This window comes from Rhizobium leguminosarum, assembly GCF_002953715.1.
In the GTDB taxonomy this organism is placed as follows: Bacteria; Pseudomonadota; Alphaproteobacteria; order Rhizobiales; family Rhizobiaceae; genus Rhizobium; species Rhizobium leguminosarum_V.
On sequence record NZ_CP025016.1, the window covers coordinates 230,174 to 342,678 of the forward strand.

The 112,505-nt window shown below is 61.0% G+C and carries 109 protein-coding genes and 3 pseudogenes (2 of these 112 running past the window's edge); 47 read left to right on the top strand and 65 right to left on the bottom strand.

Annotation, left to right across the window (positions count from 1 at the left end; genetic code table 11):
* The 8 genes from CUJ84_RS35880 to CUJ84_RS35915 form a co-directional block, all read left to right on the top strand.
* Nucleotides 1-35 carry the end of an ATP-binding cassette domain-containing protein gene (locus CUJ84_RS35880; protein ID WP_105010180.1) on the top strand. 787 nt of this gene lie to the left of the window's left edge, so only the last 35 of its 822 coding nucleotides appear in the window; its start codon lies off the left edge, out of view; its stop codon occupies nt 33-35.
* Complete coding sequence (locus CUJ84_RS35885) at nt 32-1,036, top strand: ABC transporter permease (RefSeq protein ID WP_105010181.1); 1,005 nt, start codon at nt 32-34, stop codon at nt 1,034-1,036. The genes CUJ84_RS35880 and CUJ84_RS35885 overlap by 4 nt, the downstream gene beginning before the upstream one ends.
* Nucleotides 1,037-1,040: 4 nt before the next feature.
* Complete coding sequence (locus CUJ84_RS35890) at nt 1,041-2,120, top strand: phosphotriesterase family protein (RefSeq protein ID WP_105010182.1); 1,080 nt, start codon at nt 1,041-1,043, stop codon at nt 2,118-2,120.
* A 37-nt stretch (nt 2,121-2,157) separates the two neighbouring features.
* A complete protein-coding gene (locus tag CUJ84_RS35895; protein WP_105010183.1) occupies nt 2,158-2,931 on the top strand; it encodes a glutamine amidotransferase in 774 nt (257 codons plus the stop codon).
* 36 nt (nt 2,932-2,967) lie between these two features.
* Complete coding sequence (locus CUJ84_RS35900) at nt 2,968-3,810, top strand: BtpA/SgcQ family protein (RefSeq protein WP_105010184.1); 843 nt, start codon at nt 2,968-2,970, stop codon at nt 3,808-3,810.
* Nucleotides 3,811-3,812: 2 nt separating this feature from the next.
* Nucleotides 3,813-4,460 carry a TenA family protein gene (locus CUJ84_RS35905; RefSeq protein ID WP_105010185.1) on the top strand — a complete coding sequence of 216 codons (648 nt, stop codon included), beginning with the start codon at nt 3,813-3,815 and terminating at the stop codon, nt 4,458-4,460.
* A 23-nt stretch (nt 4,461-4,483) separates the two neighbouring features.
* The gene (locus CUJ84_RS35910; protein ID WP_105010186.1) at nt 4,484-5,377 is read left to right on the top strand and encodes a ribokinase; all 894 of its coding nucleotides are present in this window, start codon (nt 4,484-4,486) and stop codon (nt 5,375-5,377) included.
* A gap of 106 nt (nt 5,378-5,483) precedes the next feature.
* The gene (locus tag CUJ84_RS35915) at nt 5,484-6,317 is read left to right on the top strand and encodes an inositol monophosphatase family protein (protein WP_105010187.1); all 834 of its coding nucleotides are present in this window, start codon (nt 5,484-5,486) and stop codon (nt 6,315-6,317) included.
* A gap of 19 nt (nt 6,318-6,336) precedes the next feature.
* Here CUJ84_RS35915 and CUJ84_RS35920 read toward each other — a convergent pair whose 3' ends face one another.
* Genes CUJ84_RS35920 through CUJ84_RS35935 form a run of 4 tightly spaced genes read right to left on the bottom strand, consistent with a single transcriptional unit; the run spans nt 6,337 to nt 10,310 of the window.
* Complete coding sequence (locus CUJ84_RS35920; protein WP_105010188.1) at nt 6,337-7,416, bottom strand: ABC transporter ATP-binding protein; 1,080 nt, start codon at nt 7,414-7,416, stop codon at nt 6,337-6,339.
* 34 nt (nt 7,417-7,450) lie between these two features.
* Nucleotides 7,451-8,278 (bottom strand): ABC transporter permease, encoded by an 828-nt coding sequence (locus CUJ84_RS35925; protein WP_105010189.1) that lies wholly within the window; start codon nt 8,276-8,278, stop codon nt 7,451-7,453.
* Nucleotides 8,275-9,165 carry an ABC transporter permease gene (locus CUJ84_RS35930; protein WP_105010190.1) on the bottom strand — a complete coding sequence of 297 codons (891 nt, stop codon included), beginning with the start codon at nt 9,163-9,165 and terminating at the stop codon, nt 8,275-8,277. Before CUJ84_RS35930 ends, CUJ84_RS35925 begins: the two co-directional genes overlap by 4 nt.
* The gene (locus CUJ84_RS35935; protein WP_105010191.1) at nt 9,165-10,310 is read right to left on the bottom strand and encodes an extracellular solute-binding protein; all 1,146 of its coding nucleotides are present in this window, start codon (nt 10,308-10,310) and stop codon (nt 9,165-9,167) included. The genes CUJ84_RS35930 and CUJ84_RS35935 overlap by 1 nt, the downstream gene beginning before the upstream one ends.
* 185 nt (nt 10,311-10,495) lie before the next feature.
* Here CUJ84_RS35935 and msrA point away from each other — a divergent pair, with 185 nt between their 5' ends.
* Nucleotides 10,496-11,005 carry a peptide-methionine (S)-S-oxide reductase MsrA gene (gene msrA / locus CUJ84_RS35940; RefSeq protein ID WP_105010192.1) on the top strand — a complete coding sequence of 170 codons (510 nt, stop codon included), beginning with the start codon at nt 10,496-10,498 and terminating at the stop codon, nt 11,003-11,005.
* 6 nt (nt 11,006-11,011) lie between these two features.
* On the opposite strand, the gene CUJ84_RS35945 is transcribed toward msrA, so the two are convergent.
* Nucleotides 11,012-11,884 (bottom strand): LysR family transcriptional regulator, encoded by an 873-nt coding sequence (locus tag CUJ84_RS35945; protein ID WP_105010193.1) that lies wholly within the window; start codon nt 11,882-11,884, stop codon nt 11,012-11,014.
* 97 nt (nt 11,885-11,981) lie between these two features.
* On the opposite strand from CUJ84_RS35945, the gene CUJ84_RS35950 reads away from it, so the two are divergent.
* Together CUJ84_RS35950 and CUJ84_RS35955 are read left to right on the top strand one after the other, a co-directional pair.
* Nucleotides 11,982-12,767: an SDR family oxidoreductase gene (locus CUJ84_RS35950; protein WP_105010194.1), complete on the top strand. Its 786-nt coding sequence runs from the start codon at nt 11,982-11,984 to the stop codon at nt 12,765-12,767.
* Nucleotides 12,768-12,794: 27 nt separating this feature from the next.
* A complete protein-coding gene (locus CUJ84_RS35955; protein WP_105010195.1) occupies nt 12,795-13,493 on the top strand; it encodes a ribonuclease activity regulator RraA in 699 nt (232 codons plus the stop codon).
* 62 nt (nt 13,494-13,555) lie between these two features.
* Here the strand turns inward: CUJ84_RS35955 and CUJ84_RS35960 are convergent, their stop codons facing one another.
* Genes CUJ84_RS35960 through CUJ84_RS35985 form a run of 6 tightly spaced genes read right to left on the bottom strand, consistent with a single transcriptional unit; the run spans nt 13,556 to nt 20,786 of the window.
* On the bottom strand, nt 13,556-14,845 hold the full coding sequence (locus tag CUJ84_RS35960; RefSeq protein ID WP_105010196.1) for an amidohydrolase family protein: 1,290 nt from the start codon (nt 14,843-14,845) through the stop codon (nt 13,556-13,558).
* 24 nt (nt 14,846-14,869) lie between these two features.
* Complete coding sequence (locus CUJ84_RS35965; protein WP_105010197.1) at nt 14,870-15,814, bottom strand: ABC transporter permease; 945 nt, start codon at nt 15,812-15,814, stop codon at nt 14,870-14,872.
* The gene (locus tag CUJ84_RS35970; RefSeq protein ID WP_105010198.1) at nt 15,811-16,860 is read right to left on the bottom strand and encodes an ABC transporter permease; all 1,050 of its coding nucleotides are present in this window, start codon (nt 16,858-16,860) and stop codon (nt 15,811-15,813) included. Before CUJ84_RS35970 ends, CUJ84_RS35965 begins: the two co-directional genes overlap by 4 nt.
* Entirely contained in the window at nt 16,850-18,382 is a 1,533-nt protein-coding gene (locus tag CUJ84_RS35975) for an ABC transporter ATP-binding protein (protein WP_105010199.1), read from the bottom strand. Before CUJ84_RS35975 ends, CUJ84_RS35970 begins: the two co-directional genes overlap by 11 nt.
* Nucleotides 18,379-19,791, bottom strand: coding sequence for an amidase (locus tag CUJ84_RS35980; RefSeq protein ID WP_105010200.1), 1,413 nt, complete (start codon nt 19,789-19,791; stop codon nt 18,379-18,381). The genes CUJ84_RS35975 and CUJ84_RS35980 overlap by 4 nt, the downstream gene beginning before the upstream one ends.
* Before the next feature lie 8 nt (nt 19,792-19,799).
* Nucleotides 19,800-20,786, bottom strand: coding sequence for a BMP family protein (locus CUJ84_RS35985; protein WP_011649722.1), 987 nt, complete (start codon nt 20,784-20,786; stop codon nt 19,800-19,802).
* A gap of 206 nt (nt 20,787-20,992) precedes the next feature.
* On the opposite strand from CUJ84_RS35985, the gene CUJ84_RS35990 reads away from it, so the two are divergent.
* Genes CUJ84_RS35990 through CUJ84_RS36000 form a run of 3 tightly spaced genes read left to right on the top strand, consistent with a single transcriptional unit; the run spans nt 20,993 to nt 23,165 of the window.
* The gene (locus CUJ84_RS35990) at nt 20,993-21,622 is read left to right on the top strand and encodes a CDP-alcohol phosphatidyltransferase family protein (RefSeq protein WP_105010201.1); all 630 of its coding nucleotides are present in this window, start codon (nt 20,993-20,995) and stop codon (nt 21,620-21,622) included.
* Complete coding sequence (locus CUJ84_RS35995; protein WP_105010202.1) at nt 21,619-22,239, top strand: lysophospholipid acyltransferase family protein; 621 nt, start codon at nt 21,619-21,621, stop codon at nt 22,237-22,239. The genes CUJ84_RS35990 and CUJ84_RS35995 overlap by 4 nt, the downstream gene beginning before the upstream one ends.
* Nucleotides 22,236-23,165 carry a phosphatidate cytidylyltransferase gene (locus tag CUJ84_RS36000; RefSeq protein ID WP_062943156.1) on the top strand — a complete coding sequence of 310 codons (930 nt, stop codon included), beginning with the start codon at nt 22,236-22,238 and terminating at the stop codon, nt 23,163-23,165. Before CUJ84_RS35995 ends, CUJ84_RS36000 begins: the two co-directional genes overlap by 4 nt.
* 13 nt (nt 23,166-23,178) lie before the next feature.
* Here the strand turns inward: CUJ84_RS36000 and CUJ84_RS36005 are convergent, their stop codons facing one another.
* The 3 genes from CUJ84_RS36005 to CUJ84_RS36015 form a co-directional block, all read right to left on the bottom strand.
* Nucleotides 23,179-23,502, bottom strand: coding sequence for a chaperone modulator CbpM (locus CUJ84_RS36005; protein ID WP_105010203.1), 324 nt, complete (start codon nt 23,500-23,502; stop codon nt 23,179-23,181).
* A gap of 2 nt (nt 23,503-23,504) precedes the next feature.
* Nucleotides 23,505-24,419: a DnaJ C-terminal domain-containing protein gene (locus CUJ84_RS36010; protein WP_105010204.1), complete on the bottom strand. Its 915-nt coding sequence runs from the start codon at nt 24,417-24,419 to the stop codon at nt 23,505-23,507.
* A gap of 120 nt (nt 24,420-24,539) precedes the next feature.
* Nucleotides 24,540-25,007 (bottom strand): universal stress protein, encoded by a 468-nt coding sequence (locus CUJ84_RS36015; protein WP_105010205.1) that lies wholly within the window; start codon nt 25,005-25,007, stop codon nt 24,540-24,542.
* Nucleotides 25,008-25,218: 211 nt separating this feature from the next.
* Between CUJ84_RS36015 and CUJ84_RS36020 the strand changes: the two genes are divergently transcribed.
* A complete protein-coding gene (locus CUJ84_RS36020; RefSeq protein ID WP_105010206.1) occupies nt 25,219-26,070 on the top strand; it encodes an NAD(P)-dependent oxidoreductase in 852 nt (283 codons plus the stop codon).
* Between the two features lie 11 nt (nt 26,071-26,081).
* Here the strand turns inward: CUJ84_RS36020 and CUJ84_RS36025 are convergent.
* Nucleotides 26,082-26,370: pseudogene (locus CUJ84_RS36025) on the bottom strand (type II toxin-antitoxin system RelE/ParE family toxin).
* Nucleotides 26,367-26,615, bottom strand: coding sequence for a type II toxin-antitoxin system ParD family antitoxin (locus CUJ84_RS36030; RefSeq protein WP_072642369.1), 249 nt, complete (start codon nt 26,613-26,615; stop codon nt 26,367-26,369). The pseudogene CUJ84_RS36025 and the gene CUJ84_RS36030 overlap by 4 nt, the downstream one beginning before the upstream one ends.
* A gap of 210 nt (nt 26,616-26,825) precedes the next feature.
* Between CUJ84_RS36030 and yghU the strand changes: the two genes are divergently transcribed.
* A complete protein-coding gene (gene yghU / locus CUJ84_RS36035; protein ID WP_105010207.1) occupies nt 26,826-27,701 on the top strand; it encodes a glutathione-dependent disulfide-bond oxidoreductase in 876 nt (291 codons plus the stop codon).
* Between the two features lie 84 nt (nt 27,702-27,785).
* Here the strand turns inward: yghU and CUJ84_RS36040 are convergent, their stop codons facing one another.
* From CUJ84_RS36040 to CUJ84_RS36060, 5 genes are read right to left on the bottom strand one after another with little or no spacing between them, the layout of a single operon-like run.
* Nucleotides 27,786-29,300, bottom strand: coding sequence for an ABC transporter substrate-binding protein (locus CUJ84_RS36040; RefSeq protein WP_027687242.1), 1,515 nt, complete (start codon nt 29,298-29,300; stop codon nt 27,786-27,788).
* Nucleotides 29,301-29,319: 19 nt separating this feature from the next.
* Nucleotides 29,320-31,029, bottom strand: coding sequence for a dipeptide ABC transporter ATP-binding protein (locus CUJ84_RS36045; RefSeq protein ID WP_105010208.1), 1,710 nt, complete (start codon nt 31,027-31,029; stop codon nt 29,320-29,322).
* Nucleotides 31,026-31,877, bottom strand: coding sequence for an ABC transporter permease (locus CUJ84_RS36050; RefSeq protein ID WP_105010209.1), 852 nt, complete (start codon nt 31,875-31,877; stop codon nt 31,026-31,028). The genes CUJ84_RS36045 and CUJ84_RS36050 overlap by 4 nt, the downstream gene beginning before the upstream one ends.
* Nucleotides 31,874-32,812 (bottom strand): ABC transporter permease, encoded by a 939-nt coding sequence (locus CUJ84_RS36055; RefSeq protein ID WP_105010210.1) that lies wholly within the window; start codon nt 32,810-32,812, stop codon nt 31,874-31,876. Before CUJ84_RS36055 ends, CUJ84_RS36050 begins: the two co-directional genes overlap by 4 nt.
* A gap of 51 nt (nt 32,813-32,863) precedes the next feature.
* Nucleotides 32,864-33,754 carry a proline iminopeptidase-family hydrolase gene (locus tag CUJ84_RS36060; RefSeq protein WP_027687238.1) on the bottom strand — a complete coding sequence of 297 codons (891 nt, stop codon included), beginning with the start codon at nt 33,752-33,754 and terminating at the stop codon, nt 32,864-32,866.
* Nucleotides 33,755-33,883: 129 nt separating this feature from the next.
* Between CUJ84_RS36060 and CUJ84_RS36065 the strand changes: the two genes are divergently transcribed.
* From CUJ84_RS36065 to CUJ84_RS36080, 4 genes are all read left to right on the top strand, one after another.
* Nucleotides 33,884-34,696, top strand: coding sequence for a helix-turn-helix transcriptional regulator (locus tag CUJ84_RS36065; protein ID WP_196237587.1), 813 nt, complete (start codon nt 33,884-33,886; stop codon nt 34,694-34,696).
* A gap of 64 nt (nt 34,697-34,760) precedes the next feature.
* Nucleotides 34,761-35,663: a proline iminopeptidase-family hydrolase gene (locus CUJ84_RS36070; RefSeq protein WP_105010211.1), complete on the top strand. Its 903-nt coding sequence runs from the start codon at nt 34,761-34,763 to the stop codon at nt 35,661-35,663.
* Between the two features lie 91 nt (nt 35,664-35,754).
* Nucleotides 35,755-36,612 (top strand): helix-turn-helix transcriptional regulator, encoded by an 858-nt coding sequence (locus tag CUJ84_RS36075; protein ID WP_105010212.1) that lies wholly within the window; start codon nt 35,755-35,757, stop codon nt 36,610-36,612.
* 94 nt (nt 36,613-36,706) lie between these two features.
* A complete protein-coding gene (locus CUJ84_RS36080) occupies nt 36,707-37,588 on the top strand; it encodes an NAD(P)H-binding protein (protein ID WP_105010213.1) in 882 nt (293 codons plus the stop codon).
* 57 nt (nt 37,589-37,645) lie between these two features.
* Here the strand turns inward: CUJ84_RS36080 and CUJ84_RS36085 are convergent, their stop codons facing one another.
* Both CUJ84_RS36085 and CUJ84_RS36090 read right to left on the bottom strand, forming a co-directional pair.
* A complete protein-coding gene (locus tag CUJ84_RS36085) occupies nt 37,646-38,557 on the bottom strand; it encodes an acetamidase/formamidase family protein (RefSeq protein ID WP_105010214.1) in 912 nt (303 codons plus the stop codon).
* 249 nt (nt 38,558-38,806) lie between these two features.
* Nucleotides 38,807-39,424, bottom strand: a complete 618-nt coding sequence (locus CUJ84_RS36090; protein ID WP_105010215.1) for an outer membrane protein — start codon at nt 39,422-39,424, stop codon at nt 38,807-38,809.
* A 310-nt stretch (nt 39,425-39,734) separates the two neighbouring features.
* Here CUJ84_RS36090 and CUJ84_RS36095 point away from each other — a divergent pair, with 310 nt between their 5' ends.
* From CUJ84_RS36095 to fhuB, 3 genes are read left to right on the top strand one after another with little or no spacing between them, the layout of a single operon-like run.
* Nucleotides 39,735-40,541 carry an ATP-binding cassette domain-containing protein gene (locus CUJ84_RS36095; protein WP_105010216.1) on the top strand — a complete coding sequence of 269 codons (807 nt, stop codon included), beginning with the start codon at nt 39,735-39,737 and terminating at the stop codon, nt 40,539-40,541.
* A gap of 13 nt (nt 40,542-40,554) precedes the next feature.
* Complete coding sequence (locus CUJ84_RS36100; RefSeq protein ID WP_105010217.1) at nt 40,555-41,433, top strand: iron-siderophore ABC transporter substrate-binding protein; 879 nt, start codon at nt 40,555-40,557, stop codon at nt 41,431-41,433.
* Nucleotides 41,433-43,403, top strand: a complete 1,971-nt coding sequence (fhuB, locus tag CUJ84_RS36105; RefSeq protein ID WP_199788899.1) for a Fe(3+)-hydroxamate ABC transporter permease FhuB — start codon at nt 41,433-41,435, stop codon at nt 43,401-43,403. The genes CUJ84_RS36100 and fhuB overlap by 1 nt, the downstream gene beginning before the upstream one ends.
* Nucleotides 43,404-43,432: 29 nt before the next feature.
* Here the strand turns inward: fhuB and CUJ84_RS36110 are convergent, their stop codons facing one another.
* The 3 genes from CUJ84_RS36110 to CUJ84_RS36120 all read right to left on the bottom strand — a co-directional run bounded on the left by CUJ84_RS36110 (nt 43,433) and on the right by CUJ84_RS36120 (nt 47,604).
* Complete coding sequence (locus CUJ84_RS36110) at nt 43,433-44,086, bottom strand: hypothetical protein (RefSeq protein WP_105010219.1); 654 nt, start codon at nt 44,084-44,086, stop codon at nt 43,433-43,435.
* Between the two features lie 202 nt (nt 44,087-44,288).
* Nucleotides 44,289-46,433 carry a TonB-dependent siderophore receptor gene (locus CUJ84_RS36115; protein WP_105010220.1) on the bottom strand — a complete coding sequence of 715 codons (2,145 nt, stop codon included), beginning with the start codon at nt 46,431-46,433 and terminating at the stop codon, nt 44,289-44,291.
* A 289-nt stretch (nt 46,434-46,722) separates the two neighbouring features.
* Nucleotides 46,723-47,604, bottom strand: a complete 882-nt coding sequence (locus CUJ84_RS36120) for an alpha/beta hydrolase (protein WP_105010294.1) — start codon at nt 47,602-47,604, stop codon at nt 46,723-46,725.
* 458 nt (nt 47,605-48,062) lie between these two features.
* Between CUJ84_RS36120 and CUJ84_RS36125 the strand changes: the two are divergent.
* Nucleotides 48,063-48,632: pseudogene (locus CUJ84_RS36125) on the top strand (IS30 family transposase); the annotation flags it as partial.
* Between the two features lie 24 nt (nt 48,633-48,656).
* On the opposite strand, the gene CUJ84_RS36130 reads toward CUJ84_RS36125, so the two are convergent.
* A complete protein-coding gene (locus CUJ84_RS36130; RefSeq protein WP_105010221.1) occupies nt 48,657-50,420 on the bottom strand; it encodes an adenylate/guanylate cyclase domain-containing protein in 1,764 nt (587 codons plus the stop codon).
* 225 nt (nt 50,421-50,645) lie between these two features.
* On the opposite strand from CUJ84_RS36130, the gene CUJ84_RS36135 reads away from it, so the two are divergent.
* Together CUJ84_RS36135 and CUJ84_RS36140 are read left to right on the top strand one after the other, a co-directional pair.
* The gene (locus CUJ84_RS36135) at nt 50,646-51,878 is read left to right on the top strand and encodes a protein-L-isoaspartate(D-aspartate) O-methyltransferase (RefSeq protein ID WP_105010222.1); all 1,233 of its coding nucleotides are present in this window, start codon (nt 50,646-50,648) and stop codon (nt 51,876-51,878) included.
* 10 nt (nt 51,879-51,888) lie between these two features.
* Nucleotides 51,889-52,341 carry a DUF421 domain-containing protein gene (locus tag CUJ84_RS36140; RefSeq protein ID WP_017957565.1) on the top strand — a complete coding sequence of 151 codons (453 nt, stop codon included), beginning with the start codon at nt 51,889-51,891 and terminating at the stop codon, nt 52,339-52,341.
* A 42-nt stretch (nt 52,342-52,383) separates the two neighbouring features.
* On the opposite strand, the gene CUJ84_RS36145 is transcribed toward CUJ84_RS36140, so the two are convergent.
* The 7 genes from CUJ84_RS36145 to CUJ84_RS36175 all read right to left on the bottom strand — a co-directional run bounded on the left by CUJ84_RS36145 (nt 52,384) and on the right by CUJ84_RS36175 (nt 59,910).
* Entirely contained in the window at nt 52,384-53,148 is a 765-nt protein-coding gene (locus tag CUJ84_RS36145) for a FadR/GntR family transcriptional regulator (RefSeq protein ID WP_105010223.1), read from the bottom strand.
* A 24-nt stretch (nt 53,149-53,172) separates the two neighbouring features.
* Nucleotides 53,173-54,237 (bottom strand): four-carbon acid sugar kinase family protein, encoded by a 1,065-nt coding sequence (locus CUJ84_RS36150; RefSeq protein ID WP_105010224.1) that lies wholly within the window; start codon nt 54,235-54,237, stop codon nt 53,173-53,175.
* Nucleotides 54,234-55,226, bottom strand: coding sequence for an ABC transporter ATP-binding protein (locus CUJ84_RS36155; RefSeq protein ID WP_105010225.1), 993 nt, complete (start codon nt 55,224-55,226; stop codon nt 54,234-54,236). Before CUJ84_RS36155 ends, CUJ84_RS36150 begins: the two co-directional genes overlap by 4 nt.
* Complete coding sequence (locus CUJ84_RS36160) at nt 55,226-56,233, bottom strand: ABC transporter ATP-binding protein (protein WP_105010226.1); 1,008 nt, start codon at nt 56,231-56,233, stop codon at nt 55,226-55,228. Before CUJ84_RS36160 ends, CUJ84_RS36155 begins: the two co-directional genes overlap by 1 nt.
* On the bottom strand, nt 56,230-57,186 hold the full coding sequence (locus CUJ84_RS36165) for an ABC transporter permease (RefSeq protein ID WP_105010227.1): 957 nt from the start codon (nt 57,184-57,186) through the stop codon (nt 56,230-56,232). The genes CUJ84_RS36160 and CUJ84_RS36165 overlap by 4 nt, the downstream gene beginning before the upstream one ends.
* A 2-nt stretch (nt 57,187-57,188) precedes the next feature.
* A complete protein-coding gene (locus tag CUJ84_RS36170; RefSeq protein ID WP_026238783.1) occupies nt 57,189-58,145 on the bottom strand; it encodes an ABC transporter permease in 957 nt (318 codons plus the stop codon).
* Between the two features lie 130 nt (nt 58,146-58,275).
* Nucleotides 58,276-59,910: an ABC transporter substrate-binding protein gene (locus tag CUJ84_RS36175; RefSeq protein ID WP_105010228.1), complete on the bottom strand. Its 1,635-nt coding sequence runs from the start codon at nt 59,908-59,910 to the stop codon at nt 58,276-58,278.
* Between the two features lie 326 nt (nt 59,911-60,236).
* Between CUJ84_RS36175 and CUJ84_RS36180 the strand changes: the two genes are divergently transcribed.
* The 4 genes from CUJ84_RS36180 to pdxA all read left to right on the top strand — a co-directional run bounded on the left by CUJ84_RS36180 (nt 60,237) and on the right by pdxA (nt 64,850).
* The gene (locus CUJ84_RS36180) at nt 60,237-61,142 is read left to right on the top strand and encodes a dihydrodipicolinate synthase family protein (protein ID WP_105010229.1); all 906 of its coding nucleotides are present in this window, start codon (nt 60,237-60,239) and stop codon (nt 61,140-61,142) included.
* An 11-nt stretch (nt 61,143-61,153) separates the two neighbouring features.
* On the top strand, nt 61,154-62,341 hold the full coding sequence (locus tag CUJ84_RS36185) for a sialidase family protein (protein WP_105010230.1): 1,188 nt from the start codon (nt 61,154-61,156) through the stop codon (nt 62,339-62,341).
* 357 nt (nt 62,342-62,698) lie between these two features.
* Entirely contained in the window at nt 62,699-63,832 is a 1,134-nt protein-coding gene (locus tag CUJ84_RS36190) for an iron-containing alcohol dehydrogenase (RefSeq protein WP_105010231.1), read from the top strand.
* 31 nt (nt 63,833-63,863) lie between these two features.
* Nucleotides 63,864-64,850 carry a 4-hydroxythreonine-4-phosphate dehydrogenase PdxA gene (gene pdxA, locus CUJ84_RS36195; RefSeq protein ID WP_105010232.1) on the top strand — a complete coding sequence of 329 codons (987 nt, stop codon included), beginning with the start codon at nt 63,864-63,866 and terminating at the stop codon, nt 64,848-64,850.
* A 13-nt stretch (nt 64,851-64,863) separates the two neighbouring features.
* Here pdxA and CUJ84_RS36200 read toward each other — a convergent pair whose 3' ends face one another.
* Nucleotides 64,864-65,346, bottom strand: a complete 483-nt coding sequence (locus CUJ84_RS36200) for an RES family NAD+ phosphorylase (protein WP_105010233.1) — start codon at nt 65,344-65,346, stop codon at nt 64,864-64,866.
* The gene (locus tag CUJ84_RS36205; protein ID WP_018070805.1) at nt 65,343-65,774 is read right to left on the bottom strand and encodes an antitoxin Xre-like helix-turn-helix domain-containing protein; all 432 of its coding nucleotides are present in this window, start codon (nt 65,772-65,774) and stop codon (nt 65,343-65,345) included. Before CUJ84_RS36205 ends, CUJ84_RS36200 begins: the two co-directional genes overlap by 4 nt.
* 170 nt (nt 65,775-65,944) lie before the next feature.
* Here CUJ84_RS36205 and CUJ84_RS36210 point away from each other — a divergent pair, with 170 nt between their 5' ends.
* Nucleotides 65,945-66,790, top strand: coding sequence for an alanine--tRNA ligase-related protein (locus tag CUJ84_RS36210; RefSeq protein WP_245457670.1), 846 nt, complete (start codon nt 65,945-65,947; stop codon nt 66,788-66,790).
* 131 nt (nt 66,791-66,921) lie between these two features.
* Here CUJ84_RS36210 and CUJ84_RS36215 read toward each other — a convergent pair whose 3' ends face one another.
* From CUJ84_RS36215 to CUJ84_RS36235, 5 genes are all read right to left on the bottom strand, one after another.
* Nucleotides 66,922-67,692: an ABC transporter permease gene (locus CUJ84_RS36215; protein WP_105010235.1), complete on the bottom strand. Its 771-nt coding sequence runs from the start codon at nt 67,690-67,692 to the stop codon at nt 66,922-66,924.
* Nucleotides 67,689-68,477, bottom strand: coding sequence for an ABC transporter ATP-binding protein (locus CUJ84_RS36220; RefSeq protein ID WP_105010236.1), 789 nt, complete (start codon nt 68,475-68,477; stop codon nt 67,689-67,691). The genes CUJ84_RS36215 and CUJ84_RS36220 overlap by 4 nt, the downstream gene beginning before the upstream one ends.
* Nucleotides 68,478-68,485: 8 nt before the next feature.
* A complete protein-coding gene (locus CUJ84_RS36225) occupies nt 68,486-69,532 on the bottom strand; it encodes an ABC transporter substrate-binding protein (RefSeq protein WP_105010237.1) in 1,047 nt (348 codons plus the stop codon).
* Nucleotides 69,533-69,589: 57 nt separating this feature from the next.
* Nucleotides 69,590-70,027, bottom strand: a complete 438-nt coding sequence (locus CUJ84_RS36230; RefSeq protein ID WP_027687209.1) for a VOC family protein — start codon at nt 70,025-70,027, stop codon at nt 69,590-69,592.
* A gap of 106 nt (nt 70,028-70,133) precedes the next feature.
* Nucleotides 70,134-70,997: an AraC family transcriptional regulator gene (locus tag CUJ84_RS36235; protein WP_105010238.1), complete on the bottom strand. Its 864-nt coding sequence runs from the start codon at nt 70,995-70,997 to the stop codon at nt 70,134-70,136.
* Nucleotides 70,998-71,362: 365 nt separating this feature from the next.
* Between CUJ84_RS36235 and CUJ84_RS36240 the strand changes: the two genes are divergently transcribed.
* The 4 genes from CUJ84_RS36240 to CUJ84_RS36255 all read left to right on the top strand — a co-directional run bounded on the left by CUJ84_RS36240 (nt 71,363) and on the right by CUJ84_RS36255 (nt 76,004).
* Complete coding sequence (locus CUJ84_RS36240; protein WP_105010239.1) at nt 71,363-72,376, top strand: sugar ABC transporter substrate-binding protein; 1,014 nt, start codon at nt 71,363-71,365, stop codon at nt 72,374-72,376.
* A 64-nt stretch (nt 72,377-72,440) separates the two neighbouring features.
* The gene (locus CUJ84_RS36245) at nt 72,441-73,991 is read left to right on the top strand and encodes a sugar ABC transporter ATP-binding protein (RefSeq protein ID WP_105010240.1); all 1,551 of its coding nucleotides are present in this window, start codon (nt 72,441-72,443) and stop codon (nt 73,989-73,991) included.
* The gene (locus CUJ84_RS36250) at nt 73,981-75,000 is read left to right on the top strand and encodes an ABC transporter permease (protein ID WP_105010241.1); all 1,020 of its coding nucleotides are present in this window, start codon (nt 73,981-73,983) and stop codon (nt 74,998-75,000) included. Before CUJ84_RS36245 ends, CUJ84_RS36250 begins: the two co-directional genes overlap by 11 nt.
* 2 nt (nt 75,001-75,002) lie before the next feature.
* Complete coding sequence (locus CUJ84_RS36255) at nt 75,003-76,004, top strand: ABC transporter permease (protein ID WP_105010242.1); 1,002 nt, start codon at nt 75,003-75,005, stop codon at nt 76,002-76,004.
* A 38-nt stretch (nt 76,005-76,042) separates the two neighbouring features.
* Here the strand turns inward: CUJ84_RS36255 and glpK are convergent, their stop codons facing one another.
* The 10 genes from glpK to CUJ84_RS36305 all read right to left on the bottom strand — a co-directional run bounded on the left by glpK (nt 76,043) and on the right by CUJ84_RS36305 (nt 87,116).
* The gene (gene glpK / locus CUJ84_RS36260) at nt 76,043-77,545 is read right to left on the bottom strand and encodes a glycerol kinase GlpK (protein WP_105010243.1); all 1,503 of its coding nucleotides are present in this window, start codon (nt 77,543-77,545) and stop codon (nt 76,043-76,045) included.
* A 151-nt stretch (nt 77,546-77,696) separates the two neighbouring features.
* Nucleotides 77,697-79,421 (bottom strand): ABC transporter substrate-binding protein, encoded by a 1,725-nt coding sequence (locus CUJ84_RS36265; protein ID WP_105010244.1) that lies wholly within the window; start codon nt 79,419-79,421, stop codon nt 77,697-77,699.
* Nucleotides 79,422-79,498: 77 nt separating this feature from the next.
* Nucleotides 79,499-79,780: a DUF2160 domain-containing protein gene (locus tag CUJ84_RS36270; RefSeq protein WP_105010245.1), complete on the bottom strand. Its 282-nt coding sequence runs from the start codon at nt 79,778-79,780 to the stop codon at nt 79,499-79,501.
* Nucleotides 79,781-79,793: 13 nt separating this feature from the next.
* Nucleotides 79,794-80,615 carry a carbohydrate ABC transporter permease gene (locus CUJ84_RS36275; RefSeq protein WP_105010246.1) on the bottom strand — a complete coding sequence of 274 codons (822 nt, stop codon included), beginning with the start codon at nt 80,613-80,615 and terminating at the stop codon, nt 79,794-79,796.
* A gap of 13 nt (nt 80,616-80,628) precedes the next feature.
* The gene (locus tag CUJ84_RS36280; RefSeq protein WP_105010247.1) at nt 80,629-81,495 is read right to left on the bottom strand and encodes a carbohydrate ABC transporter permease; all 867 of its coding nucleotides are present in this window, start codon (nt 81,493-81,495) and stop codon (nt 80,629-80,631) included.
* Between the two features lie 3 nt (nt 81,496-81,498).
* Entirely contained in the window at nt 81,499-82,569 is a 1,071-nt protein-coding gene (locus CUJ84_RS36285; RefSeq protein ID WP_105010248.1) for an ABC transporter ATP-binding protein, read from the bottom strand.
* A 9-nt stretch (nt 82,570-82,578) separates the two neighbouring features.
* A complete protein-coding gene (locus CUJ84_RS36290) occupies nt 82,579-83,655 on the bottom strand; it encodes an ABC transporter ATP-binding protein (RefSeq protein WP_105010249.1) in 1,077 nt (358 codons plus the stop codon).
* Between the two features lie 41 nt (nt 83,656-83,696).
* Nucleotides 83,697-85,211 carry a glycerol-3-phosphate dehydrogenase gene (gene glpD / locus CUJ84_RS36295; RefSeq protein ID WP_105010250.1) on the bottom strand — a complete coding sequence of 505 codons (1,515 nt, stop codon included), beginning with the start codon at nt 85,209-85,211 and terminating at the stop codon, nt 83,697-83,699.
* Nucleotides 85,212-85,330: 119 nt separating this feature from the next.
* Nucleotides 85,331-86,104, bottom strand: a complete 774-nt coding sequence (locus CUJ84_RS36300) for a DeoR/GlpR family DNA-binding transcription regulator (protein WP_105010251.1) — start codon at nt 86,102-86,104, stop codon at nt 85,331-85,333.
* A 94-nt stretch (nt 86,105-86,198) separates the two neighbouring features.
* On the bottom strand, nt 86,199-87,116 hold the full coding sequence (locus tag CUJ84_RS36305; protein ID WP_105010252.1) for a DMT family transporter: 918 nt from the start codon (nt 87,114-87,116) through the stop codon (nt 86,199-86,201).
* A gap of 72 nt (nt 87,117-87,188) precedes the next feature.
* On the opposite strand from CUJ84_RS36305, the gene CUJ84_RS36310 reads away from it, so the two are divergent.
* Both CUJ84_RS36310 and CUJ84_RS36315 read left to right on the top strand, forming a co-directional pair.
* Nucleotides 87,189-88,118, top strand: coding sequence for a LysR family transcriptional regulator (locus tag CUJ84_RS36310; protein WP_105010253.1), 930 nt, complete (start codon nt 87,189-87,191; stop codon nt 88,116-88,118).
* Between the two features lie 255 nt (nt 88,119-88,373).
* Nucleotides 88,374-89,144, top strand: coding sequence for a hypothetical protein (locus CUJ84_RS36315; protein ID WP_105010295.1), 771 nt, complete (start codon nt 88,374-88,376; stop codon nt 89,142-89,144).
* A gap of 61 nt (nt 89,145-89,205) precedes the next feature.
* Here the strand turns inward: CUJ84_RS36315 and CUJ84_RS36320 are convergent.
* Nucleotides 89,206-89,325 (bottom strand): annotated as a pseudogene (locus CUJ84_RS36320) (GNAT family N-acetyltransferase); the annotation flags it as partial.
* A gap of 76 nt (nt 89,326-89,401) precedes the next feature.
* Nucleotides 89,402-89,923, bottom strand: coding sequence for a DUF992 domain-containing protein (locus CUJ84_RS36325; RefSeq protein WP_105010254.1), 522 nt, complete (start codon nt 89,921-89,923; stop codon nt 89,402-89,404).
* Between the two features lie 590 nt (nt 89,924-90,513).
* Here CUJ84_RS36325 and CUJ84_RS36330 point away from each other — a divergent pair.
* Nucleotides 90,514-90,762, top strand: a complete 249-nt coding sequence (locus tag CUJ84_RS36330; RefSeq protein ID WP_003552191.1) for a membrane protein — start codon at nt 90,514-90,516, stop codon at nt 90,760-90,762.
* 20 nt (nt 90,763-90,782) lie between these two features.
* Nucleotides 90,783-91,142 carry an EF-hand domain-containing protein gene (locus tag CUJ84_RS36335; RefSeq protein ID WP_105010255.1) on the top strand — a complete coding sequence of 120 codons (360 nt, stop codon included), beginning with the start codon at nt 90,783-90,785 and terminating at the stop codon, nt 91,140-91,142.
* An 81-nt stretch (nt 91,143-91,223) separates the two neighbouring features.
* Here CUJ84_RS36335 and CUJ84_RS36340 read toward each other — a convergent pair whose 3' ends face one another.
* The 4 genes from CUJ84_RS36340 to CUJ84_RS36355 form a co-directional block, all read right to left on the bottom strand.
* A complete protein-coding gene (locus CUJ84_RS36340; protein ID WP_003549551.1) occupies nt 91,224-91,388 on the bottom strand; it encodes a DUF1328 domain-containing protein in 165 nt (54 codons plus the stop codon).
* An 86-nt stretch (nt 91,389-91,474) separates the two neighbouring features.
* On the bottom strand, nt 91,475-92,065 hold the full coding sequence (locus tag CUJ84_RS36345) for a hypothetical protein (protein WP_105010256.1): 591 nt from the start codon (nt 92,063-92,065) through the stop codon (nt 91,475-91,477).
* 138 nt (nt 92,066-92,203) lie between these two features.
* Nucleotides 92,204-92,596 (bottom strand): VOC family protein, encoded by a 393-nt coding sequence (locus CUJ84_RS36350; RefSeq protein ID WP_105010257.1) that lies wholly within the window; start codon nt 92,594-92,596, stop codon nt 92,204-92,206.
* A gap of 98 nt (nt 92,597-92,694) precedes the next feature.
* Nucleotides 92,695-94,317 carry an ABC-F family ATP-binding cassette domain-containing protein gene (locus tag CUJ84_RS36355; RefSeq protein WP_105010258.1) on the bottom strand — a complete coding sequence of 541 codons (1,623 nt, stop codon included), beginning with the start codon at nt 94,315-94,317 and terminating at the stop codon, nt 92,695-92,697.
* A 205-nt stretch (nt 94,318-94,522) separates the two neighbouring features.
* On the opposite strand from CUJ84_RS36355, the gene CUJ84_RS36360 reads away from it, so the two are divergent.
* Both CUJ84_RS36360 and CUJ84_RS36365 read left to right on the top strand, forming a co-directional pair.
* The gene (locus tag CUJ84_RS36360) at nt 94,523-94,852 is read left to right on the top strand and encodes a DUF6665 family protein (protein ID WP_105010259.1); all 330 of its coding nucleotides are present in this window, start codon (nt 94,523-94,525) and stop codon (nt 94,850-94,852) included.
* A 120-nt stretch (nt 94,853-94,972) separates the two neighbouring features.
* Nucleotides 94,973-95,842: an aldose 1-epimerase family protein gene (locus tag CUJ84_RS36365; RefSeq protein ID WP_105010260.1), complete on the top strand. Its 870-nt coding sequence runs from the start codon at nt 94,973-94,975 to the stop codon at nt 95,840-95,842.
* A 48-nt stretch (nt 95,843-95,890) separates the two neighbouring features.
* On the opposite strand, the gene CUJ84_RS36370 is transcribed toward CUJ84_RS36365, so the two are convergent.
* Together CUJ84_RS36370 and CUJ84_RS36375 are read right to left on the bottom strand one after the other, a co-directional pair.
* Entirely contained in the window at nt 95,891-97,480 is a 1,590-nt protein-coding gene (locus tag CUJ84_RS36370; RefSeq protein WP_105010261.1) for a DHA2 family efflux MFS transporter permease subunit, read from the bottom strand.
* Between the two features lie 24 nt (nt 97,481-97,504).
* Entirely contained in the window at nt 97,505-98,689 is a 1,185-nt protein-coding gene (locus CUJ84_RS36375) for an HlyD family secretion protein (protein WP_105010262.1), read from the bottom strand.
* A 135-nt stretch (nt 98,690-98,824) separates the two neighbouring features.
* Here CUJ84_RS36375 and CUJ84_RS36380 point away from each other — a divergent pair, with 135 nt between their 5' ends.
* Nucleotides 98,825-99,472 (top strand): TetR/AcrR family transcriptional regulator, encoded by a 648-nt coding sequence (locus CUJ84_RS36380; protein ID WP_105010263.1) that lies wholly within the window; start codon nt 98,825-98,827, stop codon nt 99,470-99,472.
* A gap of 68 nt (nt 99,473-99,540) precedes the next feature.
* Here the strand turns inward: CUJ84_RS36380 and uxuA are convergent, their stop codons facing one another.
* Nucleotides 99,541-100,728 carry a mannonate dehydratase gene (gene uxuA / locus CUJ84_RS36385; protein WP_105010264.1) on the bottom strand — a complete coding sequence of 396 codons (1,188 nt, stop codon included), beginning with the start codon at nt 100,726-100,728 and terminating at the stop codon, nt 99,541-99,543.
* 44 nt (nt 100,729-100,772) lie between these two features.
* The gene (locus tag CUJ84_RS36390) at nt 100,773-101,495 is read right to left on the bottom strand and encodes a GntR family transcriptional regulator (protein ID WP_105010265.1); all 723 of its coding nucleotides are present in this window, start codon (nt 101,493-101,495) and stop codon (nt 100,773-100,775) included.
* Nucleotides 101,496-101,771: 276 nt separating this feature from the next.
* Here CUJ84_RS36390 and CUJ84_RS36395 point away from each other — a divergent pair, with 276 nt between their 5' ends.
* The 3 genes from CUJ84_RS36395 to CUJ84_RS36405 all read left to right on the top strand — a co-directional run bounded on the left by CUJ84_RS36395 (nt 101,772) and on the right by CUJ84_RS36405 (nt 104,081).
* Entirely contained in the window at nt 101,772-102,176 is a 405-nt protein-coding gene (locus CUJ84_RS36395) for a DUF2934 domain-containing protein (protein WP_105010266.1), read from the top strand.
* A gap of 56 nt (nt 102,177-102,232) precedes the next feature.
* Nucleotides 102,233-102,484 (top strand): hypothetical protein, encoded by a 252-nt coding sequence (locus tag CUJ84_RS36400; RefSeq protein WP_105010267.1) that lies wholly within the window; start codon nt 102,233-102,235, stop codon nt 102,482-102,484.
* A gap of 322 nt (nt 102,485-102,806) precedes the next feature.
* The gene (locus tag CUJ84_RS36405; RefSeq protein WP_105010268.1) at nt 102,807-104,081 is read left to right on the top strand and encodes an O-antigen ligase family protein; all 1,275 of its coding nucleotides are present in this window, start codon (nt 102,807-102,809) and stop codon (nt 104,079-104,081) included.
* Between the two features lie 27 nt (nt 104,082-104,108).
* On the opposite strand, the gene CUJ84_RS36410 is transcribed toward CUJ84_RS36405, so the two are convergent.
* Nucleotides 104,109-106,124: a polysaccharide biosynthesis protein gene (locus CUJ84_RS36410; RefSeq protein WP_105010269.1), complete on the bottom strand. Its 2,016-nt coding sequence runs from the start codon at nt 106,122-106,124 to the stop codon at nt 104,109-104,111.
* A gap of 121 nt (nt 106,125-106,245) precedes the next feature.
* Nucleotides 106,246-106,812: a sugar transferase gene (locus CUJ84_RS36415; protein ID WP_105010270.1), complete on the bottom strand. Its 567-nt coding sequence runs from the start codon at nt 106,810-106,812 to the stop codon at nt 106,246-106,248.
* Between the two features lie 561 nt (nt 106,813-107,373).
* On the opposite strand from CUJ84_RS36415, the gene CUJ84_RS36420 reads away from it, so the two are divergent.
* Nucleotides 107,374-108,903 carry an aldehyde dehydrogenase (NADP(+)) gene (locus tag CUJ84_RS36420; protein WP_105010271.1) on the top strand — a complete coding sequence of 510 codons (1,530 nt, stop codon included), beginning with the start codon at nt 107,374-107,376 and terminating at the stop codon, nt 108,901-108,903.
* A gap of 461 nt (nt 108,904-109,364) precedes the next feature.
* Nucleotides 109,365-110,318 carry a sulfonate ABC transporter substrate-binding protein gene (locus tag CUJ84_RS36425; protein WP_027687167.1) on the top strand — a complete coding sequence of 318 codons (954 nt, stop codon included), beginning with the start codon at nt 109,365-109,367 and terminating at the stop codon, nt 110,316-110,318.
* Between the two features lie 193 nt (nt 110,319-110,511).
* On the opposite strand, the gene otsA is transcribed toward CUJ84_RS36425, so the two are convergent.
* Together otsA and CUJ84_RS36435 are read right to left on the bottom strand one after the other, a co-directional pair.
* A complete protein-coding gene (gene otsA / locus CUJ84_RS36430; RefSeq protein WP_105010272.1) occupies nt 110,512-111,903 on the bottom strand; it encodes an alpha,alpha-trehalose-phosphate synthase (UDP-forming) in 1,392 nt (463 codons plus the stop codon).
* 496 nt (nt 111,904-112,399) lie between these two features.
* Nucleotides 112,400-112,505: the 3' end of a substrate-binding domain-containing protein gene (locus CUJ84_RS36435; protein ID WP_105010273.1), read on the bottom strand. Its footprint extends 884 nt past the window's final position; only the last 106 of its 990 coding nucleotides appear in the window; the start codon falls outside the window, past its right edge; the stop codon is at nt 112,400-112,402.

Here is a 112,505-nt window from a genome sequence, read left to right on the forward strand (position 1 = left end):
TCAGGCTGATCGTCGGTGAAGGAGCCAGACAATGACGGCTTATACGGAACGCGGCCACGGCTCGCGCGTCGCCGATTTCTTCGGCGAACACGCACAGGTCCTGTCGATCGCCATCTTCTTCCTGGCCTGCATGATCTTCTTCTCGATCGGCAGCGAAACCTTCTTCACGCTCGGCAACATCCTGAACATCGTGCGGCAGGCTGCGCCCATCCTGATCGTCGCCATCGCCATGACATTCGTCATCATCACCGGCGGCATCGATCTTTCGGTCGGCTCGCAGGTCGCCCTCATCAACGCGGTCGCGGCGATCGTTATGGCGATGGGTGTTCCCTGGCCGTCGGTGGTCATCGGCATGATCGTGCTCGGCGGCTTCATGGGGCTGGTCCAGGGCTGGTTCGTCGCCTATCAGGGCATCCCGGCCTTCATCGTCACGCTTGCCGGCCTCTCGATTCTGCGCGGCCTGGCGCTCTATCTGACCCAGGGCTATTCCATCCCGATCAAGGACGCGCCGGGCTTCTTCGCGCTCGGGCGGGGCGAAATCCTGAGCTTCCCGATCCCGGCGATCATCGCCGTCATCATCGCCATTCTGGGCTATGTCGTCATCACCGCGACGAAATATGGCCGGCAGGTCGTGGCTGTTGGATCCAACATGGAGGCGGCTCGGCGTGTCGGCATGCCCGCCAAATGGATCATCGCCTCGGTCTATATCATCTCCGGCGTCGCCTGCGCGGTCGCCGGCCTGCTGATCGCCGCTCGCCTCGGCTCCGGTTCGTCCAATGCCGCCGTCGGTTTCGAGCTGCAGGTGATTGCGGCCGTCGTGCTCGGCGGAACGTCGCTGATGGGCGGACGCGGCACGATTCTCGGCACCGTGCTCGGCACGCTGACCATCGCCGTCATCGGCAATGGCCTGATCCTGATGCACATATCGCCGTTCTTCACCCAGATCGTCACCGGCGCCATCATTCTCGTGGCCATCTGGCTGAACACGCGCATCTTCACGGCCAATTTCCATTTCCGGCTAGGCAGGAAAGGATGAAGCGATGAGCGAGCCGACAGCAGAAAGCCTGTCCGAAGCGCATGTCCGGTCGGGCAAGGTGATGGCCGTCACCGGTCCGATTTCGGTGGATGCGCTCGGCGTGACGCTGATGCACGAGCATATCCTCAACGACTGCCGCTGCTGGTGGCACGCGCCGAAGACACCGGAGCGGCAATATCTGGCCGAAAGCTTCGTCTGCATGGAGATCCTCGGCGAACTCAGGCAGGATCCTTTCGTCAACAAGCACAATATCACGCTCGACGACGAACAGCTGGCGGTGGCCGAACTCAGGGATTTCGCCACGGCGGGCGGGCGCACCGTGGTGGAACCGACCTGCAAGGGCATCGGCCGTGATCCGCTGGCGCTCCGGCGTATCTCCGAAGCATCAGGCCTCAACATCGTGATGGGGGCGGGTTATTACCTCGGCTCCTCGCATCCGGAAGGCGTCGCCGCGATGAGCGTCGATGACATTGCGCTAGAGATCGTTCGCGAGGCGAGGGAAGGCGTCGACGGCACGGGCGTCAGGATCGGCCTGATCGGCGAGATCGGCGTCTCCTCGGATTTCACCGCCGAGGAGGAGAAATCGCTGCGCGGTGCTGCCCGGGCGCAGGTGCTGACCGGACTTCCGCTGATGGTGCATCTGCCGGGCTGGTTCCGTCTCGGCCACCGCGTGCTCGACGTGGTTGCCGAAGAAGGAGCAGATCTCAGCCACACCGTCCTTTGCCACATGAACCCCTCGCATGACGACATCGCCTATCAGAGCGAGCTGGCAGAGCGCGGCGCCTTCATCGAATACGACATGATCGGCATGGATTTCTTCTATGCCGACCAGCAGGTGCAATGCCCGAGCGACGAGGAGGCGGCGCGTGCGATCGTGCGTCTCGTCGAGGCCGGGTATCTCGACCGGATTCTTCTGTCGCACGACGTCTTTCTGAAGATGATGCTGACGCATTATGGCGGCAATGGCTACGCCTATATCCTTCGCCACTTCCTTCCCCGTCTTCAGCGGCACGGCCTCGACAGGACGGTTCTCGACGAGATGATGCGCAGCAATCCACGTCGCGTCTTTCACGCCGGAGCCTAGCTCCATCCATTTAATCGATCACGGGTAAACGCAGACCATGACCAAGAAAATCCTCCTTGTCGGCGAGAGCTGGGTCAGCTCCGCCACGCATTACAAAGGCTTCGACCAGTTCGGCAGCGTCACCTTCCATCTCGGCGCCGAACCGCTGGTGAAGGCGCTCGCCGGCAGCGCCTTCGAACTCACCTATATGCCGGCGCACGAGGCGGTGGAGAAATTCCCCTTCGACATGGCGGGGCTCGACGCCTACGACGCCATCATTCTCTCCGATATCGGCGCCAACTCGCTGCTGCTGCCGCCGGATGTGTGGCTGCATTCGCGCACGGTGCCGAACCGCCTGAAGCTTCTGAAGGCATGGGTGGAGAAGGGCGGCGGCCTGCTGATGGTCGGTGGGTACTTCTCCTTCCAGGGCATCGACGGCAAGGCCCGCTGGCGGCGCACCCCCGTCGAAGACACGCTGCCCGTCTTGTGCCTGACTTATGACGACCGCGTCGAGATCCCCGAGGGCACGGTTGCCGAAGTGGTGAAGCCTGATCATCCGACGATGCAGGGTCTCGAAGGCGCCTGGCCGGTGCTTCTCGGCGTCAACGAGGTCGAAGTGCGAGATCGTGCCGACGTTGAAATCGTCGCGCGCCTGCCTGAGGATCAGGGCGGTCACCCGCTGCTCGTCGTCGGCACGCATGGCACGGGGCGGACAGCCGCCTGGACGTCGGATATCGGCCCGCACTGGCTCTCGCCTGCTTTCTGTGAATGGGAAGGCTACGGCCGGCTCTGGAAGAACATCCTTGGCTGGCTCACTGAAAAGCAGGCGTGATTTTACCGCGCGCGGAATTGGAAAGGGAGGAATGAGATGCAGGAAATTTCGGACAGGCCGTCCCACGCCATCAGGGATATCTTCGGCAGGGACAAGGTTCTGATCGGCATGATCCATTGCCCGGCCTTTCCGGGCGCGCCGCGCTATCGGGGGGCTGCGATGGATGCGATCTACGACGCCTGCATGCGCGACGCCGAAGCTTGCGTGGAAGGCGGGCTGCATGGGCTGATCATCGAAAATCACGGCGACGTGCCGTTCTCCAAGCCCGAGGATATCGGCCCCGAGACGACAGGCTTCATGTCCGTCGTCACCGACCGGATCGCGCGCGCGGCCGGCATTCCGCTTGGCGTCAACGTGCTGGCCAATGCGCCGATCCCGGCTTTTGCCATCGCCATGGCCGGTGGCGCCAAATTCATCCGCGTCAATCAATGGGCCAATGCCTATGTCGCCAATGAAGGCTTCATGGAGGGCAGGGCCGCCGAAGCCATGCGCTACCGCTCGCTGCTCAGGGCCGAGCACATCAAGGTCTTTGCCGACAGCCACGTCAAGCATGGCAGCCACGCTATCGTCGCCGACCGCTCGATCCAGGAGCTGACGCGCGATCTCGCCTTCTTCGATGCCGACGGCGTCATCGCCACCGGCCAGCGGACCGGCAATTCGGCAACGATGGAGGAGATCGAGGAGATCGGCGCGGCGACACACCTGCCGCTGCTCGTCGGCTCCGGCGTCAACAAGGACAATATCGTCGATATTCTGGGCCGCACCAATGGCGTCATCGTTGCGTCTTCGTTGAAGCATGGCGGCGTCTGGTGGAACCCGGTCGACGTCGAGCGCGTGCGCGCCTTCCGGGCGGCGGCCGAACCGGGACTGGAGGGCTGAGCATGGCGGCAGAGAGCCTTTCGGCCCGTATCCTGCGCGAGAACGATGCTGTCCTTGGCGCGATGCTGAACCACCGCTTCGTCGCGGACGTGAAAAACGACAGGCTGAGCAAGGAGGATTTCGAGCGTTATCTCGTCTATGAAGGCGCCTTCGTCGACAGCGCCATTTCGATCTTTGCCTATGCGGCGGCGACCGCCACGACGATGACGCAGAAGCGCTGGCTGATCGCGGTTCTCGATGCGCTCGCCAACGAGCAGATCAGCTATTTCGAGCGTACCTTCGCCAGCCGCGGCATCGATCCCTCGTCCTTCGACACCGACATCGCCGAGGTCGAGGCCTTTCGCGCCGGCATGTTGGAGATCGCCCGCCAAGGCGGCTTCCTCGACACGGTCGCGGCGATGTTTGCGGCCGAGTGGATGTATTGGACCTGGTCGAAGGAAGCAGCCAGCCGCCCGATCAGCGATCCCCTCTTGAAGGAATGGGTCGACCTGCATGTCGATCCGAATTTCGCCGCCCAGGCGCAATGGCTGAAGAATGAACTCGACATGGCGGGAGAAACCTTGGAAGAGGATGAAAAGGCGCGGCTCAGCGCGATCTTCGGCCGGGCGATGCAACTCGAGATCGATTTTCACGATGCGCCTTACCTTTAGCTTCACCTTGCGAAAGCGGATGCATGCGCGCCTACATAGTCGGTAACGTCGCCATCGACGAAACCATCGCCGTCTCCGAACTTCCCGTCATCGGTGCCTCCATCCTCGGCAACGCTGGTGGCAGCGATCTCGGCGGCAAGGGCACAAACCAGGCGGTCGTCATGGCCCGCTGCGGCGTTCCGACAACGCTGGTGGCGCCTATCGGCAGGGATGCGAGGGCCGATACCATACGCCATTACCTCGCGGACGAACCGCTTCGGAGCGAACTGATCGAAATGGAAAATGCATCGAGCGATGTCTCGATCATCTTCCGGTTGCCGGGCGGCGAAAATGCCATCATCACGACGACGGAATCGGCGCAGAGCCTGTCCCTGTCCGATGTCAGGCGGATCCTGTCGACGGCCGGCCCTGGCGATCTCATAATGCTGCAGGGCAATCTGTCCGACCAGACGACCCGCGATATCCTGGAGCATGCAAGAGCGATGGGCATGGTCACCGCCTTCAATCCCTCGCCGGTGCGCTCTTATTTCTCTGATCTTTGGGGGTTGATCGACATCGCCTTCCTCAACAAGGGCGAGGCGCAGACCCTGACGGGAACGACGGGCAGGCAGGCTGCCGAATATCTGCTAAGCCGGGGCCCGCGAGACGTCGTCCTGACGCTCGGCGGCGATGGCGCGACGCTCGTGAACCGGCGCGACAGCATCGAAGTACCGGCCCAGGTCTGCGATGTTGTGGATACAACGGGCGCAGGCGATACCTTCATGGCCGCAGCGCTGGCATCCTGCGCGCTGCGCGGGCAGAGGCTGGACCGGCTAGCCATCGAACACGCAGCGGCGGCCGCGGCCATCACCGTCTCAAGACATGGAACGAGAAAGGCGTTTCCGACCATTTCCGAGCTTGAAGCGATCCTGAGATAGCCGGCTCCGTGTGGCGTGCAGCTTCATAAAACCATCATCAGCCTCTGCGAAGGGATGGGCTCTTCGCGATTCATTCCGTCATATCAGCAGCATCCGGACTTTTCTCATGACATCCTCCCCGATTTCCGCGCGTCTTTCCCCGACCGCATCGTCCCGCCTTGTCGTACTTGCCGAAACGGTATTGAAGGCGGGCGAAACCGCCCGTGGCTCGCTACGGCGACGAACGTCGGCAGAAATGCTCGCCAAGGCGCCGCGCGACTATCAGACCGAAATCGATGTCGCCGTCGAGCGGATTATCGTTGACGAGATGACGAAAGCCTTCCCGGACTATGCCATCCAGGGTGAGGAAGCCGTCGGCAACCGCACGGCGGGTCCGGAAACGCCGATCATCTACATCGACCCGATCGATGGCACGACCAATTACGCCTGGGGCATTCCGCATTTCGGCATGACGATCTCGATCGTCGAAAGCGGCAGGCTCGTCATGGGCGTCGTCTATGACGCCATGCAGGACGAGCTCTTCAGCGCCGAAATCGGCGGCGGCGCCTATCTCAACGGCGAACGCATCCACTGCGCCAATGTCGGCGATATCGAGAATGTGCTTGTCGGCGCCGGCCTGCCGATCCCCGGCCAGGTCAAGGCGGTTGCGGAAGAAACCTATTTCGAAGCCATCAAACGGCTGATGGCCAACACGGCGGGTGTGCGCCGCCTCGGCTCGGCTGCACTGTCGATCGCCTATGTCGCCTGCGGCCGGCTGGACGGGTTCTTCGAGGACGGGCTCGCGATCCATGATTTCGGCGCCTCGGCGCTGCTGGTCGAAGAGGCGGGCGGTATCGTCACCCGGTTTTCCGGGGCCGAAGTCAACGGGCGGGGCGATATCCTTGCCGCCAGCAAGGCACTGCATCCCTGGCTGCTGGAAGGCTTCCAGAGCAAGGCGTGAACCGGCGCAATCCGAGCGTCTAAACCCGCAGGAGTTCTTCGATCTCCACATCGCCCCTTGTCGGCATCGACTGATGGACGAGCTCGTTGTCGCGAAAGACGAAAAAGCCAGCCAAGCTCGGCTCGACCCTCATCCCGGTCCGGATGCGATCGTCCGGCGCCACCATCGCCTTCAGACGGCTGCCGTCGGCAAGATCGACATCGACCATCTTGTGGGTGCCGAAATCGACGGCGCGATGGACTGTCGCGGCATCCGCCCGATCCGAGGGACGGATCGTCAGCGCTTCCGGGCGGGCGGCCAGCGTCACCGGTCCGTCCTCGACGGGGATTGCAAGCGAGAAAAGCGGATGTTCGCAGACACCGTTTCTAACGCGGCTCTGGACGAAATTCATCGAGCCGATGAAACCGGCGACGAAGGCCGTCTGCGGCTGCCGGTAGATGGTGCTCGGCGGCGCGATCTGTTCGGTGCGTCCGTCGTGCATGACGACGATGCGGTCGGCGAGCGCTAAGGCCTCGTCCTGACCGTGCGTGACGAAGAGCGTGGTGATGCCGAGGCGCTGCTGGATATCGCGCACCTCCTCCCGCAGCCTTTCACGCAGATGCTGGTCGAGGCTGGCGAAGGGCTCGTCGAGCAAAAGAATCTTCGGCTCGAGCACGAGCGAGCGGGCAAGGGCGACACGCTGCTGCTGGCCGCCCGACAGTTGCGTCGTCATCCGGCGGCCGTAATCGGCAAGACCGACAAGCGCCAGTGCAGCCTCGACACGCTCACGGATTTCCGCTTTCGGCAGCCGGCGGAGCTTCAGGCCAAAGGCGATATTGTTGAAGACGTCCATGTGCGTCCAGAGCGCATGGCTCTGGAACACCATTCCGGTTGGGCGCCGCTCGGGCGGCAGCGTCGTCACATCCTTCGCGTCGATGCGGATGGTTCCGCCGCTCGGGCGCTCGAAGCCGCCGATCATCCTGAGAAGCGTCGATTTGCCGGAGCCGGATGGACCGAGCAGGCAAACGAGCTCGCCGTCGCCTACTTCGAGCGAGAAGTCGCGAACGGCAAAGGTGGTCCCGAACAGCTTCGAAACGCCCTCGATCGCCAGATGTGCCATTCTCAAACCCTTCCCTGAACTGACGCGCAAAGCTTCACGCGCCGAAGCCTCTCGCAAAGGCGCCGGTGCCGATCACGCGGCGTGCAAACATCAGCGCGATGAAGGACGGCACCCACAGCATGACGGAGAGCACGGCGCCGTATTGCACGACGATCTGGTTGTTGATGAAGCTGATCATCAGCACCGGCATGGTGCGAATCTCGGGCGCACCGATCAGCCAGGCGCCTTCGGTCTCGTAGAAGGTGCCGACGAAGGTCAAAAGCAGCGCGGCTGATATCGTCGGTGCGGCCTGCGGCAGCGTGATCGACCAGAAGACGCGCAGCGGCGTTGCACCGGCATCGCGTGCTGCCTCTTCCATGCGCCGGTCGACATTCTGGAAGGCTGCGACCGGAATCCAGATCATCAGCATCAGCGTGCCGACGAGCTGGATCAGCACGACGCCCCAGAAGGTGCTGATCAGGCCGAGCTGCAGGAAGATGCCGGCAATGGCGACGAGCAGGCCGAATTTCGGAAAGGCATGCGATGCCAGAAACGACAGGAACAGGATGTTCCTGCCGGGAAAGCGCATGCGCGCGAAAGCATAAGCGGCGGGAAGACAGATGACGGCGGAAAGAATGGTGACCGTCGTCGTCAGCCGCAGGCTGAGGAAGAGTGCATCCCAGACATCCCCGCGCGCCAACGTCTGGCCCCAGAAGCGCAGGCCGAACTGCTGCGGGATCACCGAGGGGTAACGCCAGACCTCGGTGAAGGCCCATGTGCCGACAACGATCAGCGGCAGCGCGATGAACAGCGTCAGCAGGCACGCGAAGAGCAGGCCGATCCAGTCGAAGCGCAGGCCGAAGCTCGATCTGCCGGCACTCATGGCTGGGCCTCGCGGTTGCGGGCGATCGACCTGATGTAGAGGATGCCGAAGATCAGGCAGAAGCCGAATGTGATAACGGCCTGGGTCATGGCGTTCAGCGGGTCGTTCATATCGGCGAAGGTGCGCTGCATGAACGGCCCCATCATCTCCGGCGATGCCGAGCCGAGCACATAGGGTAGGGTGAAGGCGGAGAAGATGCCGAGCACCGCAAAGGAAGCGGTGACCAGCAGGGAATTGCCCATGCGCGGCAGGATGATCGAGACGAAGACCCGAAGCGGCCTTGCGCCGACATCGCGAGCGGCCTCAATCGCACTGTTCGAAATGGAGGAAAGGCCGGCCGTCAGCATCAGCACCGTTAGCGGAAGATTGTCCCAGACGAGACCGATGACCGGTCCCCACGGCGTCAGATAGGGCGTGCGCAGCTTGGGTAGGCCGACTGAATTCAGCAATAGGTCGACAGTTCCGTTCGGCCCGATCGTCCGGATCAGCGCATAAGCGAGGATGATCGATGGCACGAACATTGGAAAGATCGCAAGAGCCTGCACATAGGCGGCAAGGCGTCCTTGTGAGAACCGAAGGTAAAGCGCGATCGGAAGGCCGATCGCCAGAAGCAGGATACCGCAGACGGCGGTGGTCCAGAGCGTCAGCCACAGATTGCCGAGGCTGTAGCCGTCGGTGAAGAAGAAGCGGTACGAAGCAAGCGAGAATTCCGTCGCTCCGTCAGGGCCTCGAACAAAGATCGTGCCGACGACCGCCGAAAAGATCGGAAAGACGACCAGCCATGCAACCAGGAAGACCGGCAGGGCAACGAGGAGGAGCCCGATAGAGCTCCCCCTTCTGATGGACCGGTGACGGCGCAGAACCGCCGGCGCAGTGTCAGTGGACATCAGGTGCGGCTGATGCCCGGAGCAACGTTGCGGTACCAGCCGTCGGCGATCGCCTTTTCCCAATCGCCACTCGGGAAGGTCGGAATGGTTGAGGGAATGACGTCGGCATATTTCTTGCGAAGATCGTCGGAGATGTGATCCCACGAGATGGCGGGGAAGCCGCCGATCTCGGTGATGATCGCTTCCTGCATTTCCTTCGTCAGCATGAATGCGGCAAGCTTCAGCGCCGCATCCTTGTTGGCGCCGTTGGAGAAGACGGTGATGCTGGAGAAACCGCCGCAAAGGGCGAGATCGGTAAGCTGCACGAGGCCGGTCGTATCAGGCAGCACACCCTGGGAGATCGCCTGTAGCACCTGGTCCGACCAGACCGGCACCATGGTGACGACGCCCTGGGCGAGCAACTGGATCGACTGGGTGTTGCCGGCCGTATAGGCGCCCTTGTCATAGAGCGCCGGGGCGAGGTCGTTGAGGATCTTCCAGGCCGGCGTCAACGTCTCAGTGGCGAAGTCGGCGGTGAAATTGTCGATCTTGAACTTCTTCGGATCGCGGCCATTGGCCTCATGGATCGCACGGCGGACGAAGTTTCCGCCCGAACCGCCCTTGTCAGGACGGTTGTAGATGAACTGGCCCGGATTGGCCTTGATCCAGGCGGTGAGCTGATCCCAGCTTTTCGGCGCATCCTTCGGATCGAGCTTGGTCGTGTCGTAGGCGAGAAGGACCTGCGAACCGCGATAGGGAAGGGAGAAGGGAGTATCGAAGGCAAGCGGGTTGATATGGTCGTAGCCCTCGATGTTCTCGGCGGAGAACTTCACCCAGAGGCCGGCATCGATGCCGCCGGATGGCAGACGCGGATCGAATTGCTCGAAAAGGTCGGCCTGCGGATCGGTCTTCGTCTTCAGCGCGGCGAGCGCACGGTCGGCGATGGCGCGCAAGCCATTATTGTCGCCGGCATCGGTCACCTTCAGGGCAACGCCGGGATGCGCCTTTTCGAAGGCCGGGCGGATGACGTTGTTCCAGAGGTCGACGATATTGGCATCCGAACCGCTGTAGAGGTCGATCGTGCCGGCCGCAGCCGATGCGAAACGCGGAAGAGCCAGCAGACCGGCTGCAGCTGATGATGTGATCAGAAATTCGCGTCTATTCATAACCCGTCTCCATCAGGTGTCGAGGCTCAGCCTCCGCAGGATTGTCTGAGGCCTTGCTAGCGCCGGCGCGTAACATCGACATGACAGATCGGGCATATCTGAGGGAAATTGCACAGCTGTGCTCTTTGCACCGTGTAGAAATCGGCGCCAGGAGTTACTATCTCTTGCGGAAAAGGAGATATCCAATGACCGAAGAACGTGCAGTCCTCGCCGGCGGTTGCTTCTGGGGCATGCAGGACCTCATCCGCCGATACAAGGGCGTGATCTCGACCCGCGTCGGCTATACCGGCGGCGATGTGCCGAATGCCACCTATCGCAACCACGGAACCCATGCGGAGGCGATCGAGATCATCTTCGACCCCTCAAGGATCAGCTATCGGGAAATCCTCGAATTCTTCTTCCAGATCCACGACCCGAGCACGCGCAACCGCCAGGGCAACGATGTTGGCTTGAGCTACCGCTCGGCAATCTTCTACGTCACCCCTGAGCAGGAGCGCGTCGCCAAAGACACGATCGCCGATGTCGACGCATCAGCCCTGTGGCCCGGCAAGGTCGTCACCGAAGTCGTGCCGGTTAGCGATTTCTGGGAGGCAGAACCCGAGCACCAGGATTATCTGGAGCGGATTCCGAACGGCTATACCTGCCATTTCGTCCGGCCCGGCTGGAAACTGCCGGTCCGCCAGAAGATCGCCTGATATTGATCAGGCTCCCATCGCCGCGCGGCTGGTTTCCAGAAGCGCGGCGATGAGATTTGCCCTCGGCGAAGATCGCGTCACCACGATGCCGACGGTGCGCATAGCGGACGAGCGGGGCAGGGGCAGCTTGACGATATCTAATCCCGCCGGCCAGGGCGGCGCCCAATCCGGCACGATCGAGATTCCGAGGCCGCGGTCTACCATCACCGCGATCGCCTCCAGCGCGTCGAGCTCATAACGCTCGACTGGATGGATGCTGCTCTCGCGCAGATATTCATCGGCGATGTGACCACCCCACTGGTTGCGGTCGTAGCGGATGAAGGGCAGGGTCTTCAACAGTTCGAGCGGATCCGCCCCTTCGCAGTCCCGTGGAGCGATCAGCACCAGGGGTTCCTGGCGCAGTTTGTTGAAAGTCAGCGTCTTCTGCATCGGAAATCGCGGTTCAATGATGAAGGCCGCATCCAGTGCGCCGTTCAAAACCTCGGCATAGAGGTCCATCGATGCCCCCGGCTTGAGGAAGATCTCGATCAGCGGATAATCCTGGGCGAGACGGTGGAGAACGCCGGGAACGAGACCGGTCAGCGCCGTATTGATCGCCCCGATCCGCATCTCGCCCGAAATCGTCGCGGTGCCGGCCATCGCCTTCAGGTCGCGTGTATCGCGCACCAGATCCCTGCAACGTTCGAGAATGGCAAAACCGGCCTCCGTCGGCCGCATGACGCGGCCGGAGCGCACCAGCAGCCGCACCCCGAGCTCGGCCTCCAATGCGCGGATGCGCTGGGCGACGGCGGCAGGCGTGAGGTTCAGCCGCTGGGCGGCCTCCGCCAGCGAGTGCCGCTCGGCAACGACGATGAAGGTTTCGAGAAAACGTGTGTCCATCGATAGTTTTTCTATCTCTTGAACGAAGCAGAAGCCATATTTTATTTACGATCCATTGCTCCGAAAGATGGCCCGACCATATGAGGAGACGGATGGAATGGATTTCGGCCTGAAGGACAAGACGGCCCTGGTGCTTGGCGCCGGCGGCGGATTGGGCAGCGCGATTGCAGTCAAGCTTGCGCGCGAAGGCGCCAGAATTGCCGCGGCGGATATCGATCTCGCCGCCGCTGAGAAGACCGCGGCCGCGATCGAATCCGAAGGGGGCAAGGCGCTGGCACTACAATGGGATCTTTCCGATCTCGGTTCGATCGATGCGCATGTCGCTGCAATCGAACGTCAGTTCGGACCGGTCGAGATCCTCGTCAACAATACCGGCGGCCCGCCGCCGACCACCGTCTCCGGCCAGGATCCGACACTCTGGAACCAATATTTCCAGAGCATGGTCCTCTCCGTCATCGCCATTACCGATCGTGTGCTGCCTGAGATGCGGGCGCGCAAATGGGGGCGCATCGTCACCTCGACCTCGTCGGGCGTGGTCGCGCCGATCCCCAATCTCGGCATCTCCAACGCGTTGCGCCTGTCATTGGTCGGCTGGTCGAAAACGCTGGCGCGCGAGGTCGGACGCGACGGCATCACCGTCAACATCGTCCTGCCGGGCCGCATCGCCACCGGCCGCATCACCTTCCTCGACGAGCAGAAGGCCAAACGCGAAAGCCGCTCCATCGATGACGTCGTCGCAGAAAGCACCGGCAGCATTCCGCTCGGCCGCTATGGCCGTCCGGAAGAATATGGCAATGTCGTCACCTTCCTGGCGAGCGAGCCTGCCTCCTATCTCACCGGATCGGTGATCCGCGTCGATGGCGGCATGATCCAGAGCATCTGACAGAAACCGAATTGGAACCGATACCCGATGGCCCTCAGCGCTGAAGCGATAGCAATTCTCAAGACCGTCTCGACGGCCACCCTGACGACCGTTCTTTTGAAGAAGGGCCTGCGGAACGTCTGGATCCGCGGCGCCGTTCCCCTGAAGCCCGGCCAGCCGCGCATCGTCGGCCCGGCCTTCACCCTGCGCTTCGTTCCGGCCCGCGAAGATCTGGCGACGCCGGCATCCTGGGCCTCGCCGATCTCGACGCGCGCCGCGATCGAGGCGATGCCGGGGGGCTGTGTCGCCGTCGTCGATGCGATGGGTGTCACCGATGCTGGCATCTTCGGCGATATCCTCTGTGCCCGCATGCAGAAGAGAGGCGTTGCCGCACTCGTCACCGACGGCGTCGTGCGCGACCTTGCCGGCGTGCTCGATGCCAACCTGCCGGTCTGGTGCCGCGGCGTCGCAGCACCCCCTTCGGTCGCTGGCCTCACCTTCGTCGCCTGGCAGCAGCCGATCGGCTGCGGTGGCGTGGCGGTTTTCCCCGATGACATTATCGTCGTCGACCAGGACGGCGCGGTGCTGATCCCAGCGGATCTGCTCGAGGCGGTGCTTGATGAAGCGCCGGAACAGGAGCGCATGGAAGCCTGGATCATGACCAGGATCGATGAAGGCGTGTCGCTGCCCGGCCTCTATCCGATGAACGCCGAAACCAAGGCGCTCTACGAGGCCTCGAAGAAATAAGCTCCAGCCTAGGCGGATCGAGGAGGGTCGCGGCTTCGCGGCCCTTTTGCTTTCGCCCTATCTCAATAACGAGGTGCGTAATCCAGGCCGCCGTCGATCCGGGCCGGGCGTCCGTCGAGGAAAAGCTCGCCGATGCGCGGCGCCGAGCGGGCGATGACCTTGCCGCGGCGGATCACCGCCAGGCGGTTGGGCTTCAGCCGCAGCGCTTCCAGCGTGTCGCTGGCCTGGAGAATGACGAGGTCGGCACTGCATCCCTTTTCCAGGCCGTAATCTGCAAGCCCCATCGTCTTCGCCGAATTGACGGTTAGCGCGTCAAAGATCTTCTTCTTGTCGTCGATGCCGGCCATCTGCGCGACATGGATCGCCATATGGCCGACCTCCAGCATGTCGCCCGATCCCATCGAATACCAGGGGTCCATGACGCAGTCGTGCCCGAAGGAAACATTGAGTCCCGCATCCATCAGCTCCCGCACGCGGGTCATGCCGCGGCGTTTCGGATAGGTGTCGTGCCGGCCCTGCAGCATGATGTTGATCAGCGGATTGGGGATGACGTTGATCTCGGCCTCTGCCATCAGCGGAATGAGCTTGGAAACATAATAATTGTCCATCGAATGCATCGAGGTCAGATGCGAGCCGGCGACGCGCCCCTGCAAGCCGAAGCGGATGGTTTCCGCAGCCAGCGTCTCGATATGGCGCGAGAGCGGGTCGTCGGTTTCGTCGCAATGTATATCGACCGGCAGGCCGCGATCGGCGGCGATGCGGCAGAGCGCCTCGACCGACGCCGTACCTTCGCCCATCGTCCGTTCGAAATGCGGAATGCCGCCGACGATATCGACGCCCATGTCGAGAGCGCGGTTGAGCGCGTCGATTGCGCCCGGCGAGCGGTAATAACCATCCTGGGGAAAGGCGACCAGCTGCAGATCGATGTAGGGGGCGACCTTCTCGCGAACCTCGATCATCGCCTCGACAGTCACAAGCCTCGGATCACTGGTATCGACATGGCTGCGGATGAAGAGCAGGCCCTGCGTGACCGCCAGATCGCAATAGCGCAGCGCACGATCGACCAGTTCCTCCTTCGTCACGATCGGGCGCAGCTCCCCCCAGAGCGTTATGCCTTCGAGCAGCGTGCCGGAGACGTTCATGCGCGGCAGGCCGAGCGACAGGGTGGCGTCCATATGGAAATGCGGATCGACGAAGGGCGGGCTGACCAGCCGGCCGGTCGCGTCGATCTCCTCTTGCGCCTGCGCCTGGAGATTAGGCTCGACAGCGATGATCTTGCCGCCCTGGATGCCGATATCAATCCCCTTTCGGCCATCGGGGAGATTTGCTTTTCTGACGATCAGATCGAACATCGGAGCCTCATTGGGTGGATTGTTTCAGCGTTCGCCACGCCGATAGGGCTGCATCAGCGCCTGCGGAACACGGGCGCGGCGGGCCATGACGGCAAGGGCGGCAATGGAAAGGATATAGGGCGTCATCAGAAAGAGCTGATAGGGCACGAGCCCGCTCAGTGCGGTTTGCAGCCGAAGCTGAAAGGCGTCGAAGAAGGCAAAGAGCAGGGCGCCGAAAAGCGCGCGGCCCGGCCGCCAGGAGGCGAAGACGACGAGCGCGATGCAGATCCAGCCGCGCCCCTGCACCATGGTCGGGAAGAAGCTGTTGAACGCCGACAATGTCAGGAAGGCGCCGCCCATTCCCATCAGCGCGCTTCCGGCAATCACCGCGCCATAGCGCACCTTCATCGGATTGACCCCCTGGGCTTCCGCCGCATGCGGATTTTCGCCCGTCATGCGGATCGCAAGGCCGACAGGCGTGCGGAAAATGATGTAGGCCATTAGCAGGGCGATAAGGATTGCGAGATAGGTCGGCGCCGTCTGCGTGAAGAAGGCCGGCCCGATGAAGGGCAGCGTCGAGAGACCGGGAATGGCGATCGGCTGGAACGGCACGATGGTGGGCGGAGTATTGGCAAGCGGCACGATCAGCCGGAAGACATAATAGCTGAAGCTCGAGGCAAACAGCGTCACGCCGAGACCGGAGACATGCTGGGAGAGGCCGAGCGTCACCGTCAGGCCCGCATGCAGCAGGCCGAAGACGCCGCCGGCGACCGCAGCGATCAGCAGGCCGGTCCAGAGATCGGCGCCGTGATAGACGGAAAGCCAGCCGATCATCGCGCCGAAGGTCATGATGCCTTCGATGCCGAGATTGAGCACGCCGGCCCGCTCGCAGAGCAAGGCGCCGAGCGTGCCGAAAATCAGCGGTGTGGCGATCCGCAGGATAGCCGCCCACAGCCCGGCGGAAGCGATGATGTCGAACAGCTGCATCATCGCCGGATCCTGTATTGGGTGAAGAACAAGGCGATCAGCATCGTCAGCAGCGACAGCGCCACCGTGACATCGGCGATATAGGTCGGGATGCCGAGGCCGCGGCTCATGCCGTCAGCACCCACGAACATGGTGGCCGTGAAAATGGCGGCGAAGACGACGCCGAGTGGATTGAGGTTGGCGAGCATGGCGACGACGATACCGGCATAGCCGAAACCGGGCGACAGGTCGGTCGTCACATAACCCTTGACGCCCATGACCTCGATCGCTCCTGCCAACCCCGCAAGCCCGCCCGAGAGACAGGCGACCTTCACCAACGTTTTGCCGAGCGGGACGCCGGCAAAGACGGCCCCGCCGGGATTGAGACCCGCGGCGCGCGACTGCATGCCGAACACGGTGCGGGACTGGACGAAATGGACGATGATGGCCAGCCCGATCGCGATCGCAAAGCCGATATGCAGGCGCGAGCGGGCGATCAGCTTCGGCAGCATGGCGTGATCACTGACGGATTGCGACTGCGGCCAGCCGAAGGCGAGCGGATCCTTGAGAACACCATCGATCAGCATCGAAACGAAGAGTACGGCGATGAAGTTCAAGAGCAGGCTGGTGACGACCTCATCGACGGAGAAGCGCAGCCTGAGCCAGAGCGGGATCAGGATCAGCACCATGCCGGCAATGGCGCCGACCAGCAGCAGCAGGGGAATGAGGATGGGTGCGGGAAGATTGCCGAACAGTTTCGAGCTCGTCGCGGCAACGGCGATGGCACCGAGATAGAACTGGCCTTCAGCGCCGATATTCCACAGCCGCGCCCGGAAAGCGACGGCGGCGGCAAGCCCCGTCAGCATCAGCGGCGTTGCCCGCGTCAGCGTTTCGGTCGCTGACAGCCGCGAGCCGAAGGCGCCGGTCAGGATGCGCCAATAGGCATCGATAACAGGCGCGCCGGCGATTGATATCAGGATACCCGCCAGCGCCAGCGCTGCGATGACCGCGATGACGGGCGTGATGATCAGCAGGTAAAGCGGGCGGTGTTCGCGGCGCTCAAATCGCATGGCCGGCCTCTGGGCTTTCCTGCCATTCGCCGGCCATCATCAGCCCCAGCCTGCGGGCGTCAGCGCCGTCGGCCTCGACGGGCGGTGACAGGCGGCCACCGACAATCGCCTGTATGCGATCGGCAAGCGCGATCACCTCGTCGAGGTCTTCGGAGATCAGCAGCACGGCAGTACCCTGCCGGCGGGCTTCGAGCAGGCGCGCATGCACGGCCGCTACTGCCCCTTCATCGAGGCCCCGCGCGGGCTGCGCGGCGATCAGGATGCGCGGCCGCCGAAGCAGGTTGCGGCCGAGAATGAGCTTCTGCATATTGCCGCCGGAGAGCAGCCGGGTGCGGATGACCGGGCCGCCGCCGCGGACATCGAACCCGTCGATGATTTCGCTCGCGAAGGCCATGCCCGCCTTGCGATTGACGAGGCCATTGCGCGAAAAACCCGGTGAGGCGATGCGCTCCAGCACGACGTTTTCCCAGATCGCCATTTCACCGATCACGCCCTCCTCGTTACGATCCTCGGGAATGCGGCCGATGCCGGCTTCGACGACATCGGCGACGCCGAGATTGCCGATGGCTTCCCCGAACAACATGAGGTCGCCGCCGCTGCGCGCCAGCATACCGGAGAGCAGATGAGCCAATGTCGCCTGGCCATTGCCTGAAACGCCGATGATGCCGAGGATCTCGCCTTGGTGCAGACGGAAGCTGATCGATTTCAATCGATCGACGCCGTCGATACGCACCGTCACATTGGCAGCTTCAAGGGCAACGGCACCCGGTGTCGACGCCTCGCGCACGGGCCGCGTCACGCGGCGACCGACCATCAGTTCGGCCAGTTCCGCCTTGCTGGTTTCCGATGCCTTGCGTTCGGCAACCATCTTGCCGCCGCGCAGCACGACGATGCGGTCCGCCGCCACCATGACTTCGTCGAGTTTGTGGGAGATGAAGATCAGCGACAGGCCCTGGCGGGCCATTTCCTTCAGCGTCGTGAACAGCCGCTCGGCCTCGATATTGGTCAGCACCGCCGTCGGCTCGTCGAGGATCAGGATACGAGCATCGTTATAGAGCGCCTTGAGGATCTCGACGCGCTGCTGTTCGCCGACCGACAGGTCGCCGAGACGGGCATCCGGATCGACCTTGAGGCCGAAGCGCTCGGAAATTGCCAGGAGCTTCTTTCGCGCCGCGGACGTTCCCGAGCGCCAGGACCACAGTTTTTCGGTGCCGGTCATGACATTTTCGAGGACGGTCAGATTGGGTGCCAGCGAGAAATGCTGATGCACCATGCCGACGCCGGCGCGGATCGCCGCACGCGGCTTGCCCTGCGGCACCTCCGTGCCCTCGATCAGAATTCGGCCGGCATCCGGCATGTAATGGCCGAAAAGGATGCTCATCAGCGTGGTCTTGCCCGCACCGTTCTCGCCGAGCAGGGCGACGACCTCACCCTTGGCGAGCATCATGGAGATATCGTCATTGGCGAGATTGTCGCCGAAGCGCTTGCTGACGCCTGCTATCTCCAGCACGGGCCTGGTCATGACCGCAGTCCTGCAACGGGAAAACGGTGCTGCCACCGCCCCTCGGCCTCCAGGCGTGCGGCAAGCGACAGGAGGCGCGGCTCGTGGCCCATCGGCGCCATGATCTGCACCGGCAGCGGCATGGCGTGCTCATCCTGTCCGAAAGGCAGTGTCAAAGCAGGAAAACCCGAAATATTAGCGAGGCAGGCAAGCGGCGCAAATGCCGTCATCCGCTCGAGATGCAGATCCGTGTCGGCATGATCGGACGGAAAGGAGCCGATCGCAAGAGGTGCGGAGGACAGCATCGGCATGAGGATGCAATCGACCCTGTCGAATAGCGCCCAGAGCTTATGGCTCACCAGGACGGCATCGTTCAACGTGTTCCAGAGCGATGTCGCCGACAGCGCCCGTCCGCGCGCAGCGAAGGCCTGCGTCAGCGGCTCGGCCCTGCCTTCATCGAGAGCCGCCGTCTTCATGAGTGCTGCGAGATTGACGGAGACGATATCGGCGAAGGCGCGGCCGCTTGAAGTGATGCTCCATTCGAACTCGGCCCAGTTCAGCGGAACGATCTCGTGTCCGTCGCTCTCGAGTACACGCGCCGCACCCTCCACGGCTGCGAGCCGAGTGCCCTCCGTCGGGTAGGCCGAGCCGGTATCGGCAAGCAGGCCGATCCGCAAACGGCCGTTGTCGATATCGACAGGGGAGGGGTCCGGAAAAGGTCCTCGGGAATTGCCGCTCAGCCTGTCGAAAATCAGCGCCGTATCCCGCACGGAACGGCAGACCGCGAGTTCACTCGCAATGCCGGCAAGGTGGTTGCCGAAAGATGGCCCGCCCGGGATGGCGCCGCGCGTCGGCTTCATTCCGACAAGGCCACAACAGGCGGCGGGCACACGGATCGAGCCGCCGGCGTCGGTCGCATGGGCAATCGCGACGATCCCGGCGGCAACCGCTGCTGCCGTCCCGCCGGAGGAGCCGCCCGCGGTGCGTGCGGGATCGAGTGGGTTGCGACAGACAGGACCGATCGCCGGTTCGCTGGCGAGCGACAGGCCGAATTCCGGGCTGGTCGTCAGGCCGAACAGACAGAAGCCGGCGTCGCGGAAACGGGCAGCCAGATCGGAGTCCGCTTCGCCGCCTTTTCTTTCGAAGAGACGGGAACCGGCCGTGATCGGCAGGCCGGCAAAGGGGCCGCCAAGATCCTTCGCCAAGGTAGGCACACCGGCAAAGGGCCTGGCGGCAAAGCGATCGGGCGCGCTCCGCCGCTCCAGGTCGCGGTCGTCGGCCGAGGCAAGGCCCATGGCGGCATCGAGATAGGCGATTGCGCCGAGCGGCTCCTGCAGCACGGCTGCGGCAAGAGAAGCCTGCATCGCCTCCGCAGCGCTCAGCTTGCCATGCCTGATCGCTGCCGCCAGATCCGTCGCATCGCGACGCATCAGCCGAATTACTTCGGCTCGTCCATCATCTTCGGAACTTCGAAGGTGCCGGCCTTGATCTCCGCCCGCTTGGCCTCCATCGCAGCCTCTGCCTCGGCGGGTGCGACGCCCTTCACGAAGACGATATCGCTGCCGCCTTCCTTCATCAGGCCGTAGGACGTGTAGTTCCTGCCGACCGGCTTTCCGGCAGCGACATCGGCGATCGCAGCGTCCAGGATCGGGCGGAAGTACCACATGGCGTTGGCAAACACCGTATCCGGATAACGTGGCGTATAGTCGATCAGCGAGCCGACCGACTTGATGCCGCGCTCCTTGGCGGCATCGGCAGTACCGATGCGCTCGCCGAACAGGATGTCGGCGCCGGCGTCGATCTGGGCAAGACCGGCTTCACGGGCCTTCGGCGGATCGAAGAAGGTGCCGATGAAGGAGACGAGGTGTTTTGCATCCGGGTTGACCGCCTTGACACCCGCCGCGAACGCATTGATCAGCATGTTGACCTCGGGGATCGGAATGGCGCCGACCGAACCGACGACATTCGACTTGGTCATCTTGCCCGCCAGCATGCCTGCGAGATAGGCGCCGTCATGGTTCCAGGTGCCGAAGACGCCGAAATTGTCGCCGGCCTGCTCGCCGCTCGAACCCAGCACGAAAGCGGTGTCGGGATAGTCGGTCGCGACCTGCCGGGCCTCTTTCTCCACCGCGTAGGCCTCGCCGATGATCAGCTTGTTGCCCTGTTCGGCATATTCGCGCATGGCGCGCGGATAATCGGTGCCGGAGACGCCTTCGGAGAAGACATATTCGATCACGCCTTCCTTGGCCGCGTCCTGCAGCGCCTTGTGCAGACAGGAGTTCCAGGCATTTTCGACCGGCGACGCATGAATGCCGGCAACCTTCAGCGGCGCCGCCGCCCTTGCCAGCGGGGCAAAGCCGCTGACCCCAAGCGCAATGCCCGACGCGATCACTGCCCGGCGTGAAATCAGGATATCTTTGGTCATTGATTGTTCCCCTTTTTTACCATTTGGTTCAAAAATCATAGTAGCGCCCAAAAATGTGTCAAGCAGCGAATGGGCTTAAAAATCAGGCTGTTCAATCTGTTGCGCCTTGCGTTCTGCAGCCATTTTTTCCGAACTGTATGGCGTCGCGGCTTGGCGCGACGCAATTGGCAGGATAAGCAAGGAGGATAGGGGTTGGGGGGCATGAAATGGGGGAAGAAGAGGGCGCCTCGCGGCGACCGATCGCGAGCCGGTCGTCGTCCTGGGCCATCGGCCTCAGCGCGTGGCTGGCGCGGAGCGGCGCGACACCCAACGGCATTTCGCTTTTATCGGTCGTATTCGCGGGTATAGGCGCAGCGCTCATCGTTTTCACAACACATCCGATTGCCATGGTTTGTGCCGCGATCTCGGTGCAACTGCGGCTCGTCTGCAATCTGCTGGACGGAATGGTCGCGATCGAAGGCGGCAAGAAAACCAAGAGCGGGCCGCTCTACAACGAATTTCCCGACCGGGTCGCCGACAGCCTGTTTCTCGTAGCGGCTGGCTATGCCTGCGGCTTTGGCTGGCTCGGCTGGCTGGCTGCGCTGCTCGCCGCACTCACTGCCTATATCAGGGTCTTCGGAGGATCGGTCGGTCTTCCCGAGGACTTCAGCGGCGTCATGGCCAAGCAGCGCCGCATGGCGGTGCTGACGGCGGGCCTCCTCGCCCAGAGCGTCGAGACGCTGATATCAGGCAGCCACTGGTCGCTGATCCTGGCATGCGCGGTCATCGCGGCCGGCAGCCTTGTCACCTGCCTCACTCGCACGATAACGCTTGCCCGATCCCTGGAGAGACTATGATCGCGCTCATCCGTCGCCTTCTCGTGCTGTTCGTCCGTATCCTGGTCGGCGCTCGAAGCGAATGGCGGGGCTGCGCGCCCGATCCCCGCCGCCGCATCTATTTCGCCAATCACAGCAGCCATGTCGATACCGTCGCCGTCATGGCTGCCCTGCCATATCAGGTGCGCCGGCTGACCCATCCGGTCGCCGCACGAGACTATTGGGGAACCAGCGCACTTCGCCGTTTCATCGCGGAGAAATGCCTGCGCGCCGTCCTGATAGACCGCAAGCCTGCGCCGGACAGCAACCCGCTGGAGCCTCTCGAGCGCCTGCTCGAGGAAGGCCATTCGATCCTGATTTTTCCTGAGGGAACGAGAAGCGCCACCGATGAGATCGCCCCGTTCCGCAGCGGCATCTATCGCCTCGCCTGCCGTTTTCCGGATGTCGATCTCGTGCCGATCCATCTCGACAACCTTCAGCGCATCCTGCCGAAGGGAAGCATGCTGATCGTCCCGATCACCTGCACGGCGCGCTTCGGCAAGCCGCTCCGCGTCGAACCAGGCGAGGAAAAGACCGAATTCCTGGCCCGCGCCCGTGCCGCGGTGATTGAGCTCGCAGATGGGGGGCATACCGCATGACCAGCCTGTTCTCCATCGTTCTGGCCGCCATCCTCGGCCTGCTTGCCGTCGCCTCGGCCATCGGTTTTATCCTTCAGCGGCGCGCGACCGAACCCGGCTCCGTCGCCACCGTCCAAAATCTCAACGCCCGTATCCGCTCCTGGTGGATCATGGTCGCAGTGTTCGGAGGCGCAATCCTGCTCGGCGACACGGCGACCGTCATCCTGTTCGCATTCCTGTCCTTTATGGCGCTTCGCGAATTCTGGACCCTGACACCATCGCGGCGCGGCGATCACCTGGCGCTTTTCCTGTCCTTCTTCGTCGTCTTGCCGCTGCACTACGTGCTGCTCGGAACGGAATGGTACGGCCTGTTTGCGATCTTCATCCCGGTCTATGCCTTCCTGATCCTGCCGGCTGTGGCGACCTTGACGGGTGACGTCAATGAATTCCTCGCCCGCAGCGCCAGGGTGCAATGGGGATTGATGCTGACGGTCTATTCGATCAGCCACGCGCCAGCACTTCTCATGCTGGAGACCGGCACACCGTCCGCACTTCTTCTCGTCTATCTGGTCGTGGTCGTGCAACTCAGTGACGTCTTCCAATATGTCTGGGGCAAGCTCCTCGGAAAGCACCGTTTCTCGCCGAATATCAGCCCCTCGAAGACGATCGAGGGGCTGGTCGGAGGCGGCGCCTCGGCCATTCTTGTGGGAACACTGCTATATCGCCTGACGCCGTTCTCCCCGCTACAGGCCGCGGCCATCAGCACGGTCATCGTCGTCGCCGGCTTCTTCGGCGGCTTCGTGCTCTCGGCCATCAAGCGCGATCTCAATGCCAAGGACTGGGGCTATGTGATCGAGGGCCATGGCGGCGTGCTCGACCGCCTGGACTCCATCACCTTCGCCGCACCGCTGTTCTTCCACATCGTCCGCTATTGGTTCACCACATAGAAGCTGGTTCAGGCTAAAACCGGTCGATCTCCTCGAGGCTCTCGAACAGCCGGCGCTGAAGATCCCCCTCCTGCTTGCCGATGGCGGTCATCAGCTTGCCCATCGTTCCCCGCAGGCCGTGCAATTCGTCGACCAGCTCCATGACGATATCGACGCCGGCTTCGTTGACACCCATGTTTCCCATGAGGTCCAGGATCAGCCGGGCGCGTGCGACGTCGGCGTCGCGAAATTGCCGTTGGCCGCCTGAGGTCTCCGGAATCAGCCAACCCTGTTCGATCCAGAGGTCGAGCTGGACGATGTCGATTTTCAAGTAAAGACGGAATTCGAGATCATCCATGATCAAGCCTCCATGTTCTTTCTCGGATCGTAGGAGTTTGCCGTCGCCCATTCCTTCATGAAGGCCGTCAGCCGTTCATCCGGGGCGTCGGGCAGCACAATCTTCAGCGAAATGTAGACGTCGCCATGTTCGCCGCCGCGTTTTGCAACACCCTTGCCCTTGAGACGCAGCACCTTGCCGCTGTTCGAATGAGGCGGCAGCGTCAAATTAACTGGTCCGGACGGCGTCGGCACACGAACCTTGCCGCCGAGCACAGCCTCGCTGAGGGAGATCGGCAGTTCCAGGCGGATATCGTCACCGTCTCGCGTAAAGAAACTGTGCGGGCGCACACGGATTTCGATCAGGGCATCGCCCGCCGGCCCGCCTCCGATGCCAGGCTCGCCCTTGCCGCGCAGCCGCAAGGTCTGGCCGTCGCGCGTCCCCGGCGGGATCTGCACGTCGAGTGCCGGACCACTCGTCAGCTTGACCTCAGTCCTGGTGCCGTTGACGGCCTCAAGAAAGTCAACCTCCATGGAAAATTGCCGGTCACGACCACGACCACGGGTCTGGCCGCCGCCGGCACGGCGCGAAAAGAAGTTGGCAAAGATATCGTCGGCGTCGCCGAAATCGGCAAAGCCGGCACTGTTGTGATAGGGATCGCCAGGGCCGTTCTTCGAGGCATAGTCGCGGTAATAATTGCGCTGCGCCCGCTCGGCGCCTGTTATATCGATCTCGCCGCGATCGAAGCGTCCGCGTTTTTCCTCGTCGCTCAAGATCTCGTTGGCTGCCGAAATTTCCTTGAACCGTTCCTCGGCCTTTTTGTCGCCGGGGTTGAGGTCGGGGTGAAGTTTCTTGGCGAGCTTGCGGAACGCGCTTTGAATATCCTTTTGCGTCGCATCCCGCTTTACGCCCAGAAGCTCATATGGATCCTGGCTCATGCATATCTCCGGTCAGGCAGCGAATACTGCTGGTTGGCTTGGGGATGATATAGGTTGTCGGGCCGCCGCCGGGGAGGGGAGGCCAGTCGCTCTGATCGACTTCATCAATCCGCAGCGGAACTAGAACAACGCCGCGTCTTCCACTTGAGGCGCCGAGCCTTCATGCGCGGGATCGGCTCGCCGATCGATGAGAACCGAGCACCCGGCATGGCGCACGACCTTGTCGACGATCGAGGAGAAGACGTAGTCGGTGATATCGGTCACATGGGATGAAAGCAGGATGAGATCGGCCGATTTTTCCCTCGCGACGGAGACGAGCAAGGAGGCGGCAACGCCGATGTGCACCTCGATCGTCGCCGGAATTCCCATCTCCTTGCAGAGCGATGCAAGTTTCTTTTCGGCGTCCAGGATGGCGGTCGTTTCGAATTCCTCAGGAAGCTCCGTCAGGTGACGGCGGGGAATATTCTCGATGACATGCATGACGACGATGCTTCCACCGTCGTCCACCAGCGCAGCAGCCCGGCACAGAAGGCGGCTTGCCGTTTCCCTGGAACCCATGCCGATGCCGCAGATGATCGTCCGATACATTGAAATCAATATCCTTGAATGCGAATGATAGCACCGATCATACCGGTATCGACCGTCCCGACATTGACGAATATCAAGAAAAAGTGCCGCAACGGCAGCGCGCATGAAACGGCCAGCTGCTTCGGAACGAACCTCCGGCTGAATCGTCGCAGTTGACGGCAGGGCCATCAGCAACATTTCTAACCCGGTGTCGTCACTGATTGAGGTTCACATGCCGAATTTTGCGATTATCGGATCGGGTGCGATGGGAAGTGCCGTCGCCAAACGGCTGATCGACCACGGCGCCACGGTGCTGACCTATCTCGAGGGCAGGAGCGAGCAGACGATTGCGCGGGCAAAGGCAGCCGGCATGGTGCCGGTCGGCCGCCAGGAGCTGAGGAAGGCCGAGCTGATCCTGTCGATCGTTCCGCCGGCTGAGGCGATCAAGGTCGCCGGACTCGTTGCGGACATATCGTCAGGGATGCCGGCCCCTCCGCCCTTCGTCGACCTCAACGCCGTCGCGCCGAAAACGATGCAGGCGGTAGCCGCGCGCTTCGAAGGCATCGGCGTCGAAGTGCTTGACGGTGCGATTATCGGCGGGCCGCCGGTCCCCGGCAAATCAGGTCCGACCATCTATATCAGCGGCGATACGGCGGGGCGAAGCCGGCTGCTCGAGGATTACGGCCTCAGGATCCGCAGGCTCGACGGGCCGCTCGGCGCCGCCTCGGCACTGAAGATGTGTTATGCCGGCATCAACAAGGGATTTGTCGGCCTTAGCACCGCCATGCTGCTTGCCGCATCGCGTTCGGGTGCTGCCGAAAGCCTGAAAGCCGAACTCTCCGAAAGCCTTCCCGACGTCGACCGCAAGCTGTCGAGATCCATTCCCGACATGTATCCCAAAGCCTATCGGTGGGTTGCCGAAATGCAGGAGATTGCCGATTTCCTCGGCGAAGATGATCCGGCCGCGACCATCTTCCGCGGTATGGCGGACGTCTTTGCCAGGATGGCTGATGACGTGGAGGGCAGCCGCGTGCTCGTCGGGCAGCTAGACGAAATCCTCGCGCGCCCCGACATCGATCGCTGACCGCAACAGCCTTACAGGTGTTTGGCTACGTCCATTCTTTGATGAAGGATGCGCACGATGATGATCTGGCCCGCATCATTGCTTTTGAAATACGGAAAATGAGAGCCAAGAGACTTTTCTGTACCCTTTCCGAATATCCGAGGGGCGGCTCATCCGTCTTCCCTCCGCCAATTCGTGGCAGGCGTCTCTTATGTCCTGGATGTAACGCTCTGCCTGATCGACATTCCAACTCGTCGCTGTGTAATCCCAAATCTTCTCAATATCGGTTTGCGCAGCAGGAGAAAATATGATGCCTGTCATTTCGCCTCGAACGCCGCACGTTTGCGAGCGTTGAACGCATCGAAATCAAAGGGCGTGGCAGGGCCGGATTCCTCGCCTTCAATCAAGGCATCCTGTAATGCCTTCACTTTGGCTTCGTGTTCTTCAAGTAGGCGAAGGCCGGCCCGAACAACGTCAGTGGCTGAACCATAGCGGCCAGCCTGAACTTGCGTATCGATGAAGCTGGTGAAATGCTCGCCGAGCGATATGGACGTATTTCTGGCCATGCAGAATCTCCTTTAAGCCAATATACCAATTTTTGGTACATAACAAAACCTAGTCTTCACAGCGTGAATCTGATCCCTGGCCAACTCTGACGATTGTGTGAAGCCGCTTCGACACCGCTGACAAAACCTGATTGCCTCTGCTATGTCAGGAAAAATGCGGCGGCCCAACCGGCGTCGCGCTCTGTCCGACCAATGCCAGGAGTTTGAAAGATGAGCGGTTCTTCCGAATATACACCCCCGAAAGTCTGGACCTGGAACAAGGCGAATGGCGGTCAATTCGCCAGCATCAATCGCCCGATCGCGGGACCGACGCATGACAAGGAGCTTCCGGTCGGCCGTCATCCGCTGCAGCTCTATTCGCTCGGCACCCCGAACGGCCAGAAGGTGACGATCATGCTCGAGGAGCTGCTGGCTCTCGGTCATAGCGGTGCCGAATATGACGCCTGGCTGATCAAGATCGGCGATGGCGACCAGTTCGGAAGCGGCTTCGTCGCGGTCAATCCCAATTCCAAGATACCGGCGCTGATGGACCGCAGCGGACCAAAGCCGATCCGTGTCTTCGAATCCGGTGCTATCCTCACCTATCTCGCCGAGAAGTTCGGCGCCTTCCTGCCGACGGAACCGAGTGCGCGCGCCGAATGCCTGTCATGGCTGTTCTGGCAGATGGGAAGCGCGCCCTATCTCGGCGGCGGCTTCGGCCATTTCTACGCCTATGCGCCGACGAAGATCGAATATGCGATCGACCGCTTCGCCATGGAAGTGAAGCGTCAGCTCGACGTGCTCGATCGTCGCCTCGCCGAAAGCGAGTATCTGGCAGGCAGCCAATATACGATCGCCGATATTGCCGTCTGGCCCTGGTATGGCGGCCTGGTGAAGGGCTGGACCTATGGTGCAGCCGAGTTTCTGCAGGTCGAGGACTATAAGAACGTGCTGCGCTGGGCCGACACCATCCACAGCAGGCCGGCCGTGCAACGCGGCCGGATGGTCAACCGCCTCTCCGGCGATCCCTCGACCCAGTTGCACGAGCGCCACGACGCCAGCGACTTCGACACCAGGACGCAGGACAAGCTCGCGGCCGCCGAGTAAGCGAGTGGCCTCAGCCACTTGTCGCAGCAACAAATGATGCTCCGCCGCCTTTACGGCGGCGGAGCGTTTGCAGGCTGCCCGAACTCAGTTCTTGACCGTGTCTTCCAGGAAGAATCGGCCGAGCGGGTTCTGGTAGAAGTTCTCGATATTCTTGCGTGAGACGTTGATATAGGGGCTGTAATAGAGGTCGATCCAGTTGACGTCGTCCTTGGCCATCTTCTGCAGATCGACATACATCTGTTCGCGCTTCTTCGGGTCGAGCTCAAGACGCGCCTTGGCAACCAGTTCCTTCACCGCCTCGCTCTTGTAATTGGTCGAGTAGTTGTTGTTGGAATCGTGGCCGAGGACGAAGGTGGTCTTCTGGTCCGGATCGAGAATGTCGTTGGTCCAGTAGTTAACCGAGACGTCGTAGTCGCCGGCAACGATCATGTCCCATTCCTGGCTCGGGTCGACCTTCTGCAGATTGGCGGTGATGCCGGCCTTCTGCAGTTGCTGCTGGACGAGCACAGCCGTCTGTTCGTCGACTTCGTCGCCGGCGCGGACCAGGTAATTCAGCGTCAGGTCCGAGGCGCCTGCAGCCGCCAGCAGCTCCTTTGCCTTTTCGGGATCGTAAGGCCGCTGCAGATTGTCGGCATAATAATAGAGCGCGCCCTTCGGAATGTAGGAGTTGGCGACCGTGCCCTGGCCGAAGGTAACGGTATCGACGATCGCCTTCTTGTCGATCGCAAGATCCAGCGCCTGGCGGACTTCCTTCTTGCCGAGCGCGCCATGCGCATGGTTGATCAGAAGATGATCCTCGCGCGTCGAAGCGTCGATATCGACGTTGAGGTTCGGGTCCTTCTTCAGCTCCTCGACGCGAGAAAAGGGAACGAAGATCGCCGTATCCAGTTCGCCGGCCTGAACGTTCAGCATGCGGGTGTTGTCGTCAGGCACCGAGATCCACTCTACGCCGTCGAGCTTGACGCGGTCGGCCTGCCAGAAGTTCGGGTTCTTCTTGAGAATGACGCGGTCGCCGCGCCGCCATTCCTCGACCACGAAGGCGCCAGATGCGATCGGCTTTTCGCCATAGGCATCGGGGCCAAGCGATTCCATGCCCTTCTTGGAGATGACGGAGGCATTGGGCAGCGCCAGCGTCGAAAGGAACGGCGCGGACGGGTTCTTGAGCTTGATCGTCAGCGTGTGCGCGTCGGTCGCCACCGCCGTGTCGATCACCTTGTAGGAATCGCTCCAGAGCGAGGCGGCGTCATCGCGGATGCGCAGCAGGCTGTAGGCCGCGTCTTCCGCCGTTAGCGGCGAACCGTCGGAAAATTTCGCGTCGCGGATCTTGAACGTGTAGGTCAGCCCGTCATCCGAGGTGGTCCAGCTTTCGGCAAGGCCCGGCTCCAGTTTTGTGCCTGTCTTGTCGACGCGGATCAGCACGTCGTAGACGTTGGAGAACACCCAGTTGTCGATGTTCTGCGCGGTCTTGATGGGATCGAACGTCGTCGAATCCTCGCGGCGGCCGATGGTGAGTACACCGGCGGCCTCCGCATAGCTTGCACTGAGCGTCAGACCAGCGAGCAAGGCTGCAAGCCCGATTGATTTCCACCTGTTTGTCATGAGTTCGTTCCCTTCGTTGTTATGGCATGCGTTTGATGGGCTGGATCGGCATCGAATGCGGATCGTCCTTGCCGTCGGCGTCTTGAAGCAGCCGATTGTCAGGATCGATGTCGGGAATGGCGGCGATCAGCGCCGCCGTATAGGGGTGCTTCGGCCGCGCGAAGACTTCTTCGGAGCGGCCTTCCTCGACGATCTCGCCGCGATACATCACGACGACCCGTTCACAGAGATTGCGGACGATTGCGAGATCATGGGCGATGAAGATCAGCGTGAGGTTCATCTTCGCCGTGAGCTCGCGGAAGAGTTCGATGATCTGCGCCTGGATGGTGACGTCGAGGGCCGCCACGCATTCGTCGGCGATGATCATCTTTGGATCGACGGCGAGGGCTCGGGCGATGCCGGCGCGCTGGCATTGGCCGCCGCTCATGCTGCGCGGCTTGCGGCCGGCGAATTCGCGTTCGAGGCCGACGAGATCAAGCAGTTCGCCGATCCGCGCCGGAATATCGGCCTTGGCGACCTTGCCCTGCACCTTCAGCACCTCGGCCAGCATCTGCCCGATCGTCAGCCGCGGATTGAGCGCATTATAGGGGTCCTGGAAAACCATCGCCGTCTCGCGCCTGAGCTTTGCCAGGCCCGCGCTTTTCTGCAGCGCCAGATCGACGCCGTCGAAGGTAACATGACCCGACGAAAGCGGTGTGAGGCCGAGCACGGCGCGGGCAAGCGTGCTCTTGCCGCTGCCGGATTCACCGACGATGCCGACCGTCTCGCCCGGCATGATCTGCAGGCTGACGCCGGCAACGGCGCTCACCGTCTTGGCACCGCCCCTGAGCAGGGCGCCGCCAGCTCTGAAGCGCACGTGGAGATCGTCGATTTCGAGTAATGGTCTCGCCGGTTTGCTGGCCTCGGCAATCTCGAGCAGCGGCGCAGGCGTCTCGCTTGAGATGGAAGGGTGGCTGTTGATCAGGTTGATCGTATAGGGATGCTGCGGCCGCGCCAGGATCGTCCGCTTCGGCCCCTCTTCGAGCAGCTTGCCGCCGCGCAGCACGGCGATGCGGTCGCAGGTCTGGGCGACGATACCGAGATCGTGGGTGATCAGAATGATCGACAGGCCGCGCCGATCGCGAATGTCAATCAACAGCCGCAGGATCTGCGCCTGGATGGTCACGTCGAGTGCCGTCGTCGGCTCGTCGGCGATCAGGATTTTCGGATTGCAGGACAGCGCCACGCCGATCATCGCCCGCTGCCGCATGCCGCCGGAAAATTCGTGCGGATAGCTATCGTACTGGCGCACGGGATCGGGGAAGCCGACCTGCGCCAGGATTTCCGTCGCCGCGGCGCGGGCCTCGCGGGTGCCGAGGCCCTGATGGTAGCGGATGCCCTCGGCGATCTGATCGCCGATCCGCATTACCGGGTCGAGATGGCTGGTCGGGTTCTGGAAGATCATGCCGATCTCGCCGCCACGCACTTTCAGCATCTCGCCATCGTCGACCCGCATGAGGTCGCGCCCTTCGAGCAGCACGCTACCGCTTTCGATCTTCAGCAGCGAGGAGGGCAGCAGGCGCACCAGGGAACGGCAGAACAGGCTCTTGCCCGAGCCGCTCTCACCGACGAGACCGAGGATCTCGCCCTTGCCGAGGTCGAGCGAGACCGCATCGAGCAGCGTTCGCGGGCCGGAATCGACATGCGCCCTGACTGTGAGATCACGGACGGACAGCACGGATCCGCTCATTCGTGCACCCCCAGCAGTTCGCCGAGCGCGTCGCCCAGCATGCTGAAGCCGAAGGCGAGGCAGACGATGGAGAGGCCGGGAAACAGCGTGATCCACCATGCGGTGGTGATAAAGCTCTGTCCTTCCGCGACCATGACACCCCATTCGGCGATCGGCGGCTGGACGCCGAGGCCGAGATAGCTGACGGCAGCGCCGCTAAGCAACACCAGTGTCGCATCGGACATCGAAAAGACGATCGAGCCGGCGATCGCGTTCGGCAACAGGTGGCGGAACATGATGCGCGGGCGGCTGAAGCCGAGGCTGACGGCGGCAACGGCATAGTCGCTGCCTTTCAGCACCAGCATCTGCGCCCGGATCAGCCGCGCATAGGAGACCCAGCCGACAAGCGCCATGGCGATATAGAAACTGCCAAGACCCGGGCCGAGGATCGCGATGATCGACAGCATCAGCACGAGGAAGGGGAAGGCGAGGATGATATCGACGAGGCGCATGAACAGCGCATCGACGATGCCGCCGAAAAAGCCGGCGATCGTGCCGACTGTCGTGCCGATCACGAAGGGGAAGATGACGCCGATCAGCGCCATCTGCAGGTCGAGGCGCGCGCCCCAGATAACGCGGGAGAGGATATCGCGGCCGAAATTGTCGGTGCCGAAGGGGTGCAACAGCGAAGGCGCCTGCAGGCGCACCTCGGCGTTCTGCATGATCGGGTCGTAGGGCGCGATGATGGGCGCACCGATCGCCAGCAGGACGAAGAACAGCAGCAGACCGGCACCGACGGCAAGCATCAGCCGCCGGCCGAAGAACCGGCGCCAGCCGAGAGATGCGGGGGCAATCGCCTCGATGCTCATAGCTTCACCCTCGGATCGACGGCGACGGTGACGATGTCGGCGATGAAGTTGATGAGCACGGTGGCGCAGGCAAAGACCATGGCCACGCCCTGGACCACCATGTAGTCGCGCGAGAAGATCGCCCTGACGAGCAGCTGCCCCATGCCGGGCAGTGCAAAGACGCTCTCGACCACCACCGTACCGCCGATCAGCCAGCCGATATTGACGGCGAGCAGGTTGATCGTCGGCACCAGCGAATTCGGCAGCACATGCCGCCAGAAGACGATGCCCTCGGGCATGCCGCGGGCGCGCGCCGCCGTCGCGACATCCGATTTCAGTTGCTCGATCATCGCCGCCCGTAGGCTGCGCGTCAGCACGGTCGAAAGCGACAGTGCGACCGTCAGGCTCGGCAGCACGAGATGCGACAGCTTTTCGCCGATCGTCGCACCATAGCCCGAGACCGGCAGCACACCGAGTTCGACGCTGAAGAGGATGATCAGCATCAACCCCAGCCAGAAGGGCGGAAAGCCGATACCGAAGGTCGAGACAATGCGCACCACATGGTCCGGCGCCCGGCCGGCATTGCGGGCGGCAATCGCCGCCATCGGCACTGCGATCAGGACCGAAAGCACGACACTGGAGACGACGAGCGCGAGTGTCGGCTCGATACGGGTGACGATCAGCTTCAGCACGTCAATCTTGTAAAGGATCGACTTGCCCATCTCGCCATTGGCGAGGTTCTTGAGGAAATAGACATATTGCAGCCACATCGGCTGGTCGAGGCCGTACTGTGCGCGAATGCTGGCAAGGGCCGCCGGCGTCGCGCGTGTGCCGAGGATGTTGCGCGCCGGATCGCCGGGGATCAGCCGGACCAGAATGAAAGTGATGACGCTGATGCCGAAAATGACGGGCAGGAACTGCAGCGGTCGCGTCAGAACGAATTTATAGCGATGCATGACGGCGATCGCCCCTTTGTCTTCGTCGGGTTCGGTCCGCTCCCTCTTGCATCAGCCTGCCTCGTGCCGGTCGAGAAAATCGAGAAGCGCCGGATAATAGTCCTGCGGGTTCTCATAGAACGGCATATGGCTGGCATTGGCAAATACCTTGAGCTCGGCATTCGGCAGCGCAAGCTTCATCCTGAGCGCACAGGCCGGCGTCAACTCGTCATGCTCTCCCGTCGTGATGAGCACCGGCAGCGTCAGCCGCGGCAGATCGGCGATGCGGTTCCAGTCCTTGAGGTTGCCGATATAGAGAAACTCGTTCGGCCCTTGCATCGTCTCGTAGGGCGCCATGTTCCAATCGTCGAGCGAGCGGCGCACCGGCGCCGGCCATTCCGGCAGACGGCAAACATGGCGGTAGTTGAGGATGGTGACGGCAGCGAGATATTCCGGATGATTGTAGGTGCCCTGCGCCTCGTGCTTCTGCATCATCGACACGGTTTCGGGACCGAGCGCAGCGCGCAGCCGTTCCAGTTCCGAGATCAGATGCGGCATGTCGGCGACGGTATCCTCGAGGATCAGCGTCTTGAGGTTTTCGGGATAGGTCAGTGCGTAATCGATCGCCAGCCACCCACCCCAGGAATGGCCGAGCATGTGGACCTTGCCGAGCCCCAGCGCCTTGCGCACCGTCTCCGTCTCCTCGACATAACGGCCGATCGTCCAGAGCGTGAGATCGTCCGGCCGGTCGGAGGCGCCGGTGCCGAGTTGGTCGAAGGCGACGACGCGATAGCCCTTGTCGATGAGACAGGAATGCGCCTCGCGCAGGTAATCGCAGGGCAGACCCGGCCCGCCGTTCAGGCAGAAAACCGTCTCGCTGCCGGTCCCGAAACTATAGGCAACGACGCGATAGCCATCGACATCGATCTCGAATCGCTCGTCCGGCCGTATTTCACGCCACATTGATCGCTCCGGCAGAAGATTTCGCTTGCTCAATATTTGGGCACGGCTAAATTTTTATCTTAAACCGCATTCAGTGCCAGCTATAAGAAGTGATAGGGTGGGCCGCAATGCCGAACCCGGGAGCAGCCCATGCTTGACGACCCCATTCTTGACGACATTGGAACGATCAGACGGCAGTTCACAGCGCACGAAACGCTGGACGGCCGGATCGACCAGGCCTTCGAGGCGATGAAGCAGATCGGTTTCGAGGCGCTGATCTACGATTATACGCCGGTGCCTTACGATCTCGACGGCGCGATCATGATACCATCGCTGCTGAAGCTGCGGAATATCTCAGACGACATGCACGACTACTGGTTCAATCGCGGCTATTTCCGTATCGATCCGGTGCAGCAGGTGGCGCTACGCACCTCCGCACCCTTCTTCTGGAACTATGATCCGAACGCCGACACGCTGATCAACCGTTTCATGAACGACGACACGGCGCCGGTGACGCGCTATTTGAGCGAGCGTGATATGTCGACTGGCGTCACCGTTCCGGTTCATATGCCACGCGGCGACTATGCGACCGTCACCGGCATCCGCTTCGGCCGGAACAAAGATTTCGAACGGCACGCGCTACGCTATATCGCCGATTTCAACCTGCTTGCCCATGTTTTCCATGAGACCGCCTATTCGCTTTTCGACACGCGTGCGAAAAGCGTCGGCACGATCCGCCTGACCGAGCGGGAACGTGAATGCCTGCGCCATTCGGCGGAAGGTTACTCCGCCAAGGAAATTTCCCGCATCATCGACCGTTCCGTGCCGACTGTCGTGATGCACTTGAACGCCGCGGCAAAGAAACTCGGCGCCCGCAACCGCACCCAGGCCGTGGTTCGCGCCACCCATTACCGCCTGCTCGAAGACCGGCCGACCCATAATTGGCCACCCTATAACTTGTGATAGCTGCCTTCACCGTTGCCGCCGCGTTATGCTTTTTCATCACTGCTAAGAGATGGAGACACCGGTGGGCGAAGTCACGACCAAAGAAGCCTATCTACCCTTTCGCGACTATCACACCTGGTATCGCATCACCGGTTCGCTGGAGAGCGGCAAGCTGCCTCTCGTCGTCGCCCATGGCGGGCCTGGCTGCACCCATGATTATGTCGATTCCTTTAAGGATATCGCCGCCCTCGACGGCCGTCCGGTCATCCATTACGACCAGCTCGGCAATGGCAACTCCACCCGCCTTCCGGAAAAGGGCCCGGATTTCTGGACGGTCAGCCTGTTTCTCGAGGAGCTGGACGCGCTGCTTTCCCATCTCGGCATTCAGCATCGTTACGCCTTCCTCGGCCAGTCCTGGGGCGGCATGCTTGGTGCCGAACATGCGGTGCGTCGGCCGCAAGGCCTGAAGGCACTTGTTATCGCCAACTCGCCGGCCAACATGCGCACCTGGGTTTCGGAGGCGAACCGGCTAAGGCAGGAACTGCCGAAAGAGGTGCAGGACACGCTGCTGAAGCATGAACTGGCGGGAAGCCTCACCGATCCGGAATATATCGCCGCCTCGCGCGTCTTCTATGACCGCCATGTCTGCCGGGTGGTGCCGTGGCCGCCTGAAGTGGCGCGGACCTTCGCGATCATGGACGAAGACAACACGGTCTACCGCAACATGAACGGCCCGACGGAATTTCACGTCATCGGTACGATGAAGGACTGGACGATCGAGAACAGGCTCGACCGCATCGAAGCCCCGACGCTGCTGATCTCGGGAAAATACGACGAGGCGACACCCTTGGTGGTAAGGCCTTATCTCGAACGCGTTCCGGGCTGCGAATGGGTGCTCTTCGAAAATTCCAGCCACATGCCGCATGTCGAGGAAAAGCAGCTTTGCCTGGCGACCGTTTCCGGTTTCCTGGCACGGCACGATTGAGGAAGCGCGTGCGCCGGCTACACCGTTTCTTGCCGCGGCAGTGGCGCTTGCGATAGTCTCCGTCCCATTCAAGAGCGAATGGAACGGACCGATGAACGATCATCCGCAAACAGAAAGCGCGACAATCCTCGCAACGAGCAGGGGCCGTGCCTGGCGCGGTCTGGAGGCCGAGCTTTTGCGCATTCCGCCCGGCCGCACGCATATTTCAGGCACGCCCTATCATCGCCTCGGAATCCATGTCGGCCGGCCGGTGCGGGCGAAATGCCGCTGTGACGGGCGGGAGCATCGCCGACTGCAGAAGCATGGCGATATCGACGTGGTGCCAGCCGGCCTTGATGGCGTCTGGGAGGACGACCGCGAATGCATGATCCTGCGGCTGAAGATCAGCAAGGATCTTTTCCATCGGGCTGCGATCGATCTCGGCCGCGATCCCGCGGAGGCGATCGTGCCGCAATTTCAACTCCGCGATCCGCGGCTCGAGGCAATCGTCTGGGCCTTGAAAGCGGAACTCGAGGCGGATGTGCCGTCCGACAATCTCTATGCCGATACGCTGGCGACAGCCTTGGCGCTCCGTCTGGTCGAGGCGGGCAGCGGCAGCTCTCGCCCAGTGGGTAGCGGCAGAGCGCTCTCGCCCCGTCAGAAGCGGATGCTTGCCGACTACATCGAGGATAATCTCGACACGTCGCTTTCGCTTGCAGAACTGGCAGGTCTTGCCGGACTGAGCCTCTCGCACCTGAAGACGCAGTTTCGAAACAGTTTCGGCATGCCGCCGCATCAGTATGTGATGCACCGCCGGATCTCGCGTGCCGAGGCACTGATCCGGAGCTCCAGCCTGCCGCTGAGCCAGATCGCGCTGGAAGCAGGCTTCGCGCATCAAAGCCATATGGCAAACAGCATGAAGCGGCTGGTCGGCGTCAGCCCCGGCACCATCGCCCGCCTGCGTAATTGACGAAAAATGGCCGATCCTGCAACGGATCGGCTGAATGCGCAGGCAATGCCCCTGGCGGCAGTACATCTTCCTTCGACTGCGAACAGAGGAAGGAATGATCATGTTTGTGATCTTCGGCGCCACCGGCAAGGTCGGCAAGGCAACGATAACAAGGCTTCGAGCCGAGGGCTCTCCCGTCAGGGCGGTGCTCCGTAGTCCCGCCAAGGCTGCACCCCTTGCGGCGCTCGGATGCGAGATCGCCATGGCCGAGGTCGGCGATGCCGATGCCATGGCCGTCGCGATGAGAGATGCGACGGCTGTACAGCTCATCTGCCCGATCGACCCTCGCACCGCCGATGCTAGCCGCCACATGCTGCAGTCGATCGCGCGGATGGCGGAGGCGATCGATGCCGCCCGGCCGCCGCGGGTCCTGGCGATCTCGGATTACGGCGCACATCTCACGATTGATACCGGCGTTACCAGCCTGTTCCGTGCGATGGAGGAGCGGTTCCGGCAGTGCAGCCCCAGGATGGTCTTTCTGCGTTCGGCCGAACATATGGAAAACTGGGCACGCTACCTGAAGATCGCCGGTGAGACCGGCGTGATGCCGAGCACGCACCTACCGCTGTCGCGACCTTTCCCGACCGTCTCAGCCGCCGATATCGGCGATATGGCCGCAGACCTTCTGCTGACCGACGAGGATCATGGCCCTTCGCCGCGGATCATCCATGGCGAGGGGCCACGCGAATACACATCGCTCGACGTTGCGGCAGCTCTAAGTCAGCTGCTCGCGCGGAGCGTTGTCGCACGCGAACTGCCGCGCGCCGATTGGCTGGCAACGCTGATGCGCGCAGGACTTTCGGAAAGTTACGCCGATCTGATCGTCAGGCTCGGCGATGCGCACAACAAAGGCTTGATCGAAGCCGAAGCTGGCGTCGGCGAAATCCGCCGTGGCCGCACCGATATTTCCGCTGCCCTTGAGCGATTTCGTCCTTAAGTCCGGCAGGGCGCCTCGTGACGCTCCGCCCAAGCGCATTGCGCGACGACAGAGTCTCTATCGGCGAACCAGCCATTTCTTGGCGACACGGCAAGACATCGTATAGGCCGGATCGAAGACGTTACCGACGTCATAGCGCACCACCTGGCCGAGCAGATGGCTGGCCGCCGTCCTGTCCAGGCCGTAATCCGATGCCAGCCAATTCAGCATTTCGCTGGTCGCATGCTGGAGCGCCTGATCGAGTGGCCGGGCGTTGCCGATGGTGAAGATGTCTTCGGCGGTTTCCCCGCGCGGCCAGATCAGTCCGCCCTTCTTTTCCACCCTCAGCCGCACCGTGACTTCGAACGTCGTCTCGACGCCGGTTCCGACGATCTCGCCATCCCCTTGCACGGCATGACAGTCGCCGAGAAAGAACAGGGCGCCGGGAGCCGATACCGGGAAGCGGACGGTGGTGCCGGGGCCAAACAGCCGATAGTCCATGTTGCCGCCATATTCGCCGCTGGTCGCGGTCGATATCGCCTGGCCGAGGCTGGGCGCCACGCCGAAACAGCCGATCATCGGGGCGAGGGGCAGAATGAAATTTTCGAGGCCGCCGACCGGCTCGGAAAGCCGCACGGTCAATGCCTCACGGTCGATGACCCAGACGGCCATATCGCGCGCCGGCAGGTCACGAACCGTCTCGGGATCGACGACATTGGCGGCGACGACGCTGCGGGTAAAGCCCGTGTCCCTCGTCGGGACCATGCTGATGATCTCGACCTTCAACGCATCTCCGGGTTCAGCACCTTCCACGAAGATCGGGCCGTTCATCGGATTGGGGCCGGATGTCTGCTTGACGCCGTCCTTGTCATACCCGACGGCGTCGAGCGTCTCAGTGACCACGATGTCGCCGTCGGCGATGTGCAGGGCCGGCGGAAGAGAGCCGATGACATTGTGAAAGCTCGTCGGAATGAAGCGGTGAGTGGTCATGAGAACATGGCTCTCGCTCGTTCGAATATCATGAGCCTGCGGCTGAACTGCCCGGCGGAGAGAGTTCGAGACTAGATCAGAGATTGCCTGCAATGCCAATATCCACAGTATCACCCGTAACATAGGGTTCGGCCGCAATTCCGGCGGCCGATGGGCAGGCTGTCAAAATCAACTCATCTTTGTGCACGCCGGGCAAGATTCGCGGATGATCACGCCTCGACCGACGTCGAGGCGTGATCAGATCGACGTTCAGAATTTGAAGCTGGTGCCGATTGTTACCTTTTGCTGATTAACCTCGAAATCGCCGAGCGCCGAGCCGAAATCCTTGCGTCCGAAGTCGTCATAACGATATTCAGCGCGCATCATAATATTGTCGGTCAGGGCGCGCTCCACACCTCCACCGGCGGTCCAGCCAATCAGAATGTCGTCCTTCTTGCCAATTCCAGACACGTCGACTTCTCCACCCGCGGCCGCCAACCCCCCGGTTCCGTAGATCAGCGTACGGTCCAAGGCATATCCCACGCGGCCACGCGCCGAGCCATTCCATTTGAGGGAAACGTTGCTCCCATCCTTCCAGTTGTAGTTGAAGTCATTCTCGATACCGAAGATGAATGGGCCGTGCTGAAAATTATATCCGCCGTAGATACCCGTCGAACCTCCATCCAGATCCTGCTCGGAACCGTTGAGGTAGCTCGCATGTGTCGAGGTGTATCCGCCTTGAAGCCCGAGATAAAATCCCGACCAGTCGAAGGCCGACTGGGTCTGTCCCTGTTGAACGTAAGCAGGATCCTGAACCACGGCATCGGCGGCAAAGGCCGGCACCGCCGAGAAAGCCACGGCGGCCAGCGCGATTATCTTTGTGTACATTAAAGTGCCTCGTCATTTCGATGATTGGAGAAGGCTTCAGCAAACCGGCAAGTCGGCTGGGACCGATGCATTATGCTGCGGTTCGGTATTGCGGTTTGCACTTTATTGTTGAGATATGTTGCGACCTTGGGCGTCCTGGAGACGGCGCGTTGCACTTGGAAAAGTCAACCTGACCAGGTGGCCGAAAGGCCTGCCTCCCGCATGAGGATGCCGAGTCGCCAGGCAGCGATATTGAAGCGACGAAAATAGTTGATTGCTAGTCTCATCTTTAGTACCGAGCTATCACCCGGTTAAAGGATGTCACGTGGCTATGCTCCCCCCGACGCAAGATCCGCCTCGAACGGCTGAAACTTTTGTCGCCGAAAATATAGGTCTTTCGATAGAGGGGAACGAGATTCTCCGCGACGTAAGTCTTAAATTTCCGGCAGGAGAAGTTGTGGCACTGGTCGGCCACAACGGCTCCGGCAAATCCAGTCTTCTCAAGATGTTGGCTCGCCAGCTCGTGCCGAGCGCCGGATCGATTTTTTACGGCAACCGGGATCTTAGGATGTATAGCGAACGCGTCTTTGCTCGTTCGGTCGCATATCTGCCCCAGGATGTCACGACCGGATCGGACATGACGGTCCGCGAGCTTGTGGGATGCGGTCGCTATCCGTGGCACGGGGCGCTTGGCCGCTTCACCAAGAACGATGAAGGGAAAGTCGAGGAAGCCCTCCGAGCAACGCATATCGAGAAGTTCGCCGACCGTATCGTCGGAACACTGTCAGGCGGTGAGCGGCAACGTGCCTGGATCGCGATGCTGATCGCTCAGGATGCCCGGTGCCTGTTGCTCGACGAACCGACTGCGGCACTCGATGTTGCTCATCAGATTGAGGTGCTCTCCCTTGTGCGACGCCTGGCGCACGAGGTTGGAAGCAGTGTCGTCATCGTTCTCCACGACATCAACATGGCCGCTCGCTTCTGCGATCGGATCCATGCATTGAAACGCGGTCGCGTTGTTGCGAGCGGAACGCCGAGCGCGATCCTTGCGCCAAACACGCTGCAAGAGATCTATGGGATCGATATGGACGTGATCTCGGCGCCCAACCTGCCTTATCCGCTCGCTTATGTTTGCTGAGGCTAATCGTGCAATGGGTGTTACGCGGCGCTCCTTTTTGCAGTTTGCGGCGGTCTCGGTCGTTCCCGCTCCGCTGTTTGCGCAGTCGATTGGCCCAAGGATCGTCAGCCTCGACTATGGCCTTGCGTCCACTCTTTTATCCCTGGGATTGCCTCCCGTCGGGATCTCGGACCTCGCCGATTGGGACAGATGGGTTGTCGAGCCGCCGATGCCAAAATCCGTCGTCGATATTGGCAGTTCGTTCGAGGTCAATTTTGAAATTCTCGTCACGCTGAAGCCCGACATTATCTTGACCACACCTTACCTGGATGAGCTGCTGCCCAAGCTACAGTCGGTGGCGAAAGTCGTTCGGCTGGAAGTCTTTACGCCGGGCATTGGATCTATCCTTCCCGCTGCCATCGCGGCGACGCGCAGATTGGCTGGTGAGCTTGGTCGCGAGAATGAAGCAGAGCAGTTCCTTGCGCGAGCCGATGCCTTCTTCGAGCGATGCCGCAGCCGGCTGGCAGGCAAGAACCTGCCGCCAGTCGCTCTCGTGAATTTCATGGATGCCCGCCATGTCCGCATCTATTCGAGTCCTGGGCTGTTCCACAATGTGCTCGAGCGCATCGGTGTCCGGAACGCCTGGTCCAGAGAGTCGAATTACTGGGGTTTTGAAACGATCGGGATTGAAGATCTCTCCAAGATCACCGATCCGGACGCACGTCTGATCGCCTTTGACCCTGTTCCTCCGGACGTTCTTCCGAAGCTCGCTCAGAGCCCTCTGTGGAACAGGCTTGCGTTTGCACGTCCAGGCCATCTGTCGATTCTGCCGCCAGCCCTGATGTTTGGCATGGTGAACGAGGCCATGCGCTTCGCGAGCCTTTTGACAGATCTTCTGGAAAAAGAGGCATGATAATATCCCGTCGCGACAATATCGGGCCAGCCGTTGTCTTCCTCCTCCTGATTTGCGGTGGAGGCGTGGCATCGTGGTTTCTTGCCGCTCCTGCGCTGTCTGAAATGGCTCAAGGGGACTACGATGTCACGCGAATGGTGTTGTACTATTCGACGCTTCCCCGTCTTGCGACGGCGCTCATTGCCGGAGCCGCGCTTGCATTGTCTGGTGCGCTGTTTCAGCAAGTTTTGCGAAATCCGCTCGCCGATCCCACCACCCTCGGCGTGTCGGCCGGCGCAAACCTGGCGCTGGTGGTGACATCTCTGTTTCTCCCGGACCTGCTGGGCGCCGGCCGTGATCTTGTCGCTCTGATCGGCAGCGCGACCGCGGCTGTGATCGTCGTCAGCCTTGGGGCGCGCCGCGGTTTTTCGCCTTATTCACTTGTTCTGTCGGGGCTGGTTCTCAGTCTATGGTGTGGCGGCCTCTCTGCCATCCTGACCTATTTGAACCAGCGCTACCTCTCGAGCCTGTTCATCTGGGGCGCCGGCTCGCTGGCACAGCAAAGCTGGGTCATTCCCTTATCGCTTCTTTGGAAGTTGGGCATAGTCGCCATCGTCTGCACTTTCGTGATCCGACCGCTTTCGCTGCTCGATCTTGGCGAGAGCAGTTCCACGGCACTCGGCGTCCGATTGCTCCGCCTGCGTTTCGTTGTCGTGGCGCTGGCTGTCGCACTTGCTGCATTTGTCACGAGTGCCGTTGGGGTCATTGGTTTCATTGGATTGGTCGCGCCGACGATTGCGCGATTGTCCGGAGCACGGCGTCCAGCACAGCTCATCTTCTGGTCACCCCTGATCGGCGCCGGGCTGCTTCTTTTCGCCGACTCCGTTCTGCAACTCGTCGCAGGCGGGCTTGGCGATTTTTTGCCGACGGGGGCGGTAACAGCCATCTTCGGTTCGCCGCTGCTTCTCGCGCTCCTGCCTCGGCTGAAGATCCGTCATAGATTACAGCAATCGCCGGCATTCAGACGGTCACGCCGGTGGGATGGAACCGCACCTGTTATCATCGCGGCTGCCGGCCTGCTCGCGCTGTTGATGGTTAGCGTTTTTTTCGGACGTGACGTCAATGGCAGCTGGGCTTTTACATCAGGCGAATTCTCGTACGATGTCCTTGCGATCAGGATACCGAAAATCCTCGCCGCCCTGACATCGGGCGCGATGCTTGCGGTCGCGGGCTCGATCCTTCAGCGGCTGACCGGAAACGAAATGGCAAGTCCCGAAGTTCTAGGAATCAGTGCCGGTGCGACCTTCGGCGTTGCGATTGCCCTCTTTGCCGTCGCTCCAGGGTTTTCCGGTCAATTTGCATTTGCCGTGGCAGGTGCGATCAGTGTGCTTGTCGTCATCTTCGCCAGCTCCCGGCGATCCGCGTTCGCTCCGGAGCGAGTCCTGCTTGCGGGCATTGCCCTAAGCGCGATGGTCGATGCCGTCGTCGGCGTGTTGAGCTCGACGGGAGATCCGAGAGCAGTTCTGCTGATGCGGTGGATGAGCGGGTCCACCTATCTTATCGAGGGGTCGACCGCCGCAACGGAGGTGGCGCTCGGCGCCGTGCTGATTGCCGTCTCGCTCGCCGTACGCCGCTGGCTTGACATACTTCCCCTTGGGCCGTCTCCCTCGGCGGCGGTCGGTATACCATTGGCGAAATCGCGATTTGCGCTTTTTGGCCTCGCAGGATTGCTGACGGCTGCCGCGACGCTGACGGTTGGCCCATTGTCATTCATTGGCCTCATGGGACCTCACCTTGCGCGGGAGGCGGGATTGGCACGCGCGCTGCCGCAAATGGTTGGTGCCGCTCTGATCGGAGGGGGGCTTATGGTTGCTGCCGATTTCGTCGGCCGCACGATCGTATCGCCCTACCAGATTCCGGCCGGTCTTGTTTCCGCACTCATCGGCGCACCGTTCTTGATGCTGTTGATGCGGAAGCGCGCTGTCGGCTGAGGGTTGCCTACGCAACACCATCAACGATCTCACCTTGGCGTCGTCGCATTCGCCGGCAGGTTGGCCCTGCCTTTTGCTCCGAGGCGGGCCAATACGGGCGGGGAGAACGGCCGGCCGGACCATTTCAATACGCTTTCGCGAAAGACCTGTCGCTCCTCCTCGGAGGCGAACGATCTGGCCGGCCACGGATGAGAAACCATTCTGGACATCCAAAAGTGGAAAGTTCCGGCATCCTCTTCGAGCGCATAGAGCGAATCCCACGTACATGTGACCGTCTGACCCAGGACCGTGTAGTTGATGCCGCTCTGGTCCACGGTAGACTCGACGGGTCTGCCGATAGCTTCCGCCTTCACCAGTCGCCGGCGATACGTGGAACGCAGGAATCGCCGGATTGGCCCGAGCAGCAGAAAAGCCCCGAGCGTGCCAGCAACGATTGTTGCGAGGACATAGATAGCGAATATCCAGATGTCACCCGCCTGCCATTTGTCGAAATTGGTGATCAGCGCAACGAACAGCGCAACGATTCCCGCTGCCCCGACGGTTGGACCGGGTGGCAGAAGCTGGCGCGATGCATGCTGGATATCAAGATGGTCGTCGAGTTCTAAAGCGAAAGTTTTGCGGAAACCGGGCCGATCCGGAAACGGCCAAATTTTCGGGACTGAGCCCGGGGAACTCTCGGACATGTTCAACCTGCCAAATTGGAGCACGTTCGAATTGAAAACTCGCTCCTAGGTAGAGGCGGCTCCCTCTTGCGTCAATCAAAGCCTTGTCGTGGGGTTATCATTTCCGGAATGGACCAAATGCAGTCCACATTGCTGAGAGGGCGATCCCTTGGCGCAGATTGCGGACGCCGCCTTGATTGAACAAGGCGGCGTCCGCCAACCTTTACCAGGAATACTTCAGCGTGCCGACGACCTTGCGCCGATCGCCGTAATATTCGGTGCCGAAGTAGCTGCTGGCGACATATTTGCGATCGAACAGATTCGTCGCGTTGACGGCAAGCGCCACGTCAGGCGTCACCTTGTAGCTGACGGCTGCGTCGACGAGCGTATAGGCTGCGACCGATACGGTGTTCGCCTCGTCCCCATAGGTCTGGCCGATATAACGCACACCGCCGCCGAGTGTCAGGTCGCCGCGCTTTCCGTCTCCTGGGACCGTGTAGTCGAGCCAGGCCGATGCCAGATGCCGCGGCACGCGCGAGGGCCGGTTGCCGATATTGCCGCCGGTTCCGTCCTCGCGGATTTCCGCATCCCAATAAGAATAGCCAAGTGTGAGATTGACCCGGTCGTTGATGGCGGCTTTGCCTTCCAGCTCGATGCCGCGCACGCCGACCTTGCCGATCTGCTCCTGAACGAGGGGGCTGACCGAGCTCGGCACGTTCGTTTGCGTGTGATCGAAGAGCGCTACCGTGAAGAGGCCATCGAATCCGTCGGGCTTGTATTTGAGGCCGATTTCGTATTGTTGGCCTTCCTGGGGCTTCAACGTGCCCGTCACCGTATATCCGTTTGCGGTCTGTGCTACGAGCGGCTGAAAGCTTTCCGAATAATTGGCATAGGCCGCGAGGTTCGGATTGAACTTGTAGGTCAGGCCGAAGCGCTTGGTGAAGGCCGATGCCGTATCGTCGTCCCTCGTGCCGCTGTCGAGATAATCGGCCGTCGTATGAACATGGTCCCATCGTCCTCCGATCGTCGCGATCCATCGGTCGTCGAAGGTCAGTTGCTCCTGCGCATAGATCCCGACCGCCTGCTGCTTGACGCGCCAGTTCACGTACGGGCCGAGATTGATGCAGGAGAGGCCGCAATAGACCGGATCGTTGATATCGATCGGCCCGGCCGTTCCGAACAGGATGTTCTCGCGCGTATTGTCATTGGTGTAATCGACGCCGACGAGCGTCTTGCTGTCGATCCCGTTCCATGTCGCGTCATATTGCAACTGATTGTCGATGGCATAGCGGTTGGACATGCCGTCGACCGAGAACGCCGTTCGATCGGCGGTCGGATCCAGCGATGCGCCATAGACTTCGGCATAGTCGAGCTCGAGATGCGTATAGCGGGCATTCGAGCGGAAGGTCAGGTTTTCATTGATCTCGTGTTCGAACTGATAGCCGATGTCGGCCTGCTCCGTATTGAAGCGATTGAAGTCCGGCTCGCCGAGGAAGGTGTCGATATCGATATTGGCGCCGGTCGGAAGGCCCCGCGCGCCCGTTCCATCGCGTTTGTAATAATCGGTCAGAATGGTGAGCGAAGTCCCTTCTTCCGGCTTGATCGTCAGTGCCGGCGCAATGTAGGTGCGGTCGTCGTTCGAATAATCCCAGCCTTGGTCGCCGTCCTTGGCAAGTGCCGTAAGCCGGTAGCTCCATACGCCATCGGGATCAATCGGCCCGCCGAAATCTGCGCCCACTTCCTTGGTGCCATCACCATAAGAGGTGTAAACTTCGCCATGCTTCTCATCCAAGGGCCGCTTGGTGATCGCATTGACCAGGCCTCCCGGACCGTTGAGGCCAAAAAGGGTCGAAGTCGATCCCTTCAGAACCTCGACGCGCTGAAGACCATAGGGTTCAAGGCGGCTGGCAGTGAACCAAGCGGGAATACGTGCCGCCAGTCCATCCCGATAGGTGCCGAGTGCCGTCTGATCAAAGCCGCGAATTCTTATATAGTCGTACCGGTCGTCGTTGCCGAACTCATCCGAAAAGACGCCGGCGGTATAAGCGAGTGCCTGCTGAAGATTGTCCACATGACGCTCTTCCAACTCCTTTTGCGTCACCACCGACACGGACGCCGGGACATCGATGACCGGAGTGTCTGTTTTGGTGCCGGTGGCGGTATCCTTGGCAACGATGGTGCGATCAGGGCCAACCACACGATCCGACTTGCCCGATATGACGATCGGGGCCAATTGCGTCGCCTCTTCGGCCGAATTGTCTTGTGTCCAGCCGATGCCTGCCGATCCGAACGACACCGTTATCAAAGCGCTGCTCGCAACCAATCGGCTTGTGAACACGCGCAACGTTCCCTGTAGTCCCACTGTCATACTATCCCCTGTCAGACCAATATCGGGCAGTGTGACGGCCGCCCCTCCGGCCACTGCTAAGAGTCCGTTTACTCAAACAGGAGAATTGGAGTCAACTTAATAATCACGCTATTGTGGCCATCTTTGCACCTGGTCGGGACCATGAGGTTTAGGCGCAACACGGGGAGACGATGTCATCCGAATACTCCATTTGGCATTGACCTTGGCGAGTGCAAGGCACGAGGACGTTCGTCTCAACTGCGATCGTCTAACCGGCGGATCGTATTCGATGAAACCCCCGCGGAGGGCGTCACCTGTCGGTCAAATCCTGGACGGCGAACGCAATGCTCACCGCGCGATTCACGGCCGCCGCAAGAACGGACATGTGGGTCTCGCCGGCATAAAGCTCGAATTCGGTACGCAATCCGTCGGCAGCGCCGTCTAATCGCTCCGCCATCTCCCGCGCCAGGAGGACAGTCCGCTCGATCTTCCTCTTCTCCAGACGCGCAGGGGCATCCTCGTTCCGGTACTGGAAGGGTGCCAGCTCATCGCCTTCGTGTTCTCCGGCGGACAAATGCAGGAAGAGTGCATTTCCCGGTATGACTTGACGTTGCGCCTCATTCTTGAGGATTTCACTGTTCTCCCAATAGATGGTTGGGCTGGCCGCAATCCAATTGGCAAACAGACCTGGACGCTCGAACAGGCCATAGAGAGTAAAGAGGCCGCCGAAGGAATGTCCGAAGAGCGATCGGCGCGTCGGATCCAGGATCACCATCTCTGCAATCCGCGGTATAAGCTCGTTCTCGATGAAATCGAGCAGCTTACCGGTCCCTCCGATGACAACCGGCGGACCGCCCTCAACGAAGGGCGGATAGGATTTGACCGGCGGAGGCCCCAGGTCCCAAGACCGGCGGAGCGGATCATAAGGCTCGTCGCACGGGTAGCCGATCGCCGCGATCACCCCCCAGCCGACATTCGTTCCCGTGGGATAAGGTGCCTGCGTGACCAAGCTGGCGACCGCGAAGGGGAAAGTGGCGTTACCGTCGGTCATAACGAGAAGCGGCCATCCTTTCGCCGGCGGGCTCTCTGCCGGAATGGAAAGGAATATGCGATAGGGCTCGCCGCCCGCGGCAGAAGCCAGATCGAAAAAACACGTTCCGGGCATTGAATAGACGCTGGTAGGATTAGTCATGAGCATGTTTTCTGATATTTGGATAAAAGGATAGGGGAGGGAAACTGATGTCGGTGTGGTTCATGGGCAGGTTTCAGAACTTCCAGGTCGGTGCAACTCTTGCTGATATCCTGACTTTCACGAAAGCGCATCATGGCGATCACGGTTCGGACGTTTACAGAGGCTGATCTAACCTAGTTCCAGCCATGATTTGAAGACCCAGGGCTATCGAGCCGTCGGTTTCGCTGTTCGATCGCCGGCCGCGCCGTTCAGCGCGGGGTGCGACATTCCAACTTCGCAGAAATAGGACACTTTAACTTTGCGGCCGCAAAGTTGCGGCTGCATTAAGTCGTTGTAATAGCAGAAATACATCTAGTTCCATAACATGCATTACGCCACTTTTCTGCGTCGAGGGGTACATTCTATTTCCAAGTGCGACATGCTTATAAAAACAATGGCTTCGCCTTGGAGATATATGCATGTCCCTTTGCTATTCGCAGCTCACCTTGCCTGACCGCAGACGCCTATTTCACCTCAGAGAACGCAAGGTTCCCGTCTCGGAGATTGCCCACCAGCTCGGCCGTCATCGCTCGACGATCTATCGCGAGCTTAAGCGCAATACGTTCCAGGATCACGACTTTCCGGAATATAGCGGCTATTACAGCGGTATCGCCAACGACATGAGCAAGGAGCGCCGACGACGGTTGCGCAAACTCAGACGCCATCCGCATCTGCGCGACCTCGTCATCGACCGGCTGAAGGCGCGTTGGTCACCCGAGCAGATCGCTGGCCGGCTTCTCGCAGATGGCGTCAGCCCCGTCCGTATTTGCCCGGAAACGATCTATCGCTTCATCTATTGCAAGGAAGACTATCCGCTCGGGCTGTATCAGCACCTGCCGGAACGACGTCGCAGGCGCCGGCGCCGCGGCGCACGCAAGTCACGCGACGGCTTGATCCCGCTTGACTGCAGAATCTCCCAACGCCCTGATTTTATTGATGATCGATCACAGTTCGGGCATTGGGAGGGCGATCTCCTGATCTTCCGGCGTGTTCAGCTTTTCGGAGAGCAGGCTTCAATCGCCAGACTTGCGCATCCCGGCCATGCGCATGCCCTCGATTAGCACCTCGATTCTGTGCGGGTCGAGGGTATGTTGGCCGCGACGGATGCGTGCGAGGTTGACGCCGGGCGAAATGCTCTCGAGCGCAGCAAGATGCTTGCGCGCTTCATCCATGTGTCCGAGGTAAGCATTGGCGGCGATCAGCATCCAATGATTGGCGTCATACCCTGAATTGACCGCTTGCGAGCGCATCGCCCAATCCAGTGCCTCCTCGTAGCGCCCCTCGGCCATACGGATATGCGCCATGCCGGTCAATTGCCAATGCGTCCCGAGTTCATTCGGGTTGAGCCGCAGCGCTCGTTGCAGATAGTCGGCGGCCTCGCCGAGATCGCCACCCAACAGCGCTCCGACGCCCGCTTGTTGCAGGACCGTGGCGTTGTTGGGATTTTCCGAGATCGCACGCCGCAGCAAGGCAATACCAGTGTGATAGTCGCCCCCCATGTGGATCAGCACGAAGCCGCCATAGCTCAGCACCATCGCGTCGTCGCGGGCAATCGCCAGTGCCGCCCGCGCCACCGCTAGCGCGCGCTCCGCATCGGCGTTCGACGCTCCGGGAAACTGCATGGCTACCCGCAACAGATAAGCCTGACCGGTCATCGCCAAGGCGGGTGCGAATCCCGGATCGAGGGCAATCGACCGCTCCAGCAGCACGATCGCACGCGCATTGGCCTCGGGCCGCGAGACAAACACGTCCGGCAATGCCTGTAGATAGAGATCGTATGCATCAAGGCTCTCGGGCCGCTCACGGCGTGAGCGATCGATTTCGGCTCGCTGGATTTTTGGTTCGACCACCGCGACTACGCTTTCGGTGATCCGATCCTGTACGTCGAACACGTCCTCGAAGGCCCCCTCGAACTTGTCCGCCCATATGTGCGCTCCTGAAATTCCATCAACCAATTGAGCGGTGATACGCAGCCGGTTACCGACTCGCCGGCCGCTTCCTTCAAGCACGTAGCGAACGCCCAGTTCCTTGGCTATCTGTCGCACGTCGACGGCATGACCTTTGTATACGAAGCTCGAATTGCGGGCGATCACCGCGAACGACTTGAAACGGCTGAGGGCCGTGATGATGTCCTCGACGATACCGTCGACGAAGTATTCCTGTTCGGGGTCACCGCTCATGTTTTCAAACGGCAGGACGGCGAGCGACGGAAACATCCCGTGGGCGACGTGTGGGATCGCTGGCGCGGGCGCAGTGTTCAGAGCATAGGCGCGCACCGGCCGAGCGATGTTCTTGAGTGTTTTTTCTCCCAAGTCGCGAAACCGCACGGTCACCCGGTCCCGCACGTCGTCGAACACCTTGCCCGAGATGCAAACTCCGCCTGGCTCGGCCAGTGCTTCCAGCCGCGTGGCGATGTTGACGCCGTCGCCATAGATATCGCTGCCGTCCCCGATGACGTCGCCCAGATTGATGCCGATACGCAGCACGATGCGGCGGTTCTCGGGCATCGGCTCGTTGGCCTGCGCCATCTTGTTCTGCAGTTCGATCGCCGCGGTGACGGCGTTCACCGCACTGGCGAACTCCACGAGCACCCCGTCGCCCATCACCTTGACGATGCGCCCGCCATGTTCGCGCACCGTGGGGTTGAGAATCTCAGTCCGAAGCTGCCTCAGCGCCGCCAGCGTTCCATTCTCGTCGGCACCCATCAGCCGCGAGTATCCGACCACATCGGCGACAGCGATGGCGGCAAGTCGGCGTTGGACGGGCAATTCAGCCATCTACGGTGACATCGCTTCAATATTTGTTTCCGCTAATGTTATTCTTGATGCCGGGAGAAGTCCAATAATGCGCCGCTTATTCCGCATTGAAGGTCATGAACTCGTGGGGCACGCCTTTGCCGAAAACCTGCTCCTCTCAGGAACTCCCCGGTCGCCCATTTGTTTTACATTCTGCACCACCCGGAAATCTGCCCAAGGTGCAGTCGGCGACAGTGGAACTGATCCATGGATATGACGCGCATCCGAGATCGCATGGTGGAGCACCACGTTACGCGTCGTGGCATTCGCGATCCAGGCGTGACCGAAGCGATGCGCACGGTGCCGCGCGAAAAATTCGTTCCTCCAGGCTCCGAGGAATTCGCCTATGAGGATGCGCCGCTGTCGATCGGCGAAGGCCAGACAATTTCGCAGCCGTTCATCGTGGCTTTGATGCTCGAAAAGGCCGATCTGGATGCCGGCGACACAGTGCTCGAGGTCGGAACGGGCTCCGGCTATGCCTCGGCCCTCATGAGCCGGATAGCAAGACGTGTCTACTCTATCGAGCGCCACGAAAGGCTGGCGCTTGAGGCCAAGGAACGGTTCGAGAAACTGGGATACCGCAACATTGACGTTCGCGTCGGCGATGGCAGCAAGGGCTGGGCGGAAGCCGCCCCGTTCGATGCCATTATCGTTTCTGCGAGCGCACCAGAGGTGCCAACTGCCTTGAAAGAACAGCTGGGGCTTGGAGGGCGGCTGATCATTCCGGTCGGCCGCGGTGAAGGGCAGCGCCTGAAACGCCTCACGCGCACCGGCGCCACCGCATTCGAGGAAGAAGATCTCGGCGGGGTGCGCTTCGTTCCCTTGATCGGCGAAGACGCCTGGACTGCTACCCATCCGATGTATACGGCCACGGCCCCCTCATTGCCGAAAACGGTTGCCTCCGAGCCAAGCTCTCCGCAAGACACACAGGGAGGGGGCATGGGAAAGATAGACAAATTGCCCACGCTGCCGGAAGGTGTGCTCGATCATAGCGAATTTCAGCAACGGTTCTGGGCTGTTCAACGTATTTCCTGGATCGTGTTCACGCTTCTTCTGGTGACCTGCTTGCTGGGTCTGCTTGGAAGAGGCGGTCCGTTTTCACGGCAAACACTTCAATTGCCCGATGGATCCGTGGATTTTCCCATCATCTCCCGATGGAATGCTCCCGAGGATATGACGGTGACTTTCACGCCGTCATCCGAAGACAGGGTCTTCACGATCGATCCCGCCTTTCTTCAAACCTTTTCGATCCAGGGCGTCGACCCGCCCCAAAAAGCGACCTTCACGCGCGCGGGCCGGATAGGCTACGTGTTCCCCGCCGACCCGGCAGGGCCGACGCAGATCGTCTTCCGTCTGCAAACGCAACTCCCCGGCCGTCTTCGCGCCACCATTGGCATGGGCGGGGAGACCCGCACCCAATCCACTTTCATCTTTCCATGAGGGCGGTACGGTGGATGCGGTATTACGCGGATTGGCAATTTATTTCACGCTGCTCGTGATCATCCGTCTGTCGGGAAGACGGACATTGGCCCAGATGACGCCGTTCGATCTGGTCATCGTGCTGGTGATCTCCGAAACCACCCAGCAGGCGATGCTGGGCGATGACTTCTCGATCACCAACGCCGTTATCTTGATCCTCACCCTGTTTACGACCGACATCGGCCTGTCTTACGTGAAGAGATGGTGGCCTCGCGCAGCTCATATCATCGATGGCGTTCCAACCATTCTGGTGACGGATGGCGTCTATGATGAAGGCGCGCTCAAAGGCGCCCGGCTGCAGAAGGAAGATGTCATGCAAGCGGCTCGAAGCCAGGAAGGCATCGAGAGCGTGACGGAGATAAAATTTGCCATCCTCGAAGTAAGCGGCAACATCAGCATCATCAAGAAGCAGAAATCCGGCTGACAATTGACGACAAAGGAGACATCCCGAGTTAAGAGCATGAACTCAAAAGGATAGGTCGAGCACCCTGCCCTCGAACAGACGGTCCCGGGAGCCTTCGAGATGCGCCTTCATCAGTCTTTGCGCATCATCGGGCCGGCCATCGGCGATCGCCTTGTAGATGGCGTTATGCTCTTCGTAGACCTGTTCCAACCCTTGGCGGGGGCCGAGCAAAGAGAGGCCGTGGAGATGCATGCCGACGGCGATATGGGCCTTCAGCGCATCGATCGAGGCCGTGTAATAATGATTGTTGGCAGCCTCCGTCACCGCGCGGTGGAAGAGAAAATCGGCGTCTGTGCGGTGGAGCTGATGGCTGGTCGCCTCACGCAGATCCGCAAGCGCGCTGGCGATCTTCTGAATGGCCTGCTCATTGCGGCGCTTGGCGGCGAAATAGGCCGCCTCCGGCTCGATCGTCAGGCGGAACTCGTAGCAGCGCTGGATGTCGGCGATCGTCTTGACCGGCGAATAGGCAAGCTGCGTCGTCGGCGATCCATGCGCACTGACGAAGGTGCCGGCGCCCTGCCGTGCATAGACCATGCCCTGATCGCGCAGGCGCGCCAGCGCATCGCGGACGATCGGCCGCGACACACCCAGCATCGAGGCAAGCTCATGCTCGCCGGGAAGGCGTGAATCCGGCGGATAGTTTCCGCCGCGAATACGCTCGAGCAACTGGTCGAAGACGCGATCAACCAGCTTGACGGCCTTGCCGCGTTCGGGCTTGCCCGGCGGGCCGGCTTCCGCGTTCAAAGACTCGCCATTCACTTCAGCCACGTCATTCTCCCCGGCGGTATCTTACTATGCCGCCCGATTCCAAAGAACCAGTCTTAGCAAACTATCGGGATTGCCGAAGCCCCCCGACTTCACGGCGCACCGAAAATGCCGCCCATCGGCTGACGTGACATCGAACCACGGCACGCCAGCTTCGATTTCGCCCTTCGGCGCCAGCACTCTGACATCAAGCGCCTGGAAAACGGCAAGCGCCGTATCGCCACCGCCGACCATCAGCATGTCAGGCTTCGTATCGTCGATGACCGATCTGACGCCTGCAGCAAAACGGCGGGCGACCAGCGCCGCATCGGCCGCCATATCGCCGGTGCAACGCAGCAGCGCCGGCAACGCCATGCCCTCCCCGCCTTCGATTTCTCCGATCGGCGCGTCCATCACCATGCGCAGAACGCCCGAGGCTTCGAGCCGGTCCATCTGGGTAGCGGTAATCGGGTCGCGCGAGCCAAAGGCAAACAGGGTACGCCGGGTCGCCGCAAACTCCGGCACCGATTGCCGCCCCGTCTCGCCGAGCTGGCGGGCAAGTGCGGAACCCAGACCCCGTGCGCCGACCGCAAGCGTCAGCCGCCAGTCATGATCGGCAACGATTTGGTCGAGATCACTATCGTCCTTTGCATCGGCAACAGCAACATTGCCCGCGCGGCCCTCGAACAGATCGGCGATCGGCAGTGGCTTGTCGACGCCGCGGCCGACAACACAGCCTCTGTAGGTCACACGCTCCTGATCGGGAATGGCGGGCGCCACCAGGATAGTCTCCAGGCCGAGCGCATCGGCCAGCGCCAGGCTTTCCGCCGCGACATTGCCCTTCAGCCGGGAGTCGATCTTCTTCATCACGACTGCGGGCTTCACGCCACGAAGCGCCGCGGTCGCGAAGCGGACCCTTTCGGCAGCTTCCGGTTCGCCAAGCGCACGCGAAGCGGTGTTGACGACGACGACGTCACAGCCGGTGGCGATCGCATCCTCCGCGGCCCCGACGTCGACAGCGACCGCAACCGAAAGGCCCGCTTCGACGAAGGGCGTGCCGGTATCGAGCGCACCCGTCAGATCATCAGCGACGATAACGGCCTTCAGCGTCATGTGGTCTGTCCGGTGTTGACGGCGTGACAGGCGACGAGATGGCCGGGCTTCGCCTCCTTCCACGCGGGAATGACCTTGCTGCAGACATCCATGGCGATTGGGCAGCGCGTGTGGAAACGGCAGCCCGACGGCGGGTTCAGCGGGCTCGGCACATCGCCTTGGAGGATCTGGCGCTGACGTGTGCGCTCATGCTCGGGATCAGTCTCCGGAACGGCCGACAGCAGCGCCCTGGTATAGGGATGCAGCGGATTGTCGAAGAGTTCCTCGCGGGTGGCAAGTTCGGCGAGCCGCCCGAGATACATGACGCCGACGCGAGTGCTGATGTGGCGCACGACGGCGAGATCATGGGCGATGAACAGATAGGTCAGCCCGTATTTTTCCTGCAGATCGAGCAGCAAGTTGATGATCTGTGCCTGGATCGACACGTCGAGCGCCGAAATCGCCTCGTCGCAGACGATGAATTTCGGCTGGCAGGCGAGCGCGCGGGCAATGACGACGCGCTGGCGCTGGCCGCCGGAAAGCTCGTGCGGGTAACGCTGGGCAAAGCGCGTGGACAGGCCGACATCGGTGAGCAGCGTCGCCACCCTCTCCTTCAGTTCCGCCTTGGTGCAGAGCTTGTGGAAGAGGATCGGCTCGCCGATCGCCTCGCCCACCGTCATGCGCGGATTGAGTGTCGAATACGGATCCTGGAAGACGATCTGCAGGTCGCGGCGAAAGGGCCGCATCTGTTTTTCATCGAGCGTCGCGAGATCCTGGCCCTTGTAGACGACCTTCCCGCTGGTCGCCTTGTAGAGGTTGAGGATGGTGAAACCGGTCGTCGATTTGCCGCAGCCGGATTCGCCGACGAGACTCAGCGTCTCGCCTTCCATGATGTCGAGATTGACATTGTCGAGCGCATAGACGGTCGCCGAACGCTCACCGAAGGCGCCGAGCTTGACGTGGAAATGCTTGACCAGGTTTTCGACCTTGAGCAGCGGTTGAGCACCCATCATGCGGCCTCCTGCATTCTCTGGACGACGAAACAGGCGGTGCGGTGATTGCTACTGCCGCTCAAAGGTTCGAGCTGCGGCACCTTTTCGTGGCAGATCGTTTCGGCAAGCGGGCAACGCGGCGCAAACGGACAGCCCTTCGGCCGGCGGCCAGGCTCCGGCGGCGTACCGCCGATCGAGCTCAGCCGGCTTGCCGGCGGGTCCGAGAGCTTCGGGATCGATGACAGCAGGCCGCGCGTATAGGGATGGCTCGGGCGGGCATAGAGCTCGTCGACCGGCGCATCTTCGACCACCGTGCCGGCATAAAGGACGGCGACGCGATCGACGAGGCCGGCGATCAGCGCCAGGTCATGGGTGATCCAGACGACCGACATGCCGAGCTTGGCCCTGAGATCCTTCACCAGATCGACGATCTGGGCCTGAATGGTGACGTCGAGCGCCGTCGTCGGCTCGTCGGCAATCAAAAGCTTCGGATTGCAGGCAAGGCCGATCGCGATCATCACGCGCTGGCGCATGCCGCCGGAAAGTTCGTGCGGATAGGCCTGCAGGCGCTCTTCGGGGCCAGGAATACCGACAAGGCGCAGAAGCTCGACGGCACGTCTGCGGGCCTCCGCCTTTTTCATTCCGCGGTGATAGATCAGCGGCTCGCAGATCTGGTCGCCGACGCGCATCACCGGATTGAGCGAGGTCATCGGATCCTGGAAGACGAAGCCGATATCGCCGCCGCGCACCTTACGCAGCTCTCTATTCGACATCGTCTGCAGGTCGCGGCCGTCGAATGTCGCCGATCCCTTGGTAACTTTGATCTTGTTCGGCAGGAGCCGCATCAGGCTCAGCATCGTCAGGCTCTTGCCGCAGCCGGATTCACCGACGACGCCAAGGGTCTCGCCCCTGTCGACATGGAGATCGATGCCGTCGACGACGATGGCGGGACCGTTGCGGCCGTCGATTTCGACGGTGAGCCCCCTGACATCGAGCAGGCGGTTGGTGCTTTTCGTGTCCATCATTTGCTGCCCCGCGGATTGAGCGCGTCGTTGAGACCGTCGCCAAGGAAGCTGAAGGCAACCGAGGCAAGGCCGAGCACGGCCGCCGGAGCGGCGAGAAGGTGGGGATAATGCTGCCAGACACGCAGACCGTCCGAGATCATGTTGCCCCAGCTCGGCGTCGGCGGATTGACCCCGACACCAAGGAAGCTGAAAGCACTTTCCAGCACCATTGCCGTGCCGAGACCGGCGCTGACCGAGACGATCAAAGGCCCCAGCGCATTCGGAATGACATAGCGCTTGATGATGATCCAGTTCGACAGGCCGAGCGCCTGCGCCGCGGTGATATAGGGTCGGCTGCGGATCGACAGTACCTGGGCGCGGACGAGACGGGCATAAGGCGGCCAGGAGATCAGTGCCATCGATCCGAAGACGAGAATGAAATCCACCCACATGGTTTCGCGGTAGAAGGGATTGAGGGTCGCGAGGTAACGCGCCTCCATCCATTTACTGATCGGCGATTTCAGCGACGCGTTGATGACGACGACGAGCAGCAGGTTGGGAACCGACATCGTCACGTCGGTCAGCCACATGATGGCGCGATCGAACGGATTGCCGAAGAAACCGGCGACGGCCCCGAGCACGAGACCGATCAGCACCGCGAAGACGGTGACGATGATGGCGACGAGGAAGGCGGTGCGTGTGCCGAAGACCACGCGGCTGAAGACGTCGCGGCCGAGATCGTCGGTTCCGAAGAGGTGGCTCATCGACGGCAGGACGTTGCGGGCGTTGAGGTCCTGGCTCAGATAATCATAGGGAGTGAGGTAAGGCCCGAAGATCGCCGTGAAGGCGAGGATCACGACGACGACGAGGCCGAAGATGGCGAGCCGGTTGCGCTTCAGCCGATACCAGGCGTCGCGCCACAGGCTGACCGGTTCTTCGACCGTTTCGATGGTGGAAAGAGGGATGGCGGACATGGTCAGCGGCTCCTTCTTGAATCATTGGCGCGGGGATCAAGCAGCGGATAGAGCACATCCACCAGGAGGTTCGAGACCATCACCAGGAACGACCCGATCAGCGTGATCGCCAGAATGACTGGATAATCGGAATTGATCAGCGCCTGCACAGTCAACCGGCCGAGGCCCGGCAGGCCGAAGACGAGTTCGACGAAGATCGCGCCGTTGACGATGGTGATCATGATCAGGCCGAGCTGCGTGACAACGGGCGTTAGCACCGGCCGCAGGATATGGCGCAATGCCACGATGATCTCGGGCACGCCCTTGGCGCGGGCGGTGCGGACGAAATCCTCCGACAGTACCTCGATGACGGCGGCACGTGTCTGCCTCACGATCAGCGCGATCGGCTGGAAGGAAAGGACGAGCAGCGGCAGCAGGATACGGACATCGAAGATGCCGCCCCAGCCATAGGGCACGCTTGCACCCGGCAGCAGCACGATGAGGCCGACCATCAGCATCGGACCGGCGACATAGGCCGGGATCGCCCAGAGGAAGAGTGCGGAGCCCAGAATGGCATAGTCGATGCGCGAATTCTGGTTGAGCGCAGCGATCATGCCGAGCGGGATCGCGACGACGGCGGTCAGGATGATGGAACAGAGGGCAAGCTGGAAGGAGACGGGTGCGGCAGCCGAGACCATCGCCCAGACGGAGCGGCCCGATGTCAGCGAGTTACCGAATTGGCCATGCAGCAGGTTCCAGATGTAAAGGCCGAACTGGACGATGAAGGGTTTGTTGAGGCCGGCACTTTCGCGAATGGCTTCGATGCGCTGCGGATTATAGGCGACGTCGCCTGGCGCGCGCAGGAAGATCAGCTTGATCGGATCGCCGGCACCATAGAAGGCCAGCGCGTAGACCGCCAGCATCACCACCAGAACGGACGGAATCCAGATGGCAAATCGGGTTAGCACGTAGCGCAGCAAGGCCACCTCCCACCTGTTGTTCGACGCGTTCCCGCTTTTGGCTGCGATCGCATCTCTTCTTTTTGATACGTGCGCGAAGGCCTTGCGGCCTTCGCGCGGGTTATTGCCGATTGGAACGGTTTCCGCCGGATCAACCGATGGAAATGTTCCAGGGTTCTACGACCTGCCAGTCAAGGTTCTTTTCCAGGCCCTTGACCTCTTTGGTAGCCCAGCGCGACATCGCCTGAGAATACCATGGAATGAAGGCCCAATCCTCGCGGAACGCCTTCTGGGCTTCCTGGGCGAGAGCGATGCGCTTCGGATCGTCCGCAGCCTTGGTCGTGGCCTCGGCAAGGGCACTGTCGACCTTGTCGTTCTTGTATCCGCCGAGCTTGTTCTGCGCATTCGACGAGGTCGAGGCGATGCAGCCCGCCAGATAGGAGACGGCATCCGGAACGCGGGTGCCGACGTCGTCGCGGAAGATCTGGACCGAATTCTGATCCGGACCCGCATAGGAATCCTGCTGCGGCTTCATGTCGACGGCTGTGATGCCGAGATTCTGACGCCACTGCTCGGCGATGAACTGGGCGGCGGCCTGAATGGCCGGCGCCGAGATGCCGACGAACAGGATCTTCGGCAGGCGCTCCGGACCGCCGTAGGTCGATTCCGCAAGCAGTTTCTTGGCAGCCGCCGGATCATAGGGATAAGGCTCGAAACCGGAATTCTCCGCACCCGGAACCGAGTTGAGGATCTGGTCGGCTTTCTTGTGCGGCCCGTCGGGATAGGACGCCTTGAAGAGGCCGTCTCGATCGACGGCCATGATCAGCGCCTGGCGGACCTTCGGATCGTCCATCGGCGCGCGGGAGATGTTGAACCAGAAATGCTGACTGGTCGGGATCAGCGGGCCGGCGGAAAATTCCGGACCAAGATCCTGGATGATAGTCGAGGTGACAAGTTCAGTGTGGGCATTGAACTCACCCGATTTGATCAGCGACGTTGCCGTGACATTGTCCTCGATCGAGGTGATATCAATACGGGCAAGCTTCGGCTTCGGTCCGAAGAAGTTCTCATTCGGCTCGAAAGAGAGTTTGCCGGCGTCGATGTCGATGCTCGTCAGCTTGAATGGGCCGGAAAAGACCGGCTTGCTATCGGGCTTATACCAATCGATGATCTCCTCACCGTCGCTGCCGCGCGACTGCGACGCCTTGGTGATCGGCGCGATGTGGTTTGCCAGGCGCATGAAGAAGATCGGGTCTGCAGCAGCCAGCGTCACGACGACCGTTCCTTCGTCGGGTGTCGCGACACCAGTCAACTCCTTGCCGGAGCCGGCGGCGATTTCGGCGTAACCCTTGACCCTGCTCAGCACCTGGTCGGCGCGCTGGTTTTTGGTATTGGGCATCGAGGAGACTTCCCACGATCCTTTGACATCCGCCGAGGTGATCTTGCTGCCGTCGGAAAAGACGGCCTTCGGGTCGAGCTTGAAGGTCCAAACGGTGTTGTCGGCCGATTCCCAGCTGGTGAAGACGTAGGGCTTGATATTGCCTTGGCTGTCGAAATACATCGGCGATGCCCACCAGATGGAATTCCAGCGGAACGTCCTGCCGCCGCCGCGCAGCGGTGACCAGTCCTGGTCGAAGGCCGGATTTGCGACCTTCAGGACCTGGCCTTCATCGGCCATAACGATACGGGCATTCATCCCGAATACGGTGAGGCCGACGCCGGCTGCAAGGCCGAGCTTCAGCGCGTTACGACGTGATATGTTGGTTTTATCCGATTGATCAGACATGGCATTCCTCCCAGAGTGAATTCGGCAGCGCTCTCCCTGCACCTGCCAGGCGCAGCACAATCCGTTCCGTATCGTTCTCTCGTTATTGTAAATATGTCAACAAAAAATCGCAATTTCAATTCGAACAAAATTTTCTTCTGAAAATATATAAGTTATAACAGATAGATAACTTTTCAGAGCGGCGTTACAGCATTTTGTCTTCTTGACAAAAGATCGGCAATGGAAAAGTTCTTTGCACTCCATCGCGACAGACGAATGACAACTGGAATGCGCAGCCGGGCGGTTCGAACACGGATCCCCAGACAGGACGCGCCGAGGAGGGCGAAATGAGCCATCACAGGATTACAGGCGTTTTCAGCGCCTCCGCAACGCCGCTGACAGCAGAGAATACGCCGGATTTCGCCCTTTTCACCGATCATTGCCGGCAGCTGCTGGCCGAGGGATGCCATGGCGTGGCGCTGCTCGGCACGACGGGCGAGGCCAATTCCTTCTCCGGCGCCGAGCGCCGCGCCATTCTGGAAGCGGCACTGAAGGCCGGCATTCCTGCCGACAGACTTTTGCCGGGCACAGGCGTCGTCGCCATTCCCGAGACCGTGGAACTCACCCGGCACGCGCTGTCGCTTGGCGTCACCAAGGTGGTCATGCTGCCACCCTTCTACTACAAGGGTGTGTCCGACGACGGCCTCTTCGCTGCCTATTCGCAGGTGCTGGAAAAGGTCGCCGACACCCGCCTGCAGGTCATCCTCTATCATATTCCGCAGGTCTCAGGCGTTCCCCTATCCATTCCGCTGATCGGACGGCTGATTGCCGCCTTCCCGGAAACGGTCGTCGGCATCAAGGAATCTGCCGGTGATTTCAACAACATGCAGGCGATCATCGCCGCGTATCCCGGTTTTTCGGTGCTGGCGGGCGCCGATCCGCTGCTACTGCCGCTGCTGAAGGCGGGCGGTGCCGGCTGCATCACCGCAACCTCCAATCTCGTGGCGAATTCGCTGTGCACCGTCTACGACCATGTCCATGACGAGGCGCACGCCGCCGATGTCGAGGCGGCGCAGGCCCGCATCAACGCCTATCGCACGCTTTCCAACTCTTACGTCCAGATCCCGACCATCAAGGCGATGGTGGGGCTGAAGACCGGCAATCCCGCCTGGAAGCGCACGCGCGCGCCGCTGATGCCGCTCGGCGATACTGACTATGCCGCACTCGCCGAAAGCTATGCCAAGCTGCCTTGAGGAGATCCGTCATGAGTTTTACCGGCCTGCCTCCGGAAGCCGTTCCGGCCCTGATGACCGGGGCCATTGCCCCTCACCCCATCGTCGAGGGTCGCGCGGATGCCTATCTGCCCTCCCCCTGCATCCAGAACCATGCCGCAAATCTCGCCTTTCTGCCCGACGGCACGCTGACCTGCGTCTGGTTCGGCGGCACGATGGAGGGCATGGGTGACATCTCGATTTACATGTCGCGGCTGACGCCGGGCGCCGAGCGATGGTCCGTGCCGGAAAAAATGAGCGACGACCCGGAGAAATCCGAACAGAACCCGTTGATTTTCAATGCTTCAGACGGAAAAATATGGCTGCTCTATACCTCGCAGACTTCTGGAAATCAGGACGGTTCGGTTGTCAAATGCCGGATTTCCGGCGATGGGGGCCAGACCTTCGGGCCGGTCCAAATCCTCTGCGACAGCCCTGGCACCTTCGTTCGCCAGCAGATCGTCGTCAACGGCAGGGGCGACTGGCTGCTTCCGGTCTTCCGCTGCGTCGGCCTGAACGGCCAGCGCTGGAGCGGCGATGCCGATACGGCAGCCGTGCTGATGTCGCGTGATGGCGGCGCGAGCTGGCAAATGCACGATATTCCAGACAGTATCGGCGCGGTGCACATGAACATCCTGCCGCTTGGCGGCGACGAGATGATCGCCTTCTACCGCAACCGTTTCGCCGAAAACATCCTGTCCAGCCGATCATCCGATGGCGGCGAGACCTGGAGTGCGCCCGAACCCACCGAACTGCCGAACAACAATTCCTCGATCCAGGCCACGATCCTGAATGATGGAGCAATTGCAATGGTTTACAACCATTCGAATGCCGGCACGTCGGATGCGCGGCGCCAGTCTCTCTATGACGAAATCGAGGCTGGAGAGGCTGGAGAGACCGCTGTCGTTGCTGATAACAGCGCACAAAAGGCCGTCTGGGGTGTTCCGCGCGCGCCGCTGAGCCTTGCGATATCAAGGGATGGCGGCAAGAGCTTTCAGCATCGCGTCGATCTCGATACCGGCGACGGCTTCTGCCTCAGCAACAATTCGAAGGATTCGCTGAACCGCGAATTCTCCTATCCCTCGATCGTCCAGGGCGATGACGGCACGCTCCATATCGCCTACACCTACTACCGGCGCGCCATCAAATATATCAGCCTCGCCCCGCAATCGCTGCCCTAGCAAAGCGGTAGCCGGAATATCGTAAACCTGCGTCCGACCGCATGAGGAAAGATGCAGGATGACAACGGCTGTGGGTTTACTGACGGAAGAAATTGACAACAGGGTCGGATTATTCGCCGCCGTGGCAAAGATGATGGCCAGCTGTGCCTGGAATGGCGTTTTCATCGATACGGTTTCTATAACATATTGATATTTTAGTCGATATCTGTGCGCCAGCGCTAACTTGAAGCGCGACAGATCGCACATCGAAAGATAAAAAATTCCGCCTCTTGGAATGCTGGCTTGACATTGATCTTACAACTTTACATTAAAGAGGGCGAGGATATTGCCGCAAGATCTTGCAGGGAGGACTGGTTCATGGCCAGCTTGGATTCGCCGATCACGATAGTTCGGCCGCATCTGATCGAATTCGGCGTCGGCACGGCGGGAAAGCTCGGCAGATGGGCTGATGAAAAGGGCTATCGGCGCACGCTCGTCATCTCCGATGCCTTCAACGCTTCGCGCATCGACGTGCTGGAGCTGAAGGGCGAGGTTACGGTCTTTGCCGAAGTGACGCCCGAACCGGATACGGCCAATCTCGAAAAAGTCCTGGCGGCGGCAAACGCCGCCAATGCCGAGCTGATTGTCGGTTTCGGCGGCGGCAGCGCCATGGATCTGGCGAAACTTGCGGCCGTGCTTGCCGGCTCCACCCAGACGCTGCACGAGGTCGTCGGTCCGAACAAGGTGCATGGGCCGCGCAAGGTAGCGCTTGCCCAGGTGCCGACGACATCGGGCACCGGCAGCGAGGCCGGCATCCGTGCGCTTGTCACCGATCCCGCGACGATGGCAAAGCTCGCCGTCGAAAGCCTGCACATGCTGGCCGATATCGCCGTCATCGATCCGGCCCTGACCTTCAGCGTCCCTGCCCGCACGACGGCGGCAACCGGCGTCGATGCCATGGCCCATTGCGTCGAGGCCTTCACCAACCGCAAGGCCCATCCGATGGTCGACATCTATGCGATCGAGGGAACGCGCCTCGTCGGCAAATATCTCGCCCGCGCCGTCAAGGACGGCAATGACGCCGAGGCGCGCGCCGGCCTCTCGCTCGCCTCGCTTTACGGCGGTTTCTGCCTCGGCCCGGTCAACACCGCCGGCGGCCATGCGCTCGCCTATCCCCTCGGCACGCGCTGGCATGTGGCCCATGGCGCGGCCAATGCGCTGATTTTTCCGCATGTTCTCGCCTTCAATACACCTTCCGCGCCTGAAAAAACCAAGGCGGTGATGGAAGCGCTTGGGCGTGAAACCTCCGGGAACATCACCTCCGTCTTCGATGCGGCTTACGCTTTCTGCGCCGAACTCGGCATCGAGATGAAGCTCTCCGGCCTCGGCGTGCCGGAAAGCGATCTCGACGCCATGGCCGACGACGCCTTTGCCATTCGCCGTCTGCTCGATAACAATCCGCGAGATCTCTCTCGGGCCGACATTCGCTCGATTTACGCGGCTGCCTTTTAAGCGGTAAGGTTTTTTAGAAGGGACTCGATCGATGGACAGGAATGCGAAAGTTGCCGTGACGCTCGGCGATCCGGCCGGCGTCGGCCCCGAGGTGATCGTCAAGGCCTTGGCAGCCCTTCCGAGGGAAGAGCGCCGTGATTTCGTGATCGTCGGCAATGTCGAAGCGCTGGAGCGCGCCGACCGCGTCACCGGCGCCGGGCTGCGGTTCGGGCCTGCCGATGCACCCGGTGACGACAGGATCGCCGTCGACGAAGTGGCGCTCGGTGCGGCTCTACCCGAGATCGGCAAGGTCAGCCCCGTCGCCGGCGATGCCTCGGTGCGCTATATTACCCGCGCCGTCGATCTCGCCATGTCTGGTGAAGCCGATGTCATCGTCACCGCGCCGATTAACAAGGAAGCGATGAACCTTGCCGGCCATCACCATGACGGTCACACCGGGTTGCTCGCGCATCTCACAGGCTCGAAGAGCTCCTTCATGCTGCTTGCCTCCGAGCGGTTGAACACCATCCACGTCTCCACCCATATCTCGCTGAAAGGTGCGATCGAGCGCGCCAAGACCGAGCGGGTGCTCGCCACCATCGAAGCCGGCCACAAGCACTTCCTGCGGCTCGGCCGCAAGGCGCGCATCGCCGTCGCCGGCCTCAATCCCCATTGCGGCGAAAACGGCCTGTTCGGCACCGAGGACATGGAGTTCCTGGCACCAGCCGTCGAGCAGGCGCAGGCAAAAGGCATCGACGTCGTCGGGCCGATCTCGGCCGATACGGTGTTTGCCCGCGCCTATAACGGCGCTTTCGATCTCGTCATCGCCCAGTATCACGACCAGGGCCATATCCCGATCAAGCTCGTCGCCTTCGACACCGCAGTCAACGTCTCGCTCGGCCTGCCGATCGACCGCGTCTCGGTCGATCACGGCACCGCCTTCGACATCGCCGGCACCGGCAAGGCCAACCACGTCAACATGCTCTCGGCCATCGCCTATGCCAGGCTGATGGCTCGCTCGCCGCGGCGTGAGGTGTGAACCGCCGACCCCATCACATGCCGAACAAGCGGCGATCCCAGAAGACGGGTTGGTGGAGGCTTGTCGTGATCGAGGGGAATTCCGGGTGGGCTGGGTTGATCAATATGTTGCGGTCGACGCGGGCGACGACGCTTGGCACCAGCAGGATGGCGCTGCGCTTCTCCTGGCACCATTTTTCGCCGAAAGCCTTGCTGACGTTCGCCGGCATGCTGTCCCAGCCGGGCAGCGCGGGTTCGGAGAAGACCTCATAGCTTAGCCCACGCGGCAGGGTGATCGTGACATAGTGCTGGTTGGGCGGCAGCCGCCCGCTGCCATGGACGAGCTTTTCGAGCAGTGCGGTCGAATAGTGCTCGCTGGTGTAGATGATCGGGCTGCCCGATGTGTTCCACCGGCCCGGCGCGATGGTCGAGCCGGTGGCGTCGAAGATCGGGTAGGTTCCGTTGGGATCTCCGATGCGGACGGATGTCAGTGTGCGGTCAAGAACCTGTGCGCTCACGCAGCGCTGCCGTATTTCAGGCTTCCGAGGATATCGAGCACGAGCTCGCCGCCGATCTCGCTCTGGATCACCACGTCGATCGGCCGCCTGTCCTCGAGCATCGCGTGCGGGCGAAACAGGAAATCGCGCGCCTCGGTTTCGGTCTGCCAGACATCGAGTGCCGATCCCCAGACGCGCGCCAGACGGGCGAGCTTTATGCCTTCGTCGGAGGAGAGCCGATGCTTGGACTTGCGCCGCTCATAGGTGGCCTTTGGAACGAGCCTATATTTGAACTGGGTATCATCAGGCGCCAGAAGCAGCGCCATCCGATCAAGCGCCTTGACCGGCAAGCCTTCCTCGATGCTGGAGAGCAGGCCAAAGGCGGAGCGCGATGCCGGTTCCCGGGCGGGCAGTCCGAGAACGTCGGCGATGACTGCAAATCCCATCATGGCAAAGCTCCTTTTCACTTGATGTTATATTTAGCCTCAAGTGAGCCAATCTTCAAGAGCGCCATCCCGGCTTATCTTCGATAGCAGCGGGTTGTCGTGCGCGCCGGAGACCTCTATATTTTTCGAAGGCACGAACAACGAAGGAGGTTGCCTATGTCACCGCGGGACGCCTGATCCAGCAATATCAAGACTTCTGCCTTTCCAAGGGCATCAATTTCATACGCATCGAATCCGTACGGCCGCATGACGATACCACGCTCTTCTGCAGCGCTGGAATGCAGCAGTACAAGCCCCTCTTCTCCGATCCCTCCCATAGTGGAACCGTCGCAAACAGCCAGGCTTGCCTGCGCATGGGCGACATCGACGAGATCGGCGACGGAACTCATCTTCTCCATTTCTTCATGCTCGGCCTTTTCTCCTTCAGGGAAATGACCGTCGGCAACGCCATCGACTTCTGGCTCGAGTTTCTGGAAACGGTGGGGCTCGTGCCGGATCATGTGACGATCCATCCCGACCGTCTGGTGGAATGGACACCGCTCTATGGCGGGCGCGTGCCCATCGTGCCGGATCCGGAATGCATATGGAGCGATGGCAGCATCAGCGGATACTGCACCGAGTTCTATAAGGACGGCGTCGAGATCGGAAACATCGTCAATCCGCTCGGAAGCTGTATCGACGTCGGCTTCGGTCTCGAGCGTCTCGACATGATCGTCAACGGTACACCGCAAGACGATGCGCTCGGAACACTGTGCGACACGGTCATGACGATCGTGGAAAGCGGCTACCGGCCGGGCAATAAGGAGCAAGGATATGTCTTGCGAAAACTGCTCCGTCGCATCCACAAGATGGGCGGCACGCTCGATCATCCTTTCTTCGCAGAAGAGGTCGAACGCCAGAAGCGACTGCGCGCCAAATATCTGCGTTTGCGTGACCGCCATTCCGAGATGAGTCCCGACTGGTGGTTCGACACCCATGGCATCGATCTCTCCGACATCGGGGAGATGATGGACGAATAGCGGAAACAGGGCCTCCCGCAGATAAAGCGGGAGGCCTTGCCATATCCTGGAAGGCGTCAGCTTTTCGGCCATCCCCTGTTTGCCCAGGCGACGAGCCAGTCATGGAGATGTGCTGCCCGCATTGAACGCTTTCAGTTGCGCGCCGGCTGCAGCCGACGGAAAATCCGCTCGATCTGGGCAACGGCGGCAAAAAAGACGATGCCGGAGAAAGAGGCGAGCACGACGGCGGCAAAGAGCCTTTCCGCCTGATAGTTGAATGTCGACTGGATGATGACAGCGCCCAGCCCCTGGTTCGAGCCGATCCACTCCCCGACGATCGCGCCAATCACACAGGTGGTTGCCGAAATGCGCAGCGACGCAAAGAGCAAGGGGGCGGATCGTGGGGCGCGCAGGCGCCAGAACGTCTCCCACCCGCTCGCCGAAAGCACATGCATCAGGTCAAGCTCGCTCGCAGTCGCCAGATTGAGGCCCCGGGCCGTATTCACCAGGGTTGGGAAGAAGCAGATGAGAGCGGCGATGATGACCTTCGGAAGCATGCCGAGGCCGAAGATGAGGATGATGATCGGCGCAAGCGCCAGCACCGGAATCGTGTTGAAGAGCAGGACAACGGGAAAATAGGCGGCCTGGAAGCGCGGATTATAGACAAATGCAACCGCCAGGATCACGGCGAGACTATTGCCCAAGAGGAAGCCGAGGCCCGCCTCACCCCATGTCGGGATCGCATTCGACAGCAGGAAGCGCCATTCGATGCCAAGCGTGCGCAGGATCGCCAGCGGCGTTGGAACGATATAGGCCGGAATACCGAGAGCCGGCACCAGCCATTGCCAGGCGAGAAGCAGCGAGAGGGCGCCGATAACAGGAAGGCCGATTGCCTCGGCGAGGGATAGCCGACGATGCGTCATGCAGCCGAATTCCCCTCCTGCAGCAATTGGCGCAGACGGGCGGCGGTCTCCTGGACATCGAGACTCTCGCGCCGACAGAGCCCACGCTCGTCTTTCAGCGGTGCAAGGTCGATCAGCGCCTGGACGCGACCCGGATTGGCCGCAAGGACCAGCACGCGTCCGCCGAGATAGATCGCCTCGACGACGCTGTGGGTGACGAACAGGATGGTCGTGCCGGTCCGGCGCCAGACGTCCAGAAGCTCGTCGTTCAATCGTTCGCGGGTGATCTCGTCGAGCGCACCGAAGGGTTCGTCCATGAGCAGGATATCCGGCTCGCATTGAAGCGCGCGTGCAATGGCGACACGCTGGCGCTGGCCCCCGGACAGTTGATGCGGATAGCGGTCGGCCAGATGCGACAGGCCGACCAGTTCGATCCAGTGGTCGGGCCGCGGATCGACCGTTCGCGAGACGCTCTTCTTCCCCACCTGCAGCGGCAGCGCGACATTCTCTTTCACGGTCCGCCACGGCAGCAGCGTTGCATCCTGAAAGACGAAGGCGACTTCGCGCCGCCGGCGCGCCTCCGAGGCTGTCTTGCCGAGCACCGACAGCCGCCCGTCAAGCGGCGGAAGAAGATCCGCCACCGCACGCAGCAAGGTCGACTTGCCGCAGCCGGAGGGACCGAGAATTGTCAGAAACTCGCCCCTGCCGACGCTGAGGTCGACGCCGGACAGAATGCGGGTCGTCTCGACAGCGCCGGCATAACCGATAGCCAGATCCTTGGTTTCGATGGCCGCTGCTTCAGGCAAATTCGCTCTCACGCAATCTTCGGGCGGTCACCCGCCGTCATGTCGAGGATCCTGGTCGTATAGCAGTCCTCCAGCTTCGGCGCGCCGCTCTTGAACTGGCCGATCTTGTCGTAGACGGAAATCTGTTCGGCAAGCGCGGCCGGATCGAAGCTGCCCCAGCCATCCTTACCGGTTGCTGCGTCGAAGCTCAGCGACAATATGCGCGGCACTGTCTTCAGCTCCACGGCAAGGTCGAGCTGCGGATAGGCCTCCACCGTCAATTTGACCGCCTCCTCGGGATGGTCATGCGTCCAGGCCCAACCCTTGGCGACCGCACGCAACACCTTTGCCAATGTCTCGGCATGGCCGGTCACCGCATCGTCGGTGGCAAAATAGACGTTGGCGTAGGACGGCAGGCCCGTGTCCTTCATTATCAGATCGATGCGGTCTGGGCCGATGATGGAAAGGGCCTGCGTGTTGGTGATCCATCCGGTCACTGCATCGACCTGGCCGGTCATCAGCGGCGTCATGTCGAAGCCGATATTGGTGATGGTCAGGCTCGAGGGATCGATATTGTTCTTCAGCAGAATGGCGTCGAGCACATAACGGGCCGTCGGCTGGATGCCGATGCGCTTACCGACCATATCCGTGACGGTGCGGATCGGTGCCTTCGGCAGCGAATAGAAGGCGAAAGGCGCCATGCGGAAACCGCAAGCGAAGATCTTGATCGGCACGCCGGATGACCTGGCAAGAAGAAGCTGTGCCGAATCCGAGAATTGGCCGAGCTGCGCATCACCCGTGATCACGGGCGGCACCGTTGCCGAATTGGGACCGCCAGGGGAAAACTCAACGTCGAGACCCTCGGCCTCGAACAGACCCTGCTTGACTGCGACGATATCGCCGATCTGTCCATTGCTCATCAGCCAGTCATATTTGATGACGACCTTGGATGCGGCGGCATTCGATTGACGCGGCACGAACACGCTTATCCCTGCCGTCGCTGCAGCAAGGGCAAAGGCTCCGCCCTTCAGGACGGTACGCCTGCCGACCACGATTTGTTTGTCATCCCCGTTCATTTGCTTGTCCTTCCCCTTGTTGGATTGTTGGACGGCTGGCTGGACCGATTGCGCCCGCTATTGCGGGTCGATGTCGCCGGTCGGACCGCCTGCGGCCCACGCATAAATTTCCCAGAGATTATCGTCAGGATCGGCGAAATAGACGCATCGCGCGTTCCAGACATAGTCCTGCGGTGGCGCCTGGAAGAGTACGCCCGCGGTCTTCAGCTCCGCATAGGCAGCATCGACCTGCTCCGGTGAGGCGAGCTCGATGGCCGCGCAGGCCTTGTGCACACCCGGAGGAGCCCGGCGGCTTGAGACACCGGTATTCTCAGCGATATGCGCGATCTCCCAGAGCGCCAGCGTCACGCCCGCCCCTTTGAAATCGGCAAAACCGGGAGCACGACGGCGCGGTTTGAAGCCAAGCCGCTCGACATAGAAGGCCGATGCCTTGTCGATATCCTCGACCAAAAAGCAGATGTCGGTAATCGGATTGGTTTGGGCAAAAGCGGTCATGTGGGCCTCCTGATGGGAAAAGCCTCGCAGACCGCAGCCTCAAGAGATTTCAAATTCGTGCGGTTGTCTTTCGCAAAATTGCTGATTTCGCTCGGCGAGCGCCGACTCAGAGACGAACCGATCGCTGGTATTCCTTCGGCGTCGCCCCCATCAGACGGCGAAAGACGCTGGAAAAATGGGCCTGGCTGGAAAAGCCTGTGGCATAAGCGATGTTTGCCAGCGTCTCCTTGCCGTCGGCGAGGTAAAGCCGCGCCCGCTCGATCCGGCGTTCGAGAACGAAACGATGCGGCGCCAAACCCGCCGCCCGTTTGAATTCCCGGCTGAAATGAAACGGACTCATATGGGCCACCCCGGCCAGCTCCTCCACACTCAGATCGGATTTGCCAAGGAGGTTCTCGATGTAATCGATCACACGCCGGAGATTGTCCGATGTCAGCGGACGATCGCCGGCTTCAGGTTTGGCGCCCAGCAGCTTTACGACGCAACAGGCGAGCGCCATCCCCAGATGCTGCATCAGAAGCGGGTCGGCGTGTCCGGTCTTCTCGGCGGCAAGCGCAAGAGACAGCGCAACCTGCAGCGTTGTCGGATCAGTCGTCGCGCTGAGAGCGTCGCTGTCCCAATGCTCGGGATCGAAGCGAGAGCCGCCAATGCCGCTGTAAAGCGCCGGTGACTGGAAAATCGAGATATAATCCGCCGCATCGCCATCGACTTCAAGGACGGTGGCGGCCGGTTGAAATCCCAGGGTGAACGCATGCCTCTCGACTTTGCGGAATGCCCCGCTTCCAAGGCGGTAGGCATATTTGCCGTGCGCCGTGCGGTTGATCGAAATTCTATGAAGGGAGCCCCTCGACACCATTTGCCCCGCAGCGCTGCGATAGGTCTCGACGATCATGTCGCGTTGAACGAAGGCCTTGTAGCCCCCGAGGGATGGCCGGCTTATTGAGAAAATCTGCGGGTCGATGTCGGGCATTGTTTCATTCTCCCTAGCAGGGGAGAGGCAAGTTGCGCGCCAAGTGAGCGAAGGTTCGCGCTAGATATCAACGTCGCAGCATAAAACCCGACGGTGCCCATTAATTCGTGATTTTACGCCTGCTGTCGCGCCACACGGCACCAGGGCCTGGCAGGAGTTGAGCCTCGGCAAATTTGGTCGCATGCGCAAGAATTATGCAGTGCATGTTTCTTCTTGATCGGCCCGCTCGCGGGAAACCGCAGCCAGAAATGAGCGTTTGCTCCGTCCACTCTTTTCATCGGAGAGCGTCATTTTGGAAATTCCTTTCTCCCCATTCTCATTAGTCTACTTAATTTATAGACATAACTGAATTGGAGAGAATGGTAATGAGCATCGAAAAGTCCGGAAGCGGTCTCGGAAGACGAGATCTGTTGAAACTGTCTGCCGCGGCCGGGGCCGTCGTCGCGGGTGCTGCTCTGGTCGGGCAGCAGCCGGTTTTCGCGGCCGACGAAGAACTGTCGCTGAAAGGCAAGCGCATCGCCATCAGCGCAACCGGCACCGATCACTTCTTCGACCTGCAGGCCTATAATGCCCAGATCGAAGAGGTAAAGCGCCTCGGTGGCGAGCCGATCGCCGTCGATGCCGGACGCAACGACGGCAAGCTGGTCTCGCAATTGCAGACGTTGATTGCCCAGAAGCCGGATGCGATCGTTCAAATCCTCGGCACCCTCAGCGTCATCGATCCCTGGCTGAAGAAGGCGCGCGATGCCGGGATCCCGGTTCTGACCGTCGACGTCGGCTCGACCAATTCGATCAACAACACCACCTCCGACAACTGGGGCATCGGCAAGGACCTGGCGCTGCAGCTCGTCTCCGATATCGGCGGCGAAGGCAATATCGTCGTCTTCAACGGCTTCTACGGCGTGACCCCCTGCGCGATCCGCTACGACCAACTGGTCAATGTCGTCAAATATTTCCCAAAGGTGAAAATCCTCCAGCCGGAATTGCGCGACGTCATCCCGAACACCGTGCAGGACGCCTTCACGCAGATCACGGCGATCCTCAACAAATATCCGGAAAAGGGTTCGATCAAGGCGATCTGGTCGGCCTGGGACATTCCGCAGCTTGGCGCGACCCAGGCTTTGGCTGCCGCCGGGCGGACCGAGATTCGGACCTATGGCGTCGATGGCAGCCCGGAAGTGCTGCAGCTCATCGCCGATCCGAATTCGCCGGCCGGCGCCGATGTCGCCCAGCAGCCGGCAGAAATCGGCCGCACCGCCATCCGCAACGTCGCCAAGATGCTCGCCGGCCAGACGCTGCCGCGCGAGACCTATGTTCCGGCACTGCTCGCCAACAAGACCAATGTCGGCGAAGTCACCAAGAAGCTCGGCATCGGCTGACATTGAACCAGAGCGATCCGGCCGTGTCGGATCGCTCGGAATCTGCCCGCCCGGAGAGATCGACATGACGGCCATTTCGTTGAAGCAGCCGGTGACGGCACGCGACGACATCATCCGCTTTGAAGGCATCGTCAAGCATTTCGGCGGTGCGCAGGCGCTTGCCGGTGCGTCGCTGATCGTCAGGCGCGGCACCATCCACGGTCTCGTCGGCCAGAACGGCGCCGGCAAGTCGACGCTGATCAAGCTACTGGCCGGTCTTCACCAGCCCGATGGCGGCCGGATCGAGATCGAAGGGCGAACATTCGACAGGCTGACACCGCATCTTGCCGAAGAGCTCGGCATCCATTTCATTCACCAGGACCGGCTGCTGGTGCCGACGTTTACTGTCGGCGAAGCCCTGTACCTCGGCCGGGAACCCCGCATTGCGGGCACACCGTTCCTCGACCGGCGACTGATGCAGCGCCGTGCGTCTGACATTCTCAATGACTATTTCGGTATCCGGTTGCCGAACGCCGCCTTGATCGGCGAATTGTCGACTGCCGAAAAACAGATCGTGCAAATCACCCGCGCGCTCCTCAATCAGCCGAAGGTGCTCGTCTTCGACGAGCCGACGGCCGCCTTGGTGCGCCGCGAGGCCGATATCCTCTTCCGGTTGATCCGCCGTCTGCGCGACGAAGGCGTCACCATCATCTATATCTCGCATTACCTGAACGAAATCGAAGAGCTCTGCGACCACGTCACCGTGCTGCGCAATGGGCTGGACGTCGCCTCCGTGCCGATCGGGGAGACCTCAGCCAGCGCGATTGCGCGGCTGATGGTCGAACGTGATATCAAGGAGATGTTTCCAAAGCCGCAAGTGACGCCGGGCGAGGAAATCCTCAAGGTCGAGCAGCTGTCGGCGCCAGGGAAATATAGCGACGTGAGTTTCACGCTTCGACGCGGCGAGGTGCTCGGCCTCACCGGCCTGCTCGGCTCCGGCGCGAAGGAGCTGGTCCGCACTCTCTTCGGTCTGGAGACCCCGACTTCCGGCAATATCGAGATCAGCGGCAAGGCTGCCCGTTTCAACAATCCCACCCAGGCAGCTGGTCGCGAGATCGCCCTGGTGCCGGAAGACCGGCGTCGCCACGGCGTCGCGCTCGACCTCAGCGTCGCGGAAAATATCAGCCTTTCCAGCCTTGGCCGCTTTACGCGTTTCGGCTTTCTCGATCGCAGACGCGAACAGAGAGAAGTGGACGCTCTGATTGCGCGACTGCAGGTGAAGACCAATGGGCGCGATGCCCTGCTACGCACGCTTTCGGGCGGCAACCAGCAGAAGGTGGCCATCGCCAAGTGGCTGAGCCGCCGTTCCGAGGTCTATCTCCTCGACGAGCCGACGGTCGGCGTCGATATCGGCTCCAAGGTCGAAATCTATACGCTGATCGGCGAACTCGCGTCGCGCGGCGCCGGCGTCATCGTGCTGTCTTCGGATCTGCCCGAGCTCGTCGGCATCACCGATCGCATCCTGGTGCTCTTCCGCGGCCGCGTGGTGCGGGAATTCATATCGTCGGAGACCACGGCGGATGCCGTGTTGGCTCAATCGACCGGATCATCCGAGGGACATCGCCATGTCGGCTGAAGTGGAATTCGCGCCTTCCGGTTTTTCCGCTGTGGAACCGCCTCCCCGGCCGGCCGGCAATATTGCGGCTGCGGCATTGCGCTTCGGATCGCTGATCGCTTTCGCCGCCATCCTGATCATCTTCTCGTTGACCGCACCCTATTTCCTCAGCATCGGCAATATCGGCAACGTGCTTGGCCAATCGGCCATCTCGGGCGTGCTTGCCATCGGGCTGACGATCGTGCTGATTGCCGGCGGCTCCAATGTCGTCACCGGTGGCATCGACCTGTCGCTCGCTGCCAATATGGGCCTCAGCGCCGCCGTCTATGCGAGCCTGACGCAACTCGGCTACAGCGATGCAACGGCGATTGCCGCGACAATCTTGACTGGCGCCCTGATCGGCACGGTCAATGCCGTTGCCGTCGTCTATGCCGGTATCGTGCCGCTGCTGGCCACGCTGGCTGTGATGAACGTCGTCGCCGGCCTGGAGTTGGTACTGACCGGCAATACCGTCCTGCCGGCCTCGACGCCCTTCCTATCGGCGCTCTCGGCCTCGGATCCTTTCGGCATCCCGGTTCTTGCCTATGTGCTCCTCGGCTTCACGGCGATCACCACGGCGATCGTGCAATATACCCCGCTCGGCCTGCGTCTCTACGCCGTCGGTGAGTTTCCGGATGCGGCGCGTGCCGCAGGTCTGCCGCTTCGACGGCTGCTGGCCGGCGCCTTCGTCGCCAGCGGCGTCTCCGGTGGCATCGCCGGCATCCTTTCGGTTTCCTATCTGAGCGGCAGCACGACCGGCGCCGGCGAGATGCTGTTGCCCGTCGTCGTGACGGCCCTGCTCGGCTCGGTCTTTTCGCGCCGGCTGGTTCCAACGGTCACGGGGACGCTGCTTTCGGCTCTTTTGGTCGGCTTCCTGGTCAACGGTTTCCAGCTGCTGAATATTTCGAGCACGCTGGTCAGCGGCGTCCAGGGCGTGCTCATTCTCATCGTCGTTTCCGCGACCACGCTGCTGCGCCGACAGGAGGCCTGACCATGTCGCTCCAGACCCCTACCCCCGCCAGCATCGGCCTGCCGCGTCTTATCGCCGGCGGCCTGGTACGCTATGGGCTGATCCTCGCCCTGTTTGCGGTGTTTGCCGCCTTTTCCGTGGCAACGCCGACATTCCTGACGCCTGCGAACCTGCAGAGCATCCTGGTCAACAATTTCACGCTGCTTGCCATCGTCTCCGTCGCCATGACCTTCGCCGTCGCGTCGGGCGGCATCGATCTTTCGGTGGGAACGGCGATGGATTTTGCGAGCTTCGCCTTCGTTTCGCTCGTCCTCGCCGGGCAGCCGGTGGCAGTCGCCGCACTCGCGGGACTGGCCGCCGGAGCATTCGTCGGCGCCTTCAACGCGCTGCTGATATCAGGGATCGGCGTGTCGCCCTTCCTCGCCACGCTCGGCACGCTGTTCATCGGCCGCAGCGTGCAGCAGCTGCTGACCAATGGCGGCAATCCGGTTTATCTGCCGCCGAACGGCGTGCCGGAAGCCTTCCGTTTCCTCGGCCATGGCACGATCGCCGGCTTTCCGGTACCGCTTGCGGCGGCCATCGTCGTCATCGCCGCTGCTGCCATTGTTTTTGCCCGCACGCGTTTCGGCCGCGTCATCCTATCGATCGGCATCCAGCCGGGCGTCGTGCGCTACTCCGGCATCGCCGCGCCGGCCCATGTCGCGGTGACTTTCATCCTGGTCGGGTTGATCGCGGCAATCGCCGGCCTGATCCTGACCGCAACCGTCACCACCTACATCCCCTCCTCTGGCAATGCCTTCCTGCTGAATGCGATCGGCGCGACCTTCATCGGCACGACGCTCAGCCCACTCGGGCGGCCGAATGTCGGCGGGACCGTTCTCGGCGCGCTGTTGCTCAGCATCGTCGCCAATGGGCTGCTGCTGACCGATCTGAACTTCTATTGGCAGCAGGTCGGCACGGGAACGCTGATCTTCGCCGTGCTCGCCCTGAGCTTCATCAACAGAAAGGCCGCCGGCGGCGCTTAAGAGAAGCCGCCACTGCGGTCGTATTTGGGGAAGCTGTTCTACCCCACTGAGGCGTCGGAAATCATTCGCGATACGGCATTCTTCCAGCCGATGATCTTGCCTTGCCGCTCGGTCTCATCCATCGAAGGGCTGAAGCGGCGGTCGCAGGCCCAGGCCTGCGCAAAATCCCGCTTGCCTGGCCAGATGCCGGCTTTCGAGCCGGCAAGCCAGGCTGCGCCCAGCGCCGTCGTCTCGCGGATCGCCGAGCGGTCGACGGGGTTTCCGGTCATGTCGGCCAGGCTCTGCATCGTCCAATCCGAAGCCGCCATGCCGCCATCGACGCGCAACACCGTTTCCAGCTGGTTGACGCCCCAGTCCTTCTTCATCGCCACCAGCAGATCGAGCGTCTGGTAGGCGACGGATTCAAGCACGGCGCGGGCGAATTCCGCCGGGCCGCTGTTTCGCGTCAGACCGAAGATCGCGCCGCGCGCAGCCGGATCCCAATAGGGGGCGCCGAGCCCGGTGAAGGCCGGAACGATGTAGACCTGCTGTCCGGGATCGGCCTTGGCGGCAAGCACGCCTGCCTCGGATGCCTGCCCGATGATGCCGAGGCCGTCGCGCAGCCATTGCACGGCAGCACCGGCGATGAAGATCGAGCCCTCGAGCGCATAGGTCGTCTCGCCGTCGAGTCGATAGGCGATCGTCGTCAGCATCCGGTTGGAGGAGGAAACACGATCCCGGCCTGTGTTCAACAGGGCAAAGCAGCCGGTCCCGTAGGTGGATTTCATCATGCCGGGCTCGAAGCAGGCATTGCCCATCGCCGCCGCCTGCTGGTCGCCGGCGACCCCGAGGATCGGCAGTTCCACGCCGAACAACGCCTTGTCGACGTGGCCGAAATCATCGGCACATTCCCTGACGTCAGGAAGCATGGCGGCCGGAATGCGGAGAATGCCGAGAAGCTCCTCGTCCCAGGCGCCGTCATCGATATTGTAGAGCAGCGTCCTCGATGCATTGGTCGCATCGGTGGCATGCACGCGTCCATCAGTCAAATTGTAGATCAGCCAGCTGTCGATCGTGCCGAAGCAGACGTCGCCCACTTCCGCCTTCTCACGCAGGCCATCGACATTGTCGAGCAGCCAGCGCAGCTTCGTTCCGGAGAAATAAGGGTCGAGCAGCAGCCCGGTCTTGGCGCTGAACAGCTTCTCGTATCCATCGGCTTTCAGGCTCTCGCACATTTCCGCGGTGCGCCTGTCCTGCCAGACGATCGCGCGGTGAAGCGGTGTCCCGGACCCGCGGTCCCAGACGACCGCGGTCTCGCGCTGGTTGGTGATGCCGATCGCGGTGATATCGGAGGCGTCAATACCGGCATCGGCGATCGCCCTGCGCACAGTATCGACGACGGATCGCCAGATTTCGGCGGCGTCGTGCTCCACCCATCCAGGCTGCGGATAATATTGAGTGATCTCCGCTTGCGCCGAGCCGGCCATTTTCATGTCGCCGTCGAAGACGATCGCACGCGAGGAGGTCGTGCCCTGGTCGATTGAAAGAATATAGCCGCTCATATCCGTCTCCGGCTCGCACGAAACCGCTCCGCCTGCAAAGGACAGCAGGAGACCGACGTTTCATGAGAGAAAGATTGTGGGTGCCACCGGCTTGCTGCCGGTGGCAGGAAGTGACGGCCGGAAGCCTCGCTGCTTCCGGCCGGGGTCCGCCTTAGTTGGACTGCCAGCTCTTGACGAGTTCGTCGTAGTTGACGGTAACCGGCTTTTCCTTCTCGTTCTCGATCTTCAGCTGCGGCGCAAGGTTGCCCTTCTTTACCGCATCCGCGTTCCAATAGGCGAGATCATGCTCCTCGGCGAGTTTCGGGCCGATATCGCCCTGCACCTTGGCGCGTTCCAGGCGCTGAAGCACCTTTTCCTGTTCGCCGCACAGCGAGTCCATGGCTGCCTGCGCGGTCTTTGCGCCGGAAGCGGCATCGCCGATCGCCTGCCACCAAAGCTGGGCGAGCTTCGGATAATCAGGAACGTTGGTGCCGGTCGGCGACCACTGGACGCGAGCCGGCGAGCGGTAGAACTCGATCAGGCCGCCGAGCTTCGGAGCACGCTCCGTGAAGCTCTTGTCGCGAATGGTGGATTCGCGGATGAAGGTGAGGCCGACATGGCTCTTCTTCACATCGACCGTCTTCGAGGTGACGAACTGCGCATAGAGCCATGCGGCCTTGGCGCGGTCGTCAGGCGTCGACTTCATCAGCGTCCACGAACCGACGTCCTGATAGCCGAGCTTCATGCCGTCCTTCCAGTAGACACCGTGCGGGCTCGGCGCCATACGCCATTTCGGCGTGCCGTCGTCGTTCATCACCGGCAGGCCGGGCTTGACCATGTCGGCGGTGAAGGCTGTGTACCAGAAGATCTGCTGGGCAACGGCACCCTGCGCCGGAACCGGACCGGATTCGGAGAAGGTCATGCCGCCAGCTTCCGGCGGAGCATAGGATTTGATCCAGTCGAGATACTTCTGGATCGAATAGACCGATGCCGGGCCGTTGGTATCGCCGCCGCGCGCGACGCACGAACCGACAGGACGCGAATTCTCGTCGACCTTGATGCCCCATTCATCGACCGGAAGGCCGTTCGGAAGGCCCTTGTCGCCGTTGCCGGCCATCGACAGCCAGGCATCGGTGAAGCGCCAGCCGAGCGACGGGTCCTTCTTGCCGTAGTCCATATGGCCGAAAACCTTCTTGCCGTTCACGTCGCGGCCGGTGAAGAATTCGGCGATGTCCTCATAGGCCGACCAGTTGACCGGAACGCCGAGATCGTAGCCGTATTTCGCCTTGAAGTCGGCCTTGTTCTTCTCGTCGTTGAACCAGTCGTAGCGGAACCAATAGAGGTTGGCGAACTGCTGGTCGGGCAGCTGATAGAGCTTCTTGTCCGGCGCGGTCGTGAACTTGGTGCCGATGAAGTCGGCGAGGTCGAGGCCCGGATTGGTGACGTCCTTGCCTTCATTCGCCATCCAGTCGGTCAGCGAGCGGGCCTGCTGGTAGCGCCAATGGGTGCCGATCAGGTCGCTGTCGTTGACATAGGCGTCGTAGATATTTTCGCCCGACTGCATCTGCGTCTGCAGCTTTTCGACCACGTCGCCTTCGCCGATGAGGTCGTGGGTGACCTTGATGCCGGTGATCGCGGTGAAGGCGGGCGCCAGCACCTTCGATTCATATTCGTGCGTCGTCAGCGTTTCCGAGACGACCTTGATGTCCATGCCGGCGAAAGGCTTCGCGGCATCGACGAACCACTGCATTTCCTTTTCCTGGTCGGCGCGCGGAAGCGTCGAGAGGTCGCCGACTTCCTTGTCGAGGAAAGTCTTGGCCTCGTCCATGCCGGCATAAGCCGAAGCTGTCATTGCCAGCAGCAAGCCTGCTGTCGTCGTCAATAAGTGCCTTCGCATAATATCCTCCCAGGGTTTGCGATTGCAGTCACGTCTCAGGCGGCCAGTACCCCCGGCCATCTGTCTTCTCCTTGCCGTCACACGTAGCGGAAGACGCCGATGGCGTAGACCACGGAGATAGCAAGAGCCCACCACAGGTTGGGCCCACCGAGCCCAAGCCATGCAAGATGAATGAAAGCGCTGCCCAGCAGCGAAACGAAGAGCCGGTCTCCGCGCGTCGTCTCGAAGCGCAGTACGCCCGTGCGCGGCGAGCCGCCCGGCGAAAGATATTCCCAGACGCCCATGGCGATCAGAAGCGCCAGGATCGTCAGGAAGAACAGCGTCGTCGGCAGTGTCCAGGCCATCCAGGAAAAACTCATAACGGTGTCCTCCTCAAACGCGCCCGAGCGCGAAGCCCTTGGCGATGTAGTTGCGGACGAAATAGATGACGAGCGCGCCCGGAATGATGGTCAGCACGCCGGCAGCCGCGAGCACGCCCCAGTCCATGCCGGAGGCGGAGACCGTCCGCGTCATGATCGCCGAGATCGGCTTTGCCGCAGTCGTCGTCAGCGTGCGGGCAAGCAGCAGCTCGACCCATGAGAACATGAAGCAGAAGAAGCCTGCGACGCCGACGCCGCTGGCGATCAGCGGAATGAAGATCTTGATAAAGAAGCGCGGGAAGGAATAACCGTCGATATAGGCGGTCTCGTCGATCTCCTTCGGCACGCCGGACATGAAACCTTCGAGGATCCAGACGGCGAGCGGCACGTTGAACAGGCAGTGAGCGAGCGCTACCGCGATATGCGTGTCGATCAGGCCGAAGGCCGAATAGAGCTGGAAGAACGGCAGTGCGAAGACCGCCGGCGGCGCCATGCGGTTGGTCAGCAGCCAGAAAAACAGGTGTTTGTCGCCGAGGAAACGGTAGCGCGAGAAGGCATAGGCCGCCGGCAGCGCCGCGGCGACCGAGATCACCGTGTTCATCACCACGTAGATGATCGAGTTGATGTAACCGTTGTACCAGGATGGATCGGTAAAGATGACCGTGTAGTTGCGCAGCGTCGGGCTGGTCGGCCAGAGCGAGAAGGCGCCGGTGATTTCCGAATTCTCCTTGAAGCTCATATTGATGAGCCAGTAGATCGGCAGGATCAGGAAGATGATGTAGATCGTCGGGACGAGCCAGGAGAGGCTGCCTGCGGGTTTGTACTTGTTGGTCATATCTCGCCTCCCTTCAGCCGTTCGCGTCGCTGCTGGTCATCACGGTGTAGAACACCCAGGAGAGCAGCAGGATGATGAGGAAGTAGATGATCGACATCGCCGCCGCCGGGCCGAGATCGAACTGGCCGACCGCCATCTTCACGAGGTCGATGGACAGGAAGGTCGTCGAGTTGCCGGGGCCGCCGCCGGTGACGACGAAGGGTTCGGTATAGATCATGAAACTGTCCATGAAGCGCAGGAGCACGGCGATCAGAAGCACCCGCTTCATCTTCGGCAGCTGGATATAGCGGAAGACGGACCAGCGCGAGGCGCCGTCGATCTTGGCCGCCTGATAATAGGCATCCGGGATCGAGACGAGGCCGGCATAGCAGAGCAGCACGACAAGGCTTGTCCAGTGCCAGACGTCCATGACGATGACGGTGACCCAGGCATCGATCGGATCGCGGACATAATTGTAATCGAGGCCGATCGCTTCCAGCGTATGGCCGAGCAGGCCGATATCGACACGCCCGAAGACCTGCCAGATGGTGCCGACGACATTCCACGGAATGAGCAGCGGCAGCGCCATCAGCACCAGGCAGACGGGAACGCCCGGTCCTGTTTTCGGCATGTTGAGTGCAATGAAAATACCGAGCGGAATTTCCAGCGCCAGAATGATGAAGGAGAAGAACAGATTGCGCTGCAGCGCTTCCCAGAAGCGATCGGAATGCAGGGTCTGCACGAACCAGTCGGTACCGGCCCAGAAGAACTCGTTATTGCCGAACGTATCCTGCACCGAATAGTTGACGACGGTCATCAGCGGGATGACGGCCGAAAACGCCACGAGCAGCAGCACCGGCAGGACCAGAAACCAGGCTTTGTTATTCCACGTCTTCTGCATAGCTCAGGCCTCCCTGCCGACACGCCAGCTGTCGGCGTAGATGCTGATGGCGGACGGATCGAAGGTGACACGGGCGTCGGCCGGGATCTCGGCATCTTCATGCACGACGATCGCGATTGGCTGACCGGCAAAGCGGGCGCGCACGATCTTCTGCCGGCCGATATCCTCGACCTTGCTGATCGTGACCTGCATGCCCTCCCGCCCGAGACGAATGAATTCGGGGCGGATGCCGAGTTCGGTCTTGGCGTTGCCTGATGTCTTCGGCGCGTAATCGAGCGTCAGGGTCTCGTCTCCGACCTTGACGGCGCTGCCTTCGATCCTGGCCGGCATGAAATTCATGCCCGGCGAACCGATGAAATAGCCGACGAAGGTGTGGCTCGGCCGCTCAAAGAGCTCGGCCGGCGTGCCGATCTGGACGATTTGGCCGTCATACATGACGACGACCTTTTCGGCGAAGGTCAGCGCTTCCGTCTGGTCGTGGGTAACATACACCATGGTGAAGCCGAACTGCTTGTGCAGCCGCTTCAGCTGCGAACGCAGTACCCATTTCATATGCGGATCGATGACGGTCAGCGGCTCGTCGAACAGGATGGCGTTGACGTCGTTGCGCACCAGCCCGCGGCCGAGCGAGATCTTCTGCTTCTGGTCGGCGGTCAGGCCCTGCGCCTTGCGCCTGGCCCAGCTGGCAAGGTCGATCATTTCGAGGATGTCGCGGACGCGCCGGTCGACATCCGCCTCTGCCACACCGCGGTTGCGCAGGGGAAAGGCGAGATTGTCGTAGACGGTCATCGTGTCGTAGATGACCGGAAACTGGAAGACCTGGGCGATGTTGCGGCTCTGCGTCGAAAGGTTCGTGACATCCTTGCCGTCGAACAGGATGCGGCCGTGCGAGGGCTGCAGCAGGCCGGAGATGATGTTGAGCAGCGTGGTCTTGCCGCAGCCGGAGGGGCCGAGCAGCGCATAGGCGCCGCCATCGTTCCATTCGTGGTCGACTTCCTTCAGCGAATAATCCTTGTCGGACTTCGGATTGGCGCCGTAGGCGTGGCGGATATGGTCGAGCGTGATGCGTGCCATTGTGCTCTCCTATACCTTTCCGGCCGCAGCGATGGCGCGGCCGTCGCTGCCGAAGGCCATCAGGTGGCGGGTGTCGAGAAAGGCTTCGACCTCCATGTCGGGATCGATGTCGTGAATGCCATGCGCCAGCATCACCCAGCGCACACCGTCATATTCCAGGTGAACGAAGCTCTCCGAGCCGGTAATCTCGGAAACCAGCGTGCGCGCCTGCAGGCGGGCTGCATCGCCGGTCTGCGGCGCAAGGCCGAGATGATGCGGGTGGAAAGCGATGGTAACGGGACCATCCGGCACGACGGCCAGATGCGAGGGAACCGAGATCGTGACCCCGCTCGGACGCGTGAACACATTGCCGGATTTCGTGACGTCGAGGGTGTTCAGCGGCGGATCGGCGAAAATGCCGGCGGTAGCGAGATTGACGGGTCGGCGATAAACCTCGATCGTCGGCCCGAACTGGGTCACCCGGCCCTGGTTCAGCGTTGCCGTATTGCCGCCAAGCAGGAGCGCCTCGGAAGGCTCGGTTGTGGCATAGACGAAGATCGCGCCGGATTGGGCAAAGATCTTCGGCAGTTCCTCGCGCAGTTCCTCGCGCAGCTTGTAGTCGAGATTGGCGAGCGGCTCGTCCATCAGCACGAGGCTGGCATTCTTGACGAGCGCGCGCGCAAGCGCAGTGCGCTGCTGCTGGCCGCCGGACAGATTGAGCGGGGTGCGGTCGAGATAGGGCGTGAGCTTCAGCAACTCAGCCGCCTTGCGCACCTCACTGTCGATCGTGGCGGCATCCTTGCCCGATATACGCATCGGCGAGGCGATGTTGTCGTAGACGGTTAGCGCCGGATAGTTGATGAACTGTTGGTAGACCATGGCGACGTTGCGCTTCTGTACCGGCATGCCGGTGACGTCAGTGCCGTCGAAATGGATGGAGCCGCCTGTGGGGCGGTCAAGCCCCGCCATCAGCCGCATCAGCGACGTTTTACCCGCGAGCGTCGGCCCGAGCAGGACATTAAGCGTGCCCCGCTCGAGAACCAGATCGGTCGGATAGATATGATAGTCCGCGCCCACCATCTTGGCGGCGTTTCGCAGTTCCAGCATTCCGATTCCCGTGCCTCCACGCAGCGGGGACCACATGGCTCCTACCCGGCCATCGCCGGCATGGCAGCCATGTACTCCTCCAGTGACTGGGCCTGCTCCTTCGAAAGGCGCAGACCATCCTTTGTTCTCCTCCACAGCACGTCTTCGGCGTGCCGGGCCCATTCATGTTCGACGAGATAGGTGACCTCTGCCTCGTAGAGATCGCCGCCGAAGAGCCGTCCGAGATCGTCGATGCCGCGGGCATCGCCAAGCAACAGCTCCGCCTTGGTGCCGTAGCGGCGCACCAGCCGGCGGGCATGCCGATCGGCGAGGAACGAATAACGCCGCTTCAGCTTGTCAACCTGTGCCTCGTAACCGCGGACCGGGAAGTCGCCGCCCGGCAGATGGCTTTTGGCCGTCCACGGGGCTCCTTTGGCCCCGATCGCGGCACCGATCTTCTCCAGCGCATGTTCGGAAAGCCGGCGATAGGTGGTGAGCTTGCCGCCGAAGACGTTGAGCAGCGGCGCGCCGGCACCTTCGCCTTCCAGCTTCAGCACATAGTCGCGCGTCGCCTCCTGCGCCTTCGAGGCACCATCATCATAAAGCGGCCTGACCGCAGAATAGGTCCAGACGATATCCTCCGGCCTGACCGGCTCCTTGAAATATTCCGACGCCGCATTGCAGAGATAGACCGTCTCCTCCTCCGAAATCCTGACATCCTTGGGATCGGCGGTGTAGTCGCGATCCGTGGTGCCGATCAGGGTGAAGTCGCCCTCGTAGGGGATGGCGAAGATGATGCGGTTGTCGGGGTTCTGAAAGAAATAGGCTCTCACATCGTCGAACTTCTTCTTCACGACGATATGGCTGCCCTGGACGAGGCGGACATGATGGGCTTCGTTCTGGCCAAAAGCGGAACGGATGACATGGTCGACCCAGGGACCGGCGGCATTGACCAGCATCCTGGCCTGATGGCTGTCATTACGGCCGGTGACGGTATCGGTGGTTTCGATATGCCACAGGCCATTCTCGCGCCTCGCCGACACCACTTTGGTGCGCGGCATGATGGCTGCCCCTTTGTCGGCGGCGTCGCGGGCGTTCAGTACCACCATGCGGGCATCGTCGACCCAGCCGTCGGAATATTCGAAGGCCTTGGCAAACAGCGCCTTCAGCGGCTTGCCCGCCGGATCGCTGCGCATGTCGAGAACGGATGTCGGCGGTAACAGCTTGCGGCCGCCGAGATGGTCGTAGAGGAACAGGCCGAGCCGGATCAGCCAGGCCGGACGGATGCCGCCCTTGTGGTAGGGCAATACGAAACGCAGCGGCCAGATGATGTGCGGCGCCATCGCCCAGAGGATCTCGCGCTCCATCAGCGATTCACGCACCAGGCGAAACTCGTAATGCTCGAGGTAACGCAGGCCGCCATGGATCAGCTTGGTGGCGCCCGACGAGGTACCCGAGGCAAAATCGTTCATCTCCGCCAGCGCCACCGAATAGCCCCGCCCAACAGCGTCGCGCGCGATGCCGCAGCCGTTGATGCCGCCCCCGATGACGAATATGTCGTGAATATTTCGGCCCAATTCCCCCTCCGAGCCCGCTGTCGATTTCGCATCGCACAAAATTTGCGCAATTGCGAAAGTGACATCAGTTAAAACGAAAGAGATCCGAATGTCAAACGAATGTTTCCGCAGATCGCCCTCTAACGGGATCGGCCATTCGTTTCGATCAGTTTCACATTGTTTTCGAGGCAGAGATTGCGGATCGACGACACCGGACAGTGGTCGGTGATGAAGGTATGAACCTGGGAAAGCTGGCCGATCCTGACCGGTGCGGTACGTTCGAACTTCGTCGAATCGGCAACGAGAATGACATGTCGGGCATTGGCGATGATTGCTTGAGCGACCTTCACTTCGCGAAAATCATAATCGAGAAGCGCGCCGTCTATGTCGATCGCCGAAGCGCCGATCACAGCGTAATCGACCTTGAACTGGCGGATGAAATCGACGGCCGCCTCGCCGACGATCCCGCCGTCCGAACCGCGCACGACGCCGCCGGCAATGACGACCTCGATTGCTGGAAAAAGACGTAACCTATTGGCAACATTGATATTATTGGTGATAACCATCAGCTCGTGATGGTTGGCGAGCGCCTCGCCCACTGCCTCTGTCGTCGTTCCGATATTGATGAAGAGCGAGGCACCGCTCGGGATGAGCTCGACGGCCGCAATGCCGATTGCCTGTTTCTCGGAAGCGGCGATCTGGCGGCGCGCCTCGTATTTGACGTTCTCCGTCCCGCTCGGAAATGTTGCGCCGCCATGGATGCGTGTCAGTACCTGCGCATCGCAGAGATCGTTCAGGTCCTTGCGGATTGTCTGCGGCGTCACCGAAAAGCGGGAGGCGAGCTCCTCGACCAGAACCCTGCCGCTTGATTTCGCAATCGCGACGATTTCAATTTGCCGGTCGGTCAAGAACATGGGGCGCCTTTCGATCTGCTTTCGTTTTAAAGAAAGCGAACGGCGGCGCAATGCCTAACTGTTGCCAGGCCGCCTTCACGGCCCGAATTTGACGCTACCGCTTCCGCATCACGTTGACGACCAGCACGCCGAGGATTGCCATGACGCCACCGATTGCGCCGAGCGCCGTCGGCGTTTCGCCCAGCCAGACGAACCCGATCAGCGTAGCGACCGGCGGAACGCCATAGAGGAAATTCGAGGCGCGGGCGGCCGTCAGCCGCTTCAGCGCGATCGCCCAGGTGAGGTATCCGATCGCGGTGGGGAAGATGACAAGATAGGCAACGCCCCAGTTCACCTCCGCCGGTGCTGCGGCCAGCGCCTGGATCGTCGCCGGAACGGCCGGAACCAGCGGCACGGAACCGATGAGCAGGATCCAGGCGGTGACGGCAAGCGCCGGCAGCCGCCCGAGCAGCGGCTTCTGCAGCACGCTGGCGATCGCCGAGCAAAGTGCTGCGCCCAGGATGAGGACGGCATTCGGATCGAGCTTGAAGCCGCCGTCGGAGGCGACCGCAATCAGCGCCACGCCGCCGAAGGAAACAGCGGTGCCCACCCAGCCCCAGCGGCCGAAGCGCTCGCCGAGCGCGAATGTGGCAATGAGGGCGGTGAAGACGGGCATGGTGTTGATGATGAAGCTCGCCGGTCCTGCCGCAACGGTCTGCTCGCCGGTGTTCAACAGAACTGCATAGGCCGCGATGAAGAGCACCGCGGCAACGGAGAGGCGGAAAAAATCGCGTTTTTCCGGCATCGGCCGATAGATGACGAGATAGACGAGGGCGATGACGCCAGCTGCCACATAACGCGCCGTCGCCAGTTCGATCGGCGTCAGTGGTCCGAGACAGATGCGGATCACCACGAAGGAGGAAGCCCAAGAGAGGATGGTGACGACGATCGCCGCAAAGGCCACCAGATCGAACCCGCCTTGCTGTTTCGTCAAAACCGGTACGCTTGCCGCCGTGCTCATTTTCGCCTCCATGTGTTCCTGCGACAGTGATTAGGCCTTCGATGCGTGCTTGAAAAGCATCGCAATCGATGATCAAATGTGCGTATGGTTCACAGCTCGCCAGTTCTTCCGCCGCTCGATACGCTCGAGACCTTCGCACGCGCCGCCCGACTCGGATCGTTTTCCGCAGCGGCCGAGGAAAGCGGCATCACCCACGGCGCGGTGTCGCGGCAGGTCTCCCGCCTGGAGCGCTGGATGGGTGTGCGCCTGTTTGCGCGCGAAGCCCGAGGCGTGCGCCTGACGCCGGAAGGTATGCGGTTTTTCGCGCGGGCGGAGGAAGCACTCGCGCTGCTCGGCAATAGCGGCGAACGCTGGCTGCCTCGCCGTAACAAGGCAGTGGTGCGTCTTTCGGTGACGCCCTCCGTCGCCTCTCTATGGCTGTTTCAGCGCCTGCCGAAGCTCGAAGGAAACGAGCTGCATGTCGAGCTGACGCTCGAACACCGGCTGGCGGATTTCGGCGAAGGTACGGATCTTGCCATTCGCTGCGGCAAGGGGCCGTGGGCCGGCGTGCGTGCCCTGCCGCTCTGGCAGGAGAAATCGTTTCCGATCGCCGCCCCGATGCTGGCGGACCGGCTCGGGCAGCGCTCCGATGCCCTGTCGTTGCTCGACCTGCCGATCCTGCACGATTCGAATATTGAAGGCTGGCGCCGCTGGCTCTCCCGCGAGGGGGTCGACTATACGCCGCGCGGCCACGACCGGCGGTTCGAGGACTACAATCTGGTGATCGATGCCTGTGCGCAGGGGCTCGGCATCGCGCTCGCGCGGCCGCCGCTGTCGGATGCCGCGTTGGCCACCGGCCGCGTCGTCACTGTCTCGGAGCGGACGCTCGATTATCATGTGGCCTTTCACCTGATCCGGCCGGACGATGCCCTTAGAAGCCCTGCCATCGAATTCGCCAGCCGCTTCCTGCGCGAGGCCGGCCATGACGAGGCGACGATCGCCGCGTTTACCGCACCCGGCCGAGCGAAAGCGTAGGCGGATCGGACGGCCCGCGCTAGATCGAGCCAGTTGATCTCAGAGCAGACAAACGACGGCATTGCCGATGCGCAGGCCAAGGGAAAGAACCGCGGCGCGAGCCACTCGATACCAAGAAAGTCGAGGCCGCTGTGAAGCTTTTTAGTGCTGGAACTTCGCCGTCGGAAACTGCGATGCAACTTGGCCTAGCCGCTCATCTCTCTATCGCGAATGCACCGGCTAGGTTTCACACGCTCCGAGCAATTGGATTTTCTTATGATACGCAACTCCTCGCAAAGCAATATTCTGAAACACACGGTACGATCCGATGCAGAAAAAGCGCGCATTTGTGCCGCTAACAATGCAGACCTGTATCAGGCGATGTTCCGTGCCCATGGACTGCCTGATCAGCGAACAAGTGCATTTTGGTCAAGCGATGCGATCGCACCCCCCTACTATTCCAACATGACGACACTCGACCCGGATGCAACAGAGGAACAGCTGATTGAAATCGGTCGGCTGACAGATCGGCTAGGACGGCGACCTGGTTTCAAAGACGGGTTTTCCAGGCTCGACCTCGTCAACAAAGGGTTCCAGTTGTTGTTTTCCGCATCATGGATTTGGGCTGAACCTCGCAGAATTTCAGCGCGTGCGCCTCAGGATTGGGCACGCATTCGCGATGCAGCGGCACTGGATCGCTGGGAACATTCCTGGAAAGAGTCTGGTAGCCAGACCGACGCCAACGTCTTCACACCGGCCCTGCTTTCCGATCCTAACATACATATCTATGGCCGATGGGCCGGCGACGGTTTTGATGCGGGCTGCATCGTAAATCGATCAACCGAGGCTGTAGGGATCTCCAATATCTTTAACCTGACTGGTACGCTGCAGGCCTTCGGGGATGCCATGTCGTTGGCCACTATCGCCTTTTCACCCGAAGTGCCGCTAGTCGGCTATGACAGTGGCGCAACGCTAAACGAAATGACAAAGCTGGGCTTCAGGTCAGTCGGCAAACTGAGGATTTGGCTACCTGACGACGGTTCCTAAGCGTCTTTCTCTATTTGTTATCCAATAGCGTAGTTTGATGGGAAACCAACGCTCACCCACTATGGTGCTCCGGCGGCGTGCCGTAGATATCCCAGATCTTCAGATAGTGTCCAACCAGGATCTCGTCCTCGCCGGGCGTTACCATTCGAATATCCATCATGTCGTGATCCGGCTTGGGCATGCGAGGGTGCGAAATCGCGCCTCAGACGAGATGACGTCCCCGGCCGCGTCGCGGTAGGGGACGTCACAAGGCCATATCAATTCGCTGGTGTGAGCGTCATCGAAGCGCTACCGGCCGCAACGTTGAGGCCGAGCTGACCGGTCAGGCTGACCGTCTGCAGATGGATCGAGCCGGAGGTGCCGCCAACCAGGAGATTGGCGCCGACACCGGCGCCGAGCGTCGCTTCGGCGGTGGCGCCGACATAGAGGCCGGCGAGCGATCCGCGGTGATAGCCGGCCGTCGGCGCGAATACGGCCCAGATCAGGCGGCTGCGCGTGGTGAAGCCAAGGTCAATGCCAAGCTTTCTCACTTCACCCGTATAACGATCCGAAAGTTCGTTGCCGACGGTCGACTGGAAGATGCAGTCGGCCTCTTTGGAGGAACCGAGCACGTAACCCGTGCCGCCACCGATATCGCAGGTGAGGTAACCGATCTTCACGCCATTGCGCAGGTCCGGCTCTTCATATGTCCTGGTGCCGAGATCGGCGGCATTGACCGCCCCAGCGCCGACAAACGTCAACGATACCGCGGCAAAAGCCGTCGCAAGAATTTTGTTCATAAGTCTCTCCTTCTCAAATCGTGACGGGAGCATACCCGGCTACTCGCCACCAGATTCGGCAACAGATAACGGACGGAACCGCAAAACGATCCCGAACCGGCATCATTTACGCATCGCATGTCAAAGCGCCTGGGAGGGCGCAAGCGATAAACACGCTTACGGTTCAGCTCCCATTGGGACATTTCGAAGGCATCTTTTCGCGTCATCCGGTTATTTCACGATGTTGTCAGGGATGGTTGCTGGAAAGGCACGATCCTGATCGCCGTCAGCTCTCGACGAGCGGTATCATGCACATCGCAGGCGCCCCTATTTGGATAGGCATCGATGATCGCGCAGGTTGCCATGCCGTATAGATAGCTGTACTGTATCGAAGATACTCTCCGTGCAGCAGTGCAACTGGAGAGAAAACGGCATGATTGCTTGGCATTGCCGCAGAATTTCCGCTTGTTTTCCGGAATTCTGCTTCTGTTCGAACAGAAACTAAGTCTGAATTTGAGAAATATAATCAGGCGATATTTTCGCGGGGGCCGGACAATCGTACGCCCGCCGATCTCTATTGGAGATAACGGGTAATTTATCGGGAGGGAAAGATGCGCATACGCAGGACAAACATCATACTGGCGGGATGCCTTGCCGTCTCCGCCTGCCAGTCCGGCCCGACGTCGCAGGCCGTCTCGGATCGTAATTCCGAATTCGGCTGCATCGCGGGAACCGTCGGCGGCGCGATTGTCGGTGGCTTGATCGGCAGCACGATCGGCGCTGGAACCGGGCAGGTGCTTGCTGTCGGCGCCGGCATCGGCGGCGGCGGTTACGTCGGCAACCGTCTGGCTTGCCGCTAATTGGGGAGGGATATCAAGCGATGAAGACCTTGGCTTTGGTGACCACATTCATACTGTGCCAATGCGTTGGGGCAGTGGCGCAACAACAGCAACAGCCCGGATCAATGTATCAGGGACAGATGGATCGGCTTGACGCAAATACCAGCAAGACCGTCGACCGATCGGAATACGAGACCTTCATGGGCACGGCTTTCGGAAGTCTCGACAAGAACAAGGACGGCAGCCTGCTGTCCGACGAGACGGTGCAGATCCTGACGGTCGAGCAATTCACTCTGACCGACGCGAACCACAACGGCCGCATCAGCCGAAGCGAATTCATGCAGCGGGTGATGACGGATTTTGCGACAGCCGACCACGACGGGGACGGAAACCTTCAGTGATGGAGACGTCAAACCGACTGTAGCAATAAAGAAAAACCCGGCAATGTGTTTCGCCGGGTTTTATACTTTAATCTGTCTGAGTTATACTTTTCGCATCAGTCGCATGACGAGCGATACGACGAACAGCACCAGGAAAATGAAGAACAGAACCTGGGCAATGGAAGCTGAAGCCCCTGCGATGCCGCCAAATCCGAGGACGCCGGCAATCAAGGCCACGACGAGAAACACCAGAGCGTAGTAAAGCATCGCAATCTCCTTTTACGTTGCTGCGGAGATAACGGAGGCCGCCCCATTTGGTTCCCGTCCGTGTCACGGTCGGCGCATCGGTTTGTTCAGCCGAAATGAAAGGCGTCGCTGTACGTCCGGTCGCCTTCATTCGGCTCGGGAGGTTCAGCCGCATCGAGATAGGCCTTGAGCGGCCCGGTCAGCACGAACCAGATGCTTGCTCCCAACATGAAATAGGCTCCCACCGGATCGTCGATGCGGGCGATGAACGGAAGGCAGGCGGATGCGAACAACACGATGATCCGCACCGACCACTCCGCCTCACGTTTGGCGATGGCCCGCGCTCTCAGCGACTTGTATTCCCGGGCGCCGTAACCGCCTCCCCCCGTCTTTATCGCCGAAAGCAGCTTTCGCGCTGACGGCAGCGCCAGCATGATCAGCGCGGCAACACTGAGCGCAAAAGGTTTGCCGGCCATAACCTGCCCGCTCGCGATCAGCAGAAAGGAGAGCACGACGAGATTCCATGTCGGCTCCAGCAGCTCCGGAGGTTGCCGCGTGCGGAGATGCCAACGCCGCAGCAAGCCCGCCGCGCCGTGCAGTAGCGGCTGATCGATATAGCGATTGATCCAGTCCATGCCGATGCGCCCGTCCCCGATTGCATGAAGAGGGCTCCGAACACCACGGAATTTGGTCATCATCGTGGCAATAGCCGCTGAATCCGTTCTTCGCGTGGACGAAGCGGCTTGCCGAGACGCATCGATGAGGCCGAAGAGGCGAGCCCTCTCGCCTCACGACCCCCTAAATTTGAAGGCAGCGGCAAAGCGCGCAACAGCTGTCTAGCGCAATTCCTGCGCGACCTCCCAGACATGGCCCGACGGATCGGCAAAGGCCGCGGTGCGGCGACCCCATGGACGATCGATCGGACCATTGAGCAGCGCGACCCCGAGTTTGTGCAGCTCCGCGCAAACCGAATCCACGTCATCGACCTTGATCGTCAGCAGGACGCGTGCGCCCGAACCGGGGGCTGACACGGCGGATGGTTCGACCAGCTGAGGCGCCTGCGCCGTATTGAGCAGGTTGATCATCGTTCCCGAGAATTTCAGGACAGAGGATGCCGCGTCTTCATAAACGACGTCGAGCGCAAAGACCTTTTGGTAGAACGCTTTGGTCTCGTCGATATCATCGACGAACAGGGTGACGACCTCGATCCGATCCAACAGCATGGGCATTTCTCCTCCGTTGCTTCGAGCGGCCAACCGATATCGCTGGCCGGCTCTCCGCTTGTCGATTCGACGCTGACGGCTTCGACATGCTGCGCAAAAAACCGTCAGCTTCGCAGGCCGGGCGCCTCCTGGCCGGTGCGCGCCACATATTCGGTGTAGCCGCCGCCATATTGGTGGACACCCTCGGGCGTCAGTTCCAGCACCCGGTTGGAGAGTGCTGCGAGGAAATGCCGATCGTGCGAAACGAACAGCATCGTGCCCTCATATTGCGACAGTGCCTTGATCAGCATTTCCTTGGTGTCGAGGTCGAGATGGTTCGTCGGCTCGTCGAGCACGAGCAGGTTCGGCGGGTCGAACAGCATGATCGCCATGACCAGACGCGCCTTTTCGCCGCCTGACAGTACCCGGCACCGCTTCTCGACATCGTCGCCGGAGAAGCCGAAGCAGCCGGCCAGTGCGCGCAAGGGCCCCTGCCCCGCCTGGGGAAACTGGTCTTCCAGCATCTGGAAGACGGTGCGCTCGCCGTCCAGTATGTCCATGGCGTGCTGGGCGAAATAGCCCATCTTGACGCTGGCGCCCAGCGCAACGCTGCCCTGATCAGGCGCGGTGGAGCCGGTCACCAGCTTCAGCAGCGTCGACTTGCCAGCGCCGTTGATGCCCATGATGCACCAGCGTTCCCGGCGGCGCACGACAAAATCCAAACCCTCATAGATGCTGCGGCTGCCGTATTTCTTGTGGACGTTCTTCAGGTTGACCACGTCCTCGCCGGAGCGGGGGGCCGGCTGGAACTCGAAGGAAACGATCTGGCGGCGCTTGGGCGGCTCTACCCGGTCGATCTTCTCCAGCTTCTTCACCCGGCTCTGCACCTGCGAGGCATGCGAGGCGCGTGCCTTGAAACGCTCGATGAATTTGATCTCCTTGGCGAGCATTGCCTGCTGGCGTTCGAACTGGGCCTGCTGCTGCTTCTCGTTCTGCGCCCGCTGCTGCTCGTAGAATTCATAGTCGCCGGAATAGGTCGTCAACGTGCCCGCGTCGATCTCGATGATCTTGGTGACGATGCGGTTCATGAACTCGCGGTCGTGCGAGGTCATCAGCAGCGCGCCTTCATAACCTTTCAGGAATTCCTCCAGCCAGATCAGGCTTTCGAGATCCAGATGGTTGCTCGGCTCGTCGAGCAGCATGACATCGGGGCGCATCAGCAGAATGCGGGCAAGCGCCACGCGCATCTTCCAGCCGCCCGACAGCGCGCCGACATCGCCATCCATCATCTCCTGGCTAAAGCTCAGACCCGCGAGCACTTCGCGGGCGCGGCCCTCGAGCGCATAGCCGTCCAGTTCCTCGTAACGCGCCTGCACCTCGCCGTAACGCTCGATGATCTCTTCCATGTTATCGGCCTGCTCAGGATCGGCCATGGCCGCCTCCAGATCGCGCAATTCACCGGCAACGATGCTGACTGGACCGGCGCCGTTCATCACCTCGGCGACGGCGCTGTGGCCGGCCATCTCGCCGACATCCTGGTTGAAATAGCCGATGGTGACGCCCCTCTCGACGGAGACCTGCCCCTCGTCGGGCTGTTCCTCGCCGTTGATCATCCGGAAGACGGTTGTCTTGCCGGCGCCGTTCGGACCAACGAGGCCGATCTTCTCGCCACGATTGAGCGCTGCGGACGCCTCGATGAAGAGGATGCGGTGGCTGAGCTGCTTGCTGATATTTTCGATACGGATCATGGTTTGCGCGGGAGCCTGGAGAAGGAGATTTTGGCGCGCTTATGCCATGCGAGGAAACCGCAGGATAGTCCTGTTTCCCACCCTCTCGATCAAGAATGTGATGCCGAAAAGCGTGAGCGGTTTTCGGACGGCATCATGCTCACCTTCTTTAATTTGGAACCGGATCGGATATTATCGCGGCTCACGCCAACGGAGACCTGTGCCAATGAGCGTTCGTCCGCCGCAGTCCTTCAGACCATCCGAGCAGAATAAAAACGGCTTCAACGTCCTCGAATACGAGCTGATGTCGGAACGCGCGGATTCGCTTGGACGTCACGGGCTGAAGGTGGAGGCAGCACTTGCCGCCCTGAAGGCCTGGGCTCCCGATCGCCAGAGTGCTGAGGAACGCGAGAGGCTTCTCAATGAAGCATCGGACGCCGTCTGGGCCTTTTTCATCCAGCGCGAGATATGCGGGTTGCGGAACAACCGCGACGCTATTCAGCGCTACTGCATTCCGAATGAAGTGATCGCGAGATTGGGCGCGGTGCGGAAATAACGCGCCGCGACGGCGCTGCCATTGTCATCGTGGCTGCCGTCCTGCCTTTCTCTATTGGGTGGAAATCCCCAGTGCGGAAAGGTATGGGTTGGTGCCGCACCAACGCGAAAGGGAAGCGCAATGCCAAGCTCCATCCGGATCGGAAATCAGGATCTCACCGTTGATGTCTCTTCCCTCGGCGCCGAGATGCAGGCGCTGACATCAAGCGACGGACGCTCGTGGTTGTGGACCGGCGACGCGGCCTTCTGGAACGGCCGGTCGCCAATCCTGTTTCCGATCGTCGGCAAGGCGCCGGATGATAAGATCGCGATCGACGGCACGGTCTATCCGATGGCCCAGCATGGTTTTGCCCGCCGCAGCGAATTCGTGCTTGCGGCCTCGACCGCGACGATGTGCCGTTACGAACTATCCGCCTCGGATGCGACCCGAGCGGTCTATCCCTTCGAGTTTCAGCTGGCTGTGGTGCATGCTGTCGAGGGCCGGGCGTTGACTGTCACGGCGGAGGTCACCAATCGCGACCAGAAGCCGATGCCATTCGGTCTCGGCTTCCATTCGGCCTTCGCCTGGCCATTGCCTGGTGCTTCCGGGCGCGACCATATCGTCGCCCTCGACAATGAAGGCGAGCCGGCGCTCGTGCGGCTGGAAGGCGGCCTCATCAATCCTGCGGCTTTGCCCTCGCCGTTCGATGCCGGCCGGCTGGTGCTCGATCATGGAATGTTCGAGCAGGATGCGATGATTTTCCCTGATGGTGCTGGCGAAGGGCTGACTTATGGCGCCTATGGCGGGCCGGCCATGCATTTCCATTTCGAAAACCTGCCCAACCTTGCGCTGTGGACCAAGCCGGGGGCGCCCTTTCTCTGCGTCGAGCCCTGGCATGGAACGGCTGCGGAAGCGGGAGGTTCGAGCGAGCTGTCGGCGAGGCCATCGACCACGATTCTGGCGCCGGGCGCGGTGGCGAGCTTCGCCTTCACGGTCGAAATTCCGGAATAGGGACAGACAGAAACGCTCGCCGGGAAGCCGGGCGAGCGCCAGGGGTCTTCAATGAGCGCCGGCGCCACCACCGGCCCGCGGTTTTTGGGTGAGCAGCAGGGCGACGGCTGCAATGGCAAGAACTACGCCGATGACGGCGAAGGTATCGGCAAAACCCAGGATGAGGGCCTGGCGTTTGACGACCTGGCCAAGCGCCACGACGGCCTTCTGGGCTGCGACGGCATGGTCGGAGACACCATGCTGCATGAAGTAGCCGGTCAATTGGTCGAGACGGGTGCGGACTTCGTCACGGCCGAGCGTCACCGACTGGCCGATGATATTAGAGTGGAACTGCTCGCGTTTGGTCAGCACCGTGCCGAGCGTCGCCGTGCCGACGGCGCCGCCGAGATTGCGCAGCATGTTGGTCAGGCCCGAGGCGGCGGCCGCATCGGAAGGTGCAATGCCTGCGGTGGTGATGGCGGTGATCGGCGTCAGCACCAGCGCCTGGCCGATGGCGCGGACGATATTCGGGATCCAGAACTGGTCGCCTGCGGTATCGGCTGAAAGCGTGATGTTCATGAAGCAGCTGATCGCGAAGATCGAGATGCCGAGGAAGCCGATGTAACGCGCATCGAAGCGCTTCATCATCATCGGCACGAGCGGGATCAAAAGCAGCTGCGGTAGGCCGGTCCATGCCAGGACGTTGCCGATCTGCTCGGCATTATAGCGCTGCACCTGGCCGAGATATTGCGGCAGGATGTAGACGGTGCCGAAAAGGGCGACGCCGACCAGCACGTTGACGGCAACGCCGATGCCGAAATTGCGCTGCTTCAGCAGGCGCAGCTTGACCAACGGCTTCTCAACCGTCAGCTCGATCCAGATGAAGGCGACGAGGAAGACGAAGGCGACGATGCTGAGCTTGACGATGAAGGGCGAGGAGAACCAGTCTTCCTTGTTGCCTTCTTCGAGCACCGTCTGCAGCGCCGAGAGACCGATCGCCATGGTGAAGATACCAGCCCAGTCGCCCTCCCTGAGCAGGCGAAGCTGCATCGGCTGCTTGTCGAGCGTCAGGGCAAGGGCGACCGCCATGATGGCGCTCGGGATGGCGTTGATGAAGAAGATCGTCTGCCAGCCGTAGTTTTCGGTGAGGTAACCGCCGATTGTCGGGCCGATCGCTGGTGCGAAGGTGACCGAGAGCGCAAAGATTGCCAGGCCCAGCGGCTGCTGCGATTTCGGCAGCTTGGTCAGCACCATGGTGAAGGCCATGGGAATCAGCACGCCGCCGGCAAAACCCTGCAGGCCGCGCAGCACGATCATCGTGCCGAGATCATGGGCGAAGGCACAGGCGATCGAAAACAGCGGAAAGAGGACGGAATTGACGAGGATAAAGCGCCGGAACGAGAAGACGTTGCTGAAATAGGCCGTCAGCGGAATGACGACGATCTCGCCGATCAGGTAGGAGGTGGAGATCCAGGCGCCGTTGTCGACGCCCGTTCCGATGCCGCCCTCGATGTCGAGCAGCGAGGCATTGGTGATCTGGATGTTGAGGATCGCCATGAAGGCGCCGATCATGCCGGCGAGAACGGCGATCCATTCCCTGGTGCTGGCGCCGGATTTCGGCTGCGATATGGGAGCGGCTGTTGCTGCGATGGTGGACATGACACGAACTCCTCGTCCCCCGGCCTAGCTGCGGTCGTTCTTAGTATCGATGCTCGGCTGGACGGACATACCGGGGCGCAGGTCGCCGTTGGCGGCAGCGTCGCCGTCGAGCACGATCCTGACCGGAATGCGCTGGACGACCTTGGTGAAGTTGCCGGTAGCGTTATCGGGCGGCAGTAGGGCAAATTCCTGGCCGCTTGCCGGAGCGAGGCTGTCGACATGGCCGTGATAGGTGCGGCCGGGGAACATATCGACCTCGATATCGACTGGCTGGCCGGCCTTGACGTCGGTGAGCTGGGTTTCCTTGTAGTTGGCGATGACATAGGCAGCCGTCGTCGGCACGACCGACATCAGCTGGGTGCCGGCCTGGACATATTGGCCGACGCGCAGCGTCCGGTTGCCCACGGTGCCGTCGACGGGCGCGGTGATCGTCGCATAGGAAAGGTTGAGCTCGGCCTGGTGCTGGACGGCCTCGCTGCGGGCAAGGGCTGCCTTTGCCTGGGCCAGTTCGGCGTTCAGCAGATCGACCTGCTTGACGGCGGCATCGAGCGAGGCGGTGTCACGGACGATCGAGGCCTGGGCGGCAGCGATCTGCGAGGCGGCCTGCTGCGCCGTCTGGACCGGGGCATAACCGCTGGTGGCGAGGTTCGAATAACGCTTGTTGTTCTGCTCGGCAAAGGTCTCGTTGGCGCGGTCGACGTCGACGGTCGCGCGGGCCGCAGCGATGGTCGACTGCTGGATATCGAGCGAAGCCTGCTTGGCGTTGACGGTGGCCTCTGCTGCGGCGACATCGGCCTTGGCCTGATCGAGGGCCGCCTTGAAGTCGCGGTCGTCGATGCGGGCGAGCGGCTGGCCGGCCTTGACGGTCTCGTTGTCCATGACGAGCACCTCGGCGAGATAGCCTGAAACCTTGGGGGCGATGGTGCTGCTATCGGCCTTCACATAGGCGTCGTCGGTCGAGATATGGAAGCGGCCGACCGTCCAGTAATCATGGCCGTAATAGGCGCCGGCGGCGATCAGCACGAGTGCGGTCGCGCCGAGAAGCAGGGAGCGGCCACCGCGCTTGCGGGCGGGCTTTTCCTCGGCAGCGGGGGCGGCAGCTTCGGCGACGCGCGGCGGCTTGCCGGCGTCCAGGCTTGCGGGAGCGGCTTCGGCAACGGTCTCAACGGCAGTATTGTTGTTCAAGGCATGCAGCGTCTTGATGGTCATTGTCTTTCTCCTGATGACGGTCGCCGTCACTTGGGCTGCGGCCTCTGAATTCGAATGAAATGCACTTTAGGAAACTTGATATTTTCCAAAATATGCATTAGAAGATAGATGTCAATAAGAATTTGGAAAATCACCATGGTCCAAAATCACGAAATCGAGAAGAAGCCGCGAGGACGACCGCAAGTTCGCTGCGACGAGGATACGAGAAGCGTGATCATCGAGGCGGCGAACAGGCAGTTCCACGAGAACGGCTATGCCGCAGCAAGCATCGCTGCGATCGCGCAGGTGGCCGGTGTTTCGACCAAGACGCTCTACCGGCTGTTTCCGACGAAAGGAGATCTCTTTTCAGAGATGATCACGGAGCGCACGGGGCGCTTTTTGATCGCGCTCGACCCCGGCACACTCGCCGTGGCCGATCTCAGGCAGGGGTTTGAGCGCATACTGACGGCCTATGGCATGCTGACGCTCTCGGTGGATACGATCACCGTGACCCGGCTCGTCATCAGCGAGTCTGATCGGTTCCCCGAGATCGCCAACGCCTTCTATGAAAAGGCGATCGTCAGAACCAATACACTGATGGAGAACTGGCTCCACAGGCAGATCGATCGTGGACTGATTGCGCTAGATGATCCGCATGCGGCCTGCGGCATGCTGCGCGGGATGATGATCATGGAGCCGCAGCGTGCCGCGATGCTGCGCCAGGAGCTGCCGCCGAAGATCGATGCGATCGCCGCGCGCGCGAAGATGTGCACCGATCTGTTCCTTAAAGGTTGCGCGCTCTGAAGCATCGCTTGGGCTTCAGAGCACGATGATTTCCGCCGAAGGGCGAGCGCCGCGAACCGCGGAGACGCTCAGTTCGGCGGCGCGCCCAGCGCATGCAGGATGCCGCGCAGTTCGGCGAGGCCGCGCATGCGGCCGATGGCCGGGTAGCCTGGTGTGACGACCTTGTCGAGGTCGTCGAGCATGCGATGGCCATGGTCCGATCGGAACACGATGGTGTCTTCGGGACTGCGGCGGCGGTCTTCCGCGACCAGTTCGCTGAGAACGGCGACCATATCGACGTCGCCTTCCAGATGCGCGCTTTCATGGAATGTCCGGCCGTCACCCTCGCGCGTCGTGGCACGCAGATGGGCGAAGTGGATGCGCGAGGCGAAGCGCCGGGCGATCGCCGGCAGGTCGTTCTCGGCGCGCACGCCGAGGCTGCCCGTGCAGTAACACATGCCGTTCGCAGCCGATGGTACCGCATCGAACAGAGCGGCATAGTCGTCTGCCGTCGAGGCGATGCGCGGCAGGCCGAACAGCGAACGCGGCGGATCGTCGGGATGCAGCGTCAGCTTGACGCCGCGCGCTTCTGCCGCCGGCGTCACCGCTTCGAGGAATTCGACAAGGTGCCGGCGCAGCCTTGCGGCATCGATGCCGCTATAGGCGACCAGCTTATCCCGGAAGGCCGGAATGGTCAGGGGTTCGGTCGTCGAACCCGGCAGAGCCGAGGTGATGATACGGGTAATGTCGGCGACCTCGTCGTCGGTCATCGCCTCGAAAACGATACGCGCCCGTTCGCGGTCTTCCGCGGAATAGTGCTGCGCCGCATCTGGCCGTTCCAGAATGAAGAGATCGAAGGCTGCGAAGCGCTCGTGATCGAAACGCATGGCGGTGGCGCCCGTCGGTGTCACGAAATCGAGTTCGGTGCGGGTCCAGTCCACCACCGGCATGAAATTATAGCAGACGATCGGAATGCCACAGGCGGCGACCGCTTCGAGGCTGGCGATCCAGGCTTCGATTTCGGCCTTCGCCTCCCCGCCCTTGCGCTTGACGGCGTCGGGGATCGGGATGCTCTCGACAACCGACCAGACGAGCGGCGAACGGTCGCCGGGCGTCGTTTCGATCAGAGCTTGACGTTCGCGCACCTCCTTCTCCGTCCAGGCCCTGCCGATCGGCACCTGATGCAGCGAAGAGACGATATTCGTCGCGCCCGTTTGACGGACATCATCCAGCGTCACCGGCGCTTCCGGTCCGAACCATCTCCAACCCTGTCGCATCCTTCTTCCTTCCCTCTCGCTTTTCGTTTCGTGTTGGCCTGCCGTCAGCAGAAATAATCGGGGTAACGCGCGCGCAATTCGTCGACATCGGGAATGACGGCACTCAGATGATGGATCATGGCGCTGCGTGCAGCCGCCGCATCGTGAGCGGCGAGCGCATCGCGGATGATCATGTGTTCCTGCACGACATTATCCGTGCGCCCAAGCACCGGCAAAGTCAGGCGCCGTGCCCGGTCGATCTGCACCTTGACCGTTTTCAGGATTGCCCAGATGCCGGGATAACCCGATGTCTGCGTGATCGCCTCATGGAAGGCCTCGTCCTCCTCATGAAAGCTCGAGGCATTGCCGGTCGCGGCATAGGCCTGCTGGCGGGCAATGATGGCGTCGAGACGGGCGATATCGGCGGCCGTCGCGGTCAGAGCCGCAGCCTCGACGGTCGCGCCTTCGAGCGCCTTGCGCACAATGACCGCCTCGGGGATCGCCGAGACCGGCACCCGCGACACGACGGTGCCCGACTGCGGGTAGATATCGACCAGTCCGCCTTCGCAAAGCCGGAGCAGCGCCTCTCGCACCGGCGTGCGGCTGACGCCGAAATCATCGGCGATCCGCTTTTCCTGCAGCAGCATGCCTGGCGGCATCCGCAGCGACACGATGTCGGCATAGAGGCGATCGTAGATGGCGCCAGCCGTGGTGATACGGCGCAGCCTGCCCCCGGCCTCCCGCGACGTCGGGACGACCAAAACTTCGGCTTCTGATGCTTGCTGCATGGATATACCGGGACGCTGAAACTCAATGGCATACTAGTATATCAGTTTTATCGACATGCCAAGACATGCCACTCAAGGTTCGGCGCTTCGCGAATTGAGCAAGTCGACCCGCGGGCCGCAGGCTCGAGGCAAAAACATGGAACGACAATTACAGTGCGAAAGCGCGGGTGAACGGCATAAACCTCGCGGGAAATGGAAAGCCGATCTCTGCGCCGAGGCACTCTTTGTTTGGAACTTAGATCGGCCGAGTTGGTTGAGATCCGCAAGGAGACCCTCATGAAAAAGCCAGCACCACGCAAGATAAACGAAAACACGACTAACGGCGGCCGGCCGAAAACTCCACCCGCCGCGGACCCAGGCGGACGGAAGATGGCTCGGCGAGCCGCAAACGAAATCGACAGGCTGAGCGGCGGGTCGCCGGCAGCCAGCCGCGAGGAGGAGATCCGAAGAAAGGCATATTCCCTGTGGGAGAAAGAAGGGAGGCCGGAAGGCAAGCACGGGCATCACTGGACCCTGGCCGAACATGAACTCGATGCGCAGCAGGACGAAGCCGACAATCCTCCAAACCTTGCAGCATTGCGAGAGGCCTCGCGCGAACATACGGATGCATTTCTCGTCAAGACAGATCTCGAGGACGCCGATCAACGCGAAGCCTCCCCCGGCACACGCGAGCAGGATTGAACTTTCCACCTCGCGCCAATTTCAGACCGCGCGCCAATTTCAGAAAGGTCCCCGACATGGTCGACAAACAGAACTTGAACGCCGGATTCACCGGCACACCCGCTGAGCAGCCGGAGGGATTGACCAAGGTCGCGAAGTCGGCAGCCAAAGAGATGAAACGTGAGGCTTATGCCGTCGCCTTCGGTGCCAGACAGCACCCGCATACCGCAAGCGCATTGCTGCTCACCACCGGCATTGTCGCATTCGGGCTTGGCTATCTCCTTGGTCGATCATCGGCGGAAGGTTCGACACGCCCGTATTGGCGATAGCGGCAGCCGCGTCACTTCAACGAGGCGCATGCATCGGCTCTTCGCCGATCCCGATGATGCCGCCTTCTTCTCTCGGTACGCTCGTCGGCTGCTGGCTATCAAACCTTCACATCACGCCCGCACCTCAGACGTGTTTTCTGTTGAATCCGGCCTTACCGTCGTACCTATTTGCCCCCCATCATCGAACAGACCCAGGTCTGGCCAGACGCCTGTTGCCGGAATACCACGTCGAATAAAGCCATAGATTGCACCGTGATCACAGCTTGACAGCTGTGATCACGATCCTTAGCGAGGCAGCATCGACACGGTCAGGACCGGCAACGTGAATTATTTCAGACAACTCAAGATGGCAGTGCTTTATCCGGGGGGTGAGGCCGGAAGCGCACTCGACCGAAACAACCGCATTGCCGTCTTTCTCTTTGCAATCCTTCCAGGGCTTTCGCCGAACTTTAACTCCTTCATCCTTCTCGCGTCGATGGTGTGGGGCGTCTACTGTCTGGCGACGGGCCGCCTCGTCTTGAACCTATCGAAATCCGACCGGCTGGTCGCCATTGGCATGTCGATCTACCCGCTGGTGATGATCGCCAGCATCTTCATCAATCCGCCTTACTCCGAAGTACCGGACTGGATATTCCGGCTCCTGCCTTTCTTTTCCATCTGGCTGATATTGCCGCGGATGCGCCAATCTCCCGATGGCCGTCTCGTGCCGCTCTTTATCCTCGGCGCAGGCATAGGCATGATCGTCACCTTTCTTTTCAGTCTCCTGCAGATCATGTTTCTGATGGAGAGAGCAGAGGCTGGGACTTCGAACGCTGCACTTCTGGGCGTGATAGGTATTCTGTTCGGCGGCATTGCGCTTCTCAACATTCAATCTCCCAGAAGCGTGGAGCAAAGAATTGCGATATTGGGATATGCCGCCGGCCTAGGCTGCGTGCTGCTTTCGGGAACGCGCTCGGCCTGGCTGGTCATTCCCGTCCATATCGTCATCTTTCTCTGGTATTTTCGCAAACACAGCTTCCATCTGAGTTTGCGCAGCCTGGCTATTACCAGTTCCTTGCTGTTGGCGGGACTTATCACCCTGGGCAGCGGCCAGATCCTCCATCGCATCCAGGCGCTTCAGGAAAATCTGACATCGCTCGAACGCACCGACGGCGAGATCACGTCGCTGAGTGCCCGGTTCGCCTTGTACAAAGGCGCACTATCGGCAATCAGTAAGGACCCGTTGACGGGTTATGGCCCGCAAAACCGGATGGCTTCGGTTTTGGCAGAGCTGCCCGATAATATAAGGCCGCAGCTGCCTTACTCGCATGTCCATAACGGCTTTCTGACCGCGGGAATCGACGCCGGCGTTTTCGGCATTGCAGCGCTTTCGCTGATGCTGCTGACGCCCGTGATGGGCGCGTGGAGAAAAGAAGCGGGGCCGGGCCGGGATTTAGCGATTGCGCTCGCTCTTCTGCTTGTCAGCAGCTACGTCATAACAGGCAGCTTTGGCATCATGTTCAATCAGAAAGCTTTGGATCCGATCTTCGCCTACATGGTCGCCCTTATTTGTGCGGATCGCGGCAGCACTGGCTTTGCGCCGGTCGTTCGGAGCTGACGTCTGGCACCTTTGAGCCTGCAGCCCTTACAGCGTGCTTTGAATTGTCTGGGGCAGCCTAAGTGGCTCGGCGCCGGTGAAAGCCAGATCCGAGACCTCACCCGTTGAGGAATAGCCGGAAACAAGCTCCGCCAATGTCGCACGTGCAGCGATCATATCGTTCCGGTCCAACACCGCGTTGAGCGCGTTGAGCCTTCGCGACAGCTCCGGCCAGGACAGGAAATCCTCGCGCGCCTTCATAATCCGAGGATGTTCGGTTGTTTCTGGATTATCCCCGATCAACAGCTCTTCAAAGAGTTTCTCGCCGGGCCGAAGACCGGTAACGGACAGCTCGATATCGCCTTCGGGATTGTCTTCGTCGCGGACGGCCAGCCCGGAAAGCTCCACCATCTTGCGGGCGAGATCGGCGATGCGAACCGGCTCTCCCATGTCGAGCAGGAAGACATCTCCGCCCTCCGCCATCGCGCCGGCCTGAATGACGAGTTGAGAAGCCTCCGAAATGGTCATGAAATAGCGGGTTATATCAGGATGTGTCAGCGTCACCGGGCCGCCGTCCTTGATCTGCTGCCGGAAAAGCGGCACGACGGATCCGGAGGAGCCGAGGACGTTTCCGAAACGGACCATGGAGAAATTCGTTCGCATTCTGTCGGTCGCCGATTCCGCCGCAAGCGCCTGCAGAACCATCTCCGCCAGCCTCTTGCTGGCGCCCATCACATTTGTCGGACGCACGGCTTTGTCTGTGCTGATCAGCACGAAATTCGAGACGCCGCATTTATTCGCCGCGCGTGCCGCAACCAGCGTACCCATCACATTGTTCTTGATGCCTTCCACGGCATTGTGTTCGACAAGGGGAACATGCTTGTAAGCGGCGGCATGATAGAGCGTCTGAGGTCGCCAGCTCTGCATGATATGTTCCATGCGATCCTGATCCCGGACGGAACAGAGGATCGGGACGATCTGCAGATTTTCATGTCTGTACAGTTCGGCCAGCTTCCGCAATTCGGCGTCAATATTATAAAGCGCAAACTCGTTCTGATCGAGAAGGATCAGGCTGGAAGGCTCGTTGCGCAGAATCTGGCGGCATAACTCGCCGCCGATCGAGCCACCAGCACCCGTGACCATCACCACCTTGTTGCGCATCGCCTTGTCGAGCAACTCCTGCCGTGGCGCCACCGCTTCTCTCCCCAGCAGATCTTCGATCTCCAGCTCACGGATGTCGGAGACGGCGATGCGGCCCTGAGCCAGGGCGGTGAGATCCGGCAACGTGCGAACATTGACCCTGGCTTTACGGATGTGCTCCAGGATTTCATTGCGACGCTGCCGCGATGCGGAGGGAAGAGCAAGAAGCACATTGTGCACGCCGAGAGATTCGGCAAGCACCGGCAGATCCGAGGGGTCGTAGATCGGCAAACCACCCATGACGCCGCCTTTGAGACGCGGATCATCATCCAGATAGCCGACGACATTGAGTTCGGCACTGTTGATCAAGGCACCGGCCAGTTGCCGCCCGGCCGTCCCTGCCCCATAGATCAGCACCTTGGCGAGCATATTCTTGTGAAGGATGCGCTGGTAAGCATCCCCGAGCCAGTAGCGGATACTCAACCTCGACAGCCCGATCGCAATCAACAGCAGGAAGGGCTGGAGGATACCGACGGTTCTCGGAACACCGGGGACGCTGAGGGCAGTAAATATCGTCATGAAGGCGAAGCCGTAGATCGCAATCGCCTTCAGAACAGTAATGAAAGCAGCCATATTGGCATAACGGAAGATCGCCCGATACATGCCCATGACGATGAAGATGGGAAGTGCCATACACAGCGAAACGAAGACCGGCAGCCACTGCACGCCGGTCAGCACCGTCCATTCGTTCAGGCGGAAGCAATAGGCCAGCCAGATCGTCAGAACGCAAAAGCTGGAATCCACCAGCAAAGCCAGAGCACGTTTGGCAAACCGCGGCATCGCCAGCAGAGGGGCGACGAGCGCTTGCATCGGCATTAAGAACCATCCTGAGCGCGATGTCTCAGTGGGGGTATTTTCAGGCATTGCTTACCAGCGTTTCGCAGATCGATCGACACCACCTTCTTGTCATTTTCTGCAACGAGCGCAACTGAAATAATCGGAAACCAAGGTCTTCCGCACTGCTTATCTATCAGAAGTAGGTAACTTAATGCCGTATTCCCTTACGGCGGATTACCTTCTCGGCCGTCATAAACAGGATGCTTATGTCGAGGCCGAACGAGCGACGTTCGAGATATTCGATATCGAATTTGACCTTCTCCGGAATCGGCAATTCGTCGCGTCCGTTGATCTGCGCCCATCCTGTCAATCCGGGCAGGAGCTTGTCGACGCCATGGGCCGTCCGCAATTCTATAAGGTCGTATTGATTGTAGAGTGCCGGCCGTGGGCCCACGAAACTCATCGTCCCCTCGAGAATGCACCAGAGCTGCGGCAGTTCGTCGAGGCTGGATTTGCGCAGAAACGAGCCGATGGGCGTCAGAAACCGATCCGGGTTTTCAAGCAGATGCGTGGCAACCGTCGGCGTGTCGACGCGCATGCTGCGAAACTTTGGCATCAGAAAGATCTGATTGAAACGGCCGACACGTTTTGACCAATAGAGGATTGGTCCGGGCGAGGTGAGGCGAACACAAAGAGCGACGATGAGGATTGGAAGAAGCAGGATCACCGACGCAATCAAAGCCAGCAAAAAATCCACCGCCCGTTTCAAACCCATGCTCCACAGCTCCGCTCCATCGACCGACCATCCGCCGTTCACGCTATCGCCTTGCCGTATCGTCAAAAAGCGTTTCGCGTCAACTGGAGGACATGGTGTTTTATCTCCGGGCATGCTCGGTCTATCATCGACCCGTCGCCCTCCTCCTGCCATGCCCATTTGGGTTAGACCACGCTTCAACCGGTCGGCTGCTTCTCCCCGGGAGGACTGATCATGGGTCCCTGCTCCCCACGGTTGGCAACTTGTGTGATCGATACGGACCGGCGCCGCTCGTCGCCCCGGGTGCCATTCTGTTTAGTACGCTGATGTAGGCTCTGACATTCATCCGGCAGGACACTTCACGGCATGGGATCCCTTGAAGGACCACTCCGCACGCCGAGTTACGTCCGATGAAAGGCTGTCGGAGGGCCGAATAAAAAGTATTACTTTTTAACTGCGCGACTTGGTTTTGCGGCGCTCTGAGACTATCTACATCCAGCCATCATCGTTGAAAGGTCCACAAGCGACCTTTCAACCGGGACCTGAACAGTGGTCCAGAATAAGCTTTCGAAAGGATGTATCATGAAAGTCTCCGGCGATCTTCTCATCGGCGGCGCGGTTCTGCGGGGCGGCGCAGCCAGCTTTTCCGCCACCAATCCCGCCAGCGGCTCACCTATGGAGCCGAGCTTTGCGGGAGCGACGAAAGATCAGGTGGAGCAAGCCACGGCTGTCGCCTGGCATGCTTTCCCCATCTATCGGGAGACACCGCTGGAGAAGCGCGCGCTTTTCCTGGAGGCGATTGCTGAGAACATTCTCGAACTCGGTGACGATCTGATCCTGAGAGCAATGGACGAAACCGGCCTGCCGCGTGGGCGTCTCGAAGGCGAACGTGCGAGAACCGTCGGCCAGCTGCGCCTGTTTGCCAAAGAAGTACGCGAAGGTGCATTCCAAGAACTGAGGTTCGATCCGGCCGATCCCGACCGGAAGCCTGCACCCAAGCCTGATCTTCGTCTTCGCAACGTGGCTCTCGGGCCTGTGGCGGTGTTTGGCGCTTCGAATTTCCCTCTTGCCTTCTCCGTGGCAGGCGGCGATACGGCCTCCGCCCTTGCCGCCGGCTGTCCCGTTGTCGTGAAGGCTCATTCCGCTCATCCCGGAACGTCGGCGCTTGTCGGCAGTGCCGTCCAGCAGGCGGTCGCAGCAAGCGGCCTGCCGGCAGGAACTTTCGCCTTACTGTTCGACGCTGGTTTTGAGGTTGGACAGATGCTGGTCGCCGATCATCGGATACGCGCTGTGGGCTTTACGGGCTCCCGGCGCGGCGGAACCGCGTTGATGAAGATTGCGTCGGAGCGGAAGCAGCCCATTCCGGTCTACGCCGAAATGAGCAGCATCAATCCCGTCATCCTTTTCCCGAACGCCCTGCAGAACAACGCAGAAGCGATCGGGAAATCGTTCGCGTCCTCCTTGACCTTGGGAGCCGGTCAGTTCTGCACCAATCCAGGCCTCATCATCGCAATCGATGGCGGCGGCCTCGACACGTTCATCAACGCTGCCTCAGCAGCTCTTCAGGAATCTCCGGCTCAAACGATGCTGACCGGAGGGATATGCGAGGCCTATCGGAAGGGTGTCGCCAGACTGCAGGCGTCGTCTTCCGTATCGCAGTTGGCGACGGGAAAGCAGGGAACACCGCAACAGGCAACGGCAGCCCTGTTTGAAACGACCTCGGCCTCTTTCCTTTCAGAGCCCGAGCTTCAGGAGGAGATATTCGGCGCAGCAGGATTGATCGTGCGTTGCCGTGATGAAGCAGATTTGCGCCAAGTCGTGAACTCTCTGGAAGGTCAATTGACGATTGCCTTGCACGTCCACCAAGACGACTTGTCGAATGCTGCGCAAATGATTTCCCAGTTGGAACTTCTCGCCGGTCGTCTCCTCGTGAACGGATTCGGCACCGGCGTCGAGGTTTCTCCGGCGATGGTGCACGGCGGGCCGTATCCGGCGACGTCGGACGGTCGGTCGACTTCAGTCGGCACGCTGGCAATCTATCGGTTTTTGCGACCGGTTTCCTACCAGGACTTTCCGGCCGAGTTGCTTCCGGCGCCGCTTCAAAGCAGGTAGCCCCCAACATCCGCTTTCTCCCTGCGGCCTATCTCATGAGGGAAACGAAACCAAGGGCGCTCGACCTTTTCAGGGGGCGCCCTCCCCGCACGCGACCATCTACGCGCAGCGGACGTGGACGGTCGACCGAGATACCCGACCGGACCTCACCGCAAGTGGGAACTGGTCGTCTCTTTAGACATTTTGTTGACTTCGTCTCACTTCGATCGACGGCGGGATTTGAAACCTGCTTGCTGTCGATATAACGGGGCATGGCGGAATATCGGGGCATGGCGGAGCATTGCGATCGCCTGCCGAATTCGTCGCGTTAAAATCCGGATCAGCATAAGGCGCGGTTCTTTTTGCTCGCTGCCGCGACAGAACAAAAAAGCGAATCCCGAAGAAGCGCACGCGGGAGCATGCATACTCTAGGAAAAATGTAGACATACTTTATTTTAGCGTCGTCTATTCCGGAGGGTATGATGAAGATCACAAGACGAGCTTTCACTGCGGTGGTGGCAGGCGCCATCGCGACACCTTTGATGCAGGTTCGACTGGCTGGCGCGGCTGACAAGGTCGTGCGCATCGGTTACCAGAAATATGGAACTCTGGTGCTTCTCAAGGGCAAAGGGTTGCTGGAGAAGAAACTCAAATCCATCGACTACACCGTTGAATGGACCGAATTTCCGGGCGGTCCCCAGCTCCTTGAGGCCCTGAACGCTGGTGCTGTCGATTTCGGATCGACCGGGGAAACGCCGCCGATCTTCGCCCAGGCGGCGAACGCTCCGCTTGTCTACATCGCACATGAGCCGCCCGCCCCGCGCGGTGAAGCCATACTTGTCCCGAAGGATAGCCCCATAAAGTCCGTTGCCGACCTGAAGGGCAAGAAGGTCGCCTTCAACAAAGGCTCGAACGTGCACTACCTGCTCGTTAAGGCGCTCGAAGAAGCCGGTTTGACCTACGAGGACGTGGAGCCATCTTTTCTCGCCCCAGCCGACGGCCGCGCAGCTTTCGAAAAGGGCGCGGTGGATGCATGGGTCATCTGGGATCCCTTCCAGGCAGCGGCGGAAGTGGCGATCGAAGCGCGAGAGCTCAGAAACGGCGAGGGCATCGTTCCCAATCACCAGTTCTATCTCGGCACGACTTCACTGGTCGACGGCCACGCCCAGGCGATCGATGTCTTGATTGACGCTATTTCCGAAATCGACGAATGGACCAAATCCGACACCGCCGCTGCGGCTGCAGAGCTGTCACCGTCGGTCGGCATCCCCGAACCTGTCCTCGTCAAGGCGCTTGAACGTCAGTCGTACGGGATCAAGAGCCTGGATGACGCCGTCGTCGCGCAGCAGCAGAGCATCGCCGACACCTTTTTCGAACTCAAACTCATTCCCAAGAAAGTGACGATTGCGGATGTCGTCCGCAAGGGCAAGGCGTGATGCCCATCTTCAGGATCTGAGTACCGGCTCGTGCGAGAAGGTCTGGCCGCCTTCTCGCACGACATTCAGCTTGGACACCGAGCTCCGTGTGAAACGTCCGCGAGCTCGCTCCTTGGCTTGAGTGAAAGCAAGGAAGAACAATGCGTGGTGTTCTCCCGACAAATCCCAATTCGATCCGGTTTGGATGGAAAACCTAATTGGCGGCAGCCGTCTTGGCAGTCAAATCTCTCAGAAAATCATTGCACCAGCGAGAGACGTCATATTCGAGCAGATGATCCATCATTCCCCGCCAGCGTTCTCGGCGTTCTTCGATTGACATGGTCAGTGCCCTGGCAAGAGCGTTGGCGGTGCCTTCGACATCATAGGGATTAACGAGCAGCGCGCCTTTCAATTCGCGGGCGGCGCCCGCAAAGCGGGAGAGAACGAGGACACCCGGGCGATCCGGATCTTGCGCTGCGACATATTCCTTCGCGACCAGGTTCATTCCGTCGCGCAACGGCGTTACGAACCCGATCGTCGCAAGACGGTAAAGGCCAGCGAGCACATTTCTGCTGCTGGACCGATTAATATAGCGGATCGGCACCCAATCCACGGTTCCGATCGCGCCATTTACCCGGCCTGCCTGTTCAGCCACCATTCGCTGCATCTGCTCGTATTCCGGTACTTCGGATCGCGATTTCGGGGTAATCTGTAAGTATGTCACCTTGTTTTGATAGGCTGGATTGGTGGTGATGAAACGCTCGAAAGCGTCCAGACGCTGAGTAATGCCTTTCGAGTAGTCGAGCCTGTCGACGCCGATGATCAGGTCGCGACCCTCGATGCTCTGGCGGGCCTTGCGGACCAGGATGTTTGCCCAGGCTTTGCCTGCAAGTTCAGCGAAAGCCGCGGTCTCGATGCCAATTGGGTAGGCAGCTGATTTGAATGTCCGTCCGTGTGAATCAAATAGGCCGTCGCCGAGGTCGTTGCCGATGCCCTCTCGCGTGAGATAGCCGGCAAAATTCTGAAGATCATGGTCGGTCTGGAATCCGAGAAGGTCGTAGTGCGACAACCCACGCATGATTTCCTCGTGCACCGGCATTGTGACGAGCACGTCGGCTGATGGCCAGGGGATGTGCAGGAAGAAACCTATTCGGTTTTTCAGCCCTATCCGGCGCAGTTCCGCCGCCAGCGGAATGAGATGATAATCATGCACCCAGATGACGTCGTCCGGCTCGATCAGCGGCGCCAGCCTCTGTGCGAAGAAGCGGTTGACGCGGAAATAGCCGGCCATTTCCTTGCGGCCATACTCTGCAAGATCGAGCCGATAGTGGCAAATCGGCCAGAGAACGCGGTTGGCAAAGCCGTGATAATATTCCTCGACGTCGGTATCGGTCAGGTCGGTCACGGCATAGGTGATGTTACCTTGCTGCTGCCGCGAGAGCTTCTCCGGTTCTCGGCTCCCGCTCGACTTGCCCGACCACCCCATCCAGATACCGCCGCGTTCCTGGAGAGCGGCCTGCAAGGCGACGGCAAGACCGCCCGCCGGTGCCACGCCGTCTTTATCGGGAATCGGCACTCGATTGGAAACGACAACAAGCCGTGCCATTGCAAAGTCCTTTCATGGAGTGTTCTAGCCTCGAATGGCCAATGATCCGATCAGTCCGCGAAGCTGCCACATGGCAGGAGACCGAGACGCCCAGAACGCGAGTCGACGGATTGCTACACTTACCTGTTTTGACTTCGCCAACCAATACTTGGTCGGTAACATCGTCGGTGATGACCAGCAAACTTCGTCCAGACGCCTTCTGCCACATAGCATGCGATCGGGCTAGCGGCTTTCCAGCGCTTTGAGTCATCAATGTTCGGTGACGTTTTCGGGTTTGATTTTTCAGTTTCGCGATCTTGGCCCAACTCGTACCTGACATTCTGTCACGGCTGGTGCCTCATCAGCCCCGCGGTGCCTTAAGAAGACTTGGGCCGGCTGCCGCTGATATTTTCGACCAACTGGTCGAGTGACGCGACGACTCGGTCAGACGCGCCAACCGATTGATATGGTTCAACCCGGCTGGACGGACGCGTCCGGCCGGGTTGAGTCTGGAGCTTTACTTACCCATCATCTGCTTCGCGTTATCGGGCGTAATGGCGGTGGTATCGACCGTTACTGTCGCTGGCACCGACGATGCGCAGTCCAGCAATATCGACTTGGCC

Coding starts and splice junctions, on each gene's coding strand:
- CUJ84_RS35885 (WP_105010181.1), top strand. CDS start 32: ATGACGGCTTATACGGAACGCGGCCACGGCTCGCGCGTCGCCGATTTC.
- CUJ84_RS35890 (WP_105010182.1), top strand. CDS start 1,041: ATGAGCGAGCCGACAGCAGAAAGCCTGTCCGAAGCGCATGTCCGGTCG.
- CUJ84_RS35895 (WP_105010183.1), top strand. CDS start 2,158: ATGACCAAGAAAATCCTCCTTGTCGGCGAGAGCTGGGTCAGCTCCGCC.
- CUJ84_RS35900 (WP_105010184.1), top strand. CDS start 2,968: ATGCAGGAAATTTCGGACAGGCCGTCCCACGCCATCAGGGATATCTTC.
- CUJ84_RS35905 (WP_105010185.1), top strand. CDS start 3,813: ATGGCGGCAGAGAGCCTTTCGGCCCGTATCCTGCGCGAGAACGATGCT.
- CUJ84_RS35910 (WP_105010186.1), top strand. CDS start 4,484: ATGCGCGCCTACATAGTCGGTAACGTCGCCATCGACGAAACCATCGCC.
- CUJ84_RS35915 (WP_105010187.1), top strand. CDS start 5,484: ATGACATCCTCCCCGATTTCCGCGCGTCTTTCCCCGACCGCATCGTCC.
- CUJ84_RS35920 (WP_105010188.1), bottom strand. CDS start 7,416: ATGGCACATCTGGCGATCGAGGGCGTTTCGAAGCTGTTCGGGACCACC.
- CUJ84_RS35925 (WP_105010189.1), bottom strand. CDS start 8,278: ATGAGTGCCGGCAGATCGAGCTTCGGCCTGCGCTTCGACTGGATCGGC.
- CUJ84_RS35930 (WP_105010190.1), bottom strand. CDS start 9,165: ATGTCCACTGACACTGCGCCGGCGGTTCTGCGCCGTCACCGGTCCATC.
- CUJ84_RS35935 (WP_105010191.1), bottom strand. CDS start 10,310: ATGAATAGACGCGAATTTCTGATCACATCATCAGCTGCAGCCGGTCTG.
- msrA (WP_105010192.1), top strand. CDS start 10,496: ATGACCGAAGAACGTGCAGTCCTCGCCGGCGGTTGCTTCTGGGGCATG.
- CUJ84_RS35945 (WP_105010193.1), bottom strand. CDS start 11,884: ATGGACACACGTTTTCTCGAAACCTTCATCGTCGTTGCCGAGCGGCAC.
- CUJ84_RS35950 (WP_105010194.1), top strand. CDS start 11,982: ATGGATTTCGGCCTGAAGGACAAGACGGCCCTGGTGCTTGGCGCCGGC.
- CUJ84_RS35955 (WP_105010195.1), top strand. CDS start 12,795: ATGGCCCTCAGCGCTGAAGCGATAGCAATTCTCAAGACCGTCTCGACG.
- CUJ84_RS35960 (WP_105010196.1), bottom strand. CDS start 14,845: ATGTTCGATCTGATCGTCAGAAAAGCAAATCTCCCCGATGGCCGAAAG.
- CUJ84_RS35965 (WP_105010197.1), bottom strand. CDS start 15,814: ATGATGCAGCTGTTCGACATCATCGCTTCCGCCGGGCTGTGGGCGGCT.
- CUJ84_RS35970 (WP_105010198.1), bottom strand. CDS start 16,860: ATGCGATTTGAGCGCCGCGAACACCGCCCGCTTTACCTGCTGATCATC.
- CUJ84_RS35975 (WP_105010199.1), bottom strand. CDS start 18,382: ATGACCAGGCCCGTGCTGGAGATAGCAGGCGTCAGCAAGCGCTTCGGC.
- CUJ84_RS35980 (WP_105010200.1), bottom strand. CDS start 19,791: ATGCGTCGCGATGCGACGGATCTGGCGGCAGCGATCAGGCATGGCAAG.
- CUJ84_RS35985 (WP_011649722.1), bottom strand. CDS start 20,786: ATGACCAAAGATATCCTGATTTCACGCCGGGCAGTGATCGCGTCGGGC.
- CUJ84_RS35990 (WP_105010201.1), top strand. CDS start 20,993: ATGGGGGAAGAAGAGGGCGCCTCGCGGCGACCGATCGCGAGCCGGTCG.
- CUJ84_RS35995 (WP_105010202.1), top strand. CDS start 21,619: ATGATCGCGCTCATCCGTCGCCTTCTCGTGCTGTTCGTCCGTATCCTG.
- CUJ84_RS36000 (WP_062943156.1), top strand. CDS start 22,236: ATGACCAGCCTGTTCTCCATCGTTCTGGCCGCCATCCTCGGCCTGCTT.
- CUJ84_RS36005 (WP_105010203.1), bottom strand. CDS start 23,502: ATGGATGATCTCGAATTCCGTCTTTACTTGAAAATCGACATCGTCCAG.
- CUJ84_RS36010 (WP_105010204.1), bottom strand. CDS start 24,419: ATGAGCCAGGATCCATATGAGCTTCTGGGCGTAAAGCGGGATGCGACG.
- CUJ84_RS36015 (WP_105010205.1), bottom strand. CDS start 25,007: ATGTATCGGACGATCATCTGCGGCATCGGCATGGGTTCCAGGGAAACG.
- CUJ84_RS36020 (WP_105010206.1), top strand. CDS start 25,219: ATGCCGAATTTTGCGATTATCGGATCGGGTGCGATGGGAAGTGCCGTC.
- CUJ84_RS36030 (WP_072642369.1), bottom strand. CDS start 26,615: ATGGCCAGAAATACGTCCATATCGCTCGGCGAGCATTTCACCAGCTTC.
- yghU (WP_105010207.1), top strand. CDS start 26,826: ATGAGCGGTTCTTCCGAATATACACCCCCGAAAGTCTGGACCTGGAAC.
- CUJ84_RS36040 (WP_027687242.1), bottom strand. CDS start 29,300: ATGACAAACAGGTGGAAATCAATCGGGCTTGCAGCCTTGCTCGCTGGT.
- CUJ84_RS36045 (WP_105010208.1), bottom strand. CDS start 31,029: ATGAGCGGATCCGTGCTGTCCGTCCGTGATCTCACAGTCAGGGCGCAT.
- CUJ84_RS36050 (WP_105010209.1), bottom strand. CDS start 31,877: ATGAGCATCGAGGCGATTGCCCCCGCATCTCTCGGCTGGCGCCGGTTC.
- CUJ84_RS36055 (WP_105010210.1), bottom strand. CDS start 32,812: ATGCATCGCTATAAATTCGTTCTGACGCGACCGCTGCAGTTCCTGCCC.
- CUJ84_RS36060 (WP_027687238.1), bottom strand. CDS start 33,754: ATGTGGCGTGAAATACGGCCGGACGAGCGATTCGAGATCGATGTCGAT.
- CUJ84_RS36065 (WP_196237587.1), top strand. CDS start 33,884: ATGCTTGACGACCCCATTCTTGACGACATTGGAACGATCAGACGGCAG.
- CUJ84_RS36075 (WP_105010212.1), top strand. CDS start 35,755: ATGAACGATCATCCGCAAACAGAAAGCGCGACAATCCTCGCAACGAGC.
- CUJ84_RS36080 (WP_105010213.1), top strand. CDS start 36,707: ATGATCATGTTTGTGATCTTCGGCGCCACCGGCAAGGTCGGCAAGGCA.
- CUJ84_RS36085 (WP_105010214.1), bottom strand. CDS start 38,557: ATGACCACTCACCGCTTCATTCCGACGAGCTTTCACAATGTCATCGGC.
- CUJ84_RS36090 (WP_105010215.1), bottom strand. CDS start 39,424: ATGTACACAAAGATAATCGCGCTGGCCGCCGTGGCTTTCTCGGCGGTG.
- CUJ84_RS36095 (WP_105010216.1), top strand. CDS start 39,735: ATGCTCCCCCCGACGCAAGATCCGCCTCGAACGGCTGAAACTTTTGTC.
- CUJ84_RS36100 (WP_105010217.1), top strand. CDS start 40,555: ATGGGTGTTACGCGGCGCTCCTTTTTGCAGTTTGCGGCGGTCTCGGTC.
- CUJ84_RS36110 (WP_105010219.1), bottom strand. CDS start 44,086: ATGTCCGAGAGTTCCCCGGGCTCAGTCCCGAAAATTTGGCCGTTTCCG.
- CUJ84_RS36115 (WP_105010220.1), bottom strand. CDS start 46,433: ATGACAGTGGGACTACAGGGAACGTTGCGCGTGTTCACAAGCCGATTG.
- CUJ84_RS36120 (WP_105010294.1), bottom strand. CDS start 47,604: ATGACTAATCCTACCAGCGTCTATTCAATGCCCGGAACGTGTTTTTTC.
- CUJ84_RS36130 (WP_105010221.1), bottom strand. CDS start 50,420: ATGGCTGAATTGCCCGTCCAACGCCGACTTGCCGCCATCGCTGTCGCC.
- CUJ84_RS36135 (WP_105010222.1), top strand. CDS start 50,646: ATGGATATGACGCGCATCCGAGATCGCATGGTGGAGCACCACGTTACG.
- CUJ84_RS36150 (WP_105010224.1), bottom strand. CDS start 54,237: ATGACGCTGAAGGCCGTTATCGTCGCTGATGATCTGACGGGTGCGCTC.
- CUJ84_RS36155 (WP_105010225.1), bottom strand. CDS start 55,226: ATGGGTGCTCAACCGCTGCTCAAGGTCGAAAACCTGGTCAAGCATTTC.
- CUJ84_RS36160 (WP_105010226.1), bottom strand. CDS start 56,233: ATGATGGACACGAAAAGCACCAACCGCCTGCTCGATGTCAGGGGGCTC.
- CUJ84_RS36165 (WP_105010227.1), bottom strand. CDS start 57,186: ATGTCCGCCATCCCTCTTTCCACCATCGAAACGGTCGAAGAACCGGTC.
- CUJ84_RS36175 (WP_105010228.1), bottom strand. CDS start 59,910: ATGTCTGATCAATCGGATAAAACCAACATATCACGTCGTAACGCGCTG.
- CUJ84_RS36180 (WP_105010229.1), top strand. CDS start 60,237: ATGAGCCATCACAGGATTACAGGCGTTTTCAGCGCCTCCGCAACGCCG.
- CUJ84_RS36185 (WP_105010230.1), top strand. CDS start 61,154: ATGAGTTTTACCGGCCTGCCTCCGGAAGCCGTTCCGGCCCTGATGACC.
- CUJ84_RS36190 (WP_105010231.1), top strand. CDS start 62,699: ATGGCCAGCTTGGATTCGCCGATCACGATAGTTCGGCCGCATCTGATC.
- pdxA (WP_105010232.1), top strand. CDS start 63,864: ATGGACAGGAATGCGAAAGTTGCCGTGACGCTCGGCGATCCGGCCGGC.
- CUJ84_RS36205 (WP_018070805.1), bottom strand. CDS start 65,774: ATGATGGGATTTGCAGTCATCGCCGACGTTCTCGGACTGCCCGCCCGG.
- CUJ84_RS36215 (WP_105010235.1), bottom strand. CDS start 67,692: ATGACGCATCGTCGGCTATCCCTCGCCGAGGCAATCGGCCTTCCTGTT.
- CUJ84_RS36225 (WP_105010237.1), bottom strand. CDS start 69,532: ATGAACGGGGATGACAAACAAATCGTGGTCGGCAGGCGTACCGTCCTG.
- CUJ84_RS36230 (WP_027687209.1), bottom strand. CDS start 70,027: ATGACCGCTTTTGCCCAAACCAATCCGATTACCGACATCTGCTTTTTG.
- CUJ84_RS36235 (WP_105010238.1), bottom strand. CDS start 70,997: ATGCCCGACATCGACCCGCAGATTTTCTCAATAAGCCGGCCATCCCTC.
- CUJ84_RS36240 (WP_105010239.1), top strand. CDS start 71,363: ATGAGCATCGAAAAGTCCGGAAGCGGTCTCGGAAGACGAGATCTGTTG.
- CUJ84_RS36245 (WP_105010240.1), top strand. CDS start 72,441: ATGACGGCCATTTCGTTGAAGCAGCCGGTGACGGCACGCGACGACATC.
- CUJ84_RS36250 (WP_105010241.1), top strand. CDS start 73,981: ATGTCGGCTGAAGTGGAATTCGCGCCTTCCGGTTTTTCCGCTGTGGAA.
- CUJ84_RS36255 (WP_105010242.1), top strand. CDS start 75,003: ATGTCGCTCCAGACCCCTACCCCCGCCAGCATCGGCCTGCCGCGTCTT.
- glpK (WP_105010243.1), bottom strand. CDS start 77,545: ATGAGCGGCTATATTCTTTCAATCGACCAGGGCACGACCTCCTCGCGT.
- CUJ84_RS36265 (WP_105010244.1), bottom strand. CDS start 79,421: ATGCGAAGGCACTTATTGACGACGACAGCAGGCTTGCTGCTGGCAATG.
- CUJ84_RS36270 (WP_105010245.1), bottom strand. CDS start 79,780: ATGAGTTTTTCCTGGATGGCCTGGACACTGCCGACGACGCTGTTCTTC.
- CUJ84_RS36275 (WP_105010246.1), bottom strand. CDS start 80,615: ATGACCAACAAGTACAAACCCGCAGGCAGCCTCTCCTGGCTCGTCCCG.
- CUJ84_RS36280 (WP_105010247.1), bottom strand. CDS start 81,495: ATGCAGAAGACGTGGAATAACAAAGCCTGGTTTCTGGTCCTGCCGGTG.
- CUJ84_RS36285 (WP_105010248.1), bottom strand. CDS start 82,569: ATGGCACGCATCACGCTCGACCATATCCGCCACGCCTACGGCGCCAAT.
- CUJ84_RS36290 (WP_105010249.1), bottom strand. CDS start 83,655: ATGCTGGAACTGCGAAACGCCGCCAAGATGGTGGGCGCGGACTATCAT.
- CUJ84_RS36300 (WP_105010251.1), bottom strand. CDS start 86,104: ATGTTCTTGACCGACCGGCAAATTGAAATCGTCGCGATTGCGAAATCA.
- CUJ84_RS36305 (WP_105010252.1), bottom strand. CDS start 87,116: ATGGAGGCGAAAATGAGCACGGCGGCAAGCGTACCGGTTTTGACGAAA.
- CUJ84_RS36310 (WP_105010253.1), top strand. CDS start 87,189: ATGGTTCACAGCTCGCCAGTTCTTCCGCCGCTCGATACGCTCGAGACC.
- CUJ84_RS36315 (WP_105010295.1), top strand. CDS start 88,374: ATGATACGCAACTCCTCGCAAAGCAATATTCTGAAACACACGGTACGA.
- CUJ84_RS36325 (WP_105010254.1), bottom strand. CDS start 89,923: ATGAACAAAATTCTTGCGACGGCTTTTGCCGCGGTATCGTTGACGTTT.
- CUJ84_RS36330 (WP_003552191.1), top strand. CDS start 90,514: ATGCGCATACGCAGGACAAACATCATACTGGCGGGATGCCTTGCCGTC.
- CUJ84_RS36335 (WP_105010255.1), top strand. CDS start 90,783: ATGAAGACCTTGGCTTTGGTGACCACATTCATACTGTGCCAATGCGTT.
- CUJ84_RS36340 (WP_003549551.1), bottom strand. CDS start 91,388: ATGCTTTACTACGCTCTGGTGTTTCTCGTCGTGGCCTTGATTGCCGGC.
- CUJ84_RS36345 (WP_105010256.1), bottom strand. CDS start 92,065: ATGATGACCAAATTCCGTGGTGTTCGGAGCCCTCTTCATGCAATCGGG.
- CUJ84_RS36350 (WP_105010257.1), bottom strand. CDS start 92,596: ATGCCCATGCTGTTGGATCGGATCGAGGTCGTCACCCTGTTCGTCGAT.
- CUJ84_RS36355 (WP_105010258.1), bottom strand. CDS start 94,317: ATGATCCGTATCGAAAATATCAGCAAGCAGCTCAGCCACCGCATCCTC.
- CUJ84_RS36360 (WP_105010259.1), top strand. CDS start 94,523: ATGAGCGTTCGTCCGCCGCAGTCCTTCAGACCATCCGAGCAGAATAAA.
- CUJ84_RS36365 (WP_105010260.1), top strand. CDS start 94,973: ATGCCAAGCTCCATCCGGATCGGAAATCAGGATCTCACCGTTGATGTC.
- CUJ84_RS36370 (WP_105010261.1), bottom strand. CDS start 97,480: ATGTCCACCATCGCAGCAACAGCCGCTCCCATATCGCAGCCGAAATCC.
- CUJ84_RS36375 (WP_105010262.1), bottom strand. CDS start 98,689: ATGACCATCAAGACGCTGCATGCCTTGAACAACAATACTGCCGTTGAG.
- CUJ84_RS36380 (WP_105010263.1), top strand. CDS start 98,825: ATGGTCCAAAATCACGAAATCGAGAAGAAGCCGCGAGGACGACCGCAA.
- uxuA (WP_105010264.1), bottom strand. CDS start 100,728: ATGCGACAGGGTTGGAGATGGTTCGGACCGGAAGCGCCGGTGACGCTG.
- CUJ84_RS36390 (WP_105010265.1), bottom strand. CDS start 101,495: ATGCAGCAAGCATCAGAAGCCGAAGTTTTGGTCGTCCCGACGTCGCGG.
- CUJ84_RS36395 (WP_105010266.1), top strand. CDS start 101,772: ATGAAAAAGCCAGCACCACGCAAGATAAACGAAAACACGACTAACGGC.
- CUJ84_RS36400 (WP_105010267.1), top strand. CDS start 102,233: ATGGTCGACAAACAGAACTTGAACGCCGGATTCACCGGCACACCCGCT.
- CUJ84_RS36410 (WP_105010269.1), bottom strand. CDS start 106,124: ATGCCTGAAAATACCCCCACTGAGACATCGCGCTCAGGATGGTTCTTA.
- CUJ84_RS36415 (WP_105010270.1), bottom strand. CDS start 106,812: ATGGGTTTGAAACGGGCGGTGGATTTTTTGCTGGCTTTGATTGCGTCG.
- CUJ84_RS36420 (WP_105010271.1), top strand. CDS start 107,374: ATGAAAGTCTCCGGCGATCTTCTCATCGGCGGCGCGGTTCTGCGGGGC.
- CUJ84_RS36425 (WP_027687167.1), top strand. CDS start 109,365: ATGAAGATCACAAGACGAGCTTTCACTGCGGTGGTGGCAGGCGCCATC.
- otsA (WP_105010272.1), bottom strand. CDS start 111,903: ATGGCACGGCTTGTTGTCGTTTCCAATCGAGTGCCGATTCCCGATAAA.